Source organism: Caulobacter sp. FG7, assembly GCF_057808875.1.
Genome location: NZ_JBMDIW010000022.1, coordinates 1 through 88,508 on the forward strand (window position 1 = coordinate 1; position 88,508 = coordinate 88,508).

General features: G+C 69.1%; 96 protein-coding genes and 1 pseudogene. 45 read left to right on the top strand and 52 right to left on the bottom strand.

The features are described from left to right. Positions 1–55: 55 nt before the first annotated feature. Positions 56–1,033, top strand: a complete 978-nt coding sequence (locus ACODR1_RS17505; protein WP_488881598.1) for an NAD-dependent epimerase/dehydratase family protein — start codon at positions 56–58, stop codon at positions 1,031–1,033. A 4-nt stretch (positions 1,034–1,037) separates the two neighbouring features. Here ACODR1_RS17505 and ACODR1_RS17510 read toward each other — a convergent pair whose 3' ends face one another. The 4 genes from ACODR1_RS17510 to ACODR1_RS17525 form a co-directional block, all read right to left on the bottom strand. Then, complete coding sequence (locus tag ACODR1_RS17510) at positions 1,038–1,928, bottom strand: SDR family NAD(P)-dependent oxidoreductase (RefSeq protein WP_488881599.1); 891 nt, start codon at positions 1,926–1,928, stop codon at positions 1,038–1,040. An 89-nt stretch (positions 1,929–2,017) separates the two neighbouring features. Then, positions 2,018–2,236: a hypothetical protein gene (locus ACODR1_RS17515; RefSeq protein WP_488881600.1), complete on the bottom strand. Its 219-nt coding sequence runs from the start codon at positions 2,234–2,236 to the stop codon at positions 2,018–2,020. 21 nt (positions 2,237–2,257) lie between these two features. Beyond that, positions 2,258–3,166, bottom strand: a complete 909-nt coding sequence (locus ACODR1_RS17520; protein ID WP_488881601.1) for a WecB/TagA/CpsF family glycosyltransferase — start codon at positions 3,164–3,166, stop codon at positions 2,258–2,260. A gap of 293 nt (positions 3,167–3,459) precedes the next feature. Continuing rightward, on the bottom strand, positions 3,460–4,458 hold the full coding sequence (locus ACODR1_RS17525) for an NADPH:quinone oxidoreductase family protein (protein WP_488881602.1): 999 nt from the start codon (positions 4,456–4,458) through the stop codon (positions 3,460–3,462). A 69-nt stretch (positions 4,459–4,527) separates the two neighbouring features. Between ACODR1_RS17525 and ACODR1_RS17530 the strand changes: the two genes are divergently transcribed. The 5 genes from ACODR1_RS17530 to ACODR1_RS17550 all read left to right on the top strand — a co-directional run bounded on the left by ACODR1_RS17530 (position 4,528) and on the right by ACODR1_RS17550 (position 8,043). Then, on the top strand, positions 4,528–5,406 hold the full coding sequence (locus ACODR1_RS17530; RefSeq protein ID WP_488881603.1) for an isoaspartyl peptidase/L-asparaginase family protein: 879 nt from the start codon (positions 4,528–4,530) through the stop codon (positions 5,404–5,406). A gap of 93 nt (positions 5,407–5,499) precedes the next feature. After that, positions 5,500–6,489 carry a UDP-glucose 4-epimerase GalE gene (gene galE, locus ACODR1_RS17535; RefSeq protein ID WP_488881604.1) on the top strand — a complete coding sequence of 330 codons (990 nt, stop codon included), beginning with the start codon at positions 5,500–5,502 and terminating at the stop codon, positions 6,487–6,489. Positions 6,490–6,539: 50 nt separating this feature from the next. Next, positions 6,540–7,085, top strand: coding sequence for an SRPBCC family protein (locus ACODR1_RS17540; protein ID WP_488881605.1), 546 nt, complete (start codon positions 6,540–6,542; stop codon positions 7,083–7,085). Beyond that, the gene (locus ACODR1_RS17545) at positions 7,082–7,504 is read left to right on the top strand and encodes a thiol-disulfide oxidoreductase DCC family protein (protein WP_488881606.1); all 423 of its coding nucleotides are present in this window, start codon (positions 7,082–7,084) and stop codon (positions 7,502–7,504) included. The genes ACODR1_RS17540 and ACODR1_RS17545 overlap by 4 nt, the downstream gene beginning before the upstream one ends. Further along, positions 7,501–8,043, top strand: coding sequence for a DUF4166 domain-containing protein (locus ACODR1_RS17550; protein ID WP_488881607.1), 543 nt, complete (start codon positions 7,501–7,503; stop codon positions 8,041–8,043). Before ACODR1_RS17545 ends, ACODR1_RS17550 begins: the two co-directional genes overlap by 4 nt. Here ACODR1_RS17550 and ACODR1_RS17555 read toward each other — a convergent pair. The 7 genes from ACODR1_RS17555 to ACODR1_RS17585 form a co-directional block, all read right to left on the bottom strand. Further along, complete coding sequence (locus tag ACODR1_RS17555; protein ID WP_488881608.1) at positions 8,040–8,963, bottom strand: glycosyltransferase family 2 protein; 924 nt, start codon at positions 8,961–8,963, stop codon at positions 8,040–8,042. The two genes, ACODR1_RS17550 and ACODR1_RS17555, sit on opposite strands and share 4 nt — an antisense overlap. A 1-nt stretch (position 8,964) precedes the next feature. Next, positions 8,965–10,941: a threonine--tRNA ligase gene (thrS, locus tag ACODR1_RS17560; RefSeq protein ID WP_488881609.1), complete on the bottom strand. Its 1,977-nt coding sequence runs from the start codon at positions 10,939–10,941 to the stop codon at positions 8,965–8,967. Next, positions 10,938–11,192, bottom strand: coding sequence for a membrane protein insertion efficiency factor YidD (yidD, locus tag ACODR1_RS17565; protein WP_101716378.1), 255 nt, complete (start codon positions 11,190–11,192; stop codon positions 10,938–10,940). Before yidD ends, thrS begins: the two co-directional genes overlap by 4 nt. A gap of 55 nt (positions 11,193–11,247) precedes the next feature. Next, positions 11,248–11,709: an iron-sulfur cluster assembly scaffold protein gene (locus ACODR1_RS17570; protein ID WP_488881610.1), complete on the bottom strand. Its 462-nt coding sequence runs from the start codon at positions 11,707–11,709 to the stop codon at positions 11,248–11,250. After that, the gene (locus ACODR1_RS17575) at positions 11,706–12,176 is read right to left on the bottom strand and encodes an SRPBCC family protein (protein WP_488881611.1); all 471 of its coding nucleotides are present in this window, start codon (positions 12,174–12,176) and stop codon (positions 11,706–11,708) included. Before ACODR1_RS17575 ends, ACODR1_RS17570 begins: the two co-directional genes overlap by 4 nt. Before the next feature lie 56 nt (positions 12,177–12,232). Further along, a complete protein-coding gene (locus ACODR1_RS17580; protein WP_488881612.1) occupies positions 12,233–13,159 on the bottom strand; it encodes an alpha/beta hydrolase in 927 nt (308 codons plus the stop codon). Between the two features lie 84 nt (positions 13,160–13,243). Beyond that, positions 13,244–13,744: a DinB family protein gene (locus ACODR1_RS17585; RefSeq protein ID WP_488881613.1), complete on the bottom strand. Its 501-nt coding sequence runs from the start codon at positions 13,742–13,744 to the stop codon at positions 13,244–13,246. Between the two features lie 55 nt (positions 13,745–13,799). On the opposite strand from ACODR1_RS17585, the pseudogene ACODR1_RS17590 reads away from it, so the two are divergent. Continuing rightward, a pseudogene (locus ACODR1_RS17590) lies at positions 13,800–13,967 on the top strand (hypothetical protein); the annotation flags it as partial. Between the two features lie 7 nt (positions 13,968–13,974). On the opposite strand, the gene ACODR1_RS17595 reads toward ACODR1_RS17590, so the two are convergent. Together ACODR1_RS17595 and ACODR1_RS17600 are read right to left on the bottom strand one after the other, a co-directional pair. Continuing rightward, positions 13,975–14,616, bottom strand: a complete 642-nt coding sequence (locus ACODR1_RS17595; RefSeq protein ID WP_488881614.1) for a 3-oxoacid CoA-transferase subunit B — start codon at positions 14,614–14,616, stop codon at positions 13,975–13,977. Beyond that, positions 14,616–15,335, bottom strand: coding sequence for a CoA transferase subunit A (locus tag ACODR1_RS17600; protein WP_488881615.1), 720 nt, complete (start codon positions 15,333–15,335; stop codon positions 14,616–14,618). Before ACODR1_RS17600 ends, ACODR1_RS17595 begins: the two co-directional genes overlap by 1 nt. 108 nt (positions 15,336–15,443) lie before the next feature. Between ACODR1_RS17600 and kefF the strand changes: the two genes are divergently transcribed. The 3 genes from kefF to ACODR1_RS17615 are packed head-to-tail and all read left to right on the top strand — an operon-like array spanning position 15,444 to position 18,803. Then, the gene (gene kefF, locus ACODR1_RS17605; protein WP_165799218.1) at positions 15,444–16,037 is read left to right on the top strand and encodes a glutathione-regulated potassium-efflux system oxidoreductase KefF; all 594 of its coding nucleotides are present in this window, start codon (positions 15,444–15,446) and stop codon (positions 16,035–16,037) included. 4 nt (positions 16,038–16,041) lie between these two features. Next, a complete protein-coding gene (locus tag ACODR1_RS17610; RefSeq protein ID WP_488881616.1) occupies positions 16,042–18,003 on the top strand; it encodes a monovalent cation:proton antiporter-2 (CPA2) family protein in 1,962 nt (653 codons plus the stop codon). A gap of 53 nt (positions 18,004–18,056) precedes the next feature. Beyond that, entirely contained in the window at positions 18,057–18,803 is a 747-nt protein-coding gene (locus tag ACODR1_RS17615; protein ID WP_165262447.1) for a DUF6065 family protein, read from the top strand. 53 nt (positions 18,804–18,856) lie between these two features. On the opposite strand, the gene ACODR1_RS17620 is transcribed toward ACODR1_RS17615, so the two are convergent. Then, complete coding sequence (locus tag ACODR1_RS17620) at positions 18,857–19,996, bottom strand: acyltransferase family protein (protein WP_488881617.1); 1,140 nt, start codon at positions 19,994–19,996, stop codon at positions 18,857–18,859. Positions 19,997–20,112: 116 nt separating this feature from the next. Here ACODR1_RS17620 and ACODR1_RS17625 point away from each other — a divergent pair, with 116 nt between their 5' ends. Continuing rightward, a complete protein-coding gene (locus ACODR1_RS17625) occupies positions 20,113–21,141 on the top strand; it encodes a LacI family DNA-binding transcriptional regulator (protein WP_488881618.1) in 1,029 nt (342 codons plus the stop codon). 31 nt (positions 21,142–21,172) lie between these two features. Here ACODR1_RS17625 and ACODR1_RS17630 read toward each other — a convergent pair whose 3' ends face one another. Next, entirely contained in the window at positions 21,173–21,325 is a 153-nt protein-coding gene (locus ACODR1_RS17630) for a hypothetical protein (RefSeq protein ID WP_488881619.1), read from the bottom strand. Between the two features lie 162 nt (positions 21,326–21,487). Continuing rightward, the gene (gene glmM / locus ACODR1_RS17635) at positions 21,488–22,834 is read right to left on the bottom strand and encodes a phosphoglucosamine mutase (protein ID WP_488881620.1); all 1,347 of its coding nucleotides are present in this window, start codon (positions 22,832–22,834) and stop codon (positions 21,488–21,490) included. Between the two features lie 207 nt (positions 22,835–23,041). On the opposite strand from glmM, the gene glmS reads away from it, so the two are divergent. Continuing rightward, positions 23,042–24,862 (top strand): glutamine--fructose-6-phosphate transaminase (isomerizing), encoded by a 1,821-nt coding sequence (glmS, locus tag ACODR1_RS17640; protein WP_488881621.1) that lies wholly within the window; start codon positions 23,042–23,044, stop codon positions 24,860–24,862. Positions 24,863–24,890: 28 nt separating this feature from the next. Here the strand turns inward: glmS and ACODR1_RS17645 are convergent, their stop codons facing one another. Then, on the bottom strand, positions 24,891–26,243 hold the full coding sequence (locus ACODR1_RS17645; protein ID WP_488881622.1) for a metallophosphoesterase: 1,353 nt from the start codon (positions 26,241–26,243) through the stop codon (positions 24,891–24,893). Between the two features lie 72 nt (positions 26,244–26,315). Continuing rightward, positions 26,316–27,314 carry an aldo/keto reductase gene (locus ACODR1_RS17650; RefSeq protein ID WP_488881623.1) on the bottom strand — a complete coding sequence of 333 codons (999 nt, stop codon included), beginning with the start codon at positions 27,312–27,314 and terminating at the stop codon, positions 26,316–26,318. A 123-nt stretch (positions 27,315–27,437) separates the two neighbouring features. On the opposite strand from ACODR1_RS17650, the gene ACODR1_RS17655 reads away from it, so the two are divergent. Both ACODR1_RS17655 and ACODR1_RS17660 read left to right on the top strand, forming a co-directional pair. After that, positions 27,438–28,337: a LysR family transcriptional regulator gene (locus ACODR1_RS17655; protein ID WP_488881624.1), complete on the top strand. Its 900-nt coding sequence runs from the start codon at positions 27,438–27,440 to the stop codon at positions 28,335–28,337. Positions 28,338–28,429: 92 nt separating this feature from the next. Beyond that, positions 28,430–30,298, top strand: a complete 1,869-nt coding sequence (locus ACODR1_RS17660) for a TadE/TadG family type IV pilus assembly protein (protein ID WP_488881625.1) — start codon at positions 28,430–28,432, stop codon at positions 30,296–30,298. A gap of 79 nt (positions 30,299–30,377) precedes the next feature. Here the strand turns inward: ACODR1_RS17660 and ACODR1_RS17665 are convergent, their stop codons facing one another. Next, positions 30,378–31,313: an isopenicillin N synthase family dioxygenase gene (locus ACODR1_RS17665; RefSeq protein WP_488881626.1), complete on the bottom strand. Its 936-nt coding sequence runs from the start codon at positions 31,311–31,313 to the stop codon at positions 30,378–30,380. Between the two features lie 155 nt (positions 31,314–31,468). Here ACODR1_RS17665 and ACODR1_RS17670 point away from each other — a divergent pair, with 155 nt between their 5' ends. The 3 genes from ACODR1_RS17670 to ACODR1_RS17680 all read left to right on the top strand — a co-directional run bounded on the left by ACODR1_RS17670 (position 31,469) and on the right by ACODR1_RS17680 (position 33,175). Then, a complete protein-coding gene (locus ACODR1_RS17670; RefSeq protein WP_488881627.1) occupies positions 31,469–32,155 on the top strand; it encodes a YiaD family glycine zipper/OmpA-like lipoprotein in 687 nt (228 codons plus the stop codon). Between the two features lie 115 nt (positions 32,156–32,270). Then, positions 32,271–32,618: a hypothetical protein gene (locus ACODR1_RS17675; protein ID WP_488881628.1), complete on the top strand. Its 348-nt coding sequence runs from the start codon at positions 32,271–32,273 to the stop codon at positions 32,616–32,618. A gap of 50 nt (positions 32,619–32,668) precedes the next feature. Next, positions 32,669–33,175: a prolyl-tRNA synthetase associated domain-containing protein gene (locus tag ACODR1_RS17680; protein ID WP_488881629.1), complete on the top strand. Its 507-nt coding sequence runs from the start codon at positions 32,669–32,671 to the stop codon at positions 33,173–33,175. 11 nt (positions 33,176–33,186) lie between these two features. On the opposite strand, the gene ACODR1_RS17685 is transcribed toward ACODR1_RS17680, so the two are convergent. Continuing rightward, complete coding sequence (locus tag ACODR1_RS17685; RefSeq protein WP_488881630.1) at positions 33,187–33,639, bottom strand: hypothetical protein; 453 nt, start codon at positions 33,637–33,639, stop codon at positions 33,187–33,189. Here ACODR1_RS17685 and ACODR1_RS17690 point away from each other — a divergent pair. Genes ACODR1_RS17690 through ACODR1_RS17700 form a run of 3 tightly spaced genes read left to right on the top strand, consistent with a single transcriptional unit; the run spans position 33,638 to position 35,414 of the window. Then, on the top strand, positions 33,638–33,799 hold the full coding sequence (locus ACODR1_RS17690) for a hypothetical protein (RefSeq protein WP_488881631.1): 162 nt from the start codon (positions 33,638–33,640) through the stop codon (positions 33,797–33,799). The two genes, ACODR1_RS17685 and ACODR1_RS17690, sit on opposite strands and share 2 nt — an antisense overlap. Then, positions 33,790–34,698, top strand: coding sequence for a thioredoxin (gene trxA, locus ACODR1_RS17695; RefSeq protein ID WP_488881632.1), 909 nt, complete (start codon positions 33,790–33,792; stop codon positions 34,696–34,698). Before ACODR1_RS17690 ends, trxA begins: the two co-directional genes overlap by 10 nt. A 59-nt stretch (positions 34,699–34,757) precedes the next feature. Further along, positions 34,758–35,414, top strand: a complete 657-nt coding sequence (locus ACODR1_RS17700) for an LON peptidase substrate-binding domain-containing protein (protein WP_488881633.1) — start codon at positions 34,758–34,760, stop codon at positions 35,412–35,414. Positions 35,415–35,436: 22 nt separating this feature from the next. On the opposite strand, the gene ACODR1_RS17705 is transcribed toward ACODR1_RS17700, so the two are convergent. Then, positions 35,437–35,835 carry a DUF805 domain-containing protein gene (locus ACODR1_RS17705; protein WP_488881634.1) on the bottom strand — a complete coding sequence of 133 codons (399 nt, stop codon included), beginning with the start codon at positions 35,833–35,835 and terminating at the stop codon, positions 35,437–35,439. A 78-nt stretch (positions 35,836–35,913) separates the two neighbouring features. Continuing rightward, a complete protein-coding gene (locus ACODR1_RS17710) occupies positions 35,914–36,318 on the bottom strand; it encodes a hypothetical protein (RefSeq protein ID WP_488881635.1) in 405 nt (134 codons plus the stop codon). 108 nt (positions 36,319–36,426) lie between these two features. On the opposite strand from ACODR1_RS17710, the gene ACODR1_RS17715 reads away from it, so the two are divergent. After that, positions 36,427–36,633 carry a Trm112 family protein gene (locus ACODR1_RS17715; RefSeq protein WP_058348402.1) on the top strand — a complete coding sequence of 69 codons (207 nt, stop codon included), beginning with the start codon at positions 36,427–36,429 and terminating at the stop codon, positions 36,631–36,633. A 119-nt stretch (positions 36,634–36,752) separates the two neighbouring features. Here the strand turns inward: ACODR1_RS17715 and ACODR1_RS17720 are convergent, their stop codons facing one another. Then, positions 36,753–38,003, bottom strand: coding sequence for a UbiH/UbiF/VisC/COQ6 family ubiquinone biosynthesis hydroxylase (locus ACODR1_RS17720; RefSeq protein WP_488881636.1), 1,251 nt, complete (start codon positions 38,001–38,003; stop codon positions 36,753–36,755). 227 nt (positions 38,004–38,230) lie between these two features. Here ACODR1_RS17720 and ACODR1_RS17725 point away from each other — a divergent pair, with 227 nt between their 5' ends. From ACODR1_RS17725 to ACODR1_RS17735, 3 genes are all read left to right on the top strand, one after another. Beyond that, positions 38,231–39,259, top strand: coding sequence for an aspartate-semialdehyde dehydrogenase (locus tag ACODR1_RS17725; RefSeq protein WP_277794894.1), 1,029 nt, complete (start codon positions 38,231–38,233; stop codon positions 39,257–39,259). A gap of 152 nt (positions 39,260–39,411) precedes the next feature. Beyond that, on the top strand, positions 39,412–40,323 hold the full coding sequence (gene rarD / locus ACODR1_RS17730) for an EamA family transporter RarD (RefSeq protein WP_488881637.1): 912 nt from the start codon (positions 39,412–39,414) through the stop codon (positions 40,321–40,323). A 111-nt stretch (positions 40,324–40,434) separates the two neighbouring features. Continuing rightward, complete coding sequence (locus tag ACODR1_RS17735) at positions 40,435–40,764, top strand: DUF8776 family protein (protein ID WP_488881638.1); 330 nt, start codon at positions 40,435–40,437, stop codon at positions 40,762–40,764. 115 nt (positions 40,765–40,879) lie between these two features. Here ACODR1_RS17735 and ACODR1_RS17740 read toward each other — a convergent pair whose 3' ends face one another. After that, a complete protein-coding gene (locus ACODR1_RS17740; RefSeq protein WP_488881639.1) occupies positions 40,880–42,019 on the bottom strand; it encodes a serine hydrolase domain-containing protein in 1,140 nt (379 codons plus the stop codon). A 66-nt stretch (positions 42,020–42,085) separates the two neighbouring features. Here ACODR1_RS17740 and ACODR1_RS17745 point away from each other — a divergent pair, with 66 nt between their 5' ends. Further along, positions 42,086–42,997 carry a 2-hydroxyacid dehydrogenase gene (locus ACODR1_RS17745; protein WP_488881640.1) on the top strand — a complete coding sequence of 304 codons (912 nt, stop codon included), beginning with the start codon at positions 42,086–42,088 and terminating at the stop codon, positions 42,995–42,997. Positions 42,998–43,004: 7 nt separating this feature from the next. Here the strand turns inward: ACODR1_RS17745 and ACODR1_RS17750 are convergent, their stop codons facing one another. The 3 genes from ACODR1_RS17750 to ahcY all read right to left on the bottom strand — a co-directional run bounded on the left by ACODR1_RS17750 (position 43,005) and on the right by ahcY (position 45,587). Further along, on the bottom strand, positions 43,005–43,202 hold the full coding sequence (locus ACODR1_RS17750) for a hypothetical protein (RefSeq protein ID WP_488881641.1): 198 nt from the start codon (positions 43,200–43,202) through the stop codon (positions 43,005–43,007). Beyond that, positions 43,202–44,050 carry a pyridoxal kinase gene (locus ACODR1_RS17755; protein WP_488881642.1) on the bottom strand — a complete coding sequence of 283 codons (849 nt, stop codon included), beginning with the start codon at positions 44,048–44,050 and terminating at the stop codon, positions 43,202–43,204. Before ACODR1_RS17755 ends, ACODR1_RS17750 begins: the two co-directional genes overlap by 1 nt. Positions 44,051–44,195: 145 nt before the next feature. After that, positions 44,196–45,587, bottom strand: coding sequence for an adenosylhomocysteinase (ahcY, locus tag ACODR1_RS17760; protein ID WP_488881643.1), 1,392 nt, complete (start codon positions 45,585–45,587; stop codon positions 44,196–44,198). 362 nt (positions 45,588–45,949) lie between these two features. On the opposite strand from ahcY, the gene ACODR1_RS17765 reads away from it, so the two are divergent. Then, entirely contained in the window at positions 45,950–48,040 is a 2,091-nt protein-coding gene (locus ACODR1_RS17765; protein ID WP_488881644.1) for an AsmA family protein, read from the top strand. Between the two features lie 9 nt (positions 48,041–48,049). On the opposite strand, the gene ACODR1_RS17770 is transcribed toward ACODR1_RS17765, so the two are convergent. Beyond that, positions 48,050–49,543, bottom strand: a complete 1,494-nt coding sequence (locus tag ACODR1_RS17770; RefSeq protein ID WP_488881645.1) for a CYTH and CHAD domain-containing protein — start codon at positions 49,541–49,543, stop codon at positions 48,050–48,052. Positions 49,544–49,650: 107 nt separating this feature from the next. On the opposite strand from ACODR1_RS17770, the gene bioB reads away from it, so the two are divergent. From bioB to ACODR1_RS17785, 3 genes are all read left to right on the top strand, one after another. Continuing rightward, a complete protein-coding gene (gene bioB / locus ACODR1_RS17775; RefSeq protein ID WP_488881646.1) occupies positions 49,651–50,679 on the top strand; it encodes a biotin synthase BioB in 1,029 nt (342 codons plus the stop codon). A gap of 117 nt (positions 50,680–50,796) precedes the next feature. Then, complete coding sequence (locus ACODR1_RS17780; protein ID WP_488881647.1) at positions 50,797–53,565, top strand: M16 family metallopeptidase; 2,769 nt, start codon at positions 50,797–50,799, stop codon at positions 53,563–53,565. 129 nt (positions 53,566–53,694) lie between these two features. Next, on the top strand, positions 53,695–54,480 hold the full coding sequence (locus ACODR1_RS17785) for an alpha/beta hydrolase (RefSeq protein ID WP_488881648.1): 786 nt from the start codon (positions 53,695–53,697) through the stop codon (positions 54,478–54,480). A gap of 9 nt (positions 54,481–54,489) precedes the next feature. On the opposite strand, the gene ACODR1_RS17790 is transcribed toward ACODR1_RS17785, so the two are convergent. From ACODR1_RS17790 to chvI, 5 genes are all read right to left on the bottom strand, one after another. Next, positions 54,490–54,768 carry an HPr family phosphocarrier protein gene (locus ACODR1_RS17790; protein WP_101716417.1) on the bottom strand — a complete coding sequence of 93 codons (279 nt, stop codon included), beginning with the start codon at positions 54,766–54,768 and terminating at the stop codon, positions 54,490–54,492. Then, a complete protein-coding gene (locus ACODR1_RS17795) occupies positions 54,765–55,169 on the bottom strand; it encodes a PTS sugar transporter subunit IIA (protein ID WP_058348726.1) in 405 nt (134 codons plus the stop codon). Before ACODR1_RS17795 ends, ACODR1_RS17790 begins: the two co-directional genes overlap by 4 nt. 75 nt (positions 55,170–55,244) lie before the next feature. Next, the gene (locus ACODR1_RS17800) at positions 55,245–55,679 is read right to left on the bottom strand and encodes an HPr kinase/phosphorylase (RefSeq protein WP_488881649.1); all 435 of its coding nucleotides are present in this window, start codon (positions 55,677–55,679) and stop codon (positions 55,245–55,247) included. Further along, positions 55,676–57,358 carry a two-component sensor histidine kinase ChvG gene (chvG, locus tag ACODR1_RS17805; RefSeq protein WP_488881650.1) on the bottom strand — a complete coding sequence of 561 codons (1,683 nt, stop codon included), beginning with the start codon at positions 57,356–57,358 and terminating at the stop codon, positions 55,676–55,678. Before chvG ends, ACODR1_RS17800 begins: the two co-directional genes overlap by 4 nt. Beyond that, positions 57,327–58,040, bottom strand: coding sequence for a two-component response regulator ChvI (gene chvI / locus ACODR1_RS17810; RefSeq protein ID WP_058348723.1), 714 nt, complete (start codon positions 58,038–58,040; stop codon positions 57,327–57,329). Before chvI ends, chvG begins: the two co-directional genes overlap by 32 nt. Before the next feature lie 230 nt (positions 58,041–58,270). Between chvI and ACODR1_RS17815 the strand changes: the two genes are divergently transcribed. The 3 genes from ACODR1_RS17815 (at position 58,271) to ACODR1_RS17825 (ending at position 60,745) form a co-directional block, all read left to right on the top strand. Beyond that, positions 58,271–59,977 carry a hypothetical protein gene (locus ACODR1_RS17815; RefSeq protein ID WP_488881651.1) on the top strand — a complete coding sequence of 569 codons (1,707 nt, stop codon included), beginning with the start codon at positions 58,271–58,273 and terminating at the stop codon, positions 59,975–59,977. A gap of 70 nt (positions 59,978–60,047) precedes the next feature. Continuing rightward, complete coding sequence (locus ACODR1_RS17820) at positions 60,048–60,359, top strand: EthD family reductase (RefSeq protein ID WP_116567721.1); 312 nt, start codon at positions 60,048–60,050, stop codon at positions 60,357–60,359. A 74-nt stretch (positions 60,360–60,433) separates the two neighbouring features. Next, positions 60,434–60,745 (top strand): EthD family reductase, encoded by a 312-nt coding sequence (locus tag ACODR1_RS17825; protein ID WP_488881652.1) that lies wholly within the window; start codon positions 60,434–60,436, stop codon positions 60,743–60,745. Between the two features lie 354 nt (positions 60,746–61,099). Here the strand turns inward: ACODR1_RS17825 and pseC are convergent, their stop codons facing one another. Together pseC and pseB are read right to left on the bottom strand one after the other, a co-directional pair. Then, positions 61,100–62,260, bottom strand: coding sequence for a UDP-4-amino-4,6-dideoxy-N-acetyl-beta-L-altrosamine transaminase (gene pseC / locus ACODR1_RS17830; protein WP_488881653.1), 1,161 nt, complete (start codon positions 62,258–62,260; stop codon positions 61,100–61,102). Continuing rightward, the gene (gene pseB / locus ACODR1_RS17835; RefSeq protein WP_488881654.1) at positions 62,257–63,297 is read right to left on the bottom strand and encodes a UDP-N-acetylglucosamine 4,6-dehydratase (inverting); all 1,041 of its coding nucleotides are present in this window, start codon (positions 63,295–63,297) and stop codon (positions 62,257–62,259) included. The genes pseC and pseB overlap by 4 nt, the downstream gene beginning before the upstream one ends. A gap of 120 nt (positions 63,298–63,417) precedes the next feature. Here pseB and ACODR1_RS17840 point away from each other — a divergent pair, with 120 nt between their 5' ends. Further along, a complete protein-coding gene (locus tag ACODR1_RS17840) occupies positions 63,418–63,822 on the top strand; it encodes a hypothetical protein (RefSeq protein ID WP_244286787.1) in 405 nt (134 codons plus the stop codon). Here ACODR1_RS17840 and ACODR1_RS17845 read toward each other — a convergent pair. The 3 genes from ACODR1_RS17845 to ACODR1_RS17855 are packed head-to-tail and all read right to left on the bottom strand — an operon-like array spanning position 63,819 to position 65,225. Continuing rightward, positions 63,819–64,289: a nucleoside deaminase gene (locus ACODR1_RS17845; protein WP_488881655.1), complete on the bottom strand. Its 471-nt coding sequence runs from the start codon at positions 64,287–64,289 to the stop codon at positions 63,819–63,821. The two genes, ACODR1_RS17840 and ACODR1_RS17845, sit on opposite strands and share 4 nt — an antisense overlap. After that, the gene (locus ACODR1_RS17850; protein ID WP_488881656.1) at positions 64,286–64,717 is read right to left on the bottom strand and encodes a type II toxin-antitoxin system VapC family toxin; all 432 of its coding nucleotides are present in this window, start codon (positions 64,715–64,717) and stop codon (positions 64,286–64,288) included. Before ACODR1_RS17850 ends, ACODR1_RS17845 begins: the two co-directional genes overlap by 4 nt. Next, positions 64,707–65,225 carry a DUF7662 domain-containing protein gene (locus ACODR1_RS17855; protein WP_488881657.1) on the bottom strand — a complete coding sequence of 173 codons (519 nt, stop codon included), beginning with the start codon at positions 65,223–65,225 and terminating at the stop codon, positions 64,707–64,709. The genes ACODR1_RS17850 and ACODR1_RS17855 overlap by 11 nt, the downstream gene beginning before the upstream one ends. A gap of 140 nt (positions 65,226–65,365) precedes the next feature. Between ACODR1_RS17855 and ACODR1_RS17860 the strand changes: the two genes are divergently transcribed. After that, positions 65,366–66,646 (top strand): pseudouridine synthase, encoded by a 1,281-nt coding sequence (locus tag ACODR1_RS17860; protein ID WP_488881658.1) that lies wholly within the window; start codon positions 65,366–65,368, stop codon positions 66,644–66,646. Between the two features lie 3 nt (positions 66,647–66,649). Here ACODR1_RS17860 and ACODR1_RS17865 read toward each other — a convergent pair whose 3' ends face one another. Together ACODR1_RS17865 and ACODR1_RS17870 are read right to left on the bottom strand one after the other, a co-directional pair. Beyond that, positions 66,650–67,336, bottom strand: a complete 687-nt coding sequence (locus ACODR1_RS17865) for a CDP-alcohol phosphatidyltransferase family protein (RefSeq protein ID WP_488881659.1) — start codon at positions 67,334–67,336, stop codon at positions 66,650–66,652. Beyond that, positions 67,333–67,713: a hypothetical protein gene (locus ACODR1_RS17870; protein WP_488881660.1), complete on the bottom strand. Its 381-nt coding sequence runs from the start codon at positions 67,711–67,713 to the stop codon at positions 67,333–67,335. Before ACODR1_RS17870 ends, ACODR1_RS17865 begins: the two co-directional genes overlap by 4 nt. 71 nt (positions 67,714–67,784) lie before the next feature. On the opposite strand from ACODR1_RS17870, the gene ACODR1_RS17875 reads away from it, so the two are divergent. Together ACODR1_RS17875 and ACODR1_RS17880 are read left to right on the top strand one after the other, a co-directional pair. Next, positions 67,785–68,771: a phosphatidate cytidylyltransferase gene (locus tag ACODR1_RS17875; protein WP_488881661.1), complete on the top strand. Its 987-nt coding sequence runs from the start codon at positions 67,785–67,787 to the stop codon at positions 68,769–68,771. Between the two features lie 12 nt (positions 68,772–68,783). After that, positions 68,784–69,455 (top strand): lysophospholipid acyltransferase family protein, encoded by a 672-nt coding sequence (locus ACODR1_RS17880; RefSeq protein ID WP_488881662.1) that lies wholly within the window; start codon positions 68,784–68,786, stop codon positions 69,453–69,455. Positions 69,456–69,466: 11 nt separating this feature from the next. On the opposite strand, the gene ACODR1_RS17885 is transcribed toward ACODR1_RS17880, so the two are convergent. Next, positions 69,467–70,411, bottom strand: coding sequence for a CPBP family intramembrane glutamic endopeptidase (locus tag ACODR1_RS17885; protein WP_488881663.1), 945 nt, complete (start codon positions 70,409–70,411; stop codon positions 69,467–69,469). A 139-nt stretch (positions 70,412–70,550) separates the two neighbouring features. Between ACODR1_RS17885 and ACODR1_RS17890 the strand changes: the two genes are divergently transcribed. Then, positions 70,551–71,195 (top strand): TMEM175 family protein, encoded by a 645-nt coding sequence (locus ACODR1_RS17890; protein WP_488881664.1) that lies wholly within the window; start codon positions 70,551–70,553, stop codon positions 71,193–71,195. Further along, entirely contained in the window at positions 71,195–71,758 is a 564-nt protein-coding gene (rsmD, locus tag ACODR1_RS17895) for a 16S rRNA (guanine(966)-N(2))-methyltransferase RsmD (protein ID WP_116567700.1), read from the top strand. The genes ACODR1_RS17890 and rsmD overlap by 1 nt, the downstream gene beginning before the upstream one ends. A gap of 273 nt (positions 71,759–72,031) precedes the next feature. On the opposite strand, the gene ACODR1_RS17900 is transcribed toward rsmD, so the two are convergent. Continuing rightward, positions 72,032–72,661: a hypothetical protein gene (locus ACODR1_RS17900; RefSeq protein WP_488881665.1), complete on the bottom strand. Its 630-nt coding sequence runs from the start codon at positions 72,659–72,661 to the stop codon at positions 72,032–72,034. A gap of 155 nt (positions 72,662–72,816) precedes the next feature. Between ACODR1_RS17900 and ACODR1_RS17905 the strand changes: the two genes are divergently transcribed. From ACODR1_RS17905 to ACODR1_RS17915, 3 genes are all read left to right on the top strand, one after another. Further along, positions 72,817–73,461 (top strand): HAD-IA family hydrolase, encoded by a 645-nt coding sequence (locus ACODR1_RS17905; RefSeq protein ID WP_488881666.1) that lies wholly within the window; start codon positions 72,817–72,819, stop codon positions 73,459–73,461. Between the two features lie 28 nt (positions 73,462–73,489). Then, positions 73,490–73,780 (top strand): 4a-hydroxytetrahydrobiopterin dehydratase, encoded by a 291-nt coding sequence (locus tag ACODR1_RS17910; RefSeq protein WP_488881667.1) that lies wholly within the window; start codon positions 73,490–73,492, stop codon positions 73,778–73,780. A gap of 78 nt (positions 73,781–73,858) precedes the next feature. Further along, positions 73,859–74,644, top strand: a complete 786-nt coding sequence (locus ACODR1_RS17915) for an SDR family oxidoreductase (RefSeq protein ID WP_488881668.1) — start codon at positions 73,859–73,861, stop codon at positions 74,642–74,644. A gap of 193 nt (positions 74,645–74,837) precedes the next feature. On the opposite strand, the gene spdR is transcribed toward ACODR1_RS17915, so the two are convergent. After that, positions 74,838–75,395 (bottom strand): stationary phase response regulator transcription factor SpdR, encoded by a 558-nt coding sequence (spdR, locus tag ACODR1_RS17920; protein WP_058348705.1) that lies wholly within the window; start codon positions 75,393–75,395, stop codon positions 74,838–74,840. Positions 75,396–75,483: 88 nt separating this feature from the next. Continuing rightward, positions 75,484–76,884: an ActS/PrrB/RegB family redox-sensitive histidine kinase gene (locus ACODR1_RS17925; protein ID WP_488881669.1), complete on the bottom strand. Its 1,401-nt coding sequence runs from the start codon at positions 76,882–76,884 to the stop codon at positions 75,484–75,486. 56 nt (positions 76,885–76,940) lie between these two features. Here ACODR1_RS17925 and ACODR1_RS17930 point away from each other — a divergent pair, with 56 nt between their 5' ends. The 3 genes from ACODR1_RS17930 (at position 76,941) to ACODR1_RS17940 (ending at position 79,817) form a co-directional block, all read left to right on the top strand. Beyond that, entirely contained in the window at positions 76,941–77,534 is a 594-nt protein-coding gene (locus ACODR1_RS17930) for an SCO family protein (protein ID WP_488881670.1), read from the top strand. A gap of 231 nt (positions 77,535–77,765) precedes the next feature. After that, on the top strand, positions 77,766–79,031 hold the full coding sequence (locus ACODR1_RS17935) for a polyhydroxyalkanoate depolymerase (RefSeq protein ID WP_488881671.1): 1,266 nt from the start codon (positions 77,766–77,768) through the stop codon (positions 79,029–79,031). Between the two features lie 48 nt (positions 79,032–79,079). After that, positions 79,080–79,817: a M48 family metallopeptidase gene (locus ACODR1_RS17940; RefSeq protein ID WP_488881672.1), complete on the top strand. Its 738-nt coding sequence runs from the start codon at positions 79,080–79,082 to the stop codon at positions 79,815–79,817. Positions 79,818–79,931: 114 nt separating this feature from the next. Here ACODR1_RS17940 and ACODR1_RS17945 read toward each other — a convergent pair whose 3' ends face one another. Then, the gene (locus tag ACODR1_RS17945) at positions 79,932–80,414 is read right to left on the bottom strand and encodes a peroxiredoxin (RefSeq protein ID WP_101716445.1); all 483 of its coding nucleotides are present in this window, start codon (positions 80,412–80,414) and stop codon (positions 79,932–79,934) included. A gap of 108 nt (positions 80,415–80,522) precedes the next feature. Between ACODR1_RS17945 and ACODR1_RS17950 the strand changes: the two genes are divergently transcribed. Continuing rightward, the gene (locus ACODR1_RS17950; protein WP_488881673.1) at positions 80,523–81,119 is read left to right on the top strand and encodes a YqgE/AlgH family protein; all 597 of its coding nucleotides are present in this window, start codon (positions 80,523–80,525) and stop codon (positions 81,117–81,119) included. Between the two features lie 206 nt (positions 81,120–81,325). Here the strand turns inward: ACODR1_RS17950 and pnp are convergent, their stop codons facing one another. The 7 genes from pnp to ACODR1_RS17985 form a co-directional block, all read right to left on the bottom strand. Then, positions 81,326–83,476, bottom strand: a complete 2,151-nt coding sequence (gene pnp / locus ACODR1_RS17955; protein ID WP_488881674.1) for a polyribonucleotide nucleotidyltransferase — start codon at positions 83,474–83,476, stop codon at positions 81,326–81,328. A 250-nt stretch (positions 83,477–83,726) separates the two neighbouring features. Then, positions 83,727–83,996 (bottom strand): 30S ribosomal protein S15, encoded by a 270-nt coding sequence (gene rpsO, locus ACODR1_RS17960; RefSeq protein WP_058348691.1) that lies wholly within the window; start codon positions 83,994–83,996, stop codon positions 83,727–83,729. A gap of 14 nt (positions 83,997–84,010) precedes the next feature. Further along, positions 84,011–84,943, bottom strand: coding sequence for a tRNA pseudouridine(55) synthase TruB (truB, locus tag ACODR1_RS17965; RefSeq protein ID WP_488881675.1), 933 nt, complete (start codon positions 84,941–84,943; stop codon positions 84,011–84,013). A 3-nt stretch (positions 84,944–84,946) separates the two neighbouring features. Next, on the bottom strand, positions 84,947–85,414 hold the full coding sequence (rbfA, locus tag ACODR1_RS17970; protein WP_488881676.1) for a 30S ribosome-binding factor RbfA: 468 nt from the start codon (positions 85,412–85,414) through the stop codon (positions 84,947–84,949). 244 nt (positions 85,415–85,658) lie between these two features. Then, positions 85,659–86,441, bottom strand: a complete 783-nt coding sequence (locus ACODR1_RS17975) for a dienelactone hydrolase family protein (RefSeq protein ID WP_488881677.1) — start codon at positions 86,439–86,441, stop codon at positions 85,659–85,661. 23 nt (positions 86,442–86,464) lie between these two features. Then, entirely contained in the window at positions 86,465–87,871 is a 1,407-nt protein-coding gene (locus ACODR1_RS17980; protein WP_488881678.1) for a serine hydrolase domain-containing protein, read from the bottom strand. Between the two features lie 62 nt (positions 87,872–87,933). Further along, the gene (locus tag ACODR1_RS17985; RefSeq protein WP_488881679.1) at positions 87,934–88,392 is read right to left on the bottom strand and encodes a MaoC family dehydratase; all 459 of its coding nucleotides are present in this window, start codon (positions 88,390–88,392) and stop codon (positions 87,934–87,936) included. Positions 88,393–88,508: the final 116 nt, after the last annotated feature.

Consider the following 88,508-nt stretch of genomic DNA (forward strand, 5'->3'; position numbering starts at 1 on the left):
AGCCCCACGAAATGGTCCGCCACGGCTTTACCTACGCCTCGGTGGGGCGCGGGGCGTGAGCGCCGGACCCGTCATCGTCACCGGCGCGGCCGGCTTCATCGGCATGCACGTGGTCGAGCGCCTGCTCGACCGCGGCGAGACGGTGATCGGCGTCGACGTCTTCAACGCCTACTACGACCCGGCCCTGAAAGACGCCCGGGCCGCGCGCCTGGAGGGCCGCCCGGGCTTTACGATGGTCCGCATGGACATCGCCGAGCACGAGGCCCTGCTGGCGCTGGTCAAGACGTCGGGCGCAAAGCGGATCGTCCACCTGGCCGCCCAGGCCGGCGTGCGCTACTCGATCGACAACCCCTTCGCCTATGAGCGCTCGAACCTGGCCGGCCACCTGTCGGTGCTGGAAGCCTGCCGTCACGGCGGGGTCGAGGCCCTGGTCTACGCCTCGTCCAGCAGCGTCTATGGCGAGCGGCCACTGGCCGGCGAAGGCTTCAAGGAAACCGACCCGGCCGAGGCCCCGGTATCGCTGTACGCGGCCACCAAGCGCTCGTGCGAGCTGCTGAGCCAGAGCTACGCCAGCCTCTACGGCTTTCCGCAGGCGGGCCTGCGGTTCTTCACGGTCTATGGCCCCTGGGGCCGGCCGGACATGGCCTATTTCAGCTTCACCCAGAAGATCCTGCGCGGCGAGCCGATCGAGGTCTATGGCCAGGGCAGGATGGCCCGCGACTTCACCTATATCGACGACATCGTCGACGGCATCGTCGGCGTGCTCGACAACCCGCCGCCGCGCGGCGGGCACGAGGTCTACAACATCGGCGACAGCAACCCCGTCGGCCTGATGGACATGATCGCGGCCCTGGAGGCGGCCATCGGCCGCCAGGCCGAGAAGGTCTTCCTGCCGATGCAGCCGGGCGACGTGCCGGCCACCTATGCCGACGTCTCCAAGCTGCACGCCCTGACCGGCTACAGGCCCGCCGTCGGCGTCGAGGAAGGCCTCCAGCGCTTCGCGGCCTGGTACGCCGACTTCTACGGCCGCTAGCCCCCTACTCCGCCGCCTGCCCCCCGATCATCGCCTCGCGCATGGCCTGGGCCTGCTCGGGCGAGACGCCCATGGCCGCCAGGATCGGCGACGGCGTGCGCGTGTCCCAGCTGCTGCGCGGGCCGATGGTGATGCCGCCGTCGACGACGATGTGCGTGCCGCTGACGAAGGCGCTGTCGTCGCTGGCCAGATAGAGGGCCGCCGCGGCGATGTCCTCGGGCAGGCCGGCCTTGGCGATCGGCTGGATCTTGGGCCCGACCTCAGCCACCCGGGCGGCCATCTGGTCGGCCACCTCGCGGGGAAGACCGATCGAGGCCCCGAAGATCGAGGTGGCGATCAGGCCCGGACAGATGGCGTTGACCCGCACGCCCAGCGGCGACAGCTCGGCCGCCGCGCAGCGGGTCATGTGGATCACCGCCGCCTTGGCCGACGAATAGGCCAGCGGTCCGAAGCCCGCCTGCAGGCCGGCGATCGAGGCGGTGTTGATGATCGAGCCGCCGCCCCTCGCCCGCATGGCCGGCAGGGCGTGCTTCATGCCCAGCACCGGGCCGCGCAGCAGCACGGCGAAGGTGGCGTCCCAGGCCTCGCCGGTCATGTCGGCCACGCCGTTGTGGGCGCCGCCGTGGCCGGCGTTGTTGAACAGGACGTCGAGCCCGCCGAAGAGCTGCGTCGCCAGGCCGATCGCGGCGGCGATGTCGTCCTCGACGGTGACGTCGCAGCGCGAGAAGCGCACGGCCTCTGGAAAGCGCCGCTCGAGGATCGCGCCCTTTTCGGCCTGCAGGTCGGCGGCGACGACCTTCGCGCCCTGGGCGACGAACAGTTCGACGGTTCCCAGGCCTATGCCCGAGCAGGCCCCGGTGACGACGGCGACCTTGCCGTCCAGACGTCCGCCCATGCGGCATCCTCCCTCATGGCGCGCGGCCTCTGGAAGCGAGCCGCTTGGCGCGGGAGGATCATGGGACGGGCCGCCGCGAGCGGCCAGCCTTACGCGGCGTCAGCGGTCGAGGCGCGGCCGAACGGCGGACGGCCCTGAGCCGGGCGACGCACGACCAGGCTGAACACCAGCCACAGGGCGCACGGGACCAGCATCACTGCCCAGGCCAGGACCAGGCCGGCCAGGCCGAAGACGGCGCAGACCCGCTGCCAGGCGTTGGGCCGTTCGGCGGCGCGGCGGCGCGGCTTCTTTTCGATCTTCAAACCCATGGGTCCCCCACGGACGTCAGGTTAAGGCTTGAGCGCGAGATCGGTGGCGCGCCGGTAGGCGGCCTCCGGTGGAACGGCGTTCTTCTTTTTGCCTGGCTTCAGCTGCCGCGCAAGGGCGTTGCGCGCATCGACCATGGCCGGACCGAACAGGTGCCAGGGCTCGACGCAGTAGCGGGTGAACAGCCGCTCGGGGTCGGCCATCAGCCGGAACAGCCACTCCATGCCCACCTGGCCCATCCAGCGCGGCGCGGCCAGTTGCACGCCGGCCTCGTAGTCGAAGGCGCCGCCGACCGTGAAGCCGACGCAGGGGTCGAGCTTCCTGTGGTTTTCCAGCAGCCACTTCTCCTGGCGCGGCATGCCCATGCCGACGAACAGGATGTCGGGCTTGTAGGCCTTGATCTTGGCGACCACCGCCTCGTTTTCCGCCGAGCCGTCGGTGACGTCGAAATAGCCCTGATGGCTCTCGACCTGGGCGGCTGGCCAGTCGCGGCGGATGTTTTCCAGCGCCGCATCGGCCACGCCCGGAGCGCCGCCGACGAAGAACACCTTCCAGTTCTCCTTGGTCGCCCGCGCCCAGAAGTCGTTGCGCCAGTCGAGATAGGTGCAGCGGTGGAAGCGGCGGCTGGCCCGGCCGACGATGCGCGCCCAGAAGATCAGCGGCACGCTGTCGACCTCGATCAGCTCGGCGGCCTTGAAGAAGTCGACGACCTGCGGGTCCTTCTGCAGCAGATACAGGCTGTGCAGGTTGTGGTTGGCGACGATCGCGCCCTTGCCGCCCGCGATCCGGCCAGCCACGAAGTGGAAGACCTCTTCCGGGCGCACGAGATCCATCTCGCCCCCGAGCACCTTCACGCGCTCCTCGGGACGCCGGTTCATACGGTACGGGCGGCGCGCCTCCACGGGAAACGCGTCGCGAGCAGGAAGGAACATCTGAACGCCGCCTCCGACTATTCGAAGAGCAGCAATAGCCCAGTTGATCTCACCGCTTTGCTAAGGGACGTCCTTACCGACCGTTTAACCGTATGATTTTACTGTTGTTTCAGAACGGGACGGCAGACGGGTGATTTGCGAAAACTTAACCATGGCAGCTCGCTTCACGCCTGTTGCAGGGAGAGGACCTGCCGCCGGCGACCCAGTTCAAAGCGACGGACCTGGCTTTGGCAGGAGGCAGAGCGAAAATGCTCCCTCTCCCTCTGGGAGAGGGTCTTCGGAAACGCCAGCCCCTACCCTACCGTCACCACCACCTTGCCCATGGCCTTGCGGCTGGCGAGGTGGGCGATGGCGTCGCCGGCCTTTTCCAGGGGGAAGCGCTCGGAGACGTAGGGCTTGATCTTGCCGGCGGCGTAGAGGTCCATCAGTTCGCGCACATTGGCCGCATGGCCGGCCGGATCGCGGGCCACGGCCGCGCCCCAGAACACGCCGACGATGTCGCACGACTTCAACAAGGTCAGGTTCAGCGGGATCTTCGGGATGCCCGACGGGAAGCCGATGACCAGCATCCGGCCGCCCCAGCCGGCGGCGCGGATGGTGGCTTCGGAATAGTCGCCGCCGACCGCGTCATAGGCCACGTCCCAGCCATTGGGACCACAGGCGGCCTTCAGCTGGTCGGCCAGGGCCTTCTGGCCGTCCTTGTCGAAGGGGCCGCGGGCGTAGACCACGCCCGCGTCGGCGCCGCGCGAGATGGCGAGATCGACCTTCTCCTGGCTGGAGGCGGCGGCGATGACCCGCGCGCCCATGGCCTTGCCCAGTTCCACCGCCGCAAGGCCCACGCCGCCGGCCGCGCCCAGCACCAGCAGGGTCTGGCCGGGCTTGAGGAAGCCGCGGTCCTTCAGGGCGTAGTACGAGGTGCCGTAGGTCAGGATGAAGGCCGAGGCCTCGTCGAAGGGCATGGCGTCGGGGATCGGCGTGCAGCGGGCGGCCTCGACGGCCAGCTTGTCGGCCATGCCGCCCCAGCCGGTGGAGGCCAGCACCCGTTGGCCGACCGAGAGGCTGGTGACGCCCTCGCCCAGGGCCGCGACCACGCCCGACACCTCGCCGCCGGGGGCGAAGGGGCGCTGCGGCTTGAACTGGTACATGTCCTGGATGATCAGCAGGTCGGGATAGTTGACCCCGCAGGCCTTGACCTCGATCAGCACCTGACCGGGCGCGGGGACCGGATCGGGCAGGTCTTCCAGCACCAGGGTCTCGGGACCGCCGACCGCCTTGCTGAGCACCGCCTTCATCTCGCTTCTCCCGCATTTCTTATTTAGAAGGCGCGACGCTAACCCAGGCCGGACGGTCGAGAAAGCCAAATGTCAAACAAACGTTTTACCCTCGCCCTGCACGGCGGCGCCGGCGCCAAGCGCGGCCATGACTACTGCGTCGAGATTGCCCACATGCGCGGCCTGATCGAGGCCGGACGCGAGCGGCTGGCGGCGGGCGCCAGCGCCCTGGACGTGGTGGTGGAGACGGTCGCGGCGCTGGAGGCCTCGGGCCTCTACATCGCCGGCAAGGGCGCCTCGCCCAACGCCGACGGCGCGTACGAGCTGGACGCCAGCCTGATGGACGGCGCCACCAGCCGCGCCGGCTCGGTGGCCGCCCTGCAGGGCTTCGCCAGCCCGATCCGCGCCGCCCGGGCGGTGATGGACCAGACCCCGCACGTGATGCTGGCCGGCGAGGGCGCCATGGCCTTCGCCCGCGCCCAGGGCCTGGAAACGATCTCCGATCCCGAGACCTACTACACCCGCGCCGGAGCCTTCGAGGACAACGCTCCTCCCGGCGGACTTCCCACCGGCACGGTGGGCTGCGTGGCGCTGGACCAGGACGGCCGCCTCGCCGCCGCCACCTCGACCGCCGGCGTATTCGGCAAGCTGCCGGGCCGGGTGGGCGACAGCCCGATCATCGGGGCCGGGGCCTGGGCCGACGGCTGGGCCGCGGTGTCGTGCACCGGCCAGGGCGAATATTTCATCCGCACGGCCGTGGGCGCGCAGATCGCCCACCGCATCCGCTTCGGCGGCCAGGGCCTGGACGAAGCGGCGGCCGGCGCCATCCAGGGCGTCGCCGACCTGGGCGGCCACGGCGGCCTGGTGTCGGTGGACCGCGACGGCAATGTCGCCATGCCGTTCGCCTCCAGCGGCCTCAAGCGCGCGGCCCTGATGCCCGACGGGACGATCCTGGCCGAAGCCTTCTGAGCAAGCCTTCCCTCTTGACCCCGTCCCGTCCCGCGCCAAGAAGGGACAGGATGGGGCAACCCACGGACTCGTAATGGAAATCGGAGCGCGACCTTGAGCCAAGCCATCCTCGTGGCCGGCGGCGCGGGCTATATCGGCTCGCATACCTGCCTGCGACTGGCCGAGGCCGGCTTCACGCCCGTGGTCTACGACAACCTCAGCAACGGCTGGGAGGAGTTCGTCCAGTGGGGTCCGCTGGAGGTTGGCGACGTCAACGACCCGGTGCGCCTGGCCGAAGTCTTCGCCAAGCACCAGCCCGTGGCGGTGATCCACTTCGCCGCCTTCGTCGAGGTCGCCTTCTCGATCGCCGAGCCCGGCGCCTTCTACGGGACCAATGTCGGCGGGGCGATCACCCTGATCGAGGCCGCCCGCAAGGCCGGCGTCAACAAGCTGGTGTTCTCGTCGACCTGCGCCACCTACGGTCCGCCGGTGACCCTCCCGATGGACGAGACCCACCCGCAGGCGCCGCTCAATCCCTACGGCCGCAGCAAGCTCATGGTCGAGCAGATCCTGCGCGACATGGACCGTTACAAGGGCTTCCGCTCGGTGGTGCTGCGCTATTTCAACGCCGCCGGGGCCGATCCCGAGGGGCGGATCGGCGAGAAGCACGAGCCGGAAACCCACGCCATCCCGCTGGCCATCGCCGCCGCCCGGGGCGAGCGCGACAAGTTCACCCTCTACGGCAGCGACTACGACACCCGCGACGGCACCTGCATCCGCGACTACGTCCACGTGCTGGACCTGGCCGACGCCCACGTCTCGGCGCTGAGGTGGCTGCTGGACGGCAAGCACAGCACGGCCTTCAACCTGGGCACCGGCGAAGGCACCTCGGTGCGCGAGCTGGTGGCGGCGATCGAGCGGCGCTCCAACCGCCACTTCCCGCTGGAAAGCGTCACCCGCCGCGACGGCGACGCCCCGATCCTGGTGGCCGACAGCGACAAGGCCCGCGCCCTGCTGGGCTGGACCCCGCGCTATGGACTGGACGACATCATCCAGCACGCCTGGGCCTGGCACGCCAACGGCGCGACCACGCTCAAACGCTGAGGCGCGAAAGCGGCTTTCCCGCGAGGGTGGAAACCTTCTAGCCTGGGTCCATGCATGGCTTGGCCCTCGCCCTGATCTGGCTGGTCGCGACGCCTCCGGCAATTGCGGGGGACGGCGTGGCGGCCCAGGTGCGGGCAGGCGCCGACGGGCGCGGCGAGGTACGGGCCGTCATCGACATTCCCGCCTCGCCCGAGCGGGTGTGGCGCACAATTCTCGACTGCCGCCTGGCCGCTCGCATGACCCCCAGCGTCAAGCGCTGCACGGTGCTGGACCGCTCGCCCGACGGCCGCGCCGAGACCCGCGAGCACTGGATCAAGCGCGGCCTGTTCTCGCCCATGCTGCGCTCGGTGTCGCGGCTGGAGCTGGAGCCCGGCCGGCGCATCGGCTTTCGCTGCATCGGCGGCGACATCGACGACTGCGAGGGCCAGTGGCTGCTGACGCCGCTGGACGACGGGGCGGCGACGCGCGTGGTCTACGAAAACAAGGTCAGCGCCCCGTTCGGCCTGCCGGCCGGAATGGCGGCGGCGGCCATGCGGCGCGACGTGCCGGCCGCCCTGCAGGCCCTGAAACGCGAATGCCTGGAGCCTGGCCGATGAACGCTCCCGAGCCGCTGTGGCTGTTCGACGGGGTCTGCAACCTGTGCTCGGGCTCGGTGCGGGCGGTGCTGGCGATCGATCGCAAGGGGATCATGCGCTTCACGCCGATCCAGTCGGACTATGGCCGGGCTCTGGCGATCGCTCACGGGATCGATCCGGACCATCCGGCCAGCTTCCTCTATCTCGACGGCGGCAAGGCCCTGGAAAAAAGCGCCGCGATCCTGGCCCTGCTGCGCCGGCTGGGCGCGCCGTGGTCGGGGGTGGCGGCCGTGGTCGCCTTGCTGCCCAGGACCTGGCTGGACGCCGGCTACGACTGGCTGGCCGCCAACCGCTACCGACTGATGGGCAAGCGCTCGACCTGCATGGTCCCGACGCCTGCCCAGCGGGCCCGCTTCGTGCTGGAGCCGCCGGCGACATGAGCGGGGGCCTGTTCCCCGGCGCTTTGGGCGGGGCGTTCGAAAGCCTGCCCGCCACCGTGCGCGCCGTCCACCAGGGCGAGCGGCCCGTCGGTCTTCACGGTCATGCGCGGGCGCGGGGCGATGGCGGGGCGGCGGCGCTGGTCCGGCGGCTGCAGGGCTTGCCCGGGCCTGGCTTCCACGACACGGCGGTGTTCATCTGTCCCCTTCCGGGCCGGGGCGAGGTCTGGACGCGCCGGTTCGGCCCTCGCGCCTTTCTGTCCCGCGTTCGCCCCTCAGCCGGAGATCCGCGCGCCTTCGAGGAGACGGTCGGCCTCCTGACCTTCCGCTTCCACGCCGAGCCTTGCATCAGCGGCTTCCGCTGGATCTTCGAGGGCTGGCGCCTTGGGGTGCTGCCCCTGCCCGCCGCCTGGGCGCCGCGCAGCCGGGCGCGGATCTTCGAGCGCGACGGAACCTACCGCTTCCGCGTGCTGGTCGCCCATCCTTGGCTGGGCGTGATCTTCGGCTATGCCGGCAAGCTGGCGCGGCCGGTCGGGGACTAGCCCTTGCGCAGGCGCGCGTTGATCGCGGGGCGGCAGACCGACAGGCCCAGGATCAGCGGCGCCAGCATCACCGCCAGCGCATAGCGCTGGATGTTGTCGGCCCGCTTGATGAAGTAGCGCGCCAGGCCCACGCCCTTGTGGAACTCGACCTTGACCGGGTGCTCCAGGCTGGTGTGGCCCAGGTGGATGACCCGCGCGTTGGGATGGAACAGAACCTGGCCGCCGGCCTGGCGGGCGCGCCAGCACAGGTCGACGTCCTCGACGTGCAGGAAATAGCCTTCGTCGAAGCCGGCCAGGGAGTCGAAGTCCGAACGCCGCAGGGCGAAACAGGCGCCGGAGATGGTCGGCATCTGGGTCGGTTCGGCCGGCAGCGGCTCGTGTTCGCGGTGGATCTCGAAGCGCTTGAAGCGCGCCACCTTCTGGCTGAGCTGCGAGAGGCTGAGCAGGGTGGTGACCGGCGTCACCTCGCCGCGACGACCGCCGCGCTGCTCGGTGCCGTCGATGTTCATGACCCGCGCGCCCATCACCGTAGGCACCGGCTGACCGCGGAAGGCCGAGACCATGGACGGCACGCAGTCGGGCTGCAGGTTGGCGTCGGGATTGAGGAAGATCAGGTATTCGCCCTGGGCCACCGAGGCGCCGAGATTGGCGCCCTTGGCGAAGCCGACATTGCCGTGGCCCTGCACCAGCTGGACGCGCGGCTCGGTCAGGCCCAGCGCCCGCAGCATGTCGACGTCCTCCGGCGGCGAGCCGTTGTCGACGATGACGAACTCGTCGACCATCGGCTCGGCCAGCACGTGGCGGATGCTTTCGACCAGCGCTTCTCCCGTCCAATAGACGACCATCACCACCGAGACCAAGGGCTTGGCGGGACGCGCGCCTGCGGCGAGCACCGTAAAGGACGGGAGAATACTGTTCATGTCAGACCTGGACAGGCTCCCGCGTGGATTGCGGCGCGCGGGCGCGAGCGAGGTCGGGCGGCGTGGCTTCCTGGACGAGCACGGACAGCGCTTCGTCGAGCGAAAGGATCTGCTGACCCTCGCCGCCCAGGCGCCGCAGGGCGACTTGCCCCGTCTCCGCTTCCTTACGTCCGACCACCGCGATCACAGGAACCTTGGCGAGGCTGTGCTCGCGAATCTTGTAGTTGATCTTCTCGTTACGCAGGTCGACCTCCGCGCGCAATCCCATCGCCGTCAACCGTTCGACGACAGTGCGCGCGTAATCGTCAGCGTCCGACGTAATCGTCGCCACAACGATTTGCGTCGGCGCCAGCCAAAGCGGCAAGTGGCCCGCGTAGTTTTCCAACAGAATACCGATGAACCGCTCGAACGACCCCAGGATCGCGCGATGCAGCATCACCGGCCGCTTCTTGGATCCATCTTCGGCAACGTACTCGGCGCCCAAACGTTCCGGTAGAACGTAGTCGAGTTGCAGCGTGCCGCAGGTCCACTCGCGACCGATGGCGTCCTGGACGATGAAGTCGAGCTTGGGCGCGTAGAAGGCGCCGTCGCCCTCGGCGATCACCGGCTCGACGCCGGCCAGGCGCGCGGCCTCGGCCAGCATGCCCTCGGCCTTGTCCCAGAACTCGTCCGAACCGGCGCGCAGTTCCGGACGCGTGGCCAGGGCGATATACTTGGTCGTCATGCCGAGATCGGCGTGGATCATCCGCGTCAGACGGATGAAGCGTTCCGTCTCCTCGACGATCTGGTCCTCGCGGCAGAAGATGTGGGCGTCGTCCTGGGTGAAGGCGCGCACCCGCATCAGGCCGTGCAGGGCGCCCGACGGCTCGTAGCGGTGACAGGCGCCGAACTCGGCCATGCGCATCGGCAGTTCGCGATACGAGCGCTGGCCGACGTTCCAGATCTGCACGTGGCCCGGGCAGTTCATCGGCTTGAGGGACAGGATCTCGCCTTCGACCGTCTCGCAGACGAACATGTTGGCGCGGTACTTGTCCCAGTGGCCCGAGTTCTCCCAGAAGGTCTTGTCCAGAACCTGGGGCGTCTTGACCTCGATATAGCCGGCGCGGTCGAGGCTGCGGCGCATGTAGGCTTCGAGGTTCTGCCAGAGCTTCCAGCCCTTGGGGTGCCAGAAGACCATGCCCCGGCCCTCTTCCTGCATGTGGAAGAGGCCCAGCGCCTTGCCCAGCTTGCGGTGATCGCGCTTCTCGGCTTCCTCGATGCGCTTCAGATAGGCCTCGAGATCGGCCTCCGAAGCCCAGCTCGTGCCGTAGATGCGTTGCAGCTGGGCGTTGTTCTGGTCACCGCGCCAGTAAGCGCCGGCCAGCTTGGTCAGCTTGAAGGCCTTGCCGACATGCTTGGTCGACGGCAGGTGAGGGCCGCGGCAGAGATCCTTCCAGTTCCCCTGGCGATAGACCGTGATCGTGTCCGTGCCCGGCAGGTCGCGGATGATCTGGGCCTTGTATTGCTCGCCGATCCCGTCGAAGTGCTTGATCGCCTCGTCGCGGTCCCAGACCTCGCGCGTGATCTTCTCGTCGCGGTCGACGATCTCCTTCATGCGCTTTTCGATCGTCGCCAGGTCGTCCAGGCTGAACGGCTCGTCGCGGGCGAAGTCGTAGTAGAAGCCGTCCTCGACGTTCGGGCCGATCGTCACCTGGGTGCCGGGGAACAGCTCCTGCACGGCCTCGGCCAGCACGTGGGCGGTGTCGTGGCGGATGGTCTCGAGGGCCTCGGGCGCCTCACGCGTCAGGATCTCGAACTTGCGCTCGCCGGCCAGCAGGTCGGGCGTCAGCGCCCGGTCGAGGTCGAGCACCTGGCCGTCCAGCTTGATCAGCAGGGCCTTCTTCTCAAGTGACTTGGAAATGGCCGCGGCGACGTCCCGCCCCGTCGAGCCGTCGGGGTACTGACGGGAGGAGCCGTCGGGGAAAACCAGATCGATCATTCTTCACACATCCACTTGCGCGGCTCGCGCGGCGGGGGCGGCGGGTCGTACCCCCAGCCCCCGAACGGATTGCATCGGCAAATCCGTCGCAGAGCGAGCCAGGACCCCTTGGCGGGTCCGTGATCCTTGAGCGCCTGGGCCGCATACTCCGAACAGGTCGGCAGATAGCGGCACTGGCGCCCGATGAGAGGCGAGAGCGTCAACTTGTAGGCGCGCAGGCCGAAGTCGACGACGCGGTGATAAAGGCTCATGCCGGCGCTTTCGCGAACGGAGTCGGGGACTTATCGCACCCGCGAAAAGCTCCGATCAAGCGGCGCCGGCGCTGCTAGTTCGCGTTTGGGTCGCCCCTGTGGCCTTACGGACAGCCTCGACCGCCGCCTCGAACGCCAGAAGCGTCGATGCGTGACGGGCGGGATAGTCCTTGACCGGCTCCAGCACGGCGAGCTCCGCAAAGCGGCCCGCAGGGTGCGGGCCGTTCGTTTTCAGCATAGCGGCCAGGGCGTCGCGGGCCAACTCAAGTTCGGCAAGATCCGCCCCGATCACGTGGGCGCCCAGCACCGCGGCGCTGGCCTGGCCCAGGGCGCAGGCGGCGACCTCCTGGGCGAAGTCGGCGACCTTGCCGTCCTCGACCACGACATCGACGATGATCCGGCTGCCGCACAGCTTGGCCGTGCGGTCGGCGCTGGCGTCGGGCGCGGCCAGGCGCCCGGCTCGCGGCATGTTGGCCACGAGCGTCAGGATCCTGGCGCTGTAGAGATCGTCGATCATCCGACTTCAGATGGGGCGGCCGTTCGCGCCTGCCAGAGGGCCTCGGCGCGGTCGCGCACCGCCTCGCCCATGGCCGTGAAGGCCGCCTTCAGGGCGCGGCGCTCGTCCTTGGAGATCCACTTCACCAGCAGCCCCATGAACAGCTCGCCGTTCGAGAAGGTGGCGTTGCTCTCGCCCATGTTCTCGACTTCCAGATAGCGGATCGCCGTGACGAAGCCGCCCAGGCGCTGGCTGCGCCAGTGCAGTTGCTCGAACGGCACCCAGTCCTGGACGACCGGCTGGATCACCTTGACCGGGCGATCGCCGATGGCCTCTTCCAGGGTCAGGGCGGTGCCGATCTTCAACTGGCCGGCGGCCTTGACATAGAGCGGGTTCCACTCGTGCCAGCGCTCGAACTCGGACACGACTTCCCAGACGATCTCGGCGGGGGCCTGGACCCCGATACGGTGCTCGACGGCGCGTTTCATGCTCGCGATCTAGCACATCCAGGGGGTGGAGCTACAGGCGTGAATTGATCCCGCCATCAGGGCTTGGCCGGCAGCACGGCCATCAGGGCGCGGGTGAAGCCGACCGGGGCCACGGTGAGGTGATCCTCGCCCTCAAGCACGGTCGAGCGAACCTTCAGACCCGGATAGCCGTGCGACTTCAGCACCTGCTCCATGGTCTTCATGTCGGCGACCATGTCGGGGCCGGTGGAGTTGCGCGAACTGGCCCCCGGCGTCTCGTAGCCGCCGACATACATGAAGACGTCGGCCGGCAGGTCCTTGTGGGCGCGGGCGTAGTCGGCCTCCATCGTCATCATGTGGCGCTTGTCGAACCAGAAGGACGGACTGCCCAGCACATAGGTGTGGAACATCGCCGGGTCGGTGAACAGGACCTGCGCGCCCAGCAAGCCGCCATAGGAATGGCCCAGCAGCACCCGCCGAGCCGGATCGGCGCGGAAGCGACCCTCGACGAAGGGGATCACCTGGCTCTTCAGATAGGCCTGATAGGCTGGTCCCTGGCCGTGGACGGTGGCGCTGGCGTTGCGGGGGCCGTTGGGCGTGGGTGTGTAGTCGCGGTTGCGGCTGACGACGCCATTGTCTCCGCGGGAGTAGGACAGCCCCACGAGGATGAATTCCTCGATCACCGGTCCATCCAGGTTCACCCGCCGCGCGACCTGGCGGATGATCGGGAAAGCGTAGTCGGCGTCGGTGACGAAGACCACAGGATAGCGGCGCTGGGGACTGGCCTCATAGCTGGCCGGCAAGCTGACGAAGACCTCGTAGTCGCGGCCCGAAACGGGATCGGGCACGGTCCAGACCTGGGTGCCCTTCAGGACGTAGGGACCGCCTTCGACCTGAGCGGCGGAGGCCGCGGCCGGCGGCGGCGACTGGGCGTCGGCCTTTTCGGTGCAGGCCGACAGCACGCCCGCCGCCAATAGCGTCATCGCCAGTCCAAACGCCCGCATGCCCCGACTCCCCTGAAAGCTGCACCGGGGCACCCTAGGGGTGAATGTGGCGAAACTCGGCCTTGGCGAGCACGAAGCGGGGGCTCAGGCCCCGACCTCGCGCTGATAGACAGGCAGGTCGAGCGACGGGGTTTGCAGCCCCGCCTGGCCGATCAGGTCGTGGGCCTGGCCGCGATGGTGGGTCTGGTGGTTGAAGAGGTGAGCCAGGGTCTTCCACAGCGGACCCACCACCTCGACGCCGTCGGCCTTGCGCACCCAGCGGAACTGGCCAGCGCAGGCCTCGTCGGTGAGGCCGGCGACATAGGCGACGAGAGCCGCGTCCTCGACGTCGCGGGCGGCGCGCAACTCGGCCAGATCGGTGAACAGCAGGGCGTCCAGGCCGTACGGCGGCAGCGGCGTTCCGGCCAGGCGCGCCGTCCAGATACGGTCGGTGACCAGCAGGTGGTTCAGCGTGCCGGCGATCGAGCCGAAGAAGCCGCCGCGATCGGCGGTGAAGCCCCCGGCCGGCAGGGCCTCGCAGGCCTCCAGCAGGCGAGCGTTGGCCCAGGCGTTGTAGCCGGCCATCAGGGAAAAGTAGTCGCGCATGGGTCGGCTCCGGACTCGGGCGAGTTGCGGGCGCCCGGAGCGCAGATGGCGCAGCTTGGCTGGAGGCGCAAGGCGGGGGACAGCATGCCTCCTCTCCCATAGGGAGAGCGCCGGGGTGAGGGGTTACGGCGTCCGACGGAGCGCCGGCACGCCGTCAGACCTCGTAACCCCTCACCCTCCCACCGCTCCGCGGCGGGCCCCTCCCTCTCCCTCTGGGAGAGGGTTTCGTCCTAAACCGCCACCTCGAACGCCGCCTCGGTCTTGGCCTGGACCTCCTCGACCGACACGCCCGGCGCCAGCTCGATCAGCTTCACCGGGGTCTTGCCGCGGTTGATCTCGAAGACGCCAAGTTCGGTGATCAGCAAATCCACGACGCCGGCGCCGGTCAGCGGCAGCGAGCAGGCCTTGAGCAGCTTGGGCGCGCCCGACTTCTCGCAGTGGTCCATGACCACCACGACGCGCTTGACGCCGGCCACCAGGTCCATGGCCCCGCCCATGCCCTTGACCATCTTGCCGGGCACCATCCAGTTGGCCAGGTCGCCGGTCTCGGACACCTGCATGCCGCCCAGGATCGACAGGGCGATGTGGCCGCCGCGGATCATGGCGAAGCTGTCGGCCGAACTGAAGTACGAGCTCGAGTCCAGCTCGGTGATCGTCTGCTTGCCGGCGTTGATGAGGTCGGCGTCCTCTTCGCCCTCGTAGGGAAAGGGGCCCATGCCCAGCATGCCGTTCTCGCTCTGCAGCGTCACGTGCATGCCCTCGGGGATGTAGTTGGCCACCAGGGTCGGGATGCCGATGCCGAGGTTGACGTAGAAGCCGTCGCGCAGCTCCTTGGCGGCGCGGGCCGCCATCTCGTCGCGGGTCCAGGCCATTACGCTTGCTCCTTGGCTTCGCGGGGGCGCGTGGTGACGCGTTCGATGCGCTTTTCGAACTTGGCGCCCTTGATCAGCCGGTCGACGAAGATGCCGGGGGTGTGGATGTTGTCCTTGTCGAGCGCACCGATCTCGACCAGCTCCTCGACCTCGACGACGGTGGCCTTGCCGGCCGTGGCCATCATCGGATTGAAGTTGCGGGCGGTCTTTCGGTAGACGAGATTGCCCTCGGCGTCGGCCTTCCAGGCCTTGACGATCGAGAGGTCGGCGGTAAGGCCGCGCTCCATCACGTACATCTCGCCGTCGAATTCGCGCGTTTCCTTGCCCTCGGCCACCAGGGTGCCGTAGCCGGTGCGCGTGAAGAAGGCCGGGATGCCCGCGCCGCCGGCGCGGATGCGTTCAGCCAGCGTGCCCTGCGGATTGAACTCCAGTTCGAGCTCCCCACTCAGGTATAGCTGTTCGAACAGCTTGTTCTCGCCCACATAGGACGAGACCATCTTCTTGATCTGACGGTTCTCCAGCAGGATGCCCAAGCCGAATCCGTCGACCCCGCAGTTGTTGGAGATGACCGTGAGGTCCTTGACCCCCGTCTCGCGGATCGCCGCGATCAGGTTTTCGGGAATGCCGCAGAGACCAAAGCCCCCGGCCATGATGGTCATGCCGTCGAACAGCAGACCCGCCAACGCTTCTGCGGCGTCGGATTTCACCTTGTCGACCATGCTTCCTCCCGGAGCGACGTTCGCCGACTGCTCTCGCCCGCCGGCCGGAGAAATTCAAGCCTTGATGAATAAATTTTCCCGTCATGCGACCACGGTAGGCGGTTACGCGTGACCACCGACCCTAACACCCCGATCGTGACGCCCGCCACCGCCGGCGCCCTCTTGACCCTGGCGCATCCGGCGCTTGAACGCTCGCGCGCCAATCGCGCCCTGGCCAAGGCGGCCAAGGCCCTTTCCGGCGTCACCTTCCACGATCTGTACGAGACCTATCCGGACTTCTCGATCGACATCGAGGCCGAGCAGCAGAAGCTGGTCGACCACGACATCATCGCCCTGCAGTTCCCGCTGTTCTGGTACTCGCCGCCTGCCCTGATGAAGGAGTGGCTGGATCTCGTGTGGCTGCACGGCTTCGCCTACGGGCTGGGCGGCGACGCTTTGGCGGGCAAGCGATTGTTCGTGGCCTGCACCACCGGCGGCCCGGCCCAGGCCTATCACGCCAAGGGCTACAACCGCTTCACCCTGGACGAATTCCTGCGCCCGCTGGAGCAGACGGCCTATCTGTGCGGCATGGTCTGGGAGACGCCGTTCGTGGTGCACGGGGCGGCGATGAAGGACGACGAACAGCTGAAGGCCGAGGCCCTGCGCTACCAGGCGCGGATGTCGGCCCTGCTGGCCGCCGACCACGCGGCCGAGGGAGCGTAAGAACATGGAACCGTTCCTCAAGCAGACCCTGGTCTATCTGGGCGCCGCCGTCATCTCGGTACCGATCGCCAAGCGCCTGGGGCTGGGCTCGGTGCTGGGCTACCTGATCGCCGGCGTGCTGATCGGCCCGGCCATGCTGTCGCTGGTCGGCGAGCAGCACGACGTCATGCGCTTCGCCGAGTTCGGCGTGGTGATCCTGCTGTTCCTGATCGGCCTGGAGGTGCGCCCCTCCACCCTGTGGGAGATGCGCAAGACGATCTTCGGCCTGGGCGGGGCGCAGGTGGTCGGCACCTCGCTGGCCGTGGCCGCCATCGGCTATCTCCTGAGCCTGCCTTGGCAGACGGCCCTGGCCGTGGGCCTCGTCTTGGCCATGTCGTCGACCGCCATCGTGCTGCAGACCCTCGACGAGAAGGGCCTGCGCCAGGGCCCGGTCGGCCGCGCCGCCTTCGGCGTGCTGCTTTTGCAGGACCTGGCGGTGATCCCGATGTTCGCCCTGCTGCCGCTGCTGGCCACCGTGGCGCCCGACGCCCACGCCAGCGACGCCGGCGGCCACGGCGCCAGCCTGATCTCGCACCTGCCGGCCTGGGCGCAAGGCCTGGCCGTGCTGGGCGCGGTGGGCGTGGTCGTGGGCAGCGGCCGGTTCATCGTGCGGCCGATCTTCCGCTTCATCGCCGAGGCCCGCCTGCGCGAGATCTTCACCGCCGCGGCGCTGCTGATCGTGGTCGGGGTCGCCGGCCTGATGCAGTCGGTGGGCCTGTCGCCGGCCCTGGGCGCCTTCCTGGCCGGCGTGGTGCTGGCCGAAAGCGAGTTCCGCCGCGAACTGGAAACCGACATCGAGCCGTTCCGCGGCCTGTTGCTGGGCCTCTTCTTCATCACCGTCGGCGCGGGCATCGACCTGACCCTGATCGCCCGCCAGCCCCTGACCCTGATCGCTCTCGTGCTGGGCCTGATGGTCCTGAAGTTCGCGGTGATGTTCGGCATCGCCCGCATCGCCGGCGCGCAGGGACGCAGCGCCGCCGCCGTGGCCACGGCCCTGGCCCAGGGCGGCGAGTTCGCCTTCGTGCTGCTGAGCTTCACGGTCGGAGCCGGCGTCATCGGCGCTGACCTGGCCGCCCTGCTGACCGCCACGGTCGCCGTCTCGATGGCCCTGACGCCGGTGGCCATGATCCTCTACGAACGCATCGCCGAGCTGATCAACGCGGCCATTCCCGACGTCGAACCCGAGGCCCCGCAGTTCGACGAGGGCGAGCCTGACATCATCATCGCCGGCTTCGGGCGCTTCGGGCAGATCACCGGCCGCCTGCTGCAGGCCAACGGCTTCAAGTCGACGGTTCTGGACAGCGACATCGAGCAGATCGAGCTGCTGCGCCGCTTCGGCCGCCGGGTGCACTATGGCGACGCCACGCGCCTTGATCTGCTGCGCGCCGCTGGCGCCGAGCACGCCCGCATGCTGATCGTCGCCCTGGACGACCGCGAGAAGACCGCCGAACTGGTGGAGACCGCCCGCCGGGCCTTCCCCAACCTGATCATCCTGGCCCGCGCCTGGGATCGCCGCCACGCCTACGACCTGCTGGCCAACGGCGCCGACGCGGTGGAGCGCGAGACCTTCGAGGCGGCTTTGGCGCTAGGCTCGACGGCGCTTCAGAAGCTGGGCTTCCGGGCCCACAAGGCCTTCCGCGCCACCTCGTTCTTCCGCCGCCACGACCGCAAGACCTTCGAGGACCTCAAGCCGATGTGGGGCCAAGAAGAGGCCTACATCCTGGCCTCGCGCGACGCGGCCCAGACCATGGACCGGCTGCTGGCCGCCGACCTGGCGCGCATGCGTCCGGGCGAGGCCGGCGGGGCCTGGGACACGGCCGCCCGCGACGAGGAGCTGCGCAAGCTGGCCCAGCGCAAGGGAAGCGCGGGCGGAGAAGCCGAGCCGGCCGACGCCGACGGCTGGACGGGAACGCCTCCTCAGGGCTAAGGCTGGGTCAAAGCGGGGTCCGAGGGACCCGGGAACGACGGGAAAGAAGCGGCATGTATCTGGAGTGCTATCCCACCGAGAGCCGGCCGCCGGAGATCGTGCCGGGGCGCCCGCAGCGGGCCTGGATGGACAACTTCGCCGACCGCCACCCCTATCGCTGCCTGCCGCTGACCATGGCCAACACCACCGGCTGGGAGATCCTGTGCCCGGTCGGCTTCGAGGCCACCTGGAACGGCGGCGTCCACCAGAACGACATCACCTTCAAGTCCGACCACCCGCACCCGGGCTTCGACGACTTCGTCAAGTCGCACTTCTCGCGCGGGACGATCACCTTCCACACCGGCTATCTGTTCCGCACGCCGCCGGACTGGCTGATCTGGACCATGGGCCCGCCCAACCACATCAAGGACGGCATCCAGCCGCTGGCGGGCCTGGTCGAGACCGACTGGCTGCCCTTCCCCTTCACGATGAACTGGGTCTTCACCCGCCCCGGCACGGTGAAGTTCGCCAAGGGCGAGCCGTTCTGCTTCATCACCATGATCCAGGACAAGCCGCTGGAGACGGTGCAGCCGGTGATCCGGCACTTCAACTCCAACCCCGACATGCGCAAGCAGTACGACGTCTGGGCCGAAAAGCGCGGCGAGTTCAACGCCCGCATCGCCGCCCGCGACCCGGCCGCCACCAAGGAGGCCTGGCAGCGCTTCTACTTCAAGGGCGAGCTGCCCGAGGAGATCGAGGCGCCCGCGCCGAAGGGCCACGTCAACAAGCGCCGCCTGAAAGCCCCGAAGATCGGGTTCTGAGGCGGACGCTGCTCTCTCTCTCCCTTCCCCCTCGATGGGGGAAGGAATTGGGATCACCGCCGCAGCAGCTTGCCCGCCAGCCAGCGGCGCACCGGCTCGTCGTAGAGCTTGAGGCAGGCCCAGGCGATCGCCACCGCCGCCGCGAACACCCCCGCGCCGACCAGCGCGCCCTGGGCGGCGGGGATCTTATGGTCCACCACCCAGGCGGTGTAGACGTAGATCAGCGGATAGTGGGTGATGTAGAGCGGGTAGGACAGTTCGCCGAAGAAACGGGCGATCCGCAAGCTGGGGCCGTCGACGTCCTTCTCGCCCGCGCCGATGGCGACGATCAGCGGGAACAGCAGGATCACGCAGGCGGCCTCGTACAGGCCGTTGACCCACAGCCGCTCGGTCCCGCCGAAGCGCGGCAGCGACAGGGCCGCGATCAGCAGCACGCTACACACCGCAAAGCCGTGGCGGACCTTGATCCGCTTGCCCAGCCGCATCAGCAGCACGCCGGCGAAGAACGGGAACATCACCCGGGTCAGGCCGATCTGGATCCCCTTGGCGTCCAGGGCCCAGCCGCCGATGACGTCGCCGCGCGGGCCCAGCACAAGGAGGCCGATCAGGGCCAGGGCCGAGACGGCGACCAGGGCGCCGAGCCAGCGGTTGGACAGCTTCCGCAGGCCGACGGCATAGAGGATGTTGGCGACGTACTCGTAGAACAGCGACCACTGCGGGCCGTTCAGCGGATAGATCTCGCCCCAGCCGCGGATCTCGGCCGAGGGCCGCAGCGGGATCATCACGAAGCTCAGCAGCAGCACGCCGAGCACCTGCCAGGCGGCGACGGTCTCGAGCTTGGGGAACATCGGCGAGTGCTGGAAGGCGAGCAAAGCCGCCCCGATCAGGCCGCCGATGATGATCATCGGCTGCAGGCGCACGAGGCGGCGCTTGTAGAACTGCCACTGGCCCATGACGCTCCAGCGGTCGTCATAGGCGTAGGCCACCACGAAGCCCGACAGCAGGAAGAAGAAGTCCACCGCCAAGTAGCCGTGGTTGATGATCTGCTTGTGCGGGCTGCCGCCGGAATAGGCCTCGAACAGGTGGAAGGCGACCACCATCAAGGCGGCCACGCCGCGCAGGCCGTCGAGGACGACGTAGTGGCTCTTTGCGGGCGCGGTGGCGTCCGTCGAGGTCGCGGCGGCAGAGGTCATGGGCAAGCTTCGCTGATGATGAGTCGCATCGAAGGGTTGTTGGGTTTATCGTTAAACCACAACCCTCTTTAGGAACGCCGTTTCGTGGGCCTTCCAATCTCCAGGACCTGACGACCATGCAGCGCTCCAGGCGCCCCCGCGAACGGGCCAGGGTGACGATCAAGGACGTGGCGCAGAAGGCCGGCGTCTCGGCCATGACCGTGTCGAACGTCTTCAACGGCACGGGCAAGTTTTCGGCCCAGACCCGCGATCGGGTGATGGCCGCGATCACCGCCCTGGGCTACGTGCCCAGCTCGGCCGCGCGGAGGCTGGTGGGCGCTGCGCCGGCGCGGGTGGGCCTGCTCTATGCCGGGGTCGACAGCATGTTCATCCACGCCGTGCTGGCCGCCGCCGCCGTGGCCAGCGCCGAGCGCGGCCTGCAGCTGATCACCCGCAAGGCCGGCTCGCCCGCCGAGGCGCTGGAGGTCGCGCGCGCCTTGCAGCGCTCGGGCGCGGACGCGCTTCTGCTGCTGCCGCCGTTCGACACGGTGCTGAGCGGCTCGACCGCGTTCGCCTCGCTCGGCCTGGCCACCGCCTCGATCGCCACCGCCGCGCCCCTGCCCGACATGATCACCGTGCGCATAGACAATCGCGCGGCCTCGTACGCCGTCACCGAACGGCTGGCCGCCAAGGGGCGACGGCGCATCGCCGTCATCGCCGGCCCGCAGGACCATTCCGACAGCGTCGAGCGACTGGAGGGCTGCCGCGCGGCGCTGGCGGCCCACGGCCTGTCGCTGCCGGAAGAGCTGGTGGTCGAGGGGCGATTCACCTTCGAGTCCGGCCTGGCCGCGACCGAACGGCTGCTGGCCCTGCGAGAACCGCCCGACGCCATCGTCGCGGCCAATGACGACATGGCCGCCGGGGCGCTGTGGGTGGCGCATCGCCGGGGGCTTTCCCTGCCGCGCGACCTGGCGGTGGCCGGGTTCGACGACACTTTGCTGGCGACGCGCGTCTGGCCGCCCCTGACCACGGTGCGCCAGCCGATCGACCGCATGACCGGTCGGGCGCTGGACCTGCTGCTGGACGCGCTGCGCCGCCCGGCCGGCGAGGAACCGCCGGCAGACGTGCTGGAAGCCTATGACCTGGTGGAGCGCGCCTCGGCCTGAACCGCACGCGAAAGGGCCTTGGGGCCTCGCCTCAGAGGTTCAGCAGCAGCCTGCTGGCGGCGTAGGCCGTGGCCAGCCAGAACAGCGCGCTGAACGCGCCGCCGAACAGGACGGCGCGACGGAATTCGCGGCTGTGCAGAAGGCCGGGCGCGGCAGGGGGCCGCGAACCATGCGTATGGAACACCTGACGTTTCCTCCGTGGCTCGGCGCTGTGGGGGCTCGCGCCGTTAACCACGGGAACGACGATGTCACGAAACTGACGAAACACAACCTGAGCCGTCGCCTTTTAGGCGGGTTTCGGCCGCTTTTTCGCCCGAATTAGTGCAGCTACACGGAATGTTCGTGCTCAGACCGCTTTGACTGCGGCGGCGATGTCGCCGACCACCTTGCGCACCAGGGCCGGGTCGTCGCCCTCGGCCATGATGCGGATCAGCGGCTCGGTGCCGGAGGCCCGCACGACGATGCGGCCGGCCCCGTTCAGCTGGGCCTCGCCGTCGGCGATGGCCTCCTTGACGGCCTTGGCCTCCAGCGGCTTGCCGCCGGCGAAGCGGACGTTTTCCAGCAACTGCGGCACCGGCTCGAACTGACGGGCCAGGGCGCTCATCGGCTTGCCGCTCTCGACCATCACCGCCAGTACCTGCAGGGCGGCGATCAGGCCGTCGCCCGTGGTCGAGAAGTCCGACAGAATCAGGTGGCCCGATTGCTCGCCGCCGACATTGAAGCCGCCCTCGCGCATGCGCTGCATGACATAGCGGTCGCCGACCGAGGTGCGCTCCAGCGTCAGGCCCAGCCCGCCGAGCTGACGCTCGAGGCCGAGGTTGGACATCACCGTGGCCACGACGCCGCCGCCCTTCAGCGCGCCGGCCTTGGCGAAGGCCGCGGCGATGATCGCCATGATCTGGTCGCCGTCGACCACGAGGCCCTTCTCGTCGCAGATCACCAGGCGATCGGCGTCGCCATCCAAGGCGATGCCGATGTCGGCGCGGTAGTCGCGCACCAGCTTGGCCATCTGGTCCGGATGGGTCGAGCCGCATTCCTCGTTGATGTTGGTGCCGTCGGGGGTGACCCCCAGGCTGATGACCTCGGCGCCCAGTTCGTAGAGGGCGGTGGGGGCGACCTTGTAGGCCGCGCCGTTGGCGCAATCGATGACGATGCGCAGGCCAGAGAGGCTGAGATGACGCGGGAAGGTCGCCTTGACGATCTCGACATAGCGGGCCTGGGCGTCGTCGATGCGCTTGACGCGGCCCAGGTCGCGCGGGGCCGCTAGGCCCTCCTGCAGGCCCTCGTCCATCAGGGCCTCGATCTTCAATTCTTGTTCGTCCGACAGCTTGTAGCCGTCGGGGCCGAACAGCTTGATGCCGTTGTCGGCGAAGTTGTTGTGGCTGGCCGAGATCATGATCCCGAGGTCGGCGCGCATCGAGCGGGTCATCATCGCCACGGCCGGGGTCGGCAGCGGGCCGAACAGGCGCACGTCCATGCCCACGCTGGTCAGGCCCGCCACCAGGGCCGGCTCGATCATGTAGCCCGACAGGCGGGTGTCCTTGCCGATCACCACCAGGTGGCGGCGATCGTCCTGCGAGCGGAACAGCTTGCCGGCCGCCAGGCCGACGCGCAGGGCGACTTCGGCGGTCATCGGGTGCTTGTTGGCCTGGCCGCGGATGCCGTCGGTGCCGAAATAGGCGCGCTTGCTCATGATGATGGTCTTCGTCGCTGTCGGGTCGCTGTGTGAATCGGAGCAACGCCCATATAGAGCGTCTTCGAAGTCTCGTACGGACCGCGAAACGATCCGAAATGCAGATTTACGTCGCCGGCCCCTGCACGAGTGCTAAAGGCCGCGCTCGAAATATCCCGTGCTGGTAGCAATAGTCCTACAGGCGCGTTCTACAAAGGATCATGTCCCATGTGCGGCATCATCGGCATCGTCGGTAAGACCCCCGTCGCCGAGCGTCTGGTCGAGAGCCTCAAGCGGCTCGAGTACCGGGGCTACGACTCCGCCGGCGTGGCGGGCGTGGTCGGCGGCGGCGTTCAGCGCCGCCGGGCCAAGGGCAAGATCAAGGCGCTGGAAGAGGTGCTGGCCGCCGAGCCGCTGACCGCCACCACCGGCATCGGCCATACCCGCTGGGCCACCCACGGCGCGCCCAACGTCGCCAACGCCCACCCGCACAGCGCCGGCCGCGTGACCCTGGTGCACAACGGCATCATCGAGAACTTCGCCGAGCTGAAGGCCGAGCTGGCCGCCGCCGGCCGGGTGTTTGAAAGCGACACCGACACCGAGGTCATCGCCCACCTGATCGACGCCGAACTGGCCACGGGCCTGGCCCCCATCGACGCCTTCAAGGCCACGCTCGACCGGCTGACCGGCGCCTACGCCCTGGCGGTGCTGATCGAGGGCGCCGAGAACCTGGTGCTGGGCGCCCGCCGCGGCAGCCCGCTGGTGGTCGGCGAGGGCCAGGGCGAGATGTTCCTGGGTTCGGACGCGCTCGCCGTCGGGCCCTTCACCAACCGGGTGATCTATCTCGACGAGGGCGACTACGTGGCCCTCGACCACGACAGCGCCAGGATCTTCGACGCCTCGGGCGCGGCCGTGACCCGTCCCGTGCGCGTGGTGCCGACCAGCGCCGTGATGATGGAAAAGGGCAACTACCGCCACTTCATGGAAAAGGAGATCCACGACCAGCCCGAAGGGTGCCAGCGCACCATCGCGGCCTATGTGGACGCCCTGACCAGCAAGACCGCCATCCCCGGCGACGTCGACTTCGCCAAGCTGGAACGCATCCAGATCGTCGCCTGCGGCACCTCCTACATCGCCGGCGTCGTCGGCAAGTACCTGATCGAGCAGCTGGCCGACCTGCCGGTGGACGTCGAGATCGCCTCGGAGTTCCGCTATCGCCAGCCGGCCTTGCGCCCGGGGGCCCTGGTGGTGGCCATGTCGCAGTCGGGCGAGACCGCAGACACCCTGGCCGCCCTTCGCTACTGCAAGGCCAAGGGCATGAAGAGCGCCGTGGTGGTCAACGCCACGGAGTCGACCATGGCCCGCGAGGTCGACGTAGTCTGGCCGATCCACTGCGGGCCCGAGATCGGCGTCGCCTCGACCAAGGCCTTCACCGCCCAGGTCAGCGTGCTGACCGCCATCGCCGTGGCCGCCGCCAAGGCCCGCGGAACCATCGACGCGGCCGAGGAGCAGCGCCTGGTGAAGGTGCTGCTGGAGGCCCCGCGCCTGATCGCCGAGGCCATTCACCTGGAAGGCGCGATCAAGGAGATCGCCGCCGACGTGGCCAAGGCCCGCGACGTGCTCTATCTCGGCCGCGGCCCGATGTCGGCCCTGGCCCTGGAAGGTGCGCTGAAGCTCAAGGAGATCAGCTACATCCATGCCGAGGGCTATGCCGCCGGCGAGCTGAAGCACGGCCCGATCGCCCTGGTCGACGACCAGACCCCAATCGTCATCCTCGCGCCCTATGACAGCTGGTTCGAGAAGTCGGCGTCGAACATGAGCGAGGTGATGGCGCGCGGCGGCCAGGTGATCTTCATCACCGACACCCTGGGCGTGAAGCACGCCCCCGAGGGCGCCAAGGTGGTGGTCACCGCCCCCGCCAGCGACCCGCTGGTCTCGACCCTGGTGATGTCCGCCCCGATCCAGCTCCTGGCCTACCACGTGGCCGTGCTCAAGGGCGCCGACGTCGACCAGCCGCGCAACCTGGCCAAATCGGTGACGGTGGAATGATTGATCCCTCTCCCAAAGGGAGAGGGATTCAGGACGCCAGCCCCGCCAGGATCGACGGCTTCACCTTCAGGCCGGTCTCGCTGAACACCAGATCCTCGCGGCCGAAATATTCGTGCTGGCGGCCGGCGCACCAGTCGGTGGTGACGACGCTCAGGTGGGTCTTGTCGGGACGGGTGGGGCCGCTGGCGTAGGCGAAGTCGCCGGTCAGCCGGTCGAACGGGAAGCCGCGGTCCTGGTCGGTGCGGGTGAGGATGTCGGCCAGGGTCGCCGCATCGACCTGGGCCTTCACGATCCTGCCGTCGAAGCGCACCACGGAGTCGTAGGCGTAGCGCGACAGGTCGCCGGCCGGCAGGCCCATGCCCAGGGTGGTGTGGCCCATGAAGCCGATGTCGGCGCCGGCGGCCCGGGCCATCAGTCCGGCGACATGGCGGCCGGTGTCGCCCAACGACAGGGCTTTGGGGACCTTGGCGACCACCGCCCGTTCTTCCGGCGTCAGCTGGGCGGCCAGCGTCTCCTTCACCTGGCGGCCCAGGGCCTGGTCGGCCGGGCCGCGCGGGTCGACGACGACGCGGGAGATGCGGATCGGGTCGGCCTTGCGGGCGCGGTCGATCGTGGCGACCGTCAGGGGCTGGCCCCAGGCGCCGGTGTGGACGTAGCGGCTGGTCCCCTGCGCGTGCTCGACGGTCACGTGGTTGTGGCCGCCCAGGAACAGGGTGCGCTCGGGCAGGCCCGCCAGCAGCGGACGGTCGGCCGGCAGGCCCGCGTGGCTCATCACCACCAGCATGCCGTCTTCCGGCGGCGAGGCCGACAGGTTGGCCTGGGCCCACGGCGTCGGCGCGGGAATGGCGAGGTCGGGCCGGATGGCCTTGGGATAGGTGTCGATCGAGTTGGTGGCCCAGCCGATCAGGTGGACGGGGAAGCCCAGGTCGAGCGTGGCGCGCGAGCTGGCCACCGGTCGGCCGGTGCGCTTGTCGACGATGTTGCTGATCACGGTAATGCCCAGGGCCCGGGCGCGATCGGCGGCGGCGGCGATGTCCTCGACCAGGTCGGCGTCGTGGTTGCCGATGTTGATCACCGTCGGCGCCAGCTTGGCCACCGCCTCCAGGAACGCCCAGTCGAGCGCCCCGTCGGTGCGCTTGGCCACCACGTTGCCGGCTTCGAAGAGGTCGCCGTTCAGCAGGATCAGGCTGGGGGCGGCGTCGCGGCGGACGATGCGGCGCATGGCCTCCAGCAGGGCCGGGGTGATCCCGTAGGCCGAGTGCAGGTCCGACAGCATCAGCACCTTGGCCCGGCCCGTGGCGGCGCCGGCGCGGGGACCGAACGACAGGGTCATGGCGGCGGCCGCGCCGCCCAGCACCGTGCGCCGATTGAAACCGTTCATGCCGAGCCTCCAGAGATCGTTGGTGCCTTGCCTAGACCGCTCCTGGCAAGGCGCCAACAAGGCTTTGGATGGTCAGCGTTCGCTGTCGAGATGGGCCATCATCGCGGGGGCGTAGCGCTCGCCCGCCGCCGCGCCCTTGGGCACGGCCGCCTCGATGGCGGCCAGATCCTCCGCCGTCAGCACGACGTCGAGCGCGCCCAGGGCCTCGGCCAGGCGGTCGCGCCGGCGGGCGCCGACCAGGGGGACGATGTCGTCGCCGCGCGAGGCCACCCAGGCGATGGCGATCTGGGCGACGCTGACGCCCTTCTGGTCCGCGACCGCCCGCAGGGTCTCGACCAGGGCCAGGTTGCGGTCGAGGTTCTCGCCCTGGAAGCGCGGGGAATGGACCCGGAAGTCGCGGGCGCCGCGTTGGGCGTCCTTGGCCCAGTGGCCGCTGATCAGGCCGCGCGACAGCACGCCGTAGGCCGTCAGGCCGATGCCCAGCTCGCGCAGGGTCGGCAGGATGGCGTCCTCGATCCCGCGCGACAGCAGCGAATACTCGATCTGCAGGTCGCAGATCGGGGCCACGGCGGCGGCGCGGCGGATGGTGTCGGCGCCGACTTCCGACAGGCCGATGTGGCGGATGTAGCCGGCGTCGCGCAGCTCGGCGAGGGCGCCGATGGCGTCCTCGATCGGCACGTCGGGATCCAGGCGCGAGGGGCGGTAGACGTCGATGTGGTCGACCCCAAGCCGGCGCAGCGAGTAGGTCACGAAGTTGCGGATCGCCTTGGGCCGGCTGTCGAAGCCAAGGAAAGCGCCGTCGGGCCCGCGCAGGGCGCCGAACTTGACGCTGACCACGGCCTTGTCGCGATCCTGGCCCCGCAGGGCCTCGCCGATCAGCATCTCGTTGTGGCCCATGCCGTAGAAGTCGCCAGTGTCGAGCAGGGTGACCCCGGCCTCCAGGGCGGCGTGGATGGTGGCGATGGCCTCGGCGCGGTCGGCGGGGCCGTAGAGGTCGTCGGACATGCCCATGCAGCCGAGGCCGAGGGCCGAGACGGCGGGACCGGTGTTTCCGAGCTTGAGCGTGCGCATGGGCGATCTCCTTGGAGCCGCGGCGTGGGGAGCGCCGCGAGTGTTGGACAAGCCGACTATGACCTTGCGCGACCTGTGCGATAATCCGACCAACGGCGCACGGGCCGTTCGGAATTTCGCACAATGGCCGCCCCCGACCTCGCCGATCTCGACGCCTTCGCCGCCGTGGCCCGGGCCCGCAGCTTTCGCGGCGCGGCGGTGGGGCGCGGGGTGTCGCCCTCGTCGCTGAGCGAGGCGGTGCGACGGCTGGAGACAGCGCTGGGCGTGCGGCTGCTCAACCGCACCACCCGCAGCGTCACCCCCACGGAGGCCGGCGAACGCCTGCTGGAACGCCTGGCGCCGGCCCTGGCCGACGTGGCCGGGGCGCTGGACGCGGTGAACCAGTTCCGAGACAGCCCGACCGGAACCCTGAAGCTGAACGTGCCCATCGTGGTGGCGCGCCTGGTCCTGCCCGACATCGTCGGCCCTTTCCTGAAGGCCAATCCCGGCATCACCCTGGAGATCACCGCCGAGGACAACTTCGTCGACGTGCTGGCGGCCGGGGCCGACGCGGGGGTGCGCTACGGCGAGCGGCTGGAGAAGGACATGATCGCCGTGCCGCTGTCGGGTCCGCAGCGCTACCAGGCGGCCGCTTCCCCGGCGTTCCTGGCCCGGCACGGAACGCCCCGCCATCCGCGCGACCTGTTGTCGCTGCCCTGCATCCGGCACCGGTTTTCCAGCGGCGCGATCATCGTCATGGAATTCGAGAAGGACGGCGAGATCGTGCGCATCGCCCCCGACGGGCCGCTGATCTCCTCGTCGATGGAGCTGGAGCTGCGCGCCGCCGAGGAGGGCCTGGGCGTGATCGCCAGTTTCGAGGGGTTCCTTGCGGCGTCAGTGGCCGCAGGCCGGCTCGTGCCGATCCTGGAGGACTGGAACCCGCCCTTCGAGGGCCCTTTCCTCTACTATCCAAGCCGCCGCCACATGCCCGCGCCCCTGCGGGCCTTCATCGATTTCATCCGGGCCCGGCGGCAGGAAGCCTGAACCTTCCCCGGAAATCTCAATTTTCGGCGCGTTTGCCGCCTGTTCACCGTCGCCTGCCATGCTCGGCGCGAAAGAACGAGGGGCCACCGCCGATGATCGTCCGCAGCCGCACCACCGCCCGCCTGGGCGGGGCGCTCGTCCGCGCCGCTGCCCGCCTGCGCGGGTTCCGGTCCGACCGGCGCGGCGCCCTCGCCGTCTGGGTGGCCCTGGGCCTGATCCCGCTTTGCCTGCTGGTGTTCGGCGTCTTCGATCTCAGCCGCATGAGCGTCGAGCGCCGGCGACTGCAGGACTCCCTGGACGCCGCCACCCTGATCGCGGCGCGCTCGACCGCCACCGACACCGCCACGCTCACCACCCTGGGCAACGCCGCCCTGACCGCCGAACTGGGCCAGGCCGCGACCACCTCCAGCTTCGTCGGCTCGACCAACGGCAAGCAGGTGACCGGCGCCGCCAGCTTCACCTTCGACCCGATCATCCTGGGCCTGATCGGCAAGGACAAGCTGACGGTAGGGGCCCAGTCGGTGGTGGTGCGCGCCGCCAACAACCTCGAGATCGCCCTGGTGCTCGACATCACCGGCTCGATGGCCGGCACGCGCATCAGCGACCTGAAGACGGCCGCCACCGACCTGGTGGACATCGTCGTGCAGGACATCCAGGAGCCCTACTACTCGAAGGTCGCCATCGTGCCCTACTCGATGGGCGTCAATGTCGACACCTATGCCGACGCGGTGCGCGGCGCGATCCCGAGCTCGGCCCTGGCCTCGGCGGCCTGGAACACCGGCGTGACCAAGACCGTGTCGAGCTTCACCGGCAACACGACCTCGCCCGTGGTCACCACCTCGAGCGCCCACGGCCTGGTCGTCAACGACTACGCCATGGTGTTCGGCTCCAACCAGAGCAGCATGAACGGCAAGGTGCTGAGGGTGACCTCGGTGGCCTCGACCACCAAGTTCACCGGCGCCAATCAGTCGGGGACCTCGGTCACCGCCGGCTCCAGCGGCTCGGTCTACAAGTGCCTGAACTCGACCTGCACCTTCGTCTTCACCAGCAAGGCCAGCCACGTCTTCCAGACCGGCGACCAGCTGAAGCTGACCGGGATCACGGGCGTGACGACGCTGAACAGCGCCGTCCCGACCATCACGGCGGTCTCGGGCCTGGCCATGACCACCAACCTGTCGCCCACGGCCAGCACGAACTATGTCACCACGACCGCCGGCGCCAACGGCACGGCGACCTGCCAGAGCACCTCGCGCAGCGACATCAGCTGCGCCAACCTGAACTTCACCAACGCCAGCGGCAGCGCCAAGACCCTGGCGATCAGCACCTGCGTCACCGAGCGCACCGGGACCTACGCCTATACCGACGACGCCCCGTCCACGGCCCTGGTCGGCCGCAACTATCCGGCCTCGAGCAACCCCTGCCCGGCGCCGAAGATCACCCCGCTGACCTCCGACCGCACGGTGCTCAAGAACCAGATCTCGGCGCTGGACGACGGCGGTTCGACCGCCGGCCAGATCGGCCTGGCCTGGGGTTGGTACATGGTGTCGCCGAACTTCGCCTACCTGTGGCCCAGCAACAGCCAGAAGCCGGCCGCCTACGGCACGGCCGAGACCATGAAGATCGTCGTGATGATGACCGACGGCGCCTTCAACACCCCCTATTGCAAGGGCGTGATCGCTTCCAACGCCGGCTCCGGTTCGGGCTCGGCCTCCGACCACATCAACTGCAACGCCACCAACGGCGACGCCACGGCCCAGGCCAAGGAGCTGTGCACCAAGATCAAGGCCAAGAACGTGATCGTCTTCACGGTGGGCTTCGACGTCGACTCCACCGCCAAGTCGATGCTGACGACCTGCGCCACCAAGACCAGCCAGGCCTATTTCCCGGCCACCGGCGGCGAGCTGAAGACCGCCTTCAAGTCGATCGCCCAGGAGATTTCGGCCCTGCGCATCGCCAAGTAGCGACGTCGAGAGACCGGCATGAAAAAGGCCCCGTCCGCGAGGACGGGGCCTTCGTCGTTTTCAGGACCAGCGGGCCGGATCAGGCCAGCTTGATCTCGCGCAGGCGCTGCTGGAGGAACTCGTCGGCGGTGATCGACTCCGGATAGCGGTCCGGGTTCTCGTCGGTCACGCAGTTGGGCAGGGTCTTGATCTCGTAGTCCGACGCGAAGTGCAGGAAGAACGGCGTCGAATAGCGCGGCAGGTGGCGGCGCTCGGCCGGCGGGTTCTGCACGCGGTGGATGGTCGAGGGCAGGACGTGGTTGGTCAGGCGCTCAAGCATGTCGCCGATGTTGATGACGATGCAGCCCGGGGGCGGATTGATCGGCAGCCACTCGCCGTTGCGGTCGAGCAGCTCCAGGCCGCCCTCTTCCGCGCCGAGCAGCAGGGTGATGGTGTTGATGTCGCCGTGGGCGCCGGCGCGCACGCCGGTCGCATCCTGCGGGATCGGCGGATAGTGCAGCAGGCGCAGAACGCTGTTGCCGTTCTCGACGGTCGGCTTGAAGAACTCACGGTCGAGCTTCAGGTAGGTGGCGATGGCCTCCAGCACCTTGCCGCCCATGCTGTCGAGCGCGTTGTAGAGCCAGCTGACGTCGTGCTTGAAGGCCGGGATCTCGGCTGGCCAGACGTTGTCGGCCATGGTGGCGCGGAAGCGGTGGCCGGGCGGCAGGTCGCGGCCCATGTGCCAGAATTCCTTCAGGTCGTAGTGCGTGGCGCCCTTGGCGGTCTCGACCCCGAACGGGATGTAGCCGCGCGCGCCGCCCTTGACCCCGGCGTACTGCTTCTTGGTGTCGACCGGCAGGGCGAAGAAGGCCTTGGTGTCGGAAATGGCCGCGTCGATACGATCCTGCGGCAGGTCGTACTCCGACAGCACAGCAAAGCCATAGCGCTCGAACGAGGCGCCCAGCTCCTGGGCGAAGCGCGGGAAGTCCTTGCTGTAGAGGGTGAACGAGATGGGCTCGATGGCGGATGCGGACACGTTTGGCCTTCGCAGGATTAGTAAGACGGGCCTTACTACACCCAACAGGCGGCGGAACGAAGGCCGTTCATCCCCCGCTCATCTGGTTTGTCGGAACTTGACCATAACGGGTGCGTTTCACCCGCTGATCCGACACTTCACGGGATAGACGGCAGATGACCAACAAGACCGCCTTCCGCGCCGCAGCGCTCGGCGCCCTCCTGATCGGCGCCGGCGCCATGACGGCCTGCACCACCACCGACCCGTACACGGGCATGCCGGTGCGCAACAACACCGGCACCGGCGCCCTGGCCGGCGCGGCCGGCGGCGCCCTGCTGGGCTACCTGACCAACACCAACAAGGGCGAGCAGGGCCGCAAGAACGCCCTGATCGGCGCGGGCATCGGCGCCCTGGCCGGCGGCGCCGTCGGCAACTACATGGACCGCCAGCAGGCCGACTTCCGCCGCAGCCTGGAAGGCTCGGGCGTGATGATCCGCCGCAACGGCGACCAGATCGTGCTGGTCATGCCCAGCGACGTGACCTTCGCCGTCGACAAGTCGGACGTGCAGCCGCAGTTCACCCGCGTGCTCGACGACGTGGCCCGCACCCTGAACGCCTATCCGCAGACCACCATCGACGTGGTCGGCCACGCCGACAGCACCGGTCCGGACGATTACAACCAGGCCCTGTCGGAGCGTCGCGCCGGCTCGGTGGCGGGCTATCTGACCGGCCCAGGCCGCGTGCTGCCCGACCGCGTGTTCGTGGCCGGTCAGGGCGAGCGCCAGCCGATCGCCTCCAACGACACCGCCGAGGGCCGCGCCCAGAACCGCCGGGTCGAGATCATCCTGCGCCCGCTGACCTGAGGCCCGTAACAAATCCCCGGAACGCCGGCGGCGAAAGCTTGACCATGCGCTCCACGGCAACCGAAAATTGCCGCCGGCCCGACCAACCATCTCGGGTCGTGTTTCGGGGATTACCATGCATCGCTTTTTCGCCCATCTCACCGCGGGGCTTCTGCTGACCTGCGCGCTGACGAGCGAAGCCTCGGCCGAGCCGCAATTCGTCGGGCCGGGCCAGGTGACCTACTACACCGCGGGCTGGAACTCGGGTTCCGTCCGGGTCAAGCTGACCAGCGCACCGGCCAACCCGCACGGATGCACCTACAACGACGGCTACATCGTCGATCATCTGATGAGTGGATCTGAGGTCTTCGCCGCGATCCTGCTGACCGCCTACACCACCAACCAGGCTGTCCAACTGACGATCGAAGGCTGCGCCTACGAGCGCCCGAAGATCATCGCCGTCACCCTGGAGAAGCAGCCTTAAACCCGAGGGGCGGCTCGACCAGCCGCCCCGTCACCGGCTAGAAGGCGCCCATGAAGACCCGCGCCGACCTCATCGCCTTCTTCGACGCCCACGACGTCGACCACGCCACCCTCGACCACCCGCCGGTGTTCCGTGTCGAGGAGGGGCTGGAGATCAAGAAGGCCCTGCCCGGCGGCCACACCAAGAACCTGTTCCTCAAGGACGCCAAGGGCCAGCTGTGGCTGATCTCGGCGCTGGGCGAGACGGCGATCGACCTGAAGAAGCTGCACCACGTGATCGGCTCGGGCCGGCTGTCGTTCGGCCCCGAAGCGATGATGGTCGAGACCCTGGGCGTCACCCCAGGGTCGGTCACCGCCTTCGGCCTGATCAACGACGATAACCACAGGATCCGCTTCGTGCTCGACAAGGCGCTGAGCGAGGCCGACCCGGTGAACTTCCACCCGCTGAAGAACGACGCCACCACGGCCGTCAGCCAGGCGGGCTTTCGCCGGTTCCTGGCCGCCCTCGGCGTCGAGCCGATGATCGTCGATTTCGAGGCGATGGCCGTCGTCGGCTAGCGCCCTCTTTTCTAGCGCTGGGGCCCGACCCGGAACCGCAGGCACGCGCCGCGGGCGCGCACGCTCGGCTCGCCGGTGCAGTCGATGTCCACGGTCGCCGGACGCAGCGCCGTCAGCTTGCGACCCGCTGGCGCCGTCAGGCAGTCGGCGAGGGTCTTGGCCATCTTCTCCAGCTCCACGGCATGGGTCGCCCGGGCGTAGCCGTCCCAAAGGACGGTCCGCGCCTCGTCGGGCGTCGAGGGCGAGCCGGCCAGGACCGCGTACATGTAGGCCTGACCGTCGACCTCGTCGGCGGGCCAGAAGAACACCGCCTCGTGGCTGTCGGCCGGCGGGGTGGAGCCGATGAAGGCGTAGAGGGGCTCGCAGGCCACCGGCTTCTCCGCCGCCGACGCCTGCCCGGCCAGGCAGAACGCCGTCGCCCCGAGCAGGCTCAAGGACAGACGGAGCGGAAGACGACGGGCCATGTGGATCCTGGAGGGACGCCCCGAACGGGCGGCGCGCACCATCGCCGCCAAACGCCTTCGGGGCAAGAAGGCGCAGCCGCCGATTGCGAACCGCCTCGGCAAGGACCATCTTGCGGCGCTGAGCGTCCGCGCACGAGAGAAGAAGCAGTCATGTCCCTGATCGGTGAAAAGCCGGCCCCCATCCCGGCCGGCGGCAAGAGCGAGCACATCAAGGACGGTACGGACGCCACCTTCATGGCTGACGTCATCGAGGCCTCGAAGACCCAGCCGGTCATCGTCGACTTCTGGGCCACCTGGTGCGGCCCTTGCCGCCAGCTGACCCCGGCGCTGGAAAAGGTGGTCACCGCCGCCAAGGGCGCGGTCAAGCTGGTCAAGATCGACGTCGACAAGAACCCGGGCTTCGCCGGCCAGCTGCGCGTGCAGTCGATCCCCACCGTCTACGCCTTCGTCGACGGCCAGCCGGTGGACGGCTTCCAGGGCGCCCTGCCCGAAAGCCAGATCCAGCAGTTCGTCGACCGCATCTCGGGTCCGCCCGAGGCCGGCGCCGTGGACGAGCTGCTGGCCATGGCCAAGGAGAGCCTGGACGTCGAGGACCTGGGCGGCGCGGCCCAGGCCTTCGCCCAGGTGCTGCAGATGGAGCCCGACAACATCAAGGCGCTGGGCGGCCTAGCCCGCGTCTACCTGGCCGGCGGCGACCTGGAGCGCGCGGCCGAGATCGCCGACATGGCGCCGGCCAACGCCAAGGATCCGGACCTGGAAAGCGTGCGCGCCGCCCTCAAGCTGGCCGAAGCCGCCCCGTCCGAGACCGCCGCCTTCGAACAGCGCCTGGCCGTCGACGCCGACGACCACGAGGCCCGGCTGGAACTGGCCAAGGCCCTGGCCGGCGCCGGCCAGCTGGAGGCGGCCTGCGACCACCTGCTGACCATCATCCAGCGCGACCGGACCTGGAACGACGACGCCGCCCGCAAGCAGCTGCTGACCGTGTTCGAGGCCGCCGGCCCGACCTCGGAAGTCGCCAAGCAGGGTCGCAAGCGCCTGTCGTCGATCCTGTTCAGCTAGGACTTCAAGGACCTGTTCGCCGGGACAAGCGTTCAGAACACCCAGTCAAGGAGGCCGCCATGCCGGGCGTATACCGGAAGACCCTCGACCTGCCGCTGGTGATCCCCGTGTTTCCATTGGACGGGGCGCTGTTGCTTCCCGGCGGCCAGCTGCCGCTGAACATCTTCGAGCCGCGCTATCTCAACATGCTCGACGACGCCATGTCGGGCGAGCGGATGATCGGCATGGTCCAGACCCGTCCGGGCGGCGACGCCGTCCGGCCGTCCCTGGCCCCGATCGGCTGCGCCGGGCGGGTGACCAGCTTCGCCGAGACCAGCGACGGCCGCTACCTCATCACCCTCACCGGCGTGGCGCGGTTCCGGCTCGGCGAAGAACTGCCGGCGCGCACTCCCTATCGCCAGGTGCGGGCCGACTTCACGCCCTTCGACCTCGACCTGCGCGAAGACCAGCAGGAGGCGGTCGGCGACGCAGCCCCGCTGCTCAACGCCCTGCGCCGCTATCTCGACCACCGCGGCCTGGCCATCGACTGGAGCGAGGCTCAGGCCGCGCCCTCCGACGCCCTGATCAACAGCCTGGCCATGGCCCTGCCGTTCGATCCGCTGGAAAAGCAGGCCCTGCTGGAGGCCCGCACCCTCGCCGACCGCCGCAGCACCCTGGTGGCGCTGCTGGAAATCGACGCCGCCCAGGACGACGACGAGCCGCCTTCGGTGCAGTAGGGATCAGGGGTGCAGTAGGGCGTCAGGCCGCGGCGGCCGCGCCGTGGGCCTTGGGCTGGGGCGGCCCGAAGCGGTTGTCGCCCGCCGCGCCGTCCTGCAGGACAAAGACGATCAGCACGGCGATCCCGCCCGGCACGAGGTTGAGCAGCAGCCACCAGCCGCTGCGGTCGATGTCGTGAAGGCGGCGAATGAGCAGCGACAGCGCCGGGATTGCCAGGAACAGGCCGACATAGGGCAACAGCGAGGCCGGCTTGTGGGGCGGCAGGCCCCTCAGGCCGTCGGCCAGACCCCAGGCCATGCTCCAGACATAGCTGGGCAGCAGCGCCAGGGTCAGGGCCAGCAGCAGGAACTGAAGGAACTCCGATCGGTCAGACCGGCCCTTGAAGTCAGCGAACCGGATCAGCGCCTTGAACATCGACATCGCGAGCTCTCCTCTGAACACCACCCATGGTAGCGAAACGGAGAGCGCTGAAAAGGTCCTGTCGGCGAAGGCCGCCTTTTAGGGCTTCACTGCATCCCAGGCGGCCACCTGGTAGCCGTTTTCGGACAGGCACTGCCCCATGGCGGCCTTGTGCCGCTCGTCCAGCGCCGCTCGCACGCCCTTGGAGCCCTTGGCCTTGTCGTACGGAACCTTGAGCACCAGGCCGGTGGGGCCCGGTTGCAGGTCGCGGGCCGTGGCGCTGGCCGGATGCACCTTGAAGCCGCTGGTCTTGCCCGCGCGCACCTCGTCGCGGCATGAGACGAAGGTGCTGGCGAAAGCCTTCTCGTCGCTGGCCTGGGTGGACAGGCGCGGGCTGTAGGCGCTTTCGCCGCCCATGCCGCTCCCCATGGAGCCGCAGGCGGCCAGGGTCAGGGTGCTGGTGGCCACGGCGGCGGCCAGGAAGGTCCGTTCGATGGCGGTCATGTCTTTATCCGAGATCGTTGTTATCGCTTCTGCGACAACCGCGGGCCCGCGCGAGAGGTTCCGGCGGCGGGGCTTTCCCTATCGGCCGCCCGGCTCTAGAACAGCGCCATGACCGCCGCTCCCCCGCCCCCGCCCGTCGACGTCGATCCGCGCCTGCTGGAGGTGCTGGTCTGCCCGGTGACCCGCGCGCCGCTGTTCTACGACCGCGCCCGCGGCGAGCTCGTCAGCCACACGGCCAAGCTGGCCTATCCGATCCGCGACGGCGTGCCGATCATGCTGCCGGAAGAAGCCCGCAGCCTGGCGGACGGGGAGTAGGGCGGCGCCGAAAACCTTATCCTTCGACAAGCTCAGGATGAGGTTTTCGGTCAGACGCCGAGTCCAAGCTGGTCCTCATCCTGAGCCTGTCGAAGGGCGAGGACCACGCACGGCGCCTACTACAGCGCCGTCCCGCGCAGCAATTTCGGCAGGTCGCCCACGCCGCCGCCGGCTTCGTGCATGAAGAACCGGCGCGCCGGGGCGATGCGGTTGACCGCCGCCATGCCGATCCCGCGCGCGGCGCGCAGCAGCGGATTGTCGTTCGAGAACAGCCGCACGAAGCCATCGAAGGCCAGGGCGTTGGTGACGTTGTCGAACCGCCGCCAGCGGGCGTAGCGCTCCAGCGTCGCCTCGGCGCCGATGTCCTCGCCGTTGCGGATCGCCTCGACCACCACCTCGGCCAGGGCCGCGGCGTCCTTGAGGCCGAGATTCAGGCCCTGGCCGGCGATCGGGTGCACGCCGTGGGCGGCGTCGCCGATCAGGGCCAAGCGTGGGGCGGTGAGCCGCTCGGCCAGCGACAGCGACAGCGGATAGACGAACACCGGCCCGGCCATCTCGACTTCACCCAGGAAGTCGCCGAACCGGCGCATCAGGTGGGCGTGAAAGGCTTCCGGGCTGGCGTGGCGCAGGGCCTCGCCGCGGGCGGTGCTCTCGGTCCAGACCAGGCTGGCGCGGTTGTCGGTCAGCGGCAGGATGGCGAACGGGCCGCTGGGCAGGAAGTATTCGTGCGCCACGCCCTCGTGCGGGTGCTGCATCTTCACGGTGGCGACGACGCCGCTCTGGCCGTAGCCCCAGCCGATGTCGCCGATGCCGGCCGCCTTGCGCAGGGCCGAGTTACGCCCTTCGGCGCTTACCGCCAGCGGCGCACTCAGCACCCGGCCGTCGGTCAGGGTGACGCGAGCGCCCGCGGCGTCGACCTCCAGGCCCGCCGCGCCGGCCGGGGCGATGACCTCCAGCCCCTTGTCCAGCGCCGTCTTCGACAGGGCCGCGCGGATCTGGCGGTTCTCGATCAGGTAGCCCAGCGGCTCGCCTTCCGAGCGGTCGGCGATCTCGCCGCTGTCGAAGCGCAGGAAGAAGGGCGACGGCTTGCCCGAGGCCGCGCCCGGGGCCTTGCCGTCGGTGACCAGGATCTGCTCGATGCGCTGGGCGTGGGGCGCCAGGGCCTCGCCGGCGCCGATCGCCCGCCACTGGCGGAACGACGAATAGGCGATGGCCGAAGAACGACCGTCGAAGGTCGGCGCCAGCTGGGCGTCGAAGGGCTGCGGGTCGACCAGCAGCGGCCTGACGCCGCCGGAAGCGAGGGCGAGCGCCAGGGTGGTTCCGGCCATGCCGGCCCCGGCGATGATGACGTCGGCGTCGTGCTTGCGCATGGCGTGGGTATGCGCCCGGCGCGGGCCCACTGTCCAGTTGGACGAAGCGTCCGACGGGCCCTTAGGGAGCCGCCTCAGCGTCCCCATATAGGGCAAAGCAAGATTTTTCCTCCGCGCGCGGCCATTCGCCGCCACCTTTGGAAAACCATGCCCTTGCCTACCCGCGTTACCAGGCGTAACGGGACGGCGCATTTCCCCTTGTCGGGGCTGAAAGATTGGAGACTGCGATGGGTTACCGGGTCGCCGTGGTCGGCGCCACGGGCAACGTGGGCCGCGAGATGTTCAACATCCTCGAGGAAGTGAAATTCCCCGTGGAGAAGATGCACGCCATCGCCTCGCGCAAATCCATCGGCACCGAGGTCTCGTTCGGCAGCCAGATCATCAAGTGCGAGGACCTCGAGCAGTTCGACTTCTCGAAGGTCGACATCGTGCTGATGAGCGCCGGCGGCTCGATCTCGGCCGCCTGGGGCGAGAAGATCGGCGCGGCCGGTCCGATCGTCATCGACAACTCCAGCCACTTCCGGATGGACCCGGACGTGCCGCTGGTGGTGCCGGAAGTGAACCCGGACGCCGTCAACGTCATCCCCAAGAACATCATCGCCAACCCCAACTGCTCGACCGCCCAGCTGGTGGTGGCGCTGAAGCCGCTGCACGACGAGGTGCCGATCAAGCGCGTGGTGGTGTCGACCTACCAGTCGGTTTCCGGCGCGGGCAAGGAAGGCATGGACGAGCTGTGGGACCAGACCAAGGGCGTCTTCGTCCTGGGCGCGCCCGAGCCGAAGAAGTTCACCAAGCAGATCGCCTTCAACGTCATCCCCCACATCGACGTCTTCATGGACGACGGCTTCACCAAGGAAGAGTGGAAGATGACCGTCGAGACCCAGAAGATCCTGGACCCGGCCATCCAGCTGGTCGCCACCTGCGTGCGCGTGCCGGTGATGGTGGGTCACTCGGAATCGGTCAACATCGAGTTCACCGGCCCGCTGGACGAGGACGACGCCCGCGAGATCCTGCGCGACGCCGAAGGGATCGTCGTGGTCGATAAGCGCGAGAACGGCGGCTACATCACGCCGAAGGAAAGCCAGGGCGAGTTCCCGGTCTATGTGTCGCGCATCCGCAAGGATCCGACCGTCGAGCACGGCATCGCCCTCTGGTGCGTCGCCGACAACCTGCGCAAAGGCGCGGCCCTGAACGCCGTGCAGATCGCCCAGCTGCTGCACGACAAGGGCCTGATCAAGCAGAAGACCCTGGCCTAAGACGACTTCCCCGTCGTCCTTCCGCCAGCGGAGGGACGACGGGACCGCCTTTCGGCGAACCGATCGCACCCTTCCGCAAAGCGCGGGCCCGCAAGATGTGGGCGGACGCCGGGATCCCTATCTGTCAGATCCCTCCGCGAAAGGTGCGGTCCATGAGTTCCAGTACGAGCCCCAGCGGGGATGCGCGTTCGGCCTATCTGGCCGGCGTCGGCTGCTATCTGCTCTGGGGCTTCCTGCCCCTCTATTTCCACACCCTGTCGGTCATGGGCGTCACCTCGTTCGAGATGATCGCCCACCGGACTCTGTGGTCGGTGATCTGGGCCGGAGGCCTCGTCTTGCTGGCCAGGCAGGGCGGCCAGGTGGCGCAGGTGCTGCGCCAGCCCAAGACGCTGGGCATACTGCTGCTGTCGACCCTGGCCATCTTCGGCAACTGGACGATCTACGTGCTGGCGGTGAACGCCGGCCGGGTGATCGAGGCCAGCCTCGGCTACTACATCAACCCCCTGATGAACATGGCGGCCGGCGCCCTGCTGTTCCGCGAGCGGATGAGCACCGAAGGCAAGGTCGCCATCGGCCTGGCCGCCGTGGGCGTGGCCATCCAGACCATCGCCCTTGGCCACCTGCCGCTGGTGTCGCTGGGCCTGGCCTTGAGCTTCTGCATCTATGCGATCCTCAAGAAGCAGGTGAAGGCCGACGCCCAGACGGGCCTGTTCATCGAGTGCGCCTACCTGGCGATCCCGGGCCTGCTCTATGTCTGGCATCTGCAATCGACCGGGGCCGGGCACTTCACCCAGGACGCCCGGACGGCGATCCTGCTGCTGGCCGCCGGCCCGGCCACGGTCGTGCCGCTGGCCCTGTTCGCCTGGTCGGCCCGCCGCCTGCCGCTAAGCGCCATGGGCTTCCTGCAATTCATCGCCCCGACCCTGCAGTTCCTGCTGGGCGTGTTCTTAGGCGAGGCCTTCACGCCGCTGCGCGCGCTGTCGTTCGTCTTCATCTGGCTGGGCGTGGCCGCCTTCGCCTACGGCGCCTGGAAGCGTACGCGGACGGCCGCCGCAACGGCCTGAACCTTGGCCGTTGTGAAACGTTGGTCAATTTGTCGCACCGCCGCCGGCCCTTAAGCCGGCGGCAAGACGCTCTGCGTCAGATATGGCGACAGACTTAACGCTGGGGGAACCATGTCCACGGAAACCATCACCACGCCCGATCTGGCCGCCGTGCTCGAGGCCCTGTCGGTCGAGATGTCGCTGGCCGCCGAGGCCTGCGGCCACCTGGACAGCGCCCTGGGCAAGATCCTCGAGAACACCCCGCCGGAATCGCGCATGGCCGTGATGCAGGAGCTGCACATGGTCGACCACCTGGCCCAGCACATCACCGCCATCACCGACTTCACCAGCAAGCTGGTGCAGGCCGCCCCGGACGGCGTGCCGCTGCCGGTGCAGGAGGCGCTGAGCACCATCACCCTTGGCGCCGTGGCCGAGCGGCTGCGGGGGCGGCTGGGGCTGTAAGCCGCGCAGCCGAAACCTCGTCCTTCGACAAGCTCAGGATGAGGTTTCTACTGATCCGCCAAGCCAGCCATGATCCTCACCCTGAGTCTGTCGAAGGGCGGGGATCACTCACGGCCTAAAGGCTCGCGTAGGCCGCCTTGATCAAACTCACCGCGCGCGGGTCGCCGATCAGTTCGTTGCCCTGGCGGTTCATCACGTACGAGCCCGAGACCCCGGTCTTCGGATCGGCGAAGGCGCACGATCCGCCCCAGCCCGAATGGCCGAAGGCGTCGGCCGTCGGGCCGTAGAAGAAGTTGGGCGTGTTGCGCATGAAGCCCGCGCCCCAGCTGATCTGGTAGGGCAGCACGAGATCCTGGCCGGCGATACGCTCGGCGCGGGCCTTCTCCATCGTTTCCGGCGACAGGATCTTCACGCCGTCCAGCGTGCCGCCGCTGGCCAGGGCGCCCATCAGGCGGGCCAGGGAGTGGGCGGTGGCGTGGCCGTTGGCCGAGGGGATCTCGGCCCGGCGCCATTCGCCGGTGCCGCGGCCGCCGGGCGCGGCCCACTTGGTCATGAAGGCGGCCTTCACCGCGTCGTTGATCTCGCCGAACTTCGGGAAGGCGGTCGGGCGCATGAGATCCGCGCAACGCGCATGCTCGCTGTCGGGCAGGCCGATCCAGATGTCGAGGCCCAGCGGCTGGGCCAGGTCCTCGCGCAGCGCGGTCCCCATGGTGCGGCCGTCGACGCGGCGGAAGATCTCGCCGGCCGTGAAGCCGAAGGTCACCGGGTGGTAGCCACTGGCCGAGCCGACCGGCCACAGCGGGGCCATTGCGGCGAGCTTGGCGGTCGTCGCCTGCCAGTCGAACCAGATGGCCGGATCGACCTCGTCGAGGAAGCCCGACAGGCCGTCCTGGTGCGACATCACCTGGCCGACGGTGACGTCCTGCTTGCCGGCTTGCGCGAACTCCGGCCACACGGAGGCGACGGTCTGGTCGTAGGTCAGCTTGCCCTGGTCGACCAGCCGCGCAACCAGCAGGGCGGCGATCGCCTTGGTGGTCGAAAACAGCGGGGTCAGGGTGTCGGGACCGAAGGCGACCTGATGCTTGCGATCGGCATGGCCGGCCATCAGGTCGACCACCACCTCGCCGTCGACAGCCAGGGTGAAACGCGCGCCAAGTTCCCCGCCGCCCGGCGAGGCCGGATCGAAGTTGGCCTCGAAGGCTTCGTAGACCTGGGCGAACGGGGCGGGGCAGACGCCGGTGATGTCGAGGCTCATGGCTTTTGCTCTAGCCCGCCGGGCCGGGGTTTGTCATCCGAAGGAACGCGTAACCGGAGCCCGCCGATGAAGCCCGACGTCCTGCAGCTCAAGGCCCTTTCCCAACAGCTCGAAGCCGGCCTGGAGGCCGCTTATGCCGTCCATCGCCCCTATCGCGCCGCCGATCCGGAAGCGCTGATCGCCGAGGTGGCCGGAAAGGTCCGGGCCGTGGTCACCGGCGGCGACCTGGGCGTGCCCGCAGCGCTGTGGGACCGCCTGCCGGCCCTGGAGATCGTGGCCGTGCACGGCGTCGGTCTGGACAAGGTCGACCTCGACCTCGCCGCCGCGCGGGGCGTGAGCGTGACCACGACGCCCGGCGTACTGACGCAGGACGTCGCCGAGCTTGCCATCGGGCTATGGCTGTCGCTGTCGCGCCGGATGGTCGCGGCCGACCGCTATGTGCGCGAGGGGCGCTGGCCCAAAGCCGAGCGCCTGCCCCTGGCGCGGCGTGCGAGCGGGCGAAAGGTCGGGATCCTGGGCCTGGGCCAGATCGGCAAGGCGATCGCCCGGATGGCCGCGCCATTCGCGTCAGGCGTCGCCTACCACAGCCGCCGGCCGGTCGAGGGCGTCCCCTATGCCTATCACGCCAGCCCGCTGGACCTGGCCCATGCGGTCGACGTGCTGTTCCTGGTCACCCCGGGCGACGCCGGCCCGTTGGTGGATGCGGCGGTGCTGAAAGCACTGGGCGTCGACGGCCTGCTGATCAATGTCGCGCGCGGCTCGGTGGTCGACGAGGCGGCCCTGGTGGCGGCCCTGGCCGACGGGACGATCGCCGGCGCGGGCCTGGACGTGTTCGAGGACGAGCCGAACGTGCCGACGGCGCTATGGTCGATGGACAACGTGGTGCTGCAGCCCCACCGGGGCAGCGCCACGGAGGAGGCGCGCGCGGCGATGGCGGCGCTGGTGCTGGAGAACCTGGAGCGGCATTTCTCGGGCTGAGACGCGCCTAGACCGCCAGCTTCCAGGCGTCCGCGACCAGCTGATCCAGCAAAGCGGCCTCGTCCGGGCCATGGCGCTCGATGGCCAGGCCGTCGGAAGCCTTGCCCCGCACCCGATACATGCCGGCCGTGACCTCGGTCAGCGTGAAGCTCCAGCCCTCCGGCGGCGGGCTTTTCACGGCGCGGGGATCATGGGGAATGCTCATCAGGCCAGCCGCTCGATCCGCACGGTCGGCGAGGTCTGCTTGATGCGGGCGGCCATGGCCACGATCGGCAGTTCCGGCGCGTTCCAGATGTTGGCGGCGGTGACGGTCTCGGCGACGCCGCCGACGGCGCGGGCCAGGCCGTAGGACAGGGTCTGGCCTTCGAGGATCGAGGCGGCGAACAGGGCGGTCAGCAGGTCGCCGGTGCCGCTGGGCGAGCGCTCGGCCTTGGCGTGGGCGGCCAGCCAGGCCTCCTTGCGGTCGGCATAGACCACGCCGATCTCGTTTCCGCGCTGCACCGACGAGACGATCACCGGCTTGTTCAGCAGGCGGGCGGCGCGGACAGCGCCGGCCGGATCGCGCACCTCGGCCCCGGTCAGGCGCTGCAGCTCCCAGGCGTTGGGGGCGACGATGTCGGCGCGCGGGATCAGGTCGGCGGCGATGGCGTCGGCCACCTCGGCCGGCACGTAGAGGCCCTTGCCGGCGTCGCCCATGGTCGGATCGACGATGATGGTCGGCTTGCGGCCCGAGGATCCGTCGCGCGGCGCGGCCCGCACGGCGTCGATGGCCCGGGCGGCCGCGCGCACCTGGGCGGCGGTGGCGAAATAGCCGGTGATGACGATGTCGGTCAGGCCGAACAGGCCGTTGGCCTCCAGCCCGTCGAGCATGCCCTCGACCACCTCGATCGGCACCGGCGCGCCGCCGGGAACGCCCCAGCCGGGGTGACGGCCGAACAGCACGGTCGGCACGACCATGGTGTCGATGCGAAACTGGGTCAGGGCCGCGGCCTGGGCGGTGGCGCCGACCTGGCTGCCGGCGACGTGGCTGGAAATGAGGAGCGCGAGCGGCATGGCCAAAGCGATTAGCCGAGCCCGCAGAACTTGAACAGGGCGTCACGACGGCAAAACCGAGGCCGCCGTCTCGCTGCCGCCCCCGCAACAAAAAAGCCCGCTCCGAAGAGCGGGCTTTCCCGAGTTCTGCCTGTCGGCGGATCGCTTAGTAGCGGTAGTGGTCCGGCTTGAACGGGCCGGCTTCCGGCACGCCGATGTAGTCGGCCTGTTCCTTGTTCAGCTTCGACAGCTTCGCGCCGAGCTTTTCGAGGTGCAGGAAGGCGACCTTCTCGTCGAGGTGCTTGGGCAGGGTGTAGACTTCGTTCTTGTAGGACGCAGCGTTGGTCCACAGTTCGATCTGGGCCAGGGTCTGGTTGGTGAACGAGGCCGACATCACGAACGAGGGGTGGCCCGTGGCGTTGCCCAGGTTCACCAGGCGGCCTTCCGACAGCAGGATGATCTTCTTGCCGTCCGGGAATTCCACGTGGTGGACCTGCGGCTTGATCTCGTCCCACTTGAAGTTCTTCAGGCCGGCGACCTGAATTTCGCTGTCGAAGTGGCCAATGTTGCAGACGATGGCGTTGTTCTTCATCTGCCGCATGTGGTCGACGGTGATGACGTCCTTGTTGCCGGTCGCGGTGACGTAGATGTCGCCCTTGCCGGCGACGTCGTCGAGGGTCTGGACCTCGTAGCCTTCCATCGCCGCCTGCAGGGCGCAGATCGGGTCGATTTCGGTGACGATCACGCGGGCGCCGCCTTGGCGCAGGCTGGCGGCCGAGCCCTTGCCCACGTCGCCGTAGCCGCAGACCACCGCGACCTTGCCCGACAGCATGACGTCGGTGCCGCGACGGATGGCGTCGACCAGGCTTTCACGGCAGCCGTACAGGTTGTCGAACTTCGACTTCGTGACGCTGTCGTTGACGTTGATGGCCGGGAACGGCAGGTCGCCCTTGGCGGCCATCTGGTACAGGCGGTGCACGCCCGTGGTGGTTTCTTCCGACACGCCGCCGATGGCGTCGCGGATGGCGGTGTAGAAGCCCGGCTTTTCGGCCAGGTAGCGCTTCATGACGGTGAAGAGCGCTTCTTCTTCCTCGTTCTGCGGGTTGTTGAGGATCGACGGATCCTTCTCGGCCTTCGGGCCAAGCACGCACAGCAGGGTGGCGTCGCCGCCGTCGTCGAGGATCAGGTTCGGGTAGCCGCCGTCGTGCCACTCGAAGATCTTGTGGGCGTATTCCCAGTATTCGACCAGGTTCTCGCCCTTGAAGGCGAAGACCGGGATGCCGGCGGCGGCGATGGCGGCCGCGGCGTGGTCCTGGGTCGAGAAGATGTTGCACGAGGCCCAGCGGACTTCGGCGCCCAGGGCGACCAGGGTCTCGATCAGCACGCCGGTCTGGATCGTCATGTGCAGGCTGCCGGCGATGCGGGCGCCCTTCAGGACCTGCGCGGGGCCGTACTCGGCGCGCGTGGCCATCAGGCCCGGCATTTCGGTCTCGGCGATGGCGAGTTCCTTGCGGCCGAAGTCGGCGAGCGAGATGTCCTTGACGATGTAGTCGGCCACGGGCGGCTCCTGGATCGGGGGAATGTCTTGCGCGCCTTATAGCGCGGGCGGCGGACAGTGGCAAATTGACATAAAGATTTCCTTATGTCCGCGCGCCAATGAAACAGGCAGATGCGAATACGCCTGTCGCGAGAACTGGCGTGACCCTTGCGGACCAAGGCGGCTCTAGTGCCAATGTGGGATGTGGGGGATTATCGAAATGCGTTCGCCGAGCCGGCCTTTCTTCAAGGCCTATGAAGTCGTGGCCATCGTGGCCTTCGTGGTCGTCGCCGCCGTCGTGGGCAGCCTGAAACTCGTCTACTGAAACCAGCCCGGCGGACCGTCGAGGGAACGGAACGCCGTTCGCCGCGCGTTGTAGGCGGATGCCGGAAGGTTCCGTTTCGACACCGCCGCCGCCGACCAGCCCCGGGCATAAGCCCGGGAGCCGCTGGCGCGCCCTGCCGCGATCGGCCCGCTGGGGCATCGGCGGCGCCCTGCTGATCCTGGCGGCGATCGTCGCCTTCTTCGTCTGGTTCGACTGGAACATGCTGCGCGGCCCGGTCGGCCGCTTCGCCTCGGCCCAACTGAAGCGCGAGGTGCGGATCGACGGCGACCTGCGCGTCCACCCCTGGTCGTTCTCGCCCAAGGCCGAGGCCTATGGCCTGTTCCTGGGCCAGCCGGACTGGGCGCCCAAGACCGGCCCGCAGGCCGGCCACATGGCCCGGGTCGATCGGGTGGCGGTGCAGATCAAGCTGCTGCCGCTGCTGAAGGGCGACGTCATCCTGCCGCTGGTGGCGGTCGACCGCCCCGACGTGCGGCTGCTGCGCGAGGCCTCGGGCCGCGCCAACTGGACCTTCGGCGACCCCAACAAGAAGCGCACCAAGCCGCTGAAGCTGCCGGCCATCCAGCACTTCGTGATCAACGACGGCGCCCTGCGGGTCGAGGACCGCCAGCGCGACGTGCTGTTCACCGGCACGGTCAGCTCCAACGAGCACGCCAGCGGCGACGGCAAGGGCCGGTTCGTGCTGGAGGGCAAGGGGACCTACAACCGCCAGCCGTTCCTGGCGCGGGTGACCGGCGGCCCGCTGCTGAACATCTCGCCCAATCGCCCCTACCCGTTCGACGCCCAGGTCAGCGCCGGAACGACGCGGGTGAGCGCCGAGGGCTCGATCACCAAGCCGTTCGACCTGGGCCGCTTCGAAAGCGACCTGACGGTGGCCGGGACGGACCTCAACCGCCTCTATGGCCTCACGGGTCTCACCCTGCCCAACACCCCGCCCTACAAGATCAGCGGCCACCTGGTGCGCAAGGGCGGCCGGTTCGACTTCGAGAAGTTCTCGGGCCGGATCGGCGACAGCGACGTCAACGGCGACCTCTTCGTCCTGGTCGACCGCGAGCGGCCCTACCTGGAGGCCGACCTCCGTTCGAAGCGTCTCGACTTCGACGACCTGGGCAGCCTGGTCGGCGCCGCCCCGGCCACCGGTCGCGGCGAGACCGCCTCGGCCGGACAGAAGGTCGAGGCCGGCCAGCGCGAGGCCACCGGCCGCATCCTGCCCGACGCCACCCTGCAGGTGGACCGCGTGCGGGCCATGGACGCCAAGGTCACCTACCGCGCCCTGGCGGTGAATGCGCCCAACCTGCCGCTGCAGAAGGTTCGCCTGGACCTGAAGCTCGACAAGGGCGTGCTCGACATGGACCCGATCGCCTTCACCTTTTCGCGCGGCGACCTGGCGGGGAAGGTGCGGCTGGACGCGCGGCCCAACGTGCCGGTCACCGATCTGGACCTGCGGCTGACCAACGCCAAGCTGGAGGACTTCATCCCGCTGAAGACCGCCGGCAAGCCGGCCATCGAGGGGGGCATCGTCGCCCGGGCCAAGCTGCGCGGGACCGGCAACTCGGTGCACCGGGCCGCGGCCTCGTCGAACGGCACGGTGACCCTCGTCGCCCCCAAGGGCCAGGTGCGCCAGGCCTTCGCCGAACTGCTGGGCGTCAACGCCTCCAAGGGCCTCTTGATGCTGCTGTCGAAGGATCCCAAGGAGACCAGCCTGCGCTGCGCCGTGGCCAGCTTCGACGTGAAGGACGGCGTCATGCGGGCCGACAAGATCATCGCCGACACCGGCGTGGTCGTGGCCAAGGGCGAGGGCACGATCAACCTGAAGACCGAGCGCCTGGACCTGCGCATCGAGGGCGACAGCAAGAAGCCGCGCCTGGTGCGGCTGTTCATCCCGATCGAGATCAAGGGCCCGCTGGGCAAGCCCGACATCGACCTGCAGCCCGGCGGGGCCATCGCCCAGGGCGGCGTGGCCGCGGCGCTGGGCTCGCTGCTCAGCCCCCTGGCGGCGATCCTGCCGTTCGTCACTCCCGGCCTGGAGAAGGACGCCGACTGCGCGGCCCTGGTCGCCGAGGCCCGCGGCGACGGCGTGGCGGTGCGCACCACCCAAACCACCCAGGCCAAGCCGAAGAAGGGCGAGTAGCCCGCAAGCTCACCAGAACGGCTTGAGGTCCTTCATCGCCGCCAGGGCGGCCTTGGCCTCGCGCAGCAGCTTGTGGGTCGCCTCGGGCGCCGTCGACAGGGCGCCGGCGGCGTAGGCGGCCTGAGCGTCGCCGTCGGCCAGGGCCGCGTCGCGGGCCAGGTCGGCGCCCAGCGCCTGGTCGTTGAGCCCGCCCAGGGCGTCCTGCAGGTCGCGGGCGGCGGTCGACCACCGCTCCAACCGCTTGGGATGGTCGGGGAACAGCGGGGCCAGGGCGTCGATGGCGTAGCGCAGGCCCTTGCCGCGGATCCGCAGGCGATGGCGGGCCTCGGCGTCGAGCGTTGCCAGGTGCGCGCCGCGCTCAAGCACGTCCTTCGACAGCGCCTTGAGCCGATCGGCCGCGAAGGCCTTGGCCGGGGCTCCACGCGCCGCGACCCGCTCGGGATCGGCCAACCAGTCGCCGGCCTCCAGCCAGGCGGCGATGTCGAGCGCCAGCGGGCCGAAGCGGTGGGGCGCGGCGGCGTCCAGGGCGCGGGCGTAGGCCGCCTGCTGGGCCTCGACCAGGGCCTTGCCCAGCGCGGCCAGCCCCTCGACCGGCTGCGGATCGGCCTCGACGGCCGGACGCCAGGTTCCGGCGATGTAGACGTCCAGATCCCGGGCCGGCCCCAGGGCGTCGGCCATGATCTTCAGCGCGTCCGAAGCCGGCGTCGCCGCCAGCTTGCCGGTGACCGGCCGGAACAGCTTGAGCAGGGCGCGCAGGCGGCGGGCCGCCACGCGCAGGTCGTGCAGCGCCTCAGGGCCGGGCAGGTCGACCAGGGCCTCGGCGGCGACGCACAGCCGGCCCAGGGCCGTGTTGCCCAGGGCCTGGAAGGCCTCGGCGGCGGTCATGCCGCGGGTCAGGACGGCGGCCTCGCGACGGGCGCCGGGCGCTTCGCCGAGCGCCAGGGCGTAGCCGCGCTCGGCCTTGCTGACGAGGGACAGGCGCAGGGGCGCGTGGGCCATCAGGTCGCGCGCCAGGTCGAACAAGGCGGCGGGCTCGCCGGTCTTGAGCTCCAGTTCGAGCTCGTTGACGGCGGCGCGGTCGGTCCCGGCCTGCAGCTCGCCGCGATCCAGCGCCGCCTCGATCACCGCGCCGGCGTGCTCGACGAGACGCAGCGTGCGTTCGACCTTGGCGGCGAACACAGGAGCCAGGACGTCGCCGTTGACGATGCGGCCGGCCGGGGTCTGGTCCAGCAGATCGCGGTCGGGGCCGGGGCCCGAAACGGGCGCCTCCCACTCGCCGCGGGCGAAGACGCCGCCGGCCGAGGCCGATTTCAGGGTCTGCTTGCGGCCCCCGTCACCGTCGCGCACCCGCAGGCCGAAGCCCGCCCGGCGCAGGGCGTGATCGGCGGTGTCGTAATAGGTGGCGTCGAGCCGGCGCACCGCGCCATCCGCGCCCAGGCGAGCCAGGATCGCGTCGGAAGCCTCCGGGGCGATCAAGAACTTCAGTTCGATTTCGCGATCCATGATCCGACTATAACCACCCTGCAGGCGTTTGGCTTCCGCAACGCAACATCGTGCGGATGCGCGGGCCGTCTTGCCATTCTGATCGCCCAAGTTCAAACCTGCGCGCCATGACGCCGATCAACATCTCCGCACAGCCCCGCCACGACTGGACCCTCGAGCAGGTCGAGGCGCTGTTCGCCCTGCCGTTCATGGAGCTGGTGTTCGAGGCCGCGCGCGTGCACCGCGCCTGGTTCGACCCCTCCGAGATGCAGCTGTCGCAGCTGCTGTCGGTCAAGACCGGCGGCTGCGCCGAGAACTGCGGCTACTGCAGCCAGAGCGCCCACTTCAAGACCGGCCTCAAGGCCGAGAAGCTGATGGAGCCGGCCGTGGTCATCGCCAAGGCCAAGGCCGCCCGCGACGGCGGCGCCCAGCGCTTCTGCATGGGCGCGGCCTGGCGCGAGCTGAAGGACCGCGACCTGCCCAAGCTGGCGCAGATGATCGGCGGCGTCAAAGCGCTGGGCATGGAGACCTGCGCCACCCTGGGCATGCTGACCGCCGAACAGGCCAAGCAGCTGAAGGACGCGGGCCTGGACTACTACAACCACAACCTCGACACCGGCCCCGACTACTACAAGGACGTGGTGACGACCCGCACCTACCAGGAGCGCCTCGACACCCTGGCCTATGTGCGCGACGCGGGCATGAGCACCTGCTGCGGCGGCATCGTCGGCATGGGCGAGACCCGCCGCGACCGCGCCGGCCTGCTGCATCAGTTGGCCACCCTGCCCGCCCACCCCGACAGCCTGCCGATCAACGGCCTGGTGCCGATCAGCGGCACGCCGCTGGGCGACCAGATCCTGGCGGAAGGCGAGAAGGCCATCGACTCCATCGAGTTCGTCCGCACCATCGCCGTGGCCCGCATCGTCTGCCCGAAGGCCATGGTCCGCCTGTCGGCCGGCCGCGAGGGCATGAACCGCGAGCTGCAGGCCCTGTGCTTCCTGGCCGGCGCCAACTCGATCTTCGTCGGCGGCAAGCTGCTGACCACCCCGCTGCCCGACATGGACGACGACAGCCGCCTGTTCCACGACCTGGACCTCAAGCCGATGGTCATGGTGAAGGCCGAGGTCGCGGCGCCCGAGGCCGTCCCGGCGGAATAGGTCCTTTCTGGACGAAATTTAATGAAGGCGAGCCCGGCGCTCGCTTGTCCCGGATGCCCCGCAACCTATGGTGCGGGGCATCTTCGCTTTTACGCGAAAACCTATTCGGGGCTCTTCATGAAGCTGTTCGCCTCCGCCGCCGTCGCGGCGTTGCTCCTCGCCAACCCGGTGCTCGCGCAAGCCGCGCCCAAGCCTGCCGCCCCTGGGCCCTCCTCCAAGGTCACCGGCCAGCTGGCCCAGCTGCCCAGCGTCGACATTCCCTATACGAAGTTCACCCTGGCCAACGGCCTGACCGTGATCGTCCACGAGGACCACAAGGCCCCGATCGTGGCGGTCAATGTCTGGTACCACGTCGGCTCGAAGAACGAGCCCAAGGGCCGCACGGGCTTTGCCCACCTGTTCGAACACCTGATGTTCAACGGCTCGGAGAACTTCAACGACGACTGGTTCAAGGCCCTGGAGAAGCTGGGCGCCACCGACATGAACGGCACCACCAACGAGGACCGCACCAACTACTTCCAGAACGTGCCGACCGCGGCCCTGGACCAGGTGCTGTGGCTCGAGAGCGACCGCATGGGCCATCTCGTCGGCGCCATCGACAAGGCCCGGCTCGACGAGCAGCGGGGCGTCGTCCAGAACGAGAAGCGCCAGGGCGAGAACCAGCCCTACGGCAAGATCTGGGACGTGATCACCGCCAGCACCTATGACGCCGACCACCCCTACGGCCACACGGTCATCGGCGAGATGGAAGACCTGGACGCCGCCTCGCTGGACGACGTCAAGACCTGGTTCAAGACCTATTACGGCCCGGCCAACGCCGTGCTGGTGCTGGCCGGCGACATCACCCCGGCCGAAGCCAAGGCCAAGGCCGAGAAGTATTTCGGCGACATCCCCTCGGGCCCGCCGGTCATGCGCCAGAAGGCCTGGGTGGCCAAGCGCACCGGCAGCCAGCGCGCCGAGATGCAGGACCGTGTGCCGCAGTCGCGCATCTACAAGGTCTGGAACATCCCGCAGTACGGCACCGCGGAGTCCGACTACCTGGCCCTGCTGGGCGACGTGCTGGTCTCCGACAAGACCTCGCGCCTTTACCAGCGCCTAGTCTACACCGACCAGATCGCCACCAATGTCGGCGCCGGGGTCAACGACAGCGAGATCGGCAGCCAGTTCATGGTGACGATCACGGTCAAGCCGGGCGGCGACGTCGCGGCGGTGGAAAAGGCCTTCGACGAAGAGTTCCAGCGCCTGCTGCGTGACGGGCCCACGCCCGAGGAAGTGGCCAAGGTCCGCACCCTGACCCTGTCGAACTTCGTGCGCGGGGTCGAACGGATCGGCGGCTTCGGCGGCAAGTCCGACATCCTGGCCGAGAGCCAAGTCTATCTGGGCTCGCCCGACGCCTACAAGACGAGCCTGGAGCGCGTGCGCACCGCCACGGCCGCCCAGCTGCAGGCGGCCGGCAAGGCCTGGCTGACCGACGGCGACTTCACCCTGACCGTGACGCCGTTCCCGACCTACACGACCACGGCCGGCGCCGACCGCAAGACCATGCCAGAGGCCGGCCCGACCAAGGCCCCGGCCTTCGTCAAGCTCGAGCGCGCCACCCTGTCGAACGGGATCAAGGTGATCCTGGCCGAGCGCCACGAGACCCCGCAGGTCCGCATGGGCATGCTGTTCGACGCCGGCGTCGCCGCCAGCGCCGGCGACAAGGCGGGCCTGACCGGCATCACCACCAGCATGCTGACCGAGGGCACCAAGAACCGCGACGGCCTGACCATCAGCCGCGAACTGGCCCAGCTGGGCGCCGGCATCAGCTCGGGCAGCGGCCAGGACTTCACCTCTGTGTCGCTGAACACCCTGACCACCACGCTGGACCCGGCCCTGGCGATCTATGCCGACGTGCTGAAGAACCCGGCCTTCAAGCCCGAGGACCTCGACCGCCTGAAGAAGCAGGCCATCGCCGGGGTGCAGCAGGCCAAGCAGAACCCGCAGGCCATGTCGAGCCGCATCCTGCCGGTGCTGACCTATGGCGCGGGCTCGCCCTACGGCCAGCTGACCACCGAGGCCTCGCTGGCCTCGATCAGCCGCGACGACCTGGTGCGCTTCCAGACCACCTGGCTGCAGCCCAAGGACGCCACCCTGGTGGTGGTCGGCGACACCACCATGCAGGCCCTGCTGCCGAAACTGGAAGCCCAGCTGGGCGGCTGGACGGGCGCGCAGGCCAAGACCAAGCCTCCGGTGCAGTCGCCCCCCAGCAAGGGCGCGGTCTATCTGATCGACAAGCCCGGGGCCCAGCAGTCCATGGTCGCCGCCGGCAATCTGGTCCCGCCGCGCGACCCGAACGACCAGGCCGCGCTCGACGCCTTCAACAGCGTCTTCGGCGGCGACTTCGTCTCGCGCCTGAACATGAACCTGCGCGAGGACAAGCACTGGTCGTACGGCGCCGTCTCGGGCATCCGCGACGCCCGCGGCTCGCGCCTGTTCCTGCTCCGCGCGCCAGTGCAGACCGACAAGACCGCCGAGTCGTTCACCGAGGCCCGCAAGGAGCTGACCGACATCATCGGTCCGCGCCCGGTCACCCCGGCCGAACTGGCCAAGGCCCAGAACAGCCTGACCCTGTCGATGCCCGGCAACTGGGAGACCGGCGACGCCGTGGCCGACTCCATCGGCGAGCTGGTCAACTACGGCCTGCCCGACAGCTATTTCGACGAATACCCGGCCGACGTGCGGGCGGTGACGGTCGAAAGCGCCACGGCCGCCGCCAGGAAGGCGATCAAGCCCGACGAGCTGGTCTGGGTGATCGTCGGCGACCGCGCCGTGATCGAGCCGAAACTGAAGGCCCTGAAGCTCGACATCAAGGTGATCGACGCCGACGGCAAGCCGGCCCAGTAAGGCCGGTCGCAGCGACAGACGCGAAGGGCGGTCCTCACGGGCCGCCCTTTTCGTTTGTGGCCCTTTTCATTTGTCGAGAGGGGCGAGCGCCGCGATAAGCCGCAAGACAGTCCGACCAGGAGACGCGCCGTGCAGCAGCCCACCGAGATCATCGTCCTCAGCGACGGCCCGGCCAATGTCGTCGCGGGCGCCTGGCCCGACCGCACGATCGACCAGGTCACGCGGGCCGAGCTGCACGCCTTCCGCGTCGACGCGCCCAAGGGCCGGGTGCTGGTCTGCGCTGGCGGCGGCTATCTGCGGCTGATGCACGACCGCGAAGGCGTCGAGGCGGCGCTGTGGCTGAACGATCAGGGCTACGACGCCTATGTGCTGACCCACCGCCTGCCCGGCGCGGCGAGCCCCGACGGCGCCTGGCCCTTCGACATCGCCCTGACCGACGGCCTCTCGGCGCTGGAGGCGATCTCGACCGACCTGCCGCGCTTCGTGCTGGGCCTGTCGTCGGGCGGCCACCTGGCCGGAACCCTGGCCTGCCAGAAGGCTGCGGACCTCTCCGGCGTGCTCATTGCCTACGCGCCGATCAACGCCAACCACCGGGACTACAAGGCGCCGGCCGGCAAGCCCGACTATCCGCCCGTGGAAAAGCAGGCCTTCTACGACGCCTGGCCGATCGGTATCGCCGCCGCGCCGCACGGCGTGCCCGCCTGCCCGGTGTTCCTGGCCTACGCCCTGCTCGACGAAGTAGTGCCGGTCGAGCATGCGCTGAACTTCATCAAGGCCGCCCGCGACCTGAAACTGGACCTCGACGCCCACGTCTTCGGCCAGGCCCCGCACGGCTTCGCCCTGCGCGAACTGGCGGGCACGCAGGGGTCGTGGCCGGAGCTGGCGGCGCGGTGGATGGCGGCGAAGGCGGGCTGAGCCCCGCCCCTACCGCTCCTCGTCGAAGCGGTTGCCGACCAGCTCGACCAGGGCGTCGACGGCGGCTTCGGCCTCGGGGCCCTCGGCGGCGATGTCGATGGTCGAGCCGATGCCCGCGGCCAGCATCATCAGGCCCATGATCGAGCGGGCGTCGACGCTGGAGCCCTCGCGGGCGACGGTGACCTCGGCGTCGAAGCCCGAGGCCAGCTTGACGAACTTGGCCGAGGCCCGGGCGTGCAGCCCGCGCTCGTTGACGATCTCGACCGTGGCTGCCGCCGTTCGACTCATTTTTCTCCCGCCAGCACGTAGGAGGCCACGGAGATGTATTTGCGTCCAGCCTCCTGGGCGTGGGCGACGCAGGCGTCCAGGTCGTCGCGGGTGCGCACGCTGGCCAGCTTGATCAGCATCGGCAGGTTCAGGCCGGCGATGACCTCGGCCTTGGTCTGCTCCATCACCGAGATGGCCAGGTTGCTGGGCGTGCCGCCGAACATGTCGGTCAGCAGGATGACCCCGGCGCCGTCGTCGACGGCGGCGCAGGCCTTCAGGATGTCCGACCGGCGACGCTCCATGTCGTCTTCCGGCCCGATGCAGATGGCCTTCACCGCGGTCTGCGGCCCCACCACATGCTCCATGGCGGAAACGAATTCCTCCGCCAAACGCCCGTGCGTGACGATCACGAGCCCGATCATGCCTGGTCTCTCAAACGGGATCCCCTTCGCCCGATACGGCAGGGAGGCGCCGCGCGGGTCGCCTTGATACGCTTGTTAGGGGGCGACTCCAAGATGCTCCAGCATCCTGGCGATCTTCGCGGGCGCGGCGGGCTCCAGCGGCCACAGCTCGAAAGCCGGCAAATCCAACCCCAGAAGGCGTTCGGTGCGGGTCGGGGGCAGGCGCTCGATCCGTGAAGGATCGTCGACGCAGCGCACCAGCAGGGCGATTTCGGCCAGCGGCAGGGCCGGTTCGGGCACGATCCCGAAGCCGCGAACCTCCATCTGTCCCTTCAGCGGATCGGGCGCGCGGCCGAACAGCCGCCCCCCGGAGACGAAGGTCACCACCCGGTCGTCGGCCACCAGCCGAAAGCCCGCCTCGAGCGCCCGCAGGGCCAGATCGCTCTTGCCGGCGCCGGAAGCGCCTTCGATCAGCACGCCCCGCCAGAGGCCGCCGACCCGCCGCGCCACCAGCCCCGCATGGCGGATCATTCGCGCGCCCCGTGGCCGTGATGGCCGCCGTGGTGGCCGTGATGATGCCCGTCGCGACCTTCCCGATGCTCGGGCAGTTCGACCACGAAGCGCGCGCCGACCACCGCGCCGGCCTCGTCCTGGCGATTCTCGGCGTGGATCCTGCCGCCGTGCGCCTCGACGATCTGGCGGGCGATCGACAGGCCAAGGCCAGAATTGCCGCCGAACGCCCGGCCCTTGGGCCGCGAGGTGTAGAAGCGCTCGAAGATGGTCTCGAGGTTGTCGGGCGGAATGCCGGGGCCGTCGTCGTCGATCGTCACGACCAGGCGGCCGTTCTGGCGCACCAGGCCGACCCGTACCTCGCCGTCGCCGGCGCTGAACGAGCGGGCGTTGTCGATCAGGTTGCGGAACACCTGGCCGACCGGGATCTCGCGGGCCATCACCCGCGCCGCTCCGGTCGGGGCGCCGGTCAGGCGCACATGGACGCTGAACGGCGGCTCCTCGCCGCGCACCTGGGCCTCGTAGATGCTCACCGCCTCGGTCAGCAGGCGAGCCAGGTCGATCGGCTTGGGCAGCTCGCGCGACAGCTCCGCGTCGAGCCGCGAGGCGTTGGAGATGTCGGTGACCAGCCGGTCCAGCCGGCCGACGTCCTGCTGCAGTATGCCCAGCAGGCGCTGGCGGGCCTTGGCCTCGGTGACCAGGTCGAGGGTCTCGATGGCCGAACGGATCGAGGTCAGGGGGTTCTTGATCTCGTGGGCGACGTCGGCGGCGAAGCGCTCGATGGCTCCCATCCGCTCGGACAGGGCCTCGGTCATCTCCTCCAGGGACCTGGAGAGGTCGCCGATCTCGTCGTTGCGGCGCGAGATGTCGGGCAGGCTGATGGCGCGCGCGCCCTCCAGGCGCACATGGTCGGCCGCCCGGGCCATGCGCAGCACCGGCTGGGCCACCAGGCGGTGCAGCAGCACGGACGACACCAGCACCGCCCCCACCGCGACCAGCACGAAGGGCAGCAGGGCCTTGCGCTCGGCGCCGATGATCTCGTCGACGTCGCCGGCCTCGACGGTCAGCACCCCCAGCACGGCGCGGACGTGCTGGATCGGGATCGACACCGACACCACCCGCTCGCCGTTCTCGGCCAGGCGCACCTGCTTGACGGTCTCGCCCATGCGGGCGCGCTCGATCTCCTGCTCGAACTCGGCCTTGGCCCGCTCGAGGGCGCGCGGCTTGGCGTCCTTGTCCTGCAACGAAAGCTTGAAACCGTTGTCGCCCGACTTGCGGGCCGGCGGCAGCACCTTCCACTCGACCCGGTCCTCGACCAGGTAGGAGTCGGCCAGCAGCCGGCCTTCGCCGTCATAGAGGCGGGCGCGCTGGGAATGGCCGCTGAAGAACGACTGCAGAATGTCGTTGGCCGCCGCTACGTCGAGCGCCGGCTCGGGCTCGCCCACGGTGGCGGCCCGTTCGATGATGTTGGCGATCAGCTCGCCCTGGGTGCTGAGACTGTCGATGCGGGCGTTGATCAGGCCGCTGCGCAACTCGTTGAGCACCAGGGCCCCGACCACCAGTATGGCCAGGGCCAGCAGGTTCAGGCCGATGATCAGCCGGCCCAGCCGCGAGGCGCGCGGCCAGGTCAGCCGCCGCCGGTCGCGCGGCTCGGCCTCGAGCCCGACCTCAGGCTTCGCGGTAGCGGTAGCCGACGCCATACAGGGTTTCGATGGAATCAAACTCCGGGTCCACCTGGCGGAACTTCTTGCGCATCCGCTTGATGTGGCTGTCGATCGTGCGGTCGTCGACATAGACCTGATCGTCGTAGGCGGCGTCCATCAGGTTGTCGCGGCTCTTCACGAAGCCGGGGCGCTGGGCCAGCGATTGCAGAAGCAGGAACTCGGTGACCGTCAGGCGCACCGGCTTGCCGTCCCACAGGCTGTCGTGACGAGCCGGGTCGAGCGTCAGCTTGCCGCGCTTCATGACCTTGGAGCCGGCGGCGCCGGCCGGGCCGGGCGCGGCCGGGTCTTCCTCGTCGGGACGGGCCCGGCGCAGGACGGCCTTGACGCGTTCGAGCAGCAGGCGCTGGCTGAACGGCTTGTGCATATAGTCGTCGGCCCCGAGGTTGAAGCCGAGGATCTCGTCGATCTCGTCGTCCTTCGAGGTCAGCATGATGACCGGCGTCTCGGAGGACTGGCGCAGGCGGCGCAGCACTTCCATGCCGTCCATGCGCGGCATCTTGACGTCGAGGATCACGAGGTCCGGCGGATTGCTCTCCACCGCCTCGAGACCCGAGACGCCGTCGTAATAGGCCTTCACCGTGTGGCCGTGGCTCTCCAGGGCCAGGGAGACCGAAGCGACGATGTTCTCGTCGTCGTCGATGAGCGTGATCTCGGCCAAGCCGTCTATTCCTCCGAATACCTTCCAGGCGATCCTATCGACCACCGCGCCCCGCTACAACGCACGGAGCGGCCAAGCTTTCCATCGTGTCTTTTCAAACCCTATTGCGGCCGGGGCGTGGCGGGCTTGGACACAGTTGCGGCAGCGGCGCCGAACGATGGTCTGCGCCCTTCAACCTCGCCTTAAGGTCTCGCAAGTCATAGTCACGATCCAGGAGCCCCATAAAGCCCATGAGCGACCAGGTCCATTACGAGCTATTCGTGCGCCGCAAGGTCGGCGCGCAATGGACTCTGGACATGGCCACCGAGATCCGCAGCCACGCCTTGGCCCAGGCCGAGGAAGTGCTGAACTCGGGGCGCGCGGTCGCCGTGCGGGTCTCGAAAGAGACGCTGGACCCCGAAACCCGCGAATATCGCTCCATCTCGATCTTCACCAAGGGCATGGTCGACGGCGGCAAGCCGAAGAAGCCGGTGGAAGAGATGGAGCCGTTGTGCGTGCAGCCGGCCGACCTCTACACCGCCCATGCCCGCGACCGCATCGGCCGCCTGCTGGAAAGCTGGCTGCAGCGCCACAAGGCCACGCCGTTCGAGCTGCTGCACCGTCCCGACCTGGTCGAGAAGCTGGAAGCCTCCGGCACCGACCTGCAGCACGCCCTGCAGAAGATCGCCATTCCCGAGGCCGAGGCCCGGGGCATGTCGGTCCACGAGCTGATCCGCAACTTCCAGGGGCTGGTCGAGCGATCGGTCGCCAACCTGATGAAGGCCTTCAAGAAGGGCCAGCTGCCGGACCTCGACAAGGAAGGTTTCGCCAAGGCCGCCGAGCGCCTGGCCGCCGATCCCGACCGCGCCTTCCTGCTGGGGGCCGGCGTCGCCGCCTCGATCGCCCCGGCCAAGGACTGGAGCGAGAAGATCGCCCGCCTGCTCGACCTGGCCGACGCCGCGCCGGCCGAGCCCAAGGCCCGCGCCGCCGCCCTGGCCGCCATCGAGACCCCGCTGGCCGAGATCATCGGCTCCAAGGCCGGCATGGCCGACCTGCTCAACACCGCCGACGACCTGGGCGCGACCCTCGCGGCCATGACCCGCCTGGCCGGCGGGGCGCAGGTCGAAATGCTGATCAAGGTCGAGGCCAGCGTCCGCAACTGCATGCCCGAGCTGTCGGGCACGGCCAAGCGCCTGGGCCAATGGCTGTGCGGCGACAACTTCCCCACCGTCCGCGCCTCGATCGCCCGCCGGGTGCTCAAGGAGCTGAACGGCGTGCGCCGCCTCAAGCCCACCGACGCCGAGAGCGAGATCGAGCACCTGCGCGCCCTGGCGATGAGCTTGACGGCCGCCGCGGGTCGCATCCTGCCGGCCGAGGACATCACCGCAGCCTTCACCACCCGCTCCAAGACCCTGCTCAACGGCGACTTCATCGAGGCCCTGCTGGGCCGTGACCGCTCGGCCCGCGAGGAGATCGTCATGCTGATCCGCCTGGCCGAGAACGTCATGGGCGCGGTCAACAAGCGCCACGCCGCCCGCTGGCTGTCGGCCAATATCCAGGCCATGCGCTTCGAAAAGGAAATGCGCCAGGGCCCCGACAGCCCGTCGGTGAAGCTGGCCGCCCTGGCGGGGCTGCAGAAGTCGCTGACCCGTTCGGGCCTCGTGGTCGAGGACTACGGCCCGCTGTGCGCCAAGCTGGGCGAGGTCGGCGGCATGGTCGAGGCCGACGCCCGCCTGCTGTCGCTGCTGGTCCGCGCCCCAGCCCCCCTGCCCCAGCGCCTGGCCCTGCTGGCCAAGCTGGCGACGGGCGAGGCCGGCCCGACGGGACCGGTCGCCGATCGCGCCCGGCTCGAGGCCCTGAAGCTGGCCCGCGCCCCCGAAGCCCGGGAAGCGCTGGCCGCCAGCCCCGAGACCCTCGACCTGCTCAAGGGCCTGGTGCAGCAGCAACAGGCGGCCTAAGGCCCCTTTCCAAGCTTGTCTGTGACCTGACGCGTCCCCAGATCCGTGCTCCCAGAGTACGGAGCCCCCAATGGCCGTCTTCAGCGTCTTCTATCCCGCCCATGAGGGCGCGAAGTTCGATCACGACTACTACAAGGCCGTGCACATCCCGCTGGCGCAGAAGGCTTTCGGGCCCACGGGCCTCGTCGACACGCGGATCCTGCGCGGCGTGCCCGGGCCGGACGGCTCGCCGCCGCCGTTCGTGGCCATGGTGCATCTGACCTTCCGCGACGCCGCCGCGCTGCAGGCCTCGCTGGGCGGCCCCGAGGCCCCCGCCGTCCAGGCCGACGTCGCCAACTTCACCGATATCACCCCGGTTATCCAGATCAGCGTCGAGCCGTAAGGCGCCTGCAAGCTTGACCGGCGGGCGCGGGCGGCCAATCTGTCGCCCCGCTCGCGACCCGCCAGGAACTCGTCATGGCCTTCATCAGCATCGTCTACCCGGCCCGCGACGGCGCCCGCTTCGACCACGACTACTATGCGAAGACCCACATCCGCATGGTGCGCGAAGCCCTGGCGGAGACCGGCCTGCTGGACGCCCGGGTGTTTCGCGGCGTGTCGGCCCTGGACGGCGGTCCGGCCCCGTTCGTGGCGATGGCGCACCTGACCTTCCGCGACGAGGCGGCCATGCGCGCCTGCCTGGAAAGCCCCGTCGCGCCGAGCCTGCACGCCGACGTGGCCAACTTCACCGACATCGCGCCGGTGATCGAGATCTACGCAGCGGGTTAGGGAGATCATCCACCCCAGTTGCCTCCCTCGCCCTTGTGGCGAGGGCCCATGCCGGCGACCGCTCAGACCTTGGCCATGCGCGAAAGGTTTGAGCAGGCTGAACCATGGATCCTAGGCACAAGGCCTAGGAGGGCGAAGCTGTTGTTAGTCGAGGTTGTTGAGCGTGTAGCCCGACGGGGGGCTCGCGGCGCTGTTCGCGCCGCTCCTTCAGCAGCCGAAGGAGGATGCGCTCTGCGCGGCGGATTCGCTGCTCGTACGTCTTGGACATTCTGCTTCTCCTAAAAGAACGCGGCGTCATCACGACGCTGCATACTCCCAGGTGTGCCGACACTATTTCGACTTGGCTAGCGCCCCTCAAACACCCAACGCCCTCGCCAGCGCCTCGACCACCCGGTCGGGGTCCTCGTCGGCCATCCCCGGATAGAGCGGCAGAGTCAGGCAGCGGCCATACCAGGCGTCGGCGCCGGGCAGGTCGGCCAGGCCATACCGGTTCACATAGTAGGGCTGGCGGTGCACCGGGATGTAGTGGACCTGCGTGCCGACGCCTTGCGCCTTCAGGCTTTCGACCACCGCCGCGCGGGTGGTCATGGCGGCCTCGAAGTCGATCAGCACGGTCAGCAGATGCAGGGCGGGGTCGGACCAGCTCGGACTGGCGGCCAGGCGCACCAGCGGCGACAGCGGCGCCAGCAGCGCCTGGTAGCGCGCCGTCAGCGTCCGCCGGCGCGCGACGAAGCGGTCGAGCTTGGCCAGCTGCGAGATCCCCAGGGCGCACAGCACGTCGGGGATGCGGTAGTTGAAGCCGAGCTCCGGCATCTCGTAGACCCAGGGCTCGGCCCCGGCCGGACGCACCATGCCGTGGCCGCGCAAGGATCGGGCCTTGGCCGCCAGCGCGGCGTCGTTGGTGGTCAGCATGCCGCCCTCGCCGGTGGCGAGCGTCTTGACCGGATGGAACGAGAAGCTGGCGAAGCTGGAATAGGCGCAGTCGCCGACCGGATGGGCCTCGTTTCCGAAAGTCGCGACCGAGCCCAGGGCGTGCGGCGCGTCCTCGACCAGCACCGCGCCGGCGGCGCTGGCCATGGCCTTCAGCGCCGGCAGATCGCAGACGTCGCCGCGCAGATGCACCGGCAGCACGGCCCGTACCCGGCGGTCGCCCGCACGCGCCAGGGCGTCGGCCAGGGTGTCTGGGGTCATCAGGCCGCTGTCGGGATCAACGTCCGCGAACACCACCTCGGCCCCGGCGTAGCGTGCGCAGTTGGCGGTGGCCAGGAAAGTCACGGACGGGGCGATGCAGACGTCGCCTTCGCCGATCCCCAGCGCCATCATGGCCAGGTGCAGGGTCGCCGTGCCGTTGGAGACGGCGATGGCGTGCTGCGCCCCGACCTTGGCCTTGAAGGCCGTCTCGAAGGCCTCGACGGTCGGACCCGTGGTCAGGAAGTCGGCGCGCAGAGCTTCGGCGACAGCCGCGATGTCGTCGTCCTCGATCGTCTGCCGACCGTAGGGGAGGAAGCCGCTCATCGCGCGGCCTTCTCCTCCAGCATGGCCAGCAGGCCTTCGGGGCTCAGCCAGTCGTGGTTGTTGTCGCTGCTGTAGGAGAAGTCCTCGGCGACGGGCTTGGCGCCATCGGCCTCGGAATAGGGCTCACGGCCGAACTCGGCGAAGTTGGGCTCGATGGCGAAGCGGTCGTCGAATTCGACGGTCGAGCGGGCGTCGTCGGCGCTGATCATGATCTCGTGCAGCTTCTCGCCGGGGCGAATGCCGATGACCTTGACGCCCGCCGCCGGCGACATGGCCTTCACCAGGTCGGGCATGGCCATGGACGGGATCTTGGGCACGAAGATCTCGCCGCCGCGCATCAGGTTCAGCGACGACAGCACGAAGTCGACGCCCTCGTTCAGCGTGATCCAGAAGCGGGTCATGCGCGGATCGGTGATCGGCAGCTCGGTCGCGCCCTGGTCCAGCAGGCGGCGATAGAGCGGCACGACGCTGCCGCGCGAGCCCACGACGTTGCCGTAGCGCACGACGCAGAACCGCGTGCCGATGTCGCCCGACAGGTTGTTGGCCGCCACGAAGGTCTTGTCCGACGCCAGCTTGGTCGCACCGTAGAGGTTGGTCGGGTTGCAGGCCTTGTCGGTCGACAGGGCCACGACCTGCTTCACGTGGTTGTTGAGGCTGGCCCAGACCACGTTCTCGGCGCCCAGCACGTTGGTGTGGATGCACTCCGAAGGATTGTATTCGGCCGCCGGCACCTGCTTGAGCGCCGCGGCGTGGATGACGATGTCGACGCCGCGCAGGGCCAGGGTCAGCCGCTCGCGGTCACGGACGTCGCCCAGGAAGAAGCGCAGCTTGGCGAAGTCGGCCTCGTCGAACTGCTCGCGCAGCTCCAGCTGCATGTCGCTCTGCTTCAGCTCGTCGCGCGAATAGATGATGACCTTGCGCGGGCTCGACCGCTTGAGCACCGTCTCGATGAACCGGCGTCCGAACGAGCCGGTGCCGCCGGTGACCAGGATCACCTTGCCGTCAAGGTCGAGGGATTGCGGTGAAAAGCGTCCCAAGATCAGTCTCCTCGCACCCGCCGCGCGCGCGCATCTGACGCACGGGGAATCTAGGTTAACGCGTTTGTGCGGCGCCAGACGTAAAGAGGACGTCAACCACGACGGGTTATGCGGAAGGCCATGCGCCGCACCCTCGCCCTCCTCGCCGCCGTCCTGACGCTCGCCGGTCTTTGCGCCTCGCCCGCCCTGGCCAGCGGCGGCGAAGCCAAGAAGGAGGCGCCGCCGACCTATTTCGCCCTGCCGACCATCACCGCCACGGCCATTCGCCGCGACGGCCGCAAGGGCGTGATGACCCTGGAAACCGGCATCGAGGCCAAGGATCCCAAGGTCATGGAGCACGCCCAGGCCTCGACCCCGCGCCTGCGCGCGGCCTTCGCCCAGGTGCTGATGACCTACGCCTCGGGCCTGCGCCGGGGCGCCGTTCCCGACCTCGACTATGTCGGCGCCGAGATGCAGAAGGCGACCGATCGCGTGCTGGGCAAGAAGGGAGCCAAGGTGCTGCTCGGCTCGGCGATGGTGAACTAGCCCGCCGACTTCGTCTTGCGCCGCGCCCGGAAGAACCCGCGCAGCAGGTCGGCGCTTTCCTGCGCCATCACCCCGCCCGTCGTCTCCGGCCGCCAGTGACAGGTGGGCTGGGCGAAGAACTTCGGGCCGTGGACCACCGCCCCGCCCTTGGGATCATCCGCGCCCCAGACCACCCGGCCGATGCGCGCGTGGCTGATCGCACCAGCGCACATGGCGCAAGGCTCCAGCGTCACCACCAGGGTCAGGTCCGTCAGCCGGTAGTTTTCCAGCTTCGCCGCCGCCAGTCGCATGGCCGCGATCTCGGCGTGGGCCGTGGGATCATGCGCCGCGATCGGACCGTTGCCCGCGCGCGCGATCACCTCGCCGGTTCGGGGATCCAGGATCACCGCCCCCACCGGCGTCTCTCCGCGCTCAGCGGCCCCGCGGGCCTCGTCGAGGGCCAGGGCCATGGCGTCTTCGTCGGTCATCCGCGGCCCCTTTCCTCTAGCAGTCTCACCCTTGCGCCCAGACCGGCGCCCCGCGCCTTGGCGACCAGGCGGGCGTCGGCGGTTATCATGACCGCATCGCGCTGCTCGGCGAGGGCGAGATAGGCCGCGTCATAGGCGGTCACGCCATGGCGCGCCGAAAGCTCGAAGGCGCGCTCGGCCAGATCGGCCATCGGCTGGAACTCGGCGACGATCTCGCCGAGCGCCGAAACCGCGCGCCGGGCCATGGCCTCGTCAAAGCCGTCGGCCCGCACCCGCCGGCCCGCAATGCTGGCCATTTCAACCCACAACAGATCCGGTGCGATCAGCCGAACCTCGGACAAGGCCAGGGCCTGGGCGGCGCTGGACCCCGCTTCCAGAAAGAAGAGCTTCGCCGCCACCGAGGCGTCGAGCACGATCTCAGCGGCCATCGCGGTCCTCGCGGTCCTCGCGCACCAGGAAGACGCTATCGGCCGCGCCTTCGGGCGCCGTCTGGGCCAGCGCCGCGAACAGCGCCCGCCGTCGCTCCAGGGCCAGTTCGTTGAGCAGGGCCGCGATGACCACCGGGCGGGCCTGGCCGGTTTCCGCGATGCGACGGTCGATCATCTGCGTCGCGGCGGGCGACAGGGCGGCAGGCGCGGGCAGCCCAGGATCGTCGCGCAGAAAGGGAGCCGCCCCCTCGGCCAGGCCCCGTGCGCCGTCGCGGAGAAAGGTGACCCGCTGGCCGGCGAGATCCAGCGCACTGGTCTTCCAGCCGGCGTCCAGCCAGGCGGCGGCGTGGCTGTGACCGGCGCGCGTGTTCGACCACCACGCCTGATGGGCGCGCGCGGAGTGCGGCAGACCGAACCCCAGCAGGGCCTCTATCTCATCGAACTCCAACCGCAACGCCTCGACGTCGAAGCAGCCTTCGAGGTGACGTTTCAGCGCTTCGTACTTCATGCCGGACCTCATATACTCTTATATACTATTATATCAGTTTCTGCGCGACAAGGTCGCCTTGATCGCCCCGTCGTTCGGCGCCATGAGCTTTCTTCAACGCCCATCGTGAGATGCGCCCCTCCCATCGAAGGACCAAGGACATGACCGACAAGTACCAGCCCGCCCTGCACGACGCCGTCGAGCACGATCCGGACGCCGAGGGCGGCGAGCGCGTCGCCAAGGCCCTGGCCCGCGCGGGCGTGGCCTCGCGTCGCGAGGTCGAGCGGCTGATCGAGGCCGGAAAGGTCGTGCTGAACGGCCAGGTGCTGACCACCCCGGCCGTGCGGGTGTTCCCGGGCGACCTGCTGGTCGTCGACGGCAAGCTGGTCGAGGATCGCCAGCCGACCCGCCTGTTCCGCTATCACAAGCCAACCGGCCTGGTGACCACCCACAACGACCCTGGCGGCCGCCCCACCGTGTTCGGCGCCCTGCCCAACGGCCTGCCGCGGTTGATCTCGGTCGGCCGCCTCGACCTCAACTCCGAGGGCCTGCTGCTGCTGACCAACGACGGCGAACTGTCGCGCGCCCTGGAGATGCCGCAGAACGCCTGGACCCGCCGCTATCGCGCCCGCGCCTTCGGCCACGCCACCCAGGAGACGCTCGACAAGCTGAAGGACGGCACGACCATCGAGGGCGTCCGCTACGGCCCGATCGAGGCCCGCCTCGACAAGGCCCAGGACAAGGCCGGCGGCGGCCGCAACGTCTGGATCACGGTCACCCTGTCGGAAGGCAAGAACCGCGAGGTCCGCAAGGTGCTGGAGTCGGTGGGCCTGAAGGTCAACCGCCTGATCCGCCTGTCCTACGGCCCGTTCGCCCTGGGCACGCTGCAGGCCGGCCAGGTCGAGGAAGTCGGCCCGCGGGTGATCCGCGAACTGCTGGCCGGCGTCATCGCCGACGAGAACATGCCCACGGGCGACAAGCCGCTGTTCGTCGGCGTCGCCGATCCGCTCTATGCCCCCGGCGTAGCCAAGGACGGCGAGCGCCTGCGTGGTGGCGAGATCCAGCGCCGCGCCCCCACGGGCCGCGCCCCGCAGATCGCCACGCCCAAGGTCGAGGAGCCCAAGAAGGTCTACAAGGCCGGCTGGGCCAAGGCCAAGATCCGCACCGACGGCCACAAGGCCAAGACCCACAAGCCCAAGTCGATCGACACCAAGTTCGTCACCGAGGCCCCCGGGCGCGGCAAGGGCCCCGCCAAGCCGGGCGCGAAGGGCGCCGGGCCCAAGGGCGCGGCCGGCAAGTCGGGCGCCCGCCCCGCCGGCAAGAGCGCCCCGCAAGGCGCCACGCGCGGCAATGTCGCCCCGGCGCGTTCCGGCAAGCCGGCCGGCTTCAAGGGTCCGCGTCCGACCGGCGGCAAGCCCGCCCCGCGCGGTCCCAAGCGGTAGCGTCTAGCGTTTGTCCGCCAGCCGCTCGGCCAGGGTGCGGGTGCGGCGCACGACGGTGACCAGGGTTCCGACCGCGATCACCGCCAGACCGGCGGCCAGCACCTCGCCCCGGCCGCGCCACAGCGGCTCGAAGGCGGCGATCGCGCAGGTCGCCGTCAGGGCGGCCATGCGGTGCGGCTTGGCCATCGGGCCGGAGAAGTCGGCGGGGAAGCCAAGGCCTCGGCCCAGCTCGCGGACATAGGCCGTCAGCATGGCCAGCGCCGCGCAGATCCAGCCCAGGGCCGGACCGCCGGAAAAGCCCGCGCTCATGGCGCCATAACCGGCCCCGGCCAGGAACAGCACGTCGGCGACCCGGTCGGGCAGCTCGTTCCAGATCGGGCCGTAGGGACTGGAGCGTCCGTGCTCGACCGCCACCATGCCGTCGAGCAGGTTGCAGGCCAGCCGCAGCTGCACGCAGGTCGCTCCCAGCACCAGGCACAGTGAGCGCCAGCCGTCCTCGACCCCGCCGCTGGCCGCCAGCAGGGCGCCGCCAAGCACCGCAAAGGCGAGTCCCAGGCCCGAGATCACGTCGGCGCTGACGCCCTTGCCGGCGATGGCGGCGGCCAGGCGCGCGGCCCAGGCCGCGCCGCGCGTCTTCAACGGCCGGCGATTGCTCAGGTCGGGGGCGGCTCTCTCTGGAGCATCGGTCATGGCGCGGTCTTCCTCCGGTCGGCGACCAGGCGGGCGTTGTAGGCGATCGCGTAGAGCGTCGACATCGTCCAGGGAAAGGCGATCGTCGCCAGAAGTTCCGGCGTGCCGATCAGGCGATGGACGATAGCCAGGGTCGCCAGGATGGCGCTGGCGGTGATCGCCGGCGGCAGGACCAAGGCGACGAGCCCCGAAAACCGCCCGTCCAGACGCTCCAGCGTCTTCTTCAGCAGCGCCGTCAGCCCGGCCGACAGCAAGCCCTGAGCGATCGCCGGCCCCCACACCAGGCCATGGGCGTGGTTGGCCCACAGGGTCCAGCCGCCCATCAGCAGGAAGCCGAAGGCGGCGTGGACCAGGCTGGAGCGCAGCAGGCGCGACATCGACGCAAACTCCCCGGCTCGTAACCGTCGGCAACTAGGCTATACCGGGAGTAGTGCGAACGGGAGCGTCCATGGATTTCGTCGGCGACCTGACCGGGCACGCAAGCCGCTTCCTGGCGATGCAGCCGAGGCCCCTGCTGGCGGGCCTGGCCGGCGTGGTGGTCCTGCTGGGCGCAGCCAGCGCCATCGCCGCCGTGCTGCCGCGCCTGAAACCCGGCAAGTCGTACGAGGAGCTGCGCCTGCGCATCGTCTCCTGGTGGGGCATGGTGGCGCTGCTGGCCGGGGCGCTGCTGCTGGGCTGGCAGGCGACCACCGCCGTCTTCGCCCTCATCTCGTTCCTGGCCCTGCGTGAGTTCCTGTCGCTGGCGGTGCGCCGACGCGAGGACCGGCCGGCGATCCTCGCGGCCTATCTGTGCCTGCTGGCCGCCTACGGCTTCATCTTCGCCGACCGCTACATGTTCTACCTGGTGTTCATCCCCGTGTGGGTGTTCTTAGGGTTGCCCGCCCTGATGGCCCTGCTCGGCCAGACCAAGGGCTACCTGGCCAGCGCGGCGACCTTCCACTGGGGCCTGGTCACCTGCGTCTACAACCTCGGCTTCGTCGCCTTCCTGATGCGCGTGCCGGCGAGCGACCACCTGCCGGCCGGGGCCGCGGGCCTGGTGTTCTTCCTGTTGCTGGCCACCGAGTTCAACGACGTCGCCCAGTATGTCTGGGGCAAGCTGTTTGGTCGTCGCAAGATCCTGCCCACCGTCAGCCCCAACAAGACCTGGGAGGGGTTCCTCGGCGGCTGGATCACCACCGCCGCCCTGATCTGGTTCGTCGGCCCGGTGTTCACGCCGCTGTCTGGGCACGGCCTGGCCATCGTCGCCTTCGTGCTGCCCGCCGCGGGCTTCGCCGGCGACGTGACCATGAGCGCCATCAAGCGCGACATCGGCGTCAAGGACACCTCGCACGCCATCCCCGGCCACGGCGGGGTGCTGGACCGCGCCGACAGCCTGACTTTCACCGCGCCGCTCTACTTCCACCTGCTGGCGCTGTTCGCGCTGGACCGGTTCTGATCTAGTCACCCCGTGCGTCTGCTCCGCTTCCTCCTGCTGCTCCTCGTCGCCCGGCCGCTGGCGGTGCTGATGACCGGCGCCGACGTCTCCGGCCGCGAGCGCCTGCCGCTGAAGGGCCCGGCGATCATCGCCGCCAACCACGCCAGTCACGTCGACACCCTGCTGATGCTGTCGATCTTCCCGTCGCGGGCGGTGTCGAAGCTGCGGCCGGCGGCGGCGGCCGACTATTTCCTGCGCGACCCGGTGATCGGCTGGTTCTCGCGCCATGTGATCGGCATCGTGCCGGTGGCCCGCAGCAAGGCCGGCCGTCGCGCCGCCTCTGGCCAGACCGAGGACGTCCTGGCCCCGGCCCGCGCCGCCCTGGCGGCGGGCGAGATCGTACTGGTCTTTCCCGAAGGCACGCGCGGCGACGGCGCCACCGACGCCATGGGCCAGCTCAAGGGCGGCGTGGCGCGCCTGGCCGAGGCCTTTCCCGACGCGCCCGTGATCCCGGTGTGGATCCAGGGTGCGGGCCGGGTGCTGCCCAAGGGCGCCAGCGTGCCGGTGCCGCTGAACTGCGCCGTTCTGGTGGGCGAACCGGTGGCCTGGACCGGCCGCCGAGGCCCGTTCATGGACGCCCTGCGCGAGGCGATGCTGGCCCTGAAGGAACAGGCGCCGCCGCTGCGCTGGTCTGACGAGCCCTAGAAGCGCGAGGTCTAGGCTGGCGCCACCCCGGCCCAGCGCGACAGGCGCGGCGTGCGGGCCACCAGTTCGGCCAGGCCGACATAGATGCCCAGCATCACCGCGCAGATCGGCAGCACCTCCCAGCGGAAGGGATGCGGCGGCTCAGGCGCCAGGCTCATCGGCTGCAGGAACAGCACGATGACGATGTTGTTGGCCGCATGGGCGCCGACCGCGAACTCGATCCCGCCCAGCCGCAGGGTGGCCCAGGCGAGGCCGATGCCCAGCACCGCCCGCACCAGGAAGGCGTCGGGATTGGGGTCGAAGTGGATAGTCGAGAAGGCCGCGCCGTTGACCAGCAGGATCAGCCACACCCTCGACGTAAAGGCGCCGGTCAGCTTGATGAGCCAGCCGCGGAACACCAGTTCCTCGGCCGCGGCGGCCAGCAGCAGCAGGCCGACGGCGCCGGCCGCATGGACGAGACGGCCGTCGAGGGTGGAGGTCAGGGTCAGGATCGGCATGGGCGGCGCGTGCGGGTCGAGACGCGCGCTGGCCGCCAGCAGCGGCCCGACGGTCACGGCGAACAGGAAAAGGCCCAGCAGCGTCAGCCGCCAGCGATAGACCGGCGCGCTGGTCAGGTAGCTGCGCAGGCGGCGCTCGTGCAGCAGGGCCGCGACGCCGGTGAAGGCCACGGCCATGCCGCCGTTGGTGGCCGTCAGCAGGCACAGCACGAACAGCAGGGTGATCAGGTCGAGGGCGGCGGCGTTCGGGTTGGTCAGCGACTTGAACAGCGCCGCGGCCTGGTCGAAGCCGCCGTCCAGCAGGCCGGTGAACAGGGCCATGACGAAGACGCCGCCGATCACGGCGGCCAGGATCGCCGCCACGAAACCGACCGGCAGGCTCAGCAGGATGCGCCCGATGCGCCGGTCAGCCGGCGTCAGGTCGTCCAGAAACGCCGAACGTCTCACGTCCTCGAACACGGCCCCAATCCCACACAGCACCCGCCTCCTCGCTAATCGGCCGCGAGGCGAAGGAAAAGAGCTTTCGAGCAAAGTCGGCCCACGACTTGCCGTCACGCGGCAATGACGGCACACATCGGCGGTTGTCGATGGGGGTTTCATGAGCAAGACCGAGCACGAGGCGCAAGATCGCCACCTGCACCGCCTGGTGCTGTTTTCCGACGCGGTCTTCGCGATCGCCATCACCCTGCTGGCCATCGAGATCCACCCGCCCGAGCACTGGCATGGCGTGGCCGACCTGTTCGGCCAGATGGGCCACAAGCTGTGGGCCTATGCCGTCAGCTTCGCGGTCATCGGCGTCTACTGGATCAGCCACCGGCGGATCTTCGCCCGCCTGCGCGCCGCCAACGGCGTGCTCGACGTGCTGAACCTCATCGTGCTGGGCCTGATCGCCATGCTTCCCCTGGCCACCGAACTCCTGTGGGAGCACGCCTCGGGCGAGGCCACTCTCGTCTATGTCGGCCTGGTGGCGGCGATCGGCGTCGCCATGTCGGTCGTCTGGGGCTATGCGGCTTTCGCCGGCGAGCTGGCCGGCCGCGTCCATCGCGGCGAGGCCCTGTTCACCCTGGCCCGCACGGCCGTCGCTCCCGGCCTGATGTGCGGCCTGATCCTGTTCAGCCTGAACCACATCTGGGGCCTGATCCCGCTGGCCGCCGCCATCGCCGCCTTCGTGGCCGGGGGCCGCTTCATGCGCCGCCGCGCGGAGGCCGGCGCCGTGGAGACCCCCGAGGAGGCCGCGGCCTGATGCGCATCGTCTCGGGCCAGTATCGCGGCAAGGCCATCGCCACCCCGCCGGGCGACGCCACCCGCCCCACCTCCGACCGCGCTCGCCAGGCCGTGTTCAACATCCTCGAACACGCCGCCTGGGCGCCGGAGCTGCATGGCGCCCGGGTGATCGACGTGTTCGCGGGATCCGGCGCCCTGGGCCTCGAGGCGATCTCGCGCGGGGCGGTCAACTGCCTGTTCGTCGAGACCAACGAGGCCGCGCGCGGGGCGATCCGCCAGAACATCGACGCCTTCGGCCTGTTCGGCCAGACCCGCGTGCACCGCCGCGACGCCACCGACCTGGGTCCGCGCCCCGCCAGCGCCGGCGCGGCCTTCGACATCGCCTTCCTCGACCCGCCCTACGCCAAGGGCCTGGGCGAGAAGGCCCTGGCCGAACTGGTCGCCGGCGGCTGGCTGGCCCCGAACGCGATCGTGGTGTTCGAGCGCGGCGTCGGCGAGCCCGACCCGGTGCTAGACGCCTTCGAGACCCTGGACGCCCGCGACTACGGCGCGGCCCGGGTGCTGTTCCTGCGGCTGCTGTAGCCGCGCGCCCGTCATTCTCGCCCTTGTGGCAGGGACATCCACCGCTACCGGCAACGCGCCAAGGGGCGGATGGATTTGATGTCGGTTATGGGGTGAGAAGCCGCCCAAAGAAACCCTCTCTCTAAGAGAGAGGGTCGAGAAGCGCCGCCAAGGGTCGTGAACCGAATTTGATTTGGCCAACCAATCCGGACCGTCAAATCGCCGTCGCAAGCGAGTGTCTGTCTCTGTCAACACCCGCCACAAGGGCGGGAATGACGGGAGAAAAAGAGAGCTCTACGGCTGCTTGCCCGGCCAGACCAGGAAGCCGTATTCGTCGCGGCCGGCCGAGGTCCAGGTCGCATAGCCGTAACCGCCCTGGGGCTGCGGCGGATAGGCGCTGTACCCGCCGCTGTCGTAGCGGCTTTCGCGGCTGTATTCGTAGCCCTCTTCCTGGCGCGAATAGCCCTGGACGGCGCCGCCCGCGGCATAGCCGCCCTGGGCATAACCCCCTTGGGCATAGGCCGGCGGCGCGTAGGCCGGGCCGTCGTCATGACGACGGCTGTAGCGGTCGGGCGCGTAATCCGGCTGCTGCGGCGGAGGCGGCGGCAGATAGGCCTGGGGCGGCGGCGCGGCGTGGTCGTCGACCCGCAGCGGCGGACGGCCATAGCTCCAGCGATCGAAGTCGCTCCAGCCGCGCTCGCCGTCGTCGCACTCGACCCGCTCCCAGCGATAGGCGCCGCCGGGACCGGTGACGCGTCGGTTCACGCATTCGCCCGGCCGGGTGTCGGGCGGCAGGATCTCGGGATCGACCGGCAGGTTCGAACGATCGGGCGGACCGCCGGCCAGGCCGTAGCGATCGGCGGCGAGAACCGGCGAGGCCAGGGCGATCCCGGCGGCGAAAGCGAGAAGGACGAGTTGGCGCATGGGGGATACTCCAGGCCGCCAGTAGACCAGAGCCCGGCGAGCCGCGCGCGCTCTTTCGCCATGAAGGCGAGCTTAACCATTGTTCGACGTGGCTTTTCCCCGCCGCCGTCCTCGCCTAGAGTGACTTCAAACAATTGTTCGACACGGATGGGGCCATGGCGATCGAGGCGGTGATCTGGGATTTCGGCGGCGTGTTCACCACCTCGCCCTTCGAGGCCTTCCGCCGCTACGAGGCGCGCAACGACCTGCCGACCGACTTCATCCGCGGCGTCAACGCTGTCGATCCCGACACCAACGCCTGGGCTCGGTTCGAGCGGGCGCAGATCGATGCGGCGACCTTCGACGAACTGTTCCTGGAGGAGTCCACGCGCCTGGGTCACGCCGTGCCGGGTCGCGACGTGCTGCCCCTGCTGTCAGGCGAGATCCGCCCCCGGATGGTGGCCGCGCTGAAGGCCTGCAAGGCGCGTTTCAAGGTGGGCTGCATCACCAACAACGTACCGGGCGCGGGTCATGGCGCGGGCATGGCGTCCTCCGCTGAGAAAGCCGCGGCGGTGGCCGACATCATGGCCCAGTTCGACGCCCTGATCGAAAGCTCCAAGGCCGGGGTGCGCAAGCCCGACCCGCGTATCTACCAGATGATGTGCGACCTGCTGGGCGTGGCGCCGGGATCCTGCGTCTACCTCGACGACCTGGGGGTCAACTGCAAGCCGGCGGCGGCCTTAGGCATGGTCGCCATCAAGGTCTCCAGCGAGGATCAGGCGCTGGCGGAGCTTGCGGCCGCCACCGGATTGTCGTTCTGAAGGGGCCGGAAGCTTCAGGAGCCGCCCCATGACCGCCCCCGCCAAGATCGGCGCCGCCGCCGCCCTCGCCCAACTCGCCGGCTGGACCGCCGCCGAGGGCAAGGACGCCATCGAGAAGACCTTCCGTTTCGCCGACTTCAACGCCGCCTTCGGCTTCATGACTCGCGTGGCCATCGAGGCCGACAAGCGAGACCATCATCCCGAATGGTTCAACGTCTACAACCGCGTCGAGGTGACCCTGACCACCCACGACTGCGACGGCGTCAGCGAGCGCGACGTGCAGCTGGCGACGTTCATGGACGCGATCGCGGGCGGATAGCCTGAGGCCGCACTCTCCCCCTTCCCCTCCCCCCGCATCCAGTTCAAACTATCGTTTGAATTACAGGGAGGACGCCGAATGGCGCAGACCACGGGCCGGGTCGCCGGCAAGAAGGCCTTCATCACCGGCGCGGCCCAGGGCCTGGGCGCGGCGGCGGCGCGCAAGCTGGCCTCGGAAGGCGCCAAGGTCGCCCTGGCCGACATCAATGTCGACGGGGCCAGGGCCGTGGCGGCCGAGATCAACGCCGCCCACGGCGCCGGCACGGCCTTCGCCTACGCCCTCGACGTGACCCAGGAAGACCAGTGGATCGCGGCGCTGGAAGCGGCGGCCGCCGACATGGGAGGCCTCTCGGTTCTGGTCAACAACGCAGGCGTCGCCGGCGACAAGCCGCTGGAGCAGATGGAGTTCGACCTCTGGAAGAAGATCATGTCGATCAATGTCGACAGCGTCTTCCTGGGGGCCAAGCACGCCCTGACCCACATGCGCGCCCACCAGCCCGGCTCGATCGTCAACATCAGCTCGATCGCCGGCCTGATCGCCAACCACAACTCGCCGGCCTACAACGCCTCCAAGGCCGGGGTCTGGCTGCTGTCCAAGAACATCGCGCTCTACTGCGCCAAGCTCGGGCTCGACATCCGTTCGAACTCGATCCACCCGACCTTCATCGACACCCCCATACTCGATCCCCTGAGCCAGCGCCTGGGCAAGGACGAAGCCCACGCCAAGCTGGGCCGGCAGATCCCGCTGGGCCACATCGGCGAGCCCGACGACATCGCCAATGCGGTGCTCTACCTGGCCAGCGACGAGAGCAAGTTCATGACCGGCGCCGAGCTGAAGCTCGACGGCGGGATTTCGGCGATGTGATGAGGAGACCCTCTCCCTGTGGGAGAGGCGTCCGCGAAGCGGACGGAGAGGGGAGTCACTCGGACGTCCAGCGTCGCGAAAGCTGAAAACGTCCCCCCTCCGGCCCTCCGGGCCACCTCCCCCAGAGGGGGAGGATTTAGTCAGCAAGATGCTCCCCTTCTGGGGGAGCTGTACCGGAGCGACTGAGGGGGGCTTAGCGCGGCGCCCGTTTGGCCAGGATCCGCTGAAGCGTCCGGCGGTGCATGTTGAGGCGGCGGGCGGTCTCGGAGACGTTGTGGCCGCACATCTCGTAGACCCGCTGGATATGCTCCCAGCGCACGCGGTCGGCGCTCATCGGGTTTTCCGGCGGGGCCGGGGCGGCGTCCTTGGCGGCCAGCAGGGCGCGGGCCACGTCGTCGGCGTCGGCCGGCTTGGAGAGGTAGTCGACCACCCCGGCCTTCACCGCCGCCACCGCCGTGGCGATGTTGCCATAGCCGGTAAGCATGATGATCTTGGCGTCGGCGCGGGCGTCGCGCACAGCCTCGACGACCTTCAGGCCCGAGCCGTCCTCCAGCCGCATGTCGAGCACGGCATGGGCCGGCGCCTGGGACTTCAGCGAACCGATCGCCTCGGCCACCGAGGCGCACAGGGTCACCTCGAAGCCACGCTGTTCCAAAGCTCGACCAAGACGGGTGCGCAGGGGCGCATCGTCGTCGAGCAGAAGCAAGGACTTGTCCGGCAGGGCCGCGACCAGTTCTCCGATATCCGCCATCAACTCAGCGCCTCCCCGCGCCATTACTCAACCGGGTGTCGTATCGCCATCATGTCTAGAACTTGCAAAACTTCGCAAGTCTTTCGTACTAAACTCCGATGAAGCCGGGAGCTTCCATCGCCGGGCGTGGCCAACGGGCCGCGACCACCGCGCCGCCGCGACGGCCGTTCCTGAAATCCACGGCCGCGCCAGTCCGTTCCAGGAGGGTCTTGGCGATGAAGAAGCCAAGGCCCATGCCGATGTGGCCGGTGCGCGAGCCCTCCGCCCCAGGACGCGAGGTCACATAGGGCTCGCCCAGCTTGGCCAGCACCTCGGGCGAGAAGCCGGGACCGTCGTCGCGCACCTCGATCAGGATCGAGCGCGGATCGAACCGGGCCACGACGATCACCTCGGAGCGGGCGAAGTCGACGGCGTTCTCGACGATCGAGGTCAGGGCGTGGATCACCTCGGCCCGCCGCCAGACGTCGGGGGCCGATTCGCCGGAAGGCCCGTTGACCACGGCCTCGACCCGCACGCCGTGGATCATGTGCGGCTCGATGATCTCGTGCACCAGCTGGACCAGGCTCATGCGCTCGTGGACGGCGTCCTGGGCCTCGGGCATCTCGGTCAGGCGCTGCAGGATCTCGCGGCAGCGGGCGGCCTGGCCGATCAGCAGCTCGGCGTCCTCGCGGGTCTGCTCGTCGGGGGCGCCGCGCGCCATCTCGCGGGCGACGACCGAGATGGTGGCCAGGGGGGTGCCCAGTTCGTGCGCCGCCGCCGCCGCCAGGGCGCCCAGGGCCGACAGCCGCTGCTCGCGGGCCAGCACGGTCTCGGTGACGTTGAGGGCCAGCTCCATGCGGGCCGACTCCGTCGCCGCCTGCCAGGCATAGAGGCCGGTGACGACGATGCCCAGGATCCTCGCCGCGACGATGCCGGCCAGCAGCGAGGCCTCGGGCCTGGGCGGCGGCACGCCGACGACGACCGGCAAGGGCATGTAGAGGAAGGCCAGCACGACGGTGGCGATCACCGCCAGCACCCCCAGGCCCAGGGCGTAGCGCGCCGGCAGGGTGGCGGCCGCCAGGGTCACCGGCGCGATCAGCAGCAGCGAAAACGGATTGTAGACCCCGCCGGTCAGGTACAGCATCCCCGACAGCTGCAGGATGTCGAAGGCGATCTGGGCGGTAGCCTCGACGTCGCGCGCCAGGCGCTGGCCGGTCGAGGCCAGGCCGATCAGCACGTTCAGCCAGGCCGACAGGGCGATCAGCGAGAAGCACAGGGCGTAGGGAATCTGCCGGTCGAGCACCAGGCCGCAGAACAGCACCGTCACCGACTGGCCGGCCACCGTCAGCCAGCGTTGGGCGATCAATGTTCGAACACGAAGCCGTCCCTGGCGCAGCCCAGGGCCCGCCCAGGACCAGTCGTCGCTGTCTTGCGCACCTGCGCCGTCGGGCCTATCGAGCCCGTCGGGTAATGGTTTCTTCGGCGCGTCCTTGAACGAAGCGTCGGCCATGACGCCACATTAAGGCCAGAAATTTCGATCTGGCGAGCCCCAAAGGATGCAAACCCATGAACCGCAACCGCCTGATGGTCCTGGCCGTGTGCATCGTGGGCGTCCTGGTCGCCGGCGCGCTGATCGTCCAGAGCGGTGTTTTCCGCTCCGCCCCCAAGCCGGCCGCGGTGGGCGGGCCGTTCCAGCTGGTCGATTATGACGGCAAGCCGACGGACGAGAGCGTGCTGAAGGGCAAATGGAGCGCGATGTTCTTCGGCTTCACCTACTGCCCCGACGTCTGCCCCGGCACCCTGCAGGCCCTGGCTGCCGCCAGCGACCAGCTGGGCCCCAAGGCCAAGGACCTGCAGATCGTCATGATCTCGGTCGACCCGGCCCGCGACACCCCGGCCCAGATGAAGACCTACCTGACCGCCGGCCACCTGCCCAAGAACATCGTCGGCCTGACCGGGACGCAGGAACAGGTGGATGCGACGGTGAAGACCTATCGCGCCTACGCCAAGAAGGTCGGCGAAGGGCCCGACTACACGGTCGACCACTCCACGATGATCTACGTCATCGACCCCAGGGGCCGCTTCCACAGCGTCATCGGCTACGGCTCGCCGCCGGACGAGATCGCCCGCCAGCTGAAGACGGCGATGAAGGGCAAGTAGGGAACCTCTCCCTTTGGGGGAGGAGATCGCGCAGCGATCGGAGGGGGGCGTGTGACACGCCTCCAACCCCTCGGAAGCTGAGAACGCCCCCCCCACCGGCCTTCGGCCGCCTCCCCCAAAGGGGGAGGTTCGCCCATTTTTTTTGCATCGCGGCGCCGTTAGGTCACCTCAGGGCTGTACCTTCTTCACGGTCGGCGTGTTATGCTGCAGCGCACAATCGCTGGAGACGGCATGCTGTACGCCCTGCACGAAGCGAGCTTCTACGCCTCGACCCCCATGCGCCTGGCCGCCCGCGCGGCCCGCGACTTCTGGGGCTCGCCGCTGAACCCGGCCGCCAACACCGAGCTTGGCCGGCGGCTCTATGCGGGCGCCGACCTGTTCTCCAACGTCACCCGTCGCTACGGCAAGCCCGACTGGCGCATCGACACGGTCAAGATCAACGACGTCGACGTGCGCGTGCGCCCGACCGTGGTCTGGCAGAGCCCTTGGGCGCGCCTGATCCAGTTCGACCGCGACATGGCCGACATGCGCCGGGCCGGCAAGTTCGAGCTGGACCCCGCCGTGTTGATCGTCGCCCCCCTGTCGGGCCACTACGCGACCCTGCTGCGCGGCACGGTCGAGGCCTTCCTGCCCGACCACGCGGTATTCATCGTCGACTGGCAGAACGCCCGTGAAGTTTCGGTCCTGCAGGGCCGCTTCGACTTCCACGACTATATCGACCACATCCGCGACATGCTGCGGGTGCTGGGGCCGCGCCCCAACGTGCTGGCCGTCTGCCAGCCCGGGCCGCCGGTGCTGGCCGCCGCCGCCCTGATGGCCGAGGACGGCGACCCGTCGCGCCCGGCCAGCATGACCTTCATGGGCTCGCCGATCGACGCGCGCCTGTCGCCGACCGTGACCAACAACCTGGCGGAGGAAAAGCCCTTCACCTGGTTCCAGTCGAACATGATCTACACCGTGCCCGCGCCCTATCCGGGCATGGGCCGGCGCGTCTATCCGGGCTTCGTGCAGCTGGCCAGCTTCATGAGTATGAACGCCGACAAGCACCAGGAAGCCCACCAGCGCTATTTCCACAGCCTCGTCGACGGCGACGGCGACGGCGCCGACAAGCACCTGGAGTTCTATGACGAGTATCTGTCGGTGCTGGACCTGACCGAGGAATTCTACCTCCAGACCATCGACATCGTCTTCCAGCGCCACCTGCTGCCCAAGGGCGAGCTGATGCACCGGGGCCGCAAGGTGGATCCCGCGGCTATCACCGACATCGGCCTGATGACGGTCGAGGGCGAGAAGGACGATATCTCCGGCATCGGCCAGACCCAGGCCGCCCACGACCTGTGCTCGAGCCTTCCGGCCGAGCTGAAGGAGGACTACGTCCAGCCGGGCGTAGGCCACTACGGGGTGTTCAACGGCCGCCGGTTCCGCGAGGAGATCTATCCCAAGGTCCGCGACTTCATCCTGCGCACCGATCCCAACTTCGCCGGCAAGAAGGGCTGAGAAGCAGACTCTTGCGTAAAGGGCCGGCGGGCGCGATCTAGGGGGACGATGAACCTCTTTCGCCCGCAGCCCAAGGCCGCTCCCCAACGCTTCGCCGACGGCGACCGGCTGGAGATCGAACGCTGCGCCGTGCGGCTGAAGGTGGACGGCCGCGCGCGGCGGGTGTCGCTGCGGGTCGACCGGGCCAAGTCCGAGATCGTCGCCATCGCCCCCAACCCGCGCCGCCTGACCGAGGCCGTGGCCTTCGCTCACGAGAAGGCCGGCTGGATGAGCCTGCAGTTGGCGGCCCTGCCCGGCCGCCAGGTGATCGAGCCCGGCGGGGTGCTGAAGATCTGGGGCAAGGCCTATCGGCTGGAGGTCGGTCCAGGCCGGGCGCGGATGACCGAAGACGCCCTGATCGCGCCCGACGACGCCAACTGGTCGTTGAAGATCCTGCGGCTGGTCAAGCACCGGGCGCTGGAGATCCTGACCGAGCGCACCGCCCATCACGCCGGACGGCTGGGACGACCGATGCCGTCGGTGGCGGTGGCCGACCCCAAGGCCCGCTGGGGCTCTTGCCGGCCCGCGCGCCCCGGCACGCCGGCGGCGATCCGCTACAGCTGGCGGCTGGTGCTGGCGCCGGCGGCGGTGGCCGACTACGTCGTCGCCCACGAATGCGCCCACCTGGTGGAGGCCAATCACGGCCCGCGCTTCTGGGCGCTGTGCGAGACCCTGATCGGCGATCCCGCACCGCATCGCGCCTGGCTGCGGTCGCATGCGGCGCAGCTGCACGCGATCTCGGCCTGAGGGCTGCGAGAACCCCGCCCTTCGACAAGCTCAGGGTGAGGTTCTCGACTATCGCGGCCTGTCAGTAGCCCTCTTCCTGAGCCTGTCGAAGGACGAGGGCAGGCCGGAGCCTGCTTACAGCTGGCCCAGCATGTAGTCGGCCGACGAGACCTTGAATTCGCCGGCTTCCTCGACGTTCAGCGTCTCGACCACGCCGTCCTTGGCGATCAGCGAGTAGCGCTGCGAGCGCGAGCCCATGCCGAACTTGCTGCCGTCGAAGTCCAGGCCGATGGCGCGGGTGAAGTCGCCGTTGCCGTCGGCCAGCAGCAGCACTTCGCCCGAAATGCCCTGGTCGGCGCCCCAGGCCTTCATCACGAAGACGTCGTTGACCGAGATGCAGGCGATCGTGTCGACGCCCTTGGCCTTCAGTTCGGCGGCCTTTTCCTTGAAGCCCGGCAGGTGCTTGGCCGAGCAGGTCGGGGTGAACGCGCCGGGGACGGCGAAGAGGGCGACGGTCTTGCCCTTGAAGAGTTCGTCGGAGGTGACCGGAGCGGGGCCTTCGGCCGTGCTGGTCATGAAAGTGGCCGCCGGAAGCGTGTCGCCAACCTTGATCGCCATGGTGTGATCCTGTGCTGAAAGGGCCGTCCGGAGATAAAGCGTCCGGATCGGTTCGCCAATAACGTGGTTTGACTTGAAACCGACGCGTTGTGTGCCGATCCTCAACAGATGGACGCTCCCGAGACCGCCCCCCTCGACGGCGAGGGCCAATTCCTGACCGGCCGGCTCCTGGTGGCCATGCCCGGCATCGAGGATCCGCGCTTCGAGCGCGCCGTGGTCTATCTGTGCTCGCACGACGACGAGCAGGCCATGGGCCTGGCGGTCAACCGCCCGGTCGAGGGCCTGACGGTGTACGAACTGCTCGACAAGCTGGGCGTCGACCCGGAGGTGCGCGCGCCCAGCGATCTGGTGATGCTGGGCGGCCCGGTCGAGCGCGAGCGCGGCTTCGTGCTGCACACCGACGACTACGTCTCGCCGGATTCCACCGCCCCGGTGGCCGACGGCCTGGCCCTGACCGTCACCCGCGACGCCCTGGACGCCCTGGGCAGCCGCATCCATAGGCCCCGCCGCGCCATCCTGGCCCTCGGCTACTCCGGCTGGGGACCCGGCCAGCTGGAGCAGGAGCTGCGTGACAACGTCTGGCTCATCTGCGACGCCGACGAGACCCTGCTGTTCGGCGACGACCACGAGAGCAAGTGGACCCGCGCCCTGGCCAAGATCGGCATCACCGCCGATCACCTGTCGGCCCAGGCGGGACGGGCCTGAGCTTAGTCCTCCCCCTGTGGGGAGGCGATCGCGCAGCGATCGGTGGGGGGGGGGGGGGGGGAATAGCGGTCCCTACGCAGTGGAAGCTGAAACCGCCCCCCTCCGGCGCTTCGCGCCACCTCCCCCAGAGGGGGAGGATCAAAGCAAAACGGGCGGCCCCTTTCGGAGCCGCCCGCTGCATTTTCAGGTCGCCCTGAAAGCCGTCATCAGGTGTTGACGGCTTCCTCCGGGGTCACTTCGGCCTTCTTCGACAGGTCTTCACCCGTCGTCTGGTCGACGACCTTCATCGACAGCTTGGTCTTGCCGCGGTCGTCGAAGCCCAGGAGCTTCACCTTGACCATCTGGCCTTCCTTCAGAACGTCCGACGGCTTGGCGACGCGTTCGTTGCTGATCTGGCTGACGTGGACGAGGCCGTCCTTGGCGCCGAAGAAGTTCACGAAGGCGCCGAAATCGACGACCTTGACGACCTTGCCGTCGTAGATCGCGCCGACTTCAGCTTCCTGCGTGATCGACTTGATCCAGTCGATCGCGGCCTTGATCTTGGCGCCGTCCGAGGCCGAGACCTTCACGGTGCCTTCGTCGTTGATGTCGACCTTGGCGCCGGTGGTGGCGACGATCTCGCGGATCACCTTGCCGCCGGTGCCGATCACTTCACGGATCTTGTCGGTCGGGATGGTGATGGTTTCGATCTTCGGAGCGAACTCGCCGACGTCTTCACGCGGCGCTTCCATGGCCTTGTTCATCTCGCCGAGGATGTGCGCGCGGCCATCCTTAGCTTGAGCCAGGGCCTGCTCCATGATCGCGGGCGTGATGCCGGCGATCTTGATGTCCATCTGCAGCGAGGTCAGGCCTTCGCTGGTGCCGGCCACCTTGAAGTCCATGTCGCCCAGGTGATCTTCGTCGCCCAGGATGTCGGACAGAACGGCGAAGCCGTCCTTTTCGAGGATCAGGCCCATGGCGATGCCCGACACCGGACGCACCAGCGGAACGCCGGCGTCCATCATGGCCAGCGACGAACCGCAGACCGTGGCCATCGAGGACGAGCCGTTCGACTCGGTGATCTCGGAGACCAGACGGATGGTGTAGGGGAAGTCTTCCTTGGCCGGCAGCATCGGGCGCAGGGCGCGCCAGGCCAGCTTGCCGTGGCCGATTTCGCGGCGGCCCGGCGAGCCCATGCGGCCCGTCTCACCGACCGAGTAGGGCGGGAAGTTGTAGTGCAGCAGGAAGGATTCCTTGTAGGTGCCTTCCAGGGCGTCGATGAACTGCTCGTCGTCGCCGGTGCCCAGGGTGGCGACCACGATCGCCTGGGTCTCGCCGCGGGTGAACAGGGCCGAACCGTGGGTGCGCGGCAGGATGCCGACTTCGCCCAGGATCGGACGGACCTTGTCGACGGTGCGGCCGTCGATGCGGATGCCGGTGTCGAGGATCGAACGACGAACGATGTCGGCTTCCAGTTCCTTGAACACCGAGACCAGCTTCAGCGGGTCGATGCCGTCCGGCTTGGCTTCGCTCTTGGCGAAGGTCTCGATGGCCTTGGCCTTGGCGGCGCCCAGGGCGGCGACGCGCTCGCCCTTGGCCTGGATCTTGTAGGCGTCAGCCAAGTCCTGGCCGACGGCGTTCTTCACTTCGGCCTTCAGGGCGTCGGTGTCTTCCGGTTGGAAGTCGAACGGCTCCTTGGCGGCGTGTTCGGCCAGGTCGATGATGCCGTCGATCACGGCCTGCATCTGCTGGTGCGCGAAGTTGACGCCGCCCAGGACGATCTCTTCCGAGAGTTCCTTGATTTCGCTTTCGACCATCATCACGGCGTCGGCGGTGCCGGCCACGACCAGATCCATCGCGCTTTCCTTCAGCTCGTCGAGCGTCGGGTTCAGCACGTACTCGCCGTTCACCCAGCCGACGCGAGCCGCGCCGATCGGGCCCATGAACGGGGCGCCTGACAGGGTCAGGGCGGCCGAGGCGGCGACCATGCCGATGATGTCGGGATCGTTCTCGAGGTCGTGCTGCAGCACGGTCACGACGACCTGGACTTCGTTCTTGAAGCCCTTGACGAACAGCGGGCGGATCGGACGGTCGATCAGGCGGGAGACCAGGGTCTCCTTTTCCGACGGACGGCCTTCACGCTTGAAGTAGCCGCCCGGGATCTTGCCGGCCGCGAAGGTCTTTTCCTGGTAGTTGACCGTCAGCGGGAAGAAATCTTGGCCGGGCTTCGCCTTCTTGGCGAACACGGCGGTGGCCAGGACGACGGTTTCGCCCATGGTGGCCAGGACAGCGCCGTCGGCTTGACGGGCGATGCGACCGGTTTCGAGGACGAGCGTCTTGCCGCCCCACTCGATCGTCTTGCGCTTGATATCGAACATTTATCTTCTTTCGGTTCCCGCGGGCGGATTCCCGTCGGGCGTGGACAGGGGCGGACGGCCAATGGAGCCGGCCCGATGATCCTCATCCTAATGCGACAGGCGGGGGTTTGAGGACGTGAACCCTCGCACGTACTGGGCGCCGCCCCGTGAGGAGCGAAACCCTCGGATCCTCCACCTCGGCCTGTCTCGAGATGGCTGACCCCAAATAGCGTTCCGCCGCCTTACCGGGGTAAGGCGGCGGAAATGCGCCTTAGCGGCGCAGACCCAGCTTCTCGATGAGAGCCGCGTAACGGCCTTCGTCGGACTTCTTCAGGTGGTCGAGGAGACGGCGACGCTGGGAAACCAGCTTCAGCAGGCCACGACGGCTGTGGTTGTCCTTCTTGTGGGTCTTGAAGTGCTCGGTCAGGTTCGAGATGCGCTCCGAGAGGATCGCGACCTGGACTTCAGCGCTGCCGGTGTCACCCTCGGTGCGGGCGTGTTCGGCGATGAGAGCGCTCTTGCGCTCGGCAGTGATCGACATCGGGCTGTCTCCGCTCAGGTGAGTTGGAAGACCCGCACCGGATTGAGCTTTCCGGCGCGCATCTCGCACAAGGCCACCAGGCGTTCTCCGGACATGGCGGAAACGGTGCGATCGCCGGGCGTAAGCTCGGCTTTCAGCGTCTCCACCTGCCTGGGTAGCAGAACGATGGCGCGTCCTTGCGCAAGCCGGAAGGCGTCTTCGTCGGTCACGGCCAACGCCGGGATGTCGTCCAGCGCGGTCTCGACCGGAAGCAATGCCTCCGACAGTCGGGCCTCATAGCCCAAATTCTCTAGAGTTTCCAGACTTATCGCCGAGCCCTCGGTGAACTGGCCGACCCGCGTGCGGCGAAGCTGGCTGACATGTCCACAGGCTCCGAGCGCGGTCGCCAGGTCGCGGACCACGGCGCGCACGTAGGTGCCCTTGGCGCATTCCATCTCCAGCTCGACGTGATCGGCGTCGGGGACCGACAGCACGCGCAGGGCGTGGATCGTCACCTTGCGGGTCTGGAGCTCGAACTCCACCCCGTCGCGGGCCAGATCGTAGGCCCGTTCGCCGTCGACCTTGATGGCCGAATAGTTCGGCGGAACCTGGTCGACCTCGCCGATGAAGGCGGGAAGAGCCGCCTCGACAGCCTCGAGCGCCGGACGCACGTCGGACGACGCCGTCGTCTCGCCCTCGCGGTCCAGCGTGGTGGTGTTGCGACCCCACTCGATGGTGAAGCGATAGGCCTTGTCGGCGTCCATCAGGAACGGGACGGTCTTGGTCGCCTCGCCCAGCGCCAGCGGCAGGATGCCGGTGGCCAGCGGGTCCAGCGTGCCGGCGTGGCCGGCCTTCTGGGCGTTGAACGCCCGGCGCACGCGGGAGACCGCGCTCGTCGAAGTCAGGTCGTAGGGCTTGTCCAGGCACACCCAGCCCGAGACGGCGTCGCCCTTCTTGCGGCGCGCCATGGCTCAGTTGTCCTCGTCTTCGTCGCCGGCCACGTCGGACAGGCGGCGCTCGGTGTCCTGGCGCACGCGCGGGTCGAGGAACAGCTTGTCCATATAGGCGGCCGTGCCGAAGCTCTCGTCGTGGAGGAACTTCAGGTCCGGCGTGAACTTCATGTCGATCGACCGGCCCAGACGCCCGCGCAGGAACTTGGCCACGCGGTTCAGGCCCTTGATGATCTCGTCGACGTTCTGGCCGGCGGCCTGCCCGGCCAGGCCCGCGCCCAGCGGCTCGACGAAGCAGACGGCGTGCCGCAGGTCGGGGCTCATGCGCACTTCGGAGACGGTGATGGTGACGCCCGTCAGGGCCTCGTCCTGCAACTCCTCTTCCCGGAGGATGTCGACCAGGGCGTGGCGGATCAGTTCGCCGGCGCGGAGCTGGCGCTGCGACGGACCCACGGGCCCGCTCTTGGATTTTTCGGAATGGCGCTTCATGGCGCGGATAGCCTTTGCAGCCCGGCCGGCGGATCGAACGCCGGTAGCGCGGGGGAAAATCGAAGGCGCGGTGTCTAGGCGTGCGAGGTGGAAAAGTCCAGCCAAACGATCCTCCCCCTGAAGGGGGAGGTGTCGGCGAAGCCGACGGAGGGGGACGTGATTTCGAAGGCGGGAGCGTGCTGAACGTCGCCCGCCCCTTGCCCCTCCGGCCCTTCGCCCCCCCCTTCGGGTAGAGGATCTGGCTTCACGCCCCGGTCCGCTCCTTGAAGAACTCCACCACCCGCCGCGCCGCCGCCATCCCCGCCCCGTCCGGGCGGTCGCGATCGAGATGCAGGGTCAGCACCGAATGCGGCGGGATCACGCGGTAGTCGTTGGCGTCGGCGTCATCGAGCTCGATCAGCTCGGCCCGCTCGCCGAACTGCGCCTTCAGGGTCGCGAAGCGGGCGTCGCGCACATGGCGGTCGGACTTGTAGCGCAGGGCGATCAGCGACAGGTCCTCGGCCTCGAAGCGCGCCTTCGCGCAGGCGATCTCGGCCGGCGAGGCGTCGAGCCCGCCCTTGTCGAACACCGGCAGCGACGGCTCGGCCAGCACCGGCGCCACCACCGACGGCTCGGTCATCATCGCCAGGGCGAAACCGCCGGTGAAGCACATGCCCACCGCGCCGACGCCCTTGCCGCCGCATTCGGCGTGGGCCTGGCGAGCCAGGGCCTTCAACCAGTCGACCACGGGACTGGACCGTCCGCCGCGCCAGATCGCGAACTCGCGCCGCACGCAAGCCAGGCGGAGGGTGGTGGCGTCGATGTATCGCTTGGTCACGTCCTTGCCCGGCTCGCCGAACAGGCTGGGGCAGAAGACGGTCATGCCGGCGGCGGCGACGTCGCGGGCGAAATCCAGCACCGCCGGATGCAGGCCAGGGATCTCGTGGATGACGATGACCGCCGGGCCCGTCCCCAGGCGCCAGACCGGCCGGGTCCAGCGGCCGTCGTTGAACTCGAAGCGGGAAAACCCTTCGAACACGTCGCCCATCGCCCTGCCCCCGCCCGTCCGCGTCAGCTCGCCTTCGGCCCGATCAGAAACTGCTCGACCTTGCCGTCCGGCGTCAGCCGCATCGACACCGACAGGGTCCGCGCGCCGAAGGTCGCGTCGAAACCATGCCAGGTCATGCCGCCGCGCACTTGGACGCCCTGGCCATCGAGCATGCGCAAAGGTCCAAGCGGGGAAAGGCTTCGCTCGAAGTCGGAAAGGCGCGCGGCCGTGAACCAGGCCTTGCCGTTGGCCGTCAGCAGGGCCGGGTCGATCGCGCCCGCCTGCAGCTGGGCGACCAGGGCCCGCGCCGTCGCCGCCGGTCCCGTCGAGGGCCGCAGAAGAAAGGCGATCCGTTGCGAGATGGCCGTCTGCGGCTCGCCGAAATCGGCGTTGGCGACCACGGTCACGGCCCGCTTCTCGCTCGGCCAGACGGTGTTGCTGGTCAGGACGCCCGACAGCATGCCGCCGTGGCTGATGCTGGTGACCCCGTCGCGCACCTTGACCGAGACGCCCAGGCCATAGCCGGCGGGAGCCCCGCTCGACAGGTCTACGGAGGTGGTCATCGCTTCCCACGATGAGGGCTTCAGCAACTCTCGGCGGATCATCGCCCGGTTCCAGCGCGCCAGATCCGACGGCGACATGGCCAGTTCGGCCGCGCCGAACAGCCAGCCAGGACCTTCCTTGTCGGCCGGGACCACGGGCCCCAGGCCATAGCGGGTGTAGTGGCCGGCGTCGGGCGGCGACAGCGCCCTGCTGTCGTCCTCGGTGACGCCGCTCATGCCCAAGGGATCGAAGATCCGCCGCTTGAGGAACGCAAACAGCGGCTCACCCGAAACCTTCTCGACCACCAAGCCGGCGACGACGAAGCCGGTGTTGGAATAGCGCCACTGCTCCCCGGGCGGATAGTCCAGCGGGACCCGCGCCCAGCCGTCGAGGATCTTCTGCTGCGTGGTCGGCGCGCGCATGGCCTCGAACACGAAATCCTGCGGCCAGTAATCGCGATAGCCGGCTGTGTGCGACAGCACCTGGCGCAGGGTGATCTTGTCGCCGTCGGTCAGGCCAGGCACGTACCTGCCGACCGGATCGTCCAGCGAGACCTTTCCGTCCTCGACCAGCAGCAGCACGGCCGCGGCGGTGAACTGCTTGCTGACCGACGCGATGCCGTAGCGGGTGGACGTGGTGGCCGGAACGGCCGGCGACAGCCGCGCCAGGCCATAGGCCTTGGCGTAGGCGGGCTCGCCGTCCTCGACGATGGCCACCGAGGCCGAGGGCGCGCCGGTGGCGGCCAGCACCTCGGCGGCGATGGCGTCGACCTGGCGCGCCTCATCGGCGGAGAGCGGCGCGGCGAGCGCGGCGGACGCCCCGGCCAGGGTCAGCGCCAATAGGCCGGAGACAAGCACGCCGCCCGCCAGAACCGTCCGTCGCCGCATGCGATGCCCCCAATTGCAAGGCCCGCAGACTGAGGGCGAGCCGGGCGCGAAGGCAAGGCGCCTTACAAGGTCACGCCCGCGTGGGCCGGCATCTGGATCAGGTTGAAGAAGGTCAGCACCGGCTCGCCATGCTGGTTGGTCACCCGGGTGAAGGTGCGGATCGTCCCGCGGTCGGGCTTGGAGCGCGAGCGCGTGACCTCGACCACCTCGCGATGGACGCTCAGGGCGTCGCCGGGGCGCACGGGCTTGAGCCAGCAGAGCTCGTCGATGCGGACGCCCAGCATCGGCGTGGCGCCGAACGGGGCGGTGTCGACATATTCGCGCATCACCCGCGAGGCCACGTGCCAGCCGCTGGCGATGATGCCGCCGAACCGGCCGGTCGCGGCGGCCTCGACATCCACATGCATCGGTTGGGGATCGTAGGCGCGGGCGAAATCGAGGATCTCGGCCTGCGACAACACGAACGGCTGGCCGGTCCAGGTCTCGCCGACCGTCAGGTCGTCCAGGTAGCGGTCGGTCATGAGCTGATCCCGAGAACGACGAAAGCCCCCAGCTTTGGGCTGAGGGCTTTACGTAGAAGATTTTGGGTGCGGGGACAGGATTTGAACCTGTGACCTTCAGGTTATGAGCCTGACGA

Excerpts from the sequence above, each read along its gene's own strand:
- ACODR1_RS17510 (WP_488881599.1), bottom strand. The coding sequence starts at position 1,928 with ATGGGCGGACGTCTGGACGGCAAGGTCGCCGTCGTCACCGGGGCCTGC.
- ACODR1_RS17515 (WP_488881600.1), bottom strand. The coding sequence starts at position 2,236 with ATGGGTTTGAAGATCGAAAAGAAGCCGCGCCGCCGCGCCGCCGAACGG.
- ACODR1_RS17520 (WP_488881601.1), bottom strand. The coding sequence starts at position 3,166 with ATGTTCCTTCCTGCTCGCGACGCGTTTCCCGTGGAGGCGCGCCGCCCG.
- ACODR1_RS17525 (WP_488881602.1), bottom strand. The coding sequence starts at position 4,458 with ATGAAGGCGGTGCTCAGCAAGGCGGTCGGCGGTCCCGAGACCCTGGTG.
- ACODR1_RS17530 (WP_488881603.1), top strand. The coding sequence starts at position 4,528 with ATGTCAAACAAACGTTTTACCCTCGCCCTGCACGGCGGCGCCGGCGCC.
- ACODR1_RS17540 (WP_488881605.1), top strand. The coding sequence starts at position 6,540 with ATGCATGGCTTGGCCCTCGCCCTGATCTGGCTGGTCGCGACGCCTCCG.
- ACODR1_RS17545 (WP_488881606.1), top strand. The coding sequence starts at position 7,082 with ATGAACGCTCCCGAGCCGCTGTGGCTGTTCGACGGGGTCTGCAACCTG.
- ACODR1_RS17550 (WP_488881607.1), top strand. The coding sequence starts at position 7,501 with ATGAGCGGGGGCCTGTTCCCCGGCGCTTTGGGCGGGGCGTTCGAAAGC.
- ACODR1_RS17555 (WP_488881608.1), bottom strand. The coding sequence starts at position 8,963 with ATGAACAGTATTCTCCCGTCCTTTACGGTGCTCGCCGCAGGCGCGCGT.
- thrS (WP_488881609.1), bottom strand. The coding sequence starts at position 10,941 with ATGATCGATCTGGTTTTCCCCGACGGCTCCTCCCGTCAGTACCCCGAC.
- yidD (WP_101716378.1), bottom strand. The coding sequence starts at position 11,192 with ATGAGCCTTTATCACCGCGTCGTCGACTTCGGCCTGCGCGCCTACAAG.
- ACODR1_RS17570 (WP_488881610.1), bottom strand. The coding sequence starts at position 11,709 with ATGATCGACGATCTCTACAGCGCCAGGATCCTGACGCTCGTGGCCAAC.
- ACODR1_RS17575 (WP_488881611.1), bottom strand. The coding sequence starts at position 12,176 with ATGAAACGCGCCGTCGAGCACCGTATCGGGGTCCAGGCCCCCGCCGAG.
- ACODR1_RS17580 (WP_488881612.1), bottom strand. The coding sequence starts at position 13,159 with ATGCGGGCGTTTGGACTGGCGATGACGCTATTGGCGGCGGGCGTGCTG.
- ACODR1_RS17585 (WP_488881613.1), bottom strand. The coding sequence starts at position 13,744 with ATGCGCGACTACTTTTCCCTGATGGCCGGCTACAACGCCTGGGCCAAC.
- ACODR1_RS17595 (WP_488881614.1), bottom strand. The coding sequence starts at position 14,616 with ATGGCCTGGACCCGCGACGAGATGGCGGCCCGCGCCGCCAAGGAGCTG.
- ACODR1_RS17600 (WP_488881615.1), bottom strand. The coding sequence starts at position 15,335 with ATGGTCGACAAGGTGAAATCCGACGCCGCAGAAGCGTTGGCGGGTCTG.
- ACODR1_RS17610 (WP_488881616.1), top strand. The coding sequence starts at position 16,042 with ATGGAACCGTTCCTCAAGCAGACCCTGGTCTATCTGGGCGCCGCCGTC.
- ACODR1_RS17615 (WP_165262447.1), top strand. The coding sequence starts at position 18,057 with ATGTATCTGGAGTGCTATCCCACCGAGAGCCGGCCGCCGGAGATCGTG.
- ACODR1_RS17620 (WP_488881617.1), bottom strand. The coding sequence starts at position 19,996 with ATGACCTCTGCCGCCGCGACCTCGACGGACGCCACCGCGCCCGCAAAG.
- ACODR1_RS17625 (WP_488881618.1), top strand. The coding sequence starts at position 20,113 with ATGCAGCGCTCCAGGCGCCCCCGCGAACGGGCCAGGGTGACGATCAAG.
- glmM (WP_488881620.1), bottom strand. The coding sequence starts at position 22,834 with ATGAGCAAGCGCGCCTATTTCGGCACCGACGGCATCCGCGGCCAGGCC.
- glmS (WP_488881621.1), top strand. The coding sequence starts at position 23,042 with ATGTGCGGCATCATCGGCATCGTCGGTAAGACCCCCGTCGCCGAGCGT.
- ACODR1_RS17645 (WP_488881622.1), bottom strand. The coding sequence starts at position 26,243 with ATGAACGGTTTCAATCGGCGCACGGTGCTGGGCGGCGCGGCCGCCGCC.
- ACODR1_RS17650 (WP_488881623.1), bottom strand. The coding sequence starts at position 27,314 with ATGCGCACGCTCAAGCTCGGAAACACCGGTCCCGCCGTCTCGGCCCTC.
- ACODR1_RS17655 (WP_488881624.1), top strand. The coding sequence starts at position 27,438 with ATGGCCGCCCCCGACCTCGCCGATCTCGACGCCTTCGCCGCCGTGGCC.
- ACODR1_RS17660 (WP_488881625.1), top strand. The coding sequence starts at position 28,430 with ATGATCGTCCGCAGCCGCACCACCGCCCGCCTGGGCGGGGCGCTCGTC.
- ACODR1_RS17670 (WP_488881627.1), top strand. The coding sequence starts at position 31,469 with ATGACCAACAAGACCGCCTTCCGCGCCGCAGCGCTCGGCGCCCTCCTG.
- ACODR1_RS17675 (WP_488881628.1), top strand. The coding sequence starts at position 32,271 with ATGCATCGCTTTTTCGCCCATCTCACCGCGGGGCTTCTGCTGACCTGC.
- ACODR1_RS17680 (WP_488881629.1), top strand. The coding sequence starts at position 32,669 with ATGAAGACCCGCGCCGACCTCATCGCCTTCTTCGACGCCCACGACGTC.
- ACODR1_RS17690 (WP_488881631.1), top strand. The coding sequence starts at position 33,638 with ATGTGGATCCTGGAGGGACGCCCCGAACGGGCGGCGCGCACCATCGCC.
- ACODR1_RS17685 (WP_488881630.1), bottom strand. The coding sequence starts at position 33,639 with ATGGCCCGTCGTCTTCCGCTCCGTCTGTCCTTGAGCCTGCTCGGGGCG.
- trxA (WP_488881632.1), top strand. The coding sequence starts at position 33,790 with ATGTCCCTGATCGGTGAAAAGCCGGCCCCCATCCCGGCCGGCGGCAAG.
- ACODR1_RS17700 (WP_488881633.1), top strand. The coding sequence starts at position 34,758 with ATGCCGGGCGTATACCGGAAGACCCTCGACCTGCCGCTGGTGATCCCC.
- ACODR1_RS17705 (WP_488881634.1), bottom strand. The coding sequence starts at position 35,835 with ATGTCGATGTTCAAGGCGCTGATCCGGTTCGCTGACTTCAAGGGCCGG.
- ACODR1_RS17710 (WP_488881635.1), bottom strand. The coding sequence starts at position 36,318 with ATGACCGCCATCGAACGGACCTTCCTGGCCGCCGCCGTGGCCACCAGC.
- ACODR1_RS17715 (WP_058348402.1), top strand. The coding sequence starts at position 36,427 with ATGACCGCCGCTCCCCCGCCCCCGCCCGTCGACGTCGATCCGCGCCTG.
- ACODR1_RS17720 (WP_488881636.1), bottom strand. The coding sequence starts at position 38,003 with ATGCGCAAGCACGACGCCGACGTCATCATCGCCGGGGCCGGCATGGCC.
- ACODR1_RS17725 (WP_277794894.1), top strand. The coding sequence starts at position 38,231 with ATGGGTTACCGGGTCGCCGTGGTCGGCGCCACGGGCAACGTGGGCCGC.
- rarD (WP_488881637.1), top strand. The coding sequence starts at position 39,412 with ATGAGTTCCAGTACGAGCCCCAGCGGGGATGCGCGTTCGGCCTATCTG.
- ACODR1_RS17735 (WP_488881638.1), top strand. The coding sequence starts at position 40,435 with ATGTCCACGGAAACCATCACCACGCCCGATCTGGCCGCCGTGCTCGAG.
- ACODR1_RS17740 (WP_488881639.1), bottom strand. The coding sequence starts at position 42,019 with ATGAGCCTCGACATCACCGGCGTCTGCCCCGCCCCGTTCGCCCAGGTC.
- ACODR1_RS17745 (WP_488881640.1), top strand. The coding sequence starts at position 42,086 with ATGAAGCCCGACGTCCTGCAGCTCAAGGCCCTTTCCCAACAGCTCGAA.
- ACODR1_RS17750 (WP_488881641.1), bottom strand. The coding sequence starts at position 43,202 with ATGAGCATTCCCCATGATCCCCGCGCCGTGAAAAGCCCGCCGCCGGAG.
- ACODR1_RS17755 (WP_488881642.1), bottom strand. The coding sequence starts at position 44,050 with ATGCCGCTCGCGCTCCTCATTTCCAGCCACGTCGCCGGCAGCCAGGTC.
- ACODR1_RS17765 (WP_488881644.1), top strand. The coding sequence starts at position 45,950 with ATGCCGGAAGGTTCCGTTTCGACACCGCCGCCGCCGACCAGCCCCGGG.
- ACODR1_RS17770 (WP_488881645.1), bottom strand. The coding sequence starts at position 49,543 with ATGGATCGCGAAATCGAACTGAAGTTCTTGATCGCCCCGGAGGCTTCC.
- bioB (WP_488881646.1), top strand. The coding sequence starts at position 49,651 with ATGACGCCGATCAACATCTCCGCACAGCCCCGCCACGACTGGACCCTC.
- ACODR1_RS17780 (WP_488881647.1), top strand. The coding sequence starts at position 50,797 with ATGAAGCTGTTCGCCTCCGCCGCCGTCGCGGCGTTGCTCCTCGCCAAC.
- ACODR1_RS17790 (WP_101716417.1), bottom strand. The coding sequence starts at position 54,768 with ATGAGTCGAACGGCGGCAGCCACGGTCGAGATCGTCAACGAGCGCGGG.
- ACODR1_RS17795 (WP_058348726.1), bottom strand. The coding sequence starts at position 55,169 with ATGATCGGGCTCGTGATCGTCACGCACGGGCGTTTGGCGGAGGAATTC.
- ACODR1_RS17800 (WP_488881649.1), bottom strand. The coding sequence starts at position 55,679 with ATGATCCGCCATGCGGGGCTGGTGGCGCGGCGGGTCGGCGGCCTCTGG.
- chvG (WP_488881650.1), bottom strand. The coding sequence starts at position 57,358 with ATGGCGTCGGCTACCGCTACCGCGAAGCCTGAGGTCGGGCTCGAGGCC.
- ACODR1_RS17815 (WP_488881651.1), top strand. The coding sequence starts at position 58,271 with ATGAGCGACCAGGTCCATTACGAGCTATTCGTGCGCCGCAAGGTCGGC.
- ACODR1_RS17820 (WP_116567721.1), top strand. The coding sequence starts at position 60,048 with ATGGCCGTCTTCAGCGTCTTCTATCCCGCCCATGAGGGCGCGAAGTTC.
- ACODR1_RS17825 (WP_488881652.1), top strand. The coding sequence starts at position 60,434 with ATGGCCTTCATCAGCATCGTCTACCCGGCCCGCGACGGCGCCCGCTTC.
- pseC (WP_488881653.1), bottom strand. The coding sequence starts at position 62,260 with ATGAGCGGCTTCCTCCCCTACGGTCGGCAGACGATCGAGGACGACGAC.
- ACODR1_RS17840 (WP_244286787.1), top strand. The coding sequence starts at position 63,418 with ATGCGCCGCACCCTCGCCCTCCTCGCCGCCGTCCTGACGCTCGCCGGT.
- ACODR1_RS17845 (WP_488881655.1), bottom strand. The coding sequence starts at position 64,289 with ATGACCGACGAAGACGCCATGGCCCTGGCCCTCGACGAGGCCCGCGGG.
- ACODR1_RS17850 (WP_488881656.1), bottom strand. The coding sequence starts at position 64,717 with ATGGCCGCTGAGATCGTGCTCGACGCCTCGGTGGCGGCGAAGCTCTTC.
- ACODR1_RS17855 (WP_488881657.1), bottom strand. The coding sequence starts at position 65,225 with ATGAAGTACGAAGCGCTGAAACGTCACCTCGAAGGCTGCTTCGACGTC.
- ACODR1_RS17860 (WP_488881658.1), top strand. The coding sequence starts at position 65,366 with ATGACCGACAAGTACCAGCCCGCCCTGCACGACGCCGTCGAGCACGAT.
- ACODR1_RS17865 (WP_488881659.1), bottom strand. The coding sequence starts at position 67,336 with ATGACCGATGCTCCAGAGAGAGCCGCCCCCGACCTGAGCAATCGCCGG.
- ACODR1_RS17870 (WP_488881660.1), bottom strand. The coding sequence starts at position 67,713 with ATGTCGCGCCTGCTGCGCTCCAGCCTGGTCCACGCCGCCTTCGGCTTC.
- ACODR1_RS17875 (WP_488881661.1), top strand. The coding sequence starts at position 67,785 with ATGGATTTCGTCGGCGACCTGACCGGGCACGCAAGCCGCTTCCTGGCG.
- ACODR1_RS17890 (WP_488881664.1), top strand. The coding sequence starts at position 70,551 with ATGAGCAAGACCGAGCACGAGGCGCAAGATCGCCACCTGCACCGCCTG.
- rsmD (WP_116567700.1), top strand. The coding sequence starts at position 71,195 with ATGCGCATCGTCTCGGGCCAGTATCGCGGCAAGGCCATCGCCACCCCG.
- ACODR1_RS17900 (WP_488881665.1), bottom strand. The coding sequence starts at position 72,661 with ATGCGCCAACTCGTCCTTCTCGCTTTCGCCGCCGGGATCGCCCTGGCC.
- ACODR1_RS17905 (WP_488881666.1), top strand. The coding sequence starts at position 72,817 with ATGGCGATCGAGGCGGTGATCTGGGATTTCGGCGGCGTGTTCACCACC.
- ACODR1_RS17910 (WP_488881667.1), top strand. The coding sequence starts at position 73,490 with ATGACCGCCCCCGCCAAGATCGGCGCCGCCGCCGCCCTCGCCCAACTC.
- ACODR1_RS17915 (WP_488881668.1), top strand. The coding sequence starts at position 73,859 with ATGGCGCAGACCACGGGCCGGGTCGCCGGCAAGAAGGCCTTCATCACC.
- spdR (WP_058348705.1), bottom strand. The coding sequence starts at position 75,395 with ATGGCGGATATCGGAGAACTGGTCGCGGCCCTGCCGGACAAGTCCTTG.
- ACODR1_RS17925 (WP_488881669.1), bottom strand. The coding sequence starts at position 76,884 with ATGGCCGACGCTTCGTTCAAGGACGCGCCGAAGAAACCATTACCCGAC.
- ACODR1_RS17930 (WP_488881670.1), top strand. The coding sequence starts at position 76,941 with ATGAACCGCAACCGCCTGATGGTCCTGGCCGTGTGCATCGTGGGCGTC.
- ACODR1_RS17935 (WP_488881671.1), top strand. The coding sequence starts at position 77,766 with ATGCTGTACGCCCTGCACGAAGCGAGCTTCTACGCCTCGACCCCCATG.
- ACODR1_RS17940 (WP_488881672.1), top strand. The coding sequence starts at position 79,080 with ATGAACCTCTTTCGCCCGCAGCCCAAGGCCGCTCCCCAACGCTTCGCC.
- ACODR1_RS17945 (WP_101716445.1), bottom strand. The coding sequence starts at position 80,414 with ATGGCGATCAAGGTTGGCGACACGCTTCCGGCGGCCACTTTCATGACC.
- ACODR1_RS17950 (WP_488881673.1), top strand. The coding sequence starts at position 80,523 with ATGGACGCTCCCGAGACCGCCCCCCTCGACGGCGAGGGCCAATTCCTG.
- pnp (WP_488881674.1), bottom strand. The coding sequence starts at position 83,476 with ATGTTCGATATCAAGCGCAAGACGATCGAGTGGGGCGGCAAGACGCTC.
- rpsO (WP_058348691.1), bottom strand. The coding sequence starts at position 83,996 with ATGTCGATCACTGCCGAGCGCAAGAGCGCTCTCATCGCCGAACACGCC.
- truB (WP_488881675.1), bottom strand. The coding sequence starts at position 84,943 with ATGGCGCGCCGCAAGAAGGGCGACGCCGTCTCGGGCTGGGTGTGCCTG.
- rbfA (WP_488881676.1), bottom strand. The coding sequence starts at position 85,414 with ATGAAGCGCCATTCCGAAAAATCCAAGAGCGGGCCCGTGGGTCCGTCG.
- ACODR1_RS17975 (WP_488881677.1), bottom strand. The coding sequence starts at position 86,441 with ATGGGCGACGTGTTCGAAGGGTTTTCCCGCTTCGAGTTCAACGACGGC.
- ACODR1_RS17980 (WP_488881678.1), bottom strand. The coding sequence starts at position 87,871 with ATGCGGCGACGGACGGTTCTGGCGGGCGGCGTGCTTGTCTCCGGCCTA.
- ACODR1_RS17985 (WP_488881679.1), bottom strand. The coding sequence starts at position 88,392 with ATGACCGACCGCTACCTGGACGACCTGACGGTCGGCGAGACCTGGACC.